Genomic DNA, 115,343 nt, shown 5'->3' with positions numbered 1-115,343 from the left:
TGAACTTAAATAGAAGTCAACGTAGCCAATTTCTATCTCTCATCAAAAGCTTGCTCCGGCCAGTACCTTTTGGCTGCCAAGCGCCCGTTACTCTTCCCAGTGGTGACCGACTGGTACTGTATTTTCGTCAGGCTGGGCATATCTTAGGGTCGGCTTTTGTAGAAGTCGTGATGCCGGATGAGCAAGTGGTGGTTTTCTCCGGGGATCTTGGCCCTTCGAATACGCCATTGTTGGTTGATCCAGTTTCCCCCGAGCGTGCTGACATCTTGGTATTGGAAAGCACATATGGCAATCGAGTTCACGATAGGCAGATAGAGCGTAGTGATAAATTAAAGCAGATCATTGAGCAGTCGTTGCAAAATGGCGGGGCAATATTGATTCCTGCTTTCAGTGTTGGACGTACCCAAGAGCTGCTGTTCGATATTGAGAGCTTGATAGCAAGCTCTGTGAGGCCTTTTTTACAAGTCAATCGACAGCGCTTGAAGTGGCAAGAGTTGCCAATCGTGCTTGATTCACCTTTAGCAGGGAAGGTGACGGAGCAGTACAATTTCTTCCAGCGTCTGTGGGATAAGGAGGCTGTAAGCCGTATTAATAGTGGGCGTCATCCTCTAGCGTTTGAACAGTGTATAAACGTTGAGTCACACCAGCAGCACCAATCAATCGTAAACCGCCTGCAATCGACCAATGAGCCAGCCATTATCGTCGCAGCAAGCGGCATGTGCAGTGGCGGGCGGATAGTGAATTATCTAGAAGCTTTATTGCCAGACCCACGTACTGATGTCGTTATGGTTGGTTATCAAGCCAAAGGAACCTTGGGATATCAACTTACCCAAGGGAAGAAACGGGTAAAGATAAACGATCAGTTTATCGAGGTGAGAGCCAAGGTTCATAACCTCTCTGGTTATTCGGCTCATGCAGATAAGCTTGATTTGATTGAGTTTGTCTCGCATATCGAGCAAGGTCCACAACAAATACGCATAGTGCATGGTGATTACAATGCGCAATCAGAGCTTGCTGGTGCGTTGCGAGAAATACGGCCGACCAGTGAAATCATGATCTCTGCCGAGGGGGCTCAGAGTGATTAAGATTGAGCAAAAAATAATCATTACTTGATCTTAGATATTATCAACCATGGTTACTGCTATGCTCTGTGTATTAACTAGAGTACTATCCATGCTAGTGAAATCTTTGATGAGTCATAATATTGCGAATAAATATTGAGAAGATCTCAATGCTTTTTGATTCGCTCTAGAAATTGAGGTTGAGTAATGAAAATTACCGTAGCGGGCACTGGATATGTAGGCCTGTCAAATGCCGTACTGCTGGCGCAGCACAATGAAGTCGTAGCACTGGATATTATTCAAGACAAAGTTGACTTGATTAATAAGGCGATTTCACCGATTGAAGACAAAGAAATCTCTCAGTACCTAGCTGAGAAAACACTGAACCTGAAAGCAACGACGGATAAAGAATCGGCATATCAGGATGCGGGATTTGTCATTATCGCGACCCCGACAGATTACGACCCGCAGACAAACTACTTCAATACCTCTTCTGTAGAAGCGGTGATCAAAGATGTGATGGCGATTAACCCAAACGCGGTGATGGTTATCAAGTCAACGGTTCCTGTTGGTTACACGCAACGTGTTAAACAAGAGCTAGGTTGTGACAACCTGATTTTCTCGCCAGAGTTTTTGCGTGAAGGCCGTGCTCTGTTCGACAACCTTCATCCGTCTCGTATTATTGTTGGTGAAAAATCTGAGCGCGCTGAAGTATTTGTCAATCTGCTGATGCAGGGGGCGGTGAAAGAAGACATTCAGGTGCTTTACACTGACTCTACTGAAGCCGAAGCGGTGAAACTGTTCTCCAACACATACCTGGCTATGCGTGTCGCTTACTTCAATGAACTGGACTCTTATGCCGAAGCCCATGGTTTGGACAGCCGTCAGATCATCGAAGGTGTTGGCTTGGACCCTCGTATTGGTAACCACTATAACAACCCATCTTTTGGTTACGGTGGCTACTGCTTACCGAAAGACACTAAACAGTTGTTAGCCAACTACCAGGCGGTACCGAACAATATTATTGGTGCAATTGTTGATGCTAACCGCACCCGTAAAGATTTCATTGCCGATTCTATCATTGCGAAAAAGCCTGAAGTGGTAGGTGTTTACCGCCTTATCATGAAAGCGGGCTCAGATAACTTCCGTGCTTCCTCTATCCAGGGCATCATGAAGCGTATCAAGGCTAAAGGTATCCCTGTCGTTGTTTACGAGCCAGTGCTAGAAGAAGATGAGTTCTTCCAGTCGAAAGTGATTAAAGATCTTGAAGAATTCAAGAAAGTCTCCGATGTCATCGTTTCCAACCGCATGGCAGAAGAACTCGCTGACGTTGAAGAGAAGGTTTATACCCGCGATCTGTTTGGGGCAGATTGATATCAGAGCGGTGCTATGGGGTCGAGAGCGGCCCTATGGCCCTATGGGAGATGCTAAACATTGATTTTTAGACTTTTAGATCGATAGCTTGACAGTATTATGTCCCCTTGAAACATCTTCTCCAGAACCCCAGAACCCCAGAACCCCAGAACCCCAGAACCCCAGAACCCCAGAACCCCAGAACCCCAGAACCCCAGAACCCCAGAACCGTTTCTTCTCATTCTCAAGACTTATCTCAACCAGCCCTCCGCCTTTTCTATCCCTAACTATACTTATCGATATATCAATAACCATACGTTGCGCTTTGGGGATAGTAATGATGAAGTTTTCATTGGCGGCATTTTTAATATCGGGCTTTATTAGCTTCTCTTCTTTTGCGGCAGATTCTGCATCTACCTCTTCTCAGGTTAGGCAAGCGCCGACCTCAACGCCTACAGCCTCTCAGCCGAGTGCAAGTCAGCAACAAGTGCAAACTTCTGCGGAAACTGCGGCTCAGGAAACCGGTAAAGCGGCAGGTATTGATACGGCATTTGCGGCTTCGGCGGGAGGTATTACCGCAACAGTATTGGCGGTCGGTGCCGCAGCGGTTGTAATCGGGGTGGCATTGTCTGATTCTGGCGGTGGCGATGATCCCGCTCCACCTGTAACACAGGCGCAATAGATAAGAAACGGTTCTATGGTGCTAAGGTACTGTGGTTCTATGGGGCAAAGCGGCTCTGTGGTGCTTCGGTTCTAAGATCTTATGGAGTAAATAGCTAGCCTGGAAGTTGCTGGTTCTCGGATTAGCGGAAGCAAAAGCTTGACGTCTCATTGCTATCGGTAAATGCTGCCTGCAGTACCACAGTACCACAGTACCACAGTACCACAGTACCACAGTACCACAGTACCACAGTACCACAGTACCACAGTACCACAGTACCACAGTACCACAGTACCACAGTACCACAGTACCACAGTACCACAGTACCACAGTACCACAGTACCACAGTACCACAGTACCACAGTACCACAGTACCACAGTACCACAGTACCGCCCTTAAACCTTCTTCCCTTTTACCAGCTTTCTCACCCACATCCGACCCGGATGCAGTGCTTCCAGTACGCTATTAGGCAATGGCAGTGGGTCGCCACAGATCTGCGATGCAAGCAACTCACCCAGCAGTGGGGCAGAGCTTAAACCACGAGAGCCCAAACCAATCATCGCATACAGATTGTGGTAAACCGGTACGTCTTGAGCGTTTTCTTGCTGGTTTTTCAGATCAGCATACTGCTCAAGCAATGTCGCGTATTGGCATACATCACCCACGAAAGGCAAGTGATCGCGGCTAGCACAGCGGACGCCTACACGTGCCTGCTCACCCGACATATCAATATCTTGCGGCCAGCTAGCTTCAGGCAGGCAGTCAACTAGGCGCTGTTTGTTGTCGGCATGCTCCTCTGGGCTGAAGGTTAAATCGGTACTGCTGCGGCGGTAGCTGGCACCGATGCAATGGCTCTTACCTGCTGCATTAACGGGTGTCAGGTATCCATCGTAGCAAAGTACGGTTTTGAGCGGATTCAGCGTTGGATTGGTAGGGACATGACTTACCTGTCCGCGTACGGAGTAGGCCGGAATATCCTGAGTTTGCGGGAACTCGGCAAAACGGTGTCCGTTAGCCACAATCACGGTGTGGTGCTGGTAAGTCTTGCCATTTTGGTCGATCAGCAACCAGCACTGATCTTCCTGTTGGCTAAGCTGATTGATATCAACCTGGGCTTTTAGCACAAGCAAGCCCTTTTCTTGTGCTTGTTCAATCAAGGCGCGGGTTAGCTCTTGCGGGCATAACCATCCGCCAAGCGGGTAGTTGACACTGCTGTGACCTGAAGCCACGCCAGTTACCTGCTCGGTTTGTTCAACGTCTAATTGGCGGATTAGCAGCTCAGGGAAGCCGCCGGTCATCATTTTGCCAAGCTTGCTGGTGGAATTGTCATCCCAGGCGAGCTGGGTGACACCGCACCAGTCATGGGCGAATGCTTTTTGCTTGGCAGCCTGTTCGACAAACTGGCGGGCATAGAGAAATGCCGGGGCAAAAAAACGCGATAGGGCATCGTTAGAGCCGTTGAGCAGTGGGTAGACAGCACCTTGTCGGTTGCCTGAAGCCCCTTCTGCTGGCAGCTCATCGGCACAGTACAGCGTGGTTTTGATTCCACGACGTGCCAGCGCCAAAGCAGTTGTTGCCGAGCCGACTCCGCCACCGATAATCGCAATGCCGTTGTCTCCTTGGCCAATACTCTCTTCTTGAACAGGGCTGCCTTCTTGCACTGTAGTGAGCTCGGCCGGCTTGCGGCAGTACCAGGGTTTAACGTTACTGCCATATTTGCGTTCGGTAACACTACCTGCCAGCATTTCACGCTTGGTACCAAAGCCTTTGACTTTTTTCATGTCAAAACCAGCTTCAATCAAGCCGCGGCGGACAAAACCTGCCGCAGTGAAGGTCGCGGTGCTACAGCCGACGCGGGCAAGCTTGGCCATGCCGTTGAACAGATCTTGGTTCCACATTTCTGGGTTCTTGCTTGGGGCAAAACCATCAAGGAACCATGCATCAACTATACCGTCATTATTCGTCCATACTTGTGGCATACAGTCTTTGATATCACCAAACCACAAATCAAGGGTGATCATGCCATCTTCCAGGACAATACGGTGACAATCAGCGACTGCTGGTGGGTAATGGGCATGTAGCTGGCAGGCTAAGTCGGCCAGTTCAGGCCAGGACTCGTGGGCTTTGATTAAATCATCCTTGGTGACCGGAAACTTTTCAAAGCTGATGAAGTGCAGCTCTTTGGTAGTCGCGTCTGGGTTAGCCTGGCGGAAGGCTTTGAACCATTGCCATACCGCAAGAAAGTTGAGGCCGGTGCCAAAACCGGTTTCCGCAACCACAAAGCGGCGGCGGTCGAAGGTTTCCCAGCGTGTCGGTAAGCCATTTTGGTGCAGAAACACATAACGGGTTTCTTCCAGGCCATTGGCGTTGGAGAAGTAGACATCGTCAAAGTCATTGGAAACAGGAGTACCTGATTCGTTCCAGTCCAATACGGCATTTTCGATTTTTGCCGATGGCGTTTTGCTTACGGACGGTTGGGCTTTATAAGACAAAGGGAGAAGCCTCATAGTTGGTATTACGGGTTGAATTGCAGAGGATTGTACCTGATCAACAGGAAAGCTGACCACTTTTGGCGGACAAACCCGTTATTATCGTCAACGTTATACCCAAGTCACCTCAGGTTGTTGTTTGTTTTGACTGAGGTTATTTGGGTATAAATGACAGTAGGAATTCATCATGAAACGAGCCGTAATTACAGGCATGGGTATTGTGTCCAGCATTGGTAACAACGTTAAAGAAGTGCTGGAGTCTTTGAAAACGGGTAAGTCCGGTATCAACTTCTCTGAACAATTTGCAGAAATGAAGCTGCGCAGTAATGTTTGGGGCGATTTGAAAATGACCCCTTCAGAGCATATCGACCGTAAGAAAATGCGTTTCATGGGCGATGCCGCCGCTTTTGCTTACCTGTCTATGGAGCAAGCAATTGAAGATGCTGGCCTGACTGAAGATCAGGTATCAAACGACCGTACTGGCCTTGTTGCTGGCTCTGGTGGCGCGTCTTCTTACAACCAGGTTGCTGCGGTAGATATTCTGCGTGAAAAAGGCGTGAAGCGTGTTGGCCCATACATGGTACCGCGTACTATGTCTTCAACGGTATCTGCTTGTCTGGCGACACCATTTAAGATCCGCGGTGTGAACTACACCATGAGCTCGGCGTGTGCAACGTCTGCTCACTGTATCGGCCACGCTCTTGAACTGATTCAACTTGGTAAGCAAGACGTTGTCTTTGCCGGTGGTGGTGAAGAGCTAGATTGGTCTCTGACAATGATGTTCGACGCCATGGGTGCACTATCAACCAAATACAATGACGACCCATCTAAAGCATCTCGTACTTATGATGCAGACCGTGACGGCTTCGTGATCTCTGGTGGTGGCGGCATGCTGGTTGTCGAAGAGCTTGAGCATGCATTGGCGCGTGGCGCGAAAATCTACGGTGAAATCGTAGGCTACGGTGCGACCTCTGATGGCTATGACATGGTAGCACCATCGGGTGAAGGCGCAGTGCGTTGTATGAAGATGGCAATGCAAGATATCGACAGCATTGATTACATCAACACCCATGGTACCTCAACACCTGTTGGTGATGTGAAAGAGCTAGGTGCAATCCAAGAGCTATTTGGTGATAACAGCCCAGCGATCTCTGCCACCAAGGCAATGACTGGCCACGCACTGGGTGCGGCTGGCGTACACGAAGCGATCTACTCGACGCTGATGCTAGACAATGGCTTCATTGCCCCAAGCATCAATATCGATAACCTAGACGAAGCGGCGGAAGGCCTAGATATCGTGACTGAAAAACGCGATCAAGAGCTGAAGACAGTGATGTCAAACAGCTTCGGCTTCGGCGGCACTAACGCCACACTGGTTATCAAGAAATATGAAGGTTAATCATAGATCCTAGAAAGAGCAGATCCTAGTTCCTAGAAAAGCGTGTCGTTTTGAATGCGCAATATGAATACATCTAGGAACCAGGAACTAGCACCTAGGATCTGATGTGAACCGACTTTTGTCATTTTCCAGGGGGTGGCACTGACTAAGAGATTCAGCTAGAAAGCCTTTTTGCGGAGACTGCGCTAGCTGTTTTGCCCTTGAGTCAGTGCCTAAAAAACAGACGCGACATTGGCTGTGAGAATAGTATTTTCTTTTGCGGGAGCTGTCTATGATCCCAGCCGGTGTTTTTATTCCTGGACGTTCGCCCAGCAGAGTTTCTGCTGGGCTTTTTTATATGTAAAAGCAGGTGCGAGAACCTAGAACCTAGCAAGAGCGAAGAGCAAAGCAAGAGCTCGCCAGTAAGTGAGTGCATAATGAACCCAGGCTCTTAGACCCCTAGTAACTCAGGACCTACCGCCTCTAGGTACTAGGCTCCAGGATCTAGGATCTAAGTTCGTACACCTTGACTCTTCCTAAACTTTCAATAGCATCTCCCATATACAAATAACCTTCGAAGGACGCTTTATGAAAATCCTCATTGACGAGAACATGCCTTATGCCGAGGCGCTTTTTAGCCAGTTGGGCGCGGTGATCAGCAAGCCGGGCAGAACGGTGACCGCTGAGGATTTGCAGGATGTCGATGCATTGATGATCCGCTCGGTGACCAAGGTCAATGAAGCGCTACTGACCAAGGCCAACAAGTTGAAGTTTGTCGGTACTGCAACCGCTGGTCAGGATCATGTCGACGAAAGCTTGCTGGCCGAAAAAGGGATCACTTTCACTGCTGCACCAGGCTGCAACAAGGTCGGGGTGGCAGAATATGTATTGAGCAGCCTGATGGTGCTCGGCCAGCAGAAGGGCTTCTCTATCTTCGATAAAAAGGTCGGGATCATCGGAGCAGGCAATGTTGGTAGCTATCTTGCCCAATGCCTCGATGCGCTGGGTATCCCGTACCTGCTCAATGACCCGCTTAAAGAGCTGCAGGGCGATAGTCGAGCATTCCACTCGCTGGAAGAAATCCGCTCGCAGTGTGATGTGATCACCATGCACACGCCAATTACCCGCGATGGCGAGCACCCAACCCATCACCTGGTCGATGAAGCATTTATTGCTGATCTTAAGCCGGGCGCTATTCTGATCAACGCAGCCCGTGGCCCGGTGGTGGACAACCAGGCGCTTAAGCGCGCTCTGCAGCAGAGTCTATCTGGTGAAAGCAAGACATTGACAGCAGTTTTGGATGTATTCGAGCATGAGCCTCAAGTTGACTTGGAGCTATTACCATTGCTGGCTTTTGCCACGCCGCATGTTGCCGGGTATGGCTTGGAAGGTAAAGCCCGCGGCACGACCATGGTGTACAATAGTTTCTGCCAGTTCCTTGGTTTAGATCAGGAAGTCAGTGCCTCAAGCTTGCTGCCGGTTGCTCCGGTGCCACAGGTAACGCTCAGCGGTAAGTGGGACGAGCCAACCTTATTTTCCCTGACCCAGCTGATTTACGATGTGCGCCGTGATGATGGTTTATTCCGCCGTGAAATGAGCCAAACTGAAGATGGTAGCCCGGAAATGGCCTCGGCATTTGACCGCATGCGTAAAAATTACTGGGATCGCCGCGAATATAGCGCGATTACAGTAGCGGGCGAGGCCCATTTTGGGGTAGAGTCGCTGGCTAAATTAGGTTTTACAGTAGAGGAAAGGCCATGAGCCAGGAATTTGATATTGCAGTACTCGGTGCGACCGGCGCTGTCGGCGAAACCATTGTAGAAGTTCTTGAGGAACGCAATTTTCCTGTTCGCAATCTCTATTTACTTGCTTCTGAGCGCAGTGCGGGCAAAACCCTGCGCTTTAAGGGTAAGACTGTACGTGTAACCAATGTTGAAGATTTCGACTGGGGTCAGGTTCAGCTTGCTATTTTCTCTGCCGGTGCAGAAGCGTCTGAGCGTTGGGCACCCACTGCAGCCGATTACGGCGTAGTGGTGATCGACAACACATCACGCTTCCGTTACGACTACGATGTACCTTTGGTGATCCCAGAGGTGAACCCGCACGCGCTGGCGGAGTACCGTAACCGTAACATTATTGCCAACCCGAACTGCTCGACTATTCAGATGCTGGTGGCACTGAAGCCGATCCATGAAGCATACGGTATTGAACGCATTAACGTAGCCACTTACCAGTCGGTATCGGGCACGGGTAAGAAAGGTGTTGATGAGCTTGCCGGTCAAACAGCCAAGCTATTGAACGGCCTGCCTGCGGAAACAGATGTGTACGACAAGCAAATTGCCTTTAACTGCTTGCCGCATATCGATCAGTTCATGGATAACGGCTACACCAAAGAAGAAATGAAGATGGTGTGGGAAACCCAGAAAATTTTGGGTGACGACAATATCCGTGTGAACCCGACCTGTGTGCGTGTACCTGTGTTCTACGGTCATGCCGAAGCGGTACACGTTGAAACCTGCCAGCCGGTGCATGTCGAAGAAGCGATTAGCCTATTGGAAAATGCCGAAGGCATCGAAGTCTTCCATGGCAATGACTACCCGACTCAGGTAAGTGATGCGACAGGTAAAGATCATGTGATGGTTGCCCGTATCCGCGAAGATATCAGTCACCCTTGTGGCCTGAATATGTGGGTTGTTGCTGATAACGTGCGTAAAGGCGCAGCGACCAACAGCGTACAGATCGCTGAGAAGCTGATTGAAGAGTATCTGTAAATAAGAGCGGTTCTATGTTGCTCTGGTTCTAAGGCCCTATGGGGTAAAGAGAGGAGCCTGTAGAGCTTAGGTGATTATTAATTATAATCTTTCTATCTAGTTTTATTAGGGCTTTAATTATCTGTAACTGTTGACTTGATTCTTGGTTCGTTGAGCCTTCTTTCAGGGCCACAGGGCCACAGGGCCACAGGGCCACAGGGCCACAGGGCCACAGGGCCACAGGGCCACAGGGCCACAGGGCCACAGGGCCACAGGATCCCAAAGCGCCATGCTTGTTCAAGTAGGGCGCTTTTTTATTTTCCTGTAACTGATGTTCATTTCGGACCTGTTGTATTTTCAATGCACTGAATCTACTATCGTTCTGAGTAGGACAACAATAGTGCGACTTTGCTCCCGAAGTATTAATTGACTGGCTCGGTCACGCTCAAGATTATTGTGAATAGGCCGAAGATAAATATTCTTGTATGATACAACGTCTGTATGTGTGCACATGATGTGCCCTATTCATTCGTAGCTATTTTTCCTGCCAAAGAGGATGACAGGCAGTGTCTGACCTTTCGACGATGATAAAACGCATTTTTCTGCCGGTAATTTTTTCCACCGCTGTAATTTCTTCCTCGGCCCATGCCAATACCATACGTATTACAGGGCCAACTCAAGGTGTACAGCCTGCCACTACCTCATTACCGGATAGCACCGCGGCGTCGGGACAGCCGTCTGCCAATGTTTTCCGTTATGGCCCGACGACAAACGCCGAGACCTTGTGGTCTATTGCAACGCGTTATCGTCCAAGTAACCAAGTGTCCATCTATCAGGTTATTGGCGCGATTTTCCGTCAGAACCCGCAGGCCTTTGAGAATAGTAATATTCATGGCTTGATCCCAGGCAGCATGCTGGCTATTCCAACAGAGGCGCAAATGCGTCGGGAAAGTATTGATGTTGTTAAGCAGCGCTTGGAAGCTGATCAAAGTTCACCAGCGCGTAGTTCAACACGAACCGCTTCTGCGCCATCAGCACCAAAGCCTCAACCTGCAGTTCAGGCACCAGAGCCAACACCTAAAGTCGCTGAAGCACCTAAAGCCCAAGCTCCTAAACAACAGCCACCTAAACAACAGGCTCCGACACAACAGCCTCCGACAGTAGTCGCGACGCCACAGGAAAAACCAGAACCTGTGGTTGAAACAGTGGTTAAGTCAGCAGAGCAAACATCGAGCACGGCAGCTTCACAGACAACCGCTCCAGATGCACCTGAAGCATTGATTCCACCGAAGCCAACAGTGCTTCAGGCTCAATTGGATGCTTCTGATGAGCAGATGACCAAGCTGCTTGAGAGTAATCATCTGTTGCGTGTTCGTCTTGCTGAGATGCAGCATGAAGTGTCAGCTTTGAAACAGCAGATTAGCGATGATGAAGTGCTGCGTGAACAAATCAAAGGTTTTATCGATCAGCAGCGAGCACTACAGACACAAGTTGTTGAACCCGAACCAACCCTGTTTGACCGCATGATTGCCAATCCGCTGATGTTGGCTGCGCTGGCTTTGATCCCGGGAGCATTGATTGCTGGTGCGCTGGCTTACTTCCTGCTTGGTCGTAAGCGTGAAGCGGAAGATGACGTGAAGTCACTGGATGCACCGCAAAACCAAGACGAAGCGGCAATGATGCCACCGCCACCGCCGGTTCCTACTGATGACGAAGATGTTCCTAGTTTGACATTGGGTGACGATGATGAACTTGACGATCTCTTCGGTGATGACGATTCATTGTTTGATGATCCGGAAAGCAGCTTGTTTGGCCAGGATTCCCCATTGGAATCAAAGCAAGGTGACGATAGCAACGGCTTTGACCTCGGCGGTAATCTGGGTGCAAGCAGTATCTCGGTAAATAGTGATGATGACGCTATTGGTCTTGAGGATATGGAGCGGGCACTGGATGAAATGGACAAGAAGCCAGAGCCAAACTCAGATGAAGAGCTAGCGGCAATGTGGGAGCAATCCCTGCAAGCTGATGAAGATGATGAAGATAGCTTCGATCTGTCCTATGACGGTGATGAGCTCGATCTTGATGCATCCTTGGACCCAGCAGCGAAGGATGATCAAATTGTTGATCAGGCTATGCTCGATGACTTGTTCTCTTCAGCGGCAGATGACGCTTTGGAAGATCAGCCACTGGATACACAAGATTCACAGCCTGAGCAGATGGTCGACCAAGATGAACTGGATGCACTGTTTGATAGTGTTGGTTCCGATGATAACGCGGCTCGGCCAGAAACAAAGCAAGAGGCTGCTGAGCAAGCAGCGGTAGATCAAGCATTAGCTGATATTGATATGATGGCTTCGCCTGAGAGTGATGGTGACTTTGCAGCCATATTTGATGAAGCGGTGGGTAGTTTTGATGAAGAGGTCGAAAGAGCTGCAGCTCAGACGCCAGAGAATTCAACGGCCCTACTTGATGAACTGCTTGATGATGAAGACAGCTTAACGTCTGATATTGAGGTGGAAGAAGACAGTACGGCGTTGCTTGATGAACTGTTGGACGAGCCAGAAACTGACGGGCTGTTGGCCAACAACGATATTGAGATCGATGAGAACAGTACTGAGTTGCTGGATGAATTGCTGGCTGACACTGATGATGATCTTGAAAGCGTTGAACCAGAAGCGGCAGTATCTGTTGATGATATCACCATTGCAGAGAACAGCACGGAGTTGCTTGATGACATCTTAGAGCAGCATTCTCCTGTTGACTCTCCAGCTGACTCCTCGTTCGAAGTGACGGCTGAAGAGTCGATTGAGAACTTAGCTTCTGAAGCTACGACAGCTTTAGATGAATCCAGCGCGTTTGCTGATAATGAAGCCGAACACAATGCGCTGGAAGAAAACAGAACAGATACTGTACGCCAAGAAGACCAGTTAGCTGAACAAAGCGAGTTGTCATCAAAGCCCGATGCAGCTGATGACGGCCTGAAGTTTGATAGCCAAGTTGAGACTGCTGTATTAGAACAGCCGGCAGTCGCCCCTGAAGAGCCCCAACCTGAGATTGATGAAATCGAACAGCTTCTTGCTTCGGCAGATGCCGATGCGCTTGATGCCGAGGGGTTGAACGACAGTGCTGAAATTGAAGCTATCGGCCAGACAGTAGAGCAGCTATTAGAAAGCCTGGGCGATGAAGATCTGGGAACGGATCAGAATGGCCTCGAAGAAAAGGCGGGCATCTCAGAAGCAGTCGATACTCAAGAAACAATCTTAGACGAGCCAGCTTTCGACTTTGCTCGTGATGCTGAGAGCATACAGCCTTCAGAGAACGCGCAACTAGATTCTGAGCAGTTTGCACCGGATAGTGAAGTACTTGAACAATCAAGTGTGGAAGTGCCGGAGCAACACTTTGAGGCTGCCGACGAGTTTCCGGTCTTTGATGAGGAAACACTGCTTGCAGAGCTTGAAATGGAACCTGAGCTTGAGACAGAGCCTGTTCAGACTCAAGATGATAGCGCTCCTCTTACATTGGATGATTTGCCTGAGTTCGACGAGGAAGCGGCATTCAACGATCCAGATATTGAGCCACAGGTAGAGCAAGAACAGGCGCTAAATGATGACGATGAGCAGGCCATGCTCGATAACATCGTTCGTCAACTGCAGCAAGCAGCAGAGGCTGCCGAAAAGCCTCAAGCCCAACCGGAAACCGTTGCTGAATCATTGCCAGAGAACCAAGAACAAGAGGCTCAGTCAGCGAATCCGTATTCGTTGCATGGCCGCCCTGATATTGAGTTTGAAACGCTGGATCCGGCAAGCCTACCTGAGTTCAGTGAAGATGATGCCTTGCAGGCTTCGTTCGATGAGCAGCATGAGCTTGAACAATATGAAATGGAGCAGGGCAGTAAGCCACAATTTGCTGCTTCAGAGCAAGCTGCCGTTTCAGAACAACTTGAAACACAGTCACAGCAGCATATAAGCCCTGAACCAACCCCTGCACAGCAACCGGTGCCGGCGCAAGATAGCAGCCCTAGTCCTGAAGTGTCTAAGCCTGAAATGCCTATGACTGACGAGTTTGTGGATTCGGCGGGGCTGGATATGGATGCTCTGTTGAGTGATCCTGAGCTTCAGGCTGACTGGGAACGAGAGCAGTTGGTTGGCCATTCTGAAGAGATCACGACTGATTCATCTGCAGAAGAAGTGCTGTCAGAGGAAGAGCAAGAGATCTGGTCGACGAATAACCCAGAACCTGAACTTGAAGGGGAAGATTGGGGCCAGCAGCCTGAGATGAATATCGAGGATGTGCCAGCCTATGATGAAGACGATCTATTGGATGAAGAGAGCGCTGTTTCTGAACTGCTGCCAGAGACAACAGCGAATGTTGAAAGCAATGATCTTCAGCCAGCGATGGACGAAGCAGCTAGCGAATTGCTGCAAGAGACTGAAGCTGAAGCGCCTGATAATAGGCCGTCATCGGAAGCGTCGTACATCAGCATTGATGAGCTCATGAAAGATTTTGATGGTGAGTCACTGGATAGTGAACTGGATGAAACGCCACTCAACCTGGATGTCGGTTTGGATGAGTTCCCTGATGTACTGGCTGATATCGGTAGTTTGGATATTGACAGCCAGGGCGAGTTTGCCAGCAAGTTGGATTTGGCCAAAGCCTATCTGGAAATGAACGACAGCGAAGGCGCCCGTGGCCTGCTGGAGCAGGTTGCCCAAGGCGGCGATGCCCAACTGCAGCAAGAAGCGAAAAGTTTGCTGGAGAAGTTGAGAAGATAAGAAGAGAAGAACGGATCCTCGAACCTAGATCCTCGAAATAACAAAGGCTTATAGCTTTAGTTGATATAGTTACCTAGGTTCTAGAGTCTAGGAACTGGCTTCTGATTATCTAGGAACTCGCATCCAGGATCTAGGTTCTACAGAGCCCCAAAAAAGCGGAAGCACATGCTTCCGCTTTTTTTGATATACTCCCTCCCTTATTTTGAAAATCGGCCTTTGGCCGCCAGCAAGACGAAGAAAATTATGCGAATAGCTTTAGGTATTGAGTACGACGGTGCGAAATACTACGGTTGGCAACGCCAGCGTGACGTAGACAGTGTCCAGGAACGTTTGGAAAAGGCGTTGAGCAAGATTGCCAATAAGCCCATTGAAGTGCAGTGTGCGGGAAGAACCGACGCTGGGGTTCATGGTACTGGGCAGGTCGTACACTTTGATGTTGACGTTGACCGTAAGATGGTTGCGTGGAGCATGGGTGTAAATGCCCACTTACCTAAAGATATCGCTGTTCGCTGGGCTAAGAGAGTGGATGATGAGTTCCATGCTCGTTTTACGGCAACGGCACGCCGTTATCGCTATATCATCTACAATCATGCATACCGTCCTGCCATTTTGGCCAAAGGGGTGAGCCACTATCATGGTGAGCTTGATGAAAAAGCGATGCATGAAGCGGGACAGTACCTACTGGGTGAGAATGACTTCACATCCTTCCGCGCTGTGTATTGTCAATCCCGCAGCCCTTGGCGTAACCTAATGCACTTGAACGTGTCGCGTCAGGGTAATTTTGTGATCATTGATATCAAGGCCAATGCCTTTGTCCATCACATGGTTCGCAATATTACAGGAAGCCTGATCAAAGTCGGCCGAGGTGAAGAAAAGCCGGAATGGATCCATTGGTTGCTGGAACAAAAAGATAGAACTCTGGCTGGGGCAACGGCAAAAGCCGAAGGTTTGTACTTGGTTGAAGTGGATTACCCAGAAGAACACGAGCTACCGAAAGTGCCGGTTGGTCCGCTGTTCTTGCCGGATTAATCTGTTAGCTAACGGTCAGATTTGTCTCGGGCTAACTCGTAGTACCAGTTTTTTATCTACAGTTAGACGAGTTTGTGCTTTAATTCCACCTCGGTAAATTAACGAATTTGTAATTCTCTGCTGCAAAGACTTGTGTTAAGACCCTAAGGGCAGGGAAATAAAAAGATAAAAGGTCATTCATGAGCTGGCTGGAAAAGATCCTTACAAAAAGCAACATTGTTTCTTCTCGCAAAGCGTCTATCCCTGAAGGGGTGTGGACCAAATGTACTTCTTGCGAACAAGTGCTTTATCACGCCGATCTAGAACGTAACTTGGAAGTTTGCCCTAAATGTGATCATCACATGCGCATGAAGGCACGCCGTCGCTTGGAAACCTTCCTGGACGAAGAAGGACAGGTTGAAATTGCTGCAGAGCTTGAGCCGAAAGATAAGCTGAAGTTCCGTGACTCCAAGAAATACAAAGATCGTCTATCGTCAGCACAGAAAACAAGTGGCGAGAAAGATGCATTGGTTGTGAAGAAAGGAACCTTGCTGGGCCAGCCATTGGTTGCCTGTGCATTTGAGTTCTCTTTCATGGGCGGCTCGATGGGCTCTGTTGTCGGCGCCAAGTTCGTACAGGCTGTTGACGAAGCTATTGCTAACAACTGTGGCTTGGTGTGTTTTTCAGCCAGTGGTGGTGCCCGTATGCAGGAAGCGCTAATGTCGCTGATGCAGATGGCAAAAACCAGTGCCGCGCTTGAGCGTCTGTCTGACAAAGGCCTGCCATTTATCTCGGTACTAACAGATCCGACTATGGGTGGTGTATCGGCAAGCCTGGCGATGCTGGGCGATATCAACATCGGTGAGCCAAAAGCCCTTATCGGCTTTGCAGGTCAGCGTGTTATCGAACAAACCGTACGCGAGAAGCTTCCAGAAGGCTTCCAGCGTAGTGAATTCCTGCTTGAGCACGGTGCAATTGATATGATTGTCGACCGTCGTGAAATGCGCCAGCGCATCGGTGGCTTGGTTGCCAAGCTAACCCAAATTGACTCTCCAATGGTTGTGCCTGTTGAAAAGCCGGCGAAAGCAGCTGAAGAGAAAACTGAAGAGCAGAGCGAGCAGACTGAAGATTAAGCTCGTAATGCTTTAAAAGTTAACAGGAAACGGGGCTTAGGCCCCGTTTTGTTTTTTGCAAAAGCCCCCTCGATATCAATAATCAAGACATTGCTGTTTGGTCTTGCTGCGTTCAGTGGTAAATTAAGGCTCATATTGTTGTAACGAAATGAAATATGATGTCCGGATTGACAGCACCTCAAGCAAACTCTCCTTTGGCCTCTTGGCTGACTTATCTTGAACACCTCCACACCAGTGCCATTGACCTAGGTCTTGATCGGGTACAGGCGGTAGCCCAGAAGGCAGAATTAACCAAGCCAGCCCCATGCGTGATCACTGTTGCGGGTACCAACGGCAAAGGCTCAACCTGTGCCATGATGGAAGCGATTTTGCTTAAGGCTGGCTACCGTGTTGGGGTATATAGCTCTCCTCACCTGGTTCGTTATAACGAGCGTGTTCGCATTAACGGAGTCGAATTGGCAGACGCGGCACACAGCGAAGCCTTTGCGGTTATTGAACAGCAGCGCGGTGATACCAGCCTAAGCCTGTTTGAGTTCGGGACGCTGGCGGCGCTCCAGTTATTCAAGTCTCGCCAGGTTGATGTCGTTTTATTGGAAGTAGGGCTGGGTGGCCGGCTCGATGCTACCAATATCGTTGACCATGACGTGTCGGTGATCACTAGCCTTGCGGTAGACCATGTTGACTGGCTGGGTGATGACATCAATGTCATTGGCTACGAAAAAGCCGGAATCTTCCGTAGCGGCAAGCCAGCCGTGTGTGGCCAGCCGAACCCGCCAGCGACGGTACCTGCCCATGCTGATGATATCGGTGCCAAGATGTATCAGGTTGGTTACCAGTTCGAGTATAGTGTCGAAGCCGATCACTGGCGCTGGCAGAGCGGTGCTTTCACCTTGGAACAATTGCCGCTTCCATCATTGCCGTTGCCAAATGCCGCAACAGCATTAATGGCATTGGCCGTTGCCGAGCTTAATATCACTGATGAAAATGTGATTGAAGGCTTGGCAGATGCCAGCCTTCCAGGGCGAATGCAAAAAGTCTCTGAGCAACCGCTGGTTATCATGGATGTGGCTCATAACCCACACTCAGCACAGTATTTTGCCCAGCAGCTAGCGGGCATGAAACATAAACTCGGCAAGAAAAAGCTCCATGCCGTGGTGGCAATGCTTCACGACAAGGACATTGCTGCTACCATTGCTGAGATGACGGAAGTGGTTGATTACTGGTACCCAGCCTCGCTAACAGGCCCACGAGCGGCGAGCGCCGAGGAGATTTTGGCCCATCTTCCTTCTGGAGCAGAGACCTACCAGACCCCAGAAGCGGCTTATGACAAAGCGCTGACACAGGCGGAAGCTGACGATATGGTAATTGTATTTGGCTCCTTTTACACTGTGGGTCAGGTAACCAGTCACATTGAAGCAAAGAATCAGGAGTAACTGTGGCAAGTAAATTTCAGAGCCGGTTGGTCGGTACGATCATTTTGGTGGCGATTGGGGTGATTTTTCTTCCCGATTTGTTCGATGGCAAAAAGCAGCATTATCAGGAGCAATTTGCCAGTATTCCGCTGCAGCCTGAAACCACCGATGAAATCGAATATGAAACGATCCCTGCTCCGGAGTTTGCAGAGGTGGATTTACCCCCAGAGCCGGTAACGGTTGTTATTGATGAGCCGCAGCAAGATGCGCAGGTTGAAGTTACGGCAGAGGCTATCGAGGCGGCCAATCAGCCGCTCAAGGTTGAGCCTCAGCCTGTGACCGAGCCGAAAGTGGGTAACCAAGACAGTGCGTGGGTGGTTCAACTGGGGGTTTTCCGCAATTTTGATAACGCCAACCAGCTGGTTGAGCGTCTTCGTAAAGCGGGTTATCAAGCGCATGTTTTTCCAAAGCAGCCACAGCAAGGCGATTTGGCCAGGGTTGTTGTCGGCCCTGATGTGTCGAAGCAAAAGCTGTCGGGCGACATCAAAAAATTGGAAGAATTGACCGGATTGAAGGGCCGATTGGTCAGATTTAATCCACTTAACCCTTAGGTAAACGTTTGCGTTCTCATTTTTTCTGTTAGAATACGCACCAACAATACGAATACAACAAATGATGATCTGGATTGATTACGTAATTTTAGGCGTAATTGGCTTCTCGGCTCTAGTGAGTTTGATCCGAGGTTTTGTCAAGGAAGCGCTCTCTTTAGTGATATGGTTTGCAGCTTTTTTCGTCGCAAGTAATTTTTATAATCAGCTGGCGGCTTACTTCACTAATATTCAGGATGAGATGCTTCGAAATGGTAGTGCGATCGCTGCCTTGTTCATTGCCACGCTGATAGTCGGCGCGGTAGTAAACTATGTTATAGGACAACTGGTACAGAAAACCGGCCTGTCGGGTACAGACCGGGTACTAGGCATTGTGTTCGGAGGGGTACGCGGCGTGTTGATTGTCGCGGCAGTACTGTTCTTCATGGACGCCTTTACAGGCTTTGCGGATTCGGACTGGTGGCAAGAGTCCCAGTTGATCCCTCAGTTTGGCGTGGTGATTGAATGGTTCTTCACATACCTCAAAGACACATCAAGCTTTTTGCCGGGCGCGCTATAGCGAACGGTGTTGGATGAGACCCAAGGTAACTTGGGGTATCAGGTTCAGTAGTAATTTACTGATACCTAATGGAAAAGCTATCAGCGGGTATTTGGTAAAGCCAGATACCCGCTGAATTTCAAATTAAGCGTGACGAGGATTTAGGACATGTGTGGTATTGTCGGAATCGTGGGTTCAACCCCGGTTAACCAGTCTATTTATGATGCTTTGACCGTGCTGCAGCACCGCGGCCAAGATGCGGCTGGTATTGTTACCTTAGAAAGCAATCGTTTTCGTCTGCGTAAAGCGAACGGTTTGGTTCGCGATGTGTTCGAAGCCAAACACATGCAACGTTTGCAGGGTAACGTAGGGATTGGCCATGTGCGCTATCCGACTGCTGGTAGCTCAAGCGCGTCTGAAGCTCAGCCTTTCTATGTGAACTCTCCATACGGTATTTCACTGGCTCACAACGGTAACCTGACTAACGCGGGTGAAATTAAAGAGCAGCTGTTCGAAAAAGCACGTCGTCACGTAAATACTACCTCTGATTCAGAAATCCTTCTGAACGTATTGGCTAACCAGCTGGAAAATGCCAAGACTTATCCAATCACACCAGAAGAAATCTTTGATGCTGTGCGCGAAGTGCACCGCATGGTTAAAGGTGCTTACGCTGTGGTTTCTATGGTTATCGGCCACGGTATGATTGCTTTTCGCGACCCGCACGGAATTCGCCCTCTGTGCCTAGGTAAGCGTGAAGTTGAAGGTCAGGTTGAGTACATGGTGGCCTCTGAGTCGGTAGCTCTGGATGCTGTTGGTTTTGATTTCATGCGTGATGTGGCACCGGGTGAAGCGGTATATGTGACCTTTGATGGCCAACTATTCACCCAGCAGTGTGCTGACAACCCAACTCTGAACCCTTGTGTGTTTGAGTTTGTTTACTTTGCCCGTCCTGACTCGTTTATCGATAAAGTGTCGGTGTACGGTGCGCGTGTAAGCATGGGCCAGAAGCTGGGTGAGAAGATCAAGCGAGACTGGGCTGATCTGGATATCGATGTGGTTATCCCTATCCCTGAGACATCTTGTGACAGTGCACTGGAAATTGCCCGTACTCTGGATAAGCCATACCGTCAGGGCTTTGTGAAAAACCGCTACGTTGGACGTACTTTCATCATGCCGGGTCAGCAAATGCGCCGTAAATCAGTACGTCGTAAGTTGAACGCTATCCGCTCTGAGTTTAAAGACAAGAGTGTATTGCTGGTGGACGATTCTATCGTTCGTGGCACCACTTCAGAGCAGATCATCGAAATGGCCCGTGAAGCCGGTGCTCGCAAAGTTTACCTGGCATCTGCTGCGCCAGAGGTTCGTTTCCCGAACGTATACGGTATTGATATGCCAACGGCTAACGAGCTGATTGCCCACGGCCGCGAAGTTGATGAAATCTGTAAGATGATCGGTGCTGATGGTCTGATCTTCCAGGATCTACAAGATCTGGTTGATGCTGTTGCTGAAGGCAACCCGGATATCCAGCAGTTCGAAACGTCAGTATTCAGCGGTTCATACGTGACTGGTGATATTGATCAGCGCTACTTGGACTACTTGGAATCGCTACGCAGTGAAGATGCGAAAGTGAAACGTGAAATCCAGCAGGATCTGGCTAACCTCGAGTTGCATAACGAAGGGGTGTAGGGAAAAAGGGCGTGAGCTTCTAGATCCTAGTTCCTGGGAAGAGCGTTAGAAGCGAGAACCAGACCTTCGAATAATAAAAAAAAGCGAGAGTTGAATAACTCTCGCTTTTTTATTCTATCTAGGTTCTAGGTTCTATCAACCTGCTCCTTAATGGCTAAACTGCGGCCCAATCCCCAGATTCCACAAAATCACTGATCCCGCAATGATAGATACCAGCAACACAAGCCCACAGGTAACGATAGAGCTGGCGTAGATAAACCCTCGCTCTTCGGGAATGTGCATCAAAATTGGCACGCCTGTATAAAGCAGGTATACCGAATAGGCGATACCGATCAGCCCGGCAATCATTAAGAACCAGACTTGAGGATAGATAGCTGCAATACTGACCATAAATAGTGGTGTGGCCGTGTAAGCTGCCAGCTCAAGGGCCTGAGTATATGTCGGTGTTGAACCAAAGGTATGGCTCATCCAATAAGTTAGGTAGGCGAGGGCGAATACCCCAGCAATTAAGGCAAAGTACATCGCCACCGACATCGCCAGCGCACTGCCTTGGGTAAGGTAGATAGGTGCGCCGACGCCGATTCGCCAGCCGATAAATACGCTCGAGATAAAGGCAAAGATAGGTGGAAGCAAAGCAACCAGTAGAATGTGGCTCAAACTGCTTTGTATCCCTTCATGTTCCTTGTCAATCGCCCGCCACTCTTGCTTGGGGTGAGTATATAAACCGAATAAGTGTCCCAGAATCATAATGCTTCCTCATTGAGTCGTGCTTATTTTCATCCGTTATCGAAGAACACTTACTAAGCGAAAGTGGAACTTGTGGTGCTCTTCTTGCTAAATGCTTTTTTTGCAAATATTGCTCTTCTTGCAAAAAAGGACTGCTTGTGGCTGCCTACCAATAAACACAAAGTAAGGAAGGCTTTTCGTGCCAGTACTATTAACGTTTAGTCGGGGTTGAAAAAGTTCGCAAGGAGCTAAAAGCGGTTTTTAACAGCGGTCCTTAGGTCCTATGGTCCTATGGGGTGAAAAGCGGAGCTATGGAAAAGGTACGCCCTATGGGCCAAAGAGCGGTTTTACGGCTCAGTAAGGGATGCTGGAAGTGCTATTTAATTTTTGAATTTTGGTTGACCATAAAATTTTATTAAGGGGCTTCCTGTAGAACCACAGAACCACAGAACCACAGAACCACAGAACCACAGAACCACAGCTTAATTAGAAAAAAAGCGCTACCTGAGGCAGCGCTCTGTTGTGAGAGTGAGCGACTGTTAAAGTTTAAAATACTCGCTGGCAAATTCGATGAACAAGCGCAGTTTTTCTGGCTGGTAGTCGCGATGGTTATACATCAGGTAAACATCACGCTGGTTAGAAGACCAGTTTTCGAGGATTTGCACCAGCTCACCGGAAGAAATGTATTTCTCCAGCATAACATCAGGCATTAGCGTAATGCCCAAACCGGCCATACAGGCTTTGCGAACCACATTGAGTTCGTTGGCTTCATAGCGGCCGCGATCCGACACTGTGACTGTCTCACCGTCACTGTTTGTCAGGCGCCAGCGAAGAAGAGGCTTACCTTTCAGTAGCGGGTGCTGATGTAAGTCCTGGGCATGTTTTGGTTCGCTGTTGCTTTTAAGATAATCTGGACTCGCAACCAAAATATCTTTTACGGCATTGATCTTTCGAGCAATTAAAGTGGAATCACGCTGAGGACCAACACGGAAAATCACGTCCCAGTCGGTCGGGTCGAGAATTTCCGGGTCATTGCTCATCATCAGTTGGATGTTGATTGCCGGGTGCTCTTTCATGAAGGCATTGAGTAGCGGCTGCAACATCACCTTGGTCAGGTTCGATGGTGCGGCAATTTTCAACTTACCGGCAGCCCCTTTACACTCTTCGCTAACATGCTCGGCGGTGTCTACCAGGCTTTGTAGCAGAGGGCTGCATTCATCGTAAAATTTTTGTCCGGCTTCTGTCAGTGATAGCTTCCTTGCATGACGGTTTAGTAGTCGGATATTCAAACACTCTTCTAGCGCCTGAATACGACGGGTCAGGGTGGCCACGGGCACCTGGGTCTTACGAGACGTTGCTGTGTAACTACCGTTTTCCACAACCATGCGGAATAAATTCAAATCGTCAAGCTTCATAACTGTACAACACTGAAAACTTATAATGGGGAATTGTATAACAAAATATGTAAAAAGATGACGCTTTCAAGACAACTTTTGCTGTAAATCAAGATATGGCGTGTTTTTCTTTTTGTAGTAAATCTTAGTAATTGAAAAATTTAAATTTTGATGCTGTTAACAATTTTCAATATTTTCGTCATCGAAACAATGAATCCCCTGACGATCAGCGGATTTCGACCTATGCTTTTGATAGGTTAGTCGAGCCTGTGGTTTGAGGTGTTATGAGTACGCATTCACAGCCAGGTGGCACAGGGGGTGCCAAGCACCATTATCATTCTTCAGTCAGGGAGCAGGCTTTGCTTGAAGATAAAGACGTCCTTATCGTCGAAGATGATCCAGTATTTAGAACGATGCTAACTGGCTTTCTTACTAGCCAGGGTTGTCGAGTGCGTGAAGCTGAAAATGGGCTAGAGGGGTTGAAGGCATTACGTGAGGGCATGCCTGATATCTTATTGTGTGATTTGGCCATGCCGGTACTTACCGGTATGGAGTTCGTGGAAGAGGTGTCTTTACAGTACCCAATGGTGCCGATCATTGTCATTTCGGGTACGGGTAACATGTCTGATGTGGCAGCAGCACTGCGCCATGGCGTGAAGGATTTTCTGATCAAACCGCTCGATAATATTATGGTTCTCAAATCTGCCATTATGTCAGTGCTCAAATCAGAAGATTCCGTCACAGAGAATCATGGTTTTTCTAGCCAATGGGTCAACATTGATGAAGAGACAGTAGTTGATGAAGAGCTGGAATGGCATATTGAAGAGCTCAAGGCTAACCCACGTGCCGCTCGTGAATTGTTGTTAGGGCTCATGCCTGAAACCCAGTCTTCACTGGGTGATTGGCAGCTTAATTATTGTGTCCTGCAAGCTACTGATGTCCAGCCGGTATTACTCGATTATACCTGGCTGATTGATGGTAGGTTGGCCTTTTATTTGGTCGATTCGGCTACTGGTGGCGACAACGGCACAGCAACCACTTTGCTTATCCGTGCATTTTTCAATGATTATCTCCGCACCCGGATGGGAGATCAAAACACCATATCTGGCCTGATCAAGTTAATTGAGAAAGGTATGCGCCATTCTGGCTATGCTTCTCCGATCAAGGCGATATTCGGAATCTTCGATGTGACCGACAGAACCTTGAATATCGCTTCTGCAGGGCTTTCTGCCAGGCTGCAAACCAGTGATGGCGAGCAGGTAGTCAAAGCCCAACCTTGGCTCGGTAACCAAGCCAGTAACAATGAGAGCATTAGCCTCAAGTTTGCCGAATCAGGGGGACGTTTATCATTGAGCGAAATGGGATCGGCCAGCTTCAGTTTGACCTTCAAAAGAAAAAACTAGTTGTAAGATAACAAAACGGAGAGCCGAAGCTCTCCGTTGTCATTTTTGCATATAACCTATTATGTTCAGCTTATGCTTGTACTGGTTGTGGCTCAGCGTCTTCTTCTACCACTTTACCTTCAGCGCCGTGCATCCAGCGGATCAGTTGGTTAGAGCATAGAAGCAACAGTACACCAGAAACAGTTGCTGCAATTGCGATACCGCTGAAGATAGCCATTGGGCCAGCTTCACCTACGTGGGCACCAATGATACCTGCAACGTAGTTTGCGATAGCGTTGAAGCCAAACCAGGCTCCCATCATCAATGAAGCAAGACGAAGCGGTGCTAGCTTGGTGACCATTGATAGGCCGATTGGCGATAGGCAAAGTTCACCAAGTGTATGGAAGAAGTACGCACCAACTAGCCAGAACATTGAGGTCTTCACTGTTAGATCGCCACCTTGCTGCATAACGGCACCCATCATGCACACAAAGCCAGCTGCTAGGAAGAAAAGACCCATCGCAAATTTGACTGGAGAGCTTGGCTCTTTAGAACCCATTTTCACCCAGATAGACGCAATAAGTGGCGCTAGGGTGATAACGAAGAATGGGTTTAGAGACTGGAACCAAGCTGCAGGTACTTCGAAGCTACCGATCATACGGTCTGTGTATTGCTGCGAGAAGATGTTCATCAGGCCACCGGCTTGCTCGAAGCCAGCCCAGAAGATAACCACGAACAGACCCATGATCATGATAACTTTCAGGCGATCTTTCTCTTGCTTGGTCAGTGGCTCTTGTTTACCGGATTTGTTCATGGCCGCAGCACGTTTTGCTGCTGGCTCTTTACCGATATCACCTAGTAGGCGCTCGGCAAAAATCAGTTGGGTCACTAGGCTGATCAACATACCGATACCGGCAGTCAGGAAACCGGCTTTCCAGCCGTAGGCTGCAGACGCGGTACCTGCAATAATACCTGCAAGTAGTGAACCAAGATTGATACCCATATAGAAGATAGTGAAAGCACCGTCGCGGCGGTTATCACCTTCTTGGTACAGATCGCCCACCATGGTTGAAATGTTCGGCTTGAACATACCATTACCAATGATCAGCAAGCCTAGGCCGAGGTAAAAGGCTGTCACAGAATGTGGGTCGACCATGCTGTTTGGTAGGGCAAGGGTGAATTGGCCAAGGGCCATCAAGATACCACCAATAATGATAGAGCGGCGCTGGCCTAGGAAGTTATCGGCAATCCATCCACCGATAAGTGGGGTGATATACACCAGACCGGTATAGATACCGTAAAGGTTAAGGGCATCTTGGGTTGACCAACCAAGACCACCGTTAATAGTTTTGTCGGTGAGGTAAAGCACCAGAATGGCACGCATCGCATAGTAAGAAAAACGTTCCCACAGTTCGGTTCCAAACAGTAAGAACAAACCTTTAGGATGGCCTAACAACGTGCCACTATTCAGATTGCTCATAATTATTCTCTAAATTTAATTGGTTTTGTGTTTGCTAATGTCGTCCCTGTTATAAATGACAAATTATTAAACTGCAAATCGTTACAAATAAAAAACAAAACAAAAACAATGCAACATGTTGATTGCTAAGCATTTGTTTGCTATTTGCTCAAAATTGAAATTTCAGATTTCCGAGAAGTGGGTTAAATTAAATATTATAAAACTTAGCTAAAATGGCTTTTTGTTTTGAATTTAAAGTTAATTTCAAAATTATGTATCGCTAAAGGTTTTCGTTAATGATTGTTACATTTTTGGCTTGTTATGCAGTTAATGCAGAAATGCATAACGAAATTGAGCGTAAGGGAGCAAAACATTGTCGCAGGGTGAAGCTTAGGTATAATTACTTAAAGCTAGAGGATTAACTGACTGAGATTGCTATGAAAGATTGGTACCTACTATATTGTAAGCGCAGTGAGCAGGAGCGCGCGGTGATCAATCTTGATCGTCAAGGGGTTGAGTGTTACTACCCTCAGGTGACGGTGGAGAAAATAGTGCGAGGAAAACGAGTGACCGCATTCGAGCCGCTATTTCCGAGCTATATGTTTGTCTACTTTGATCCCGAAGCAATTAGCTATACCACGGTCCGCTCTACTCGTGGGGTGGCAGATTTTATCCGCCAAGGTGCGAGGCCACAGATTGTCAATCCGGATCTCATCTATAGCCTGATGATCAACGAAGATTCCGAAGAGCAGCAGGCCAAATTATCCGATCTCCCTCAGCCGGGTGAAACCCTAAAACTCACCCAAGGCCAGTTCAAAGGTATAGAGGCCATCTACCAAGAGCCTGATGGCGAAAAACGTTCATTTATGCTGATTAATTTGCTTGGTAAACCGGTTAAGGTCAGTGTCCAAAATGAAGATCTGGTGAAAAAATAACCCACTCTTATATCATTGTTGGATTCGTCCGCAATGACTTTGTTATAGTGGTTTGAATAATTTTAAATGGAAATAACTATGTCTACATCTTCCCCTGTACGTAAGGCGGTGATCCCTGTCGCTGGCTTGGGTACACGTATGCTTCCTGCAACTAAAGCTATCCCAAAAGAAATGCTACCTATTGTCGACAAACCACTGATTCAATATGTGGTTAATGAATGTGTTGCAGCCGGCATTAAAGAAATTGTGTTGGTAACACATTCTTCAAAGAACTCGATTGAAAACCATTTCGATACCTCTTTTGAGCTGGAGGCAACGCTGGAAAAGCGTGTAAAACGCCAGCTTTTGGAAGAGGTGCAAAAGATTTGCCCACCAGATGTCACTATCATGCACGTACGACAGGGTCAGGCGAAAGGACTAGGCCATGCCGTATTGTGTGCTCATCCTCTAGTTGGTGATGAGCCTTTTGCTGTGGTTCTGCCGGATGTCATTCTGGACGATGCTGCCAGTGATTTGCGCCGTGAAAACATGGCGGCAATGGTAAACGCATTCAATGATACCCAGATCAGCCAAGTAATGGTTGAGCCAGTCCCAATGTCTGAGGTATCCAGTTACGGCGTAGCGGATATCAATGGGGCAGAGCTTAAACCAGGAGAGACGGCTGCTATGACCAAAGTGGTAGAGAAGCCTGCTCTTGAAGATGCGCCTTCGAATTTGGCGATTGTTGGTCGTTATGTTCTACCTGCTGAAATTTGGTCTCTGCTAGCGCGCACGCCAGTGGGTGCCGGTGATGAGATTCAGCTGACAGATGCGATCGATATGCTGATGGAAGATCAGCAAGTTAATGCCTTCCACATGTCAGGTAAGAGTCACGATTGCGGTAGCAAGCTAGGTTACATGCAGGCATTCGTTGAATACGGCATGCGCCATGAGTCTTTGGGTGAAGATTTCAAAGCGTTCTTGAAGGAACGACTTGGGGCTAAAGGCTAGGGGCCACAGGCTTAAGGAAAGATCAAAAGCAGGAGCATATTGCTCCTGCTTTTTCGTAAAGGTAATAAAACTGTTGAAGTGAATCTTTACCTTGGTAAATTTTCAATCGCCAATCGCCAATCGCCAATCGCCAATCGCCAATCGCCAATCGCCAATCGCCAATCGCCAATCGCCAATTAATCACTTCTCATGATACTGCTCACAGGCGTGCAGCGTGTTCTCAATCAAGGTCGCTACTGTCATAGGGCCAACACCACCCGGTACCGGGGTAATATGGCGGGCACGCTCGCGGGCAATATCATATTCCACGTCACCGGCTAGCTTCCCGCTATCCAATCGGTTGATACCGACATCAATGACCGTTGCCCCTTCTTTGATCCAGTTGCCTGGAATGAAGTTAGGTTTACCGACTGCAACTACTAAAATATCAGCTTGGCGGACATGGCTTTCGAGATCTTTTGTAAAACGGTGGCACGTAGTGGTGGTGGCACCAGCCAATAGCAGCTCAAGCGTCATAGGGCGGCCGACAATGTTCGATGCACCAACAATCACAGCGTGTTTGCCACGCACAGCGATGTTGTAGCGCTCAAGTAAGGTGATAATACCTTTCGGTGTGCAGGAACGAAGTTTAGGAATACGCTGGCATAAGCGTCCTACGTTGTAGGGGTGGAAACCATCAACGTCTTTTTCTGGGTCGATATGCTCTAGCACCTTGGTACTATCGATGCCTGCAGGAAGAGGGAGCTGGACCAAAATCCCATCGACTTCTTTATCACCATTTAGCTCGTCGATAAGGGCGAGCAATTCAGTTTCGGTTGTCGTCGCCGGCAAGTCGAATGACTTAGATAAGAAGCCGACTTCATCACAAGCTTTACGTTTGCTGCCCACGTAAATTTGCGAGGCAGGATCCTGACCTACCAAGACGACAGCAAGTCCCGGAGCACGAAGGCCAGCGTCGAGGCGAGCTTTAACTCGGGCTGCAACTTCTTGACGAACAGTTTGCGAAATGAGTTTTCCATCAATGATTTGAGCGGCCATGTTTATCCTTTGAACTGAAAATGACTGAGCATGGAGCGAAGTAGCTTTGGTTATTGAATGCACTCTTTAATGAGCCATTACTGGTGCTACTCGATTGTTGTATTGTCGCAGAGAATGTTACGAAGATCTATAGCGCAAACGTTTGCGTTTGGGTTTTGGTTTGGATATTGTTTATGTTTTGGTAATAGTTGTTGTTTTCATGTGGTTATTAGTAACTTCAACAGCTTCTAGCCCATAGCCTATGCAATTTGTTCTATGTTTGGCCAATTGAGCGCAAATGCTGATAAAATAGGGGGAAAGGCATTGACGTTCATGGTTGGAGACGTATAATTCCGTCCCGTAACCCAGTGTTACACCAATGATGCGCCCTTAGCTCAGCTGGATAGAGCACGTCCCTTCTAAGGATGTGGTCGTAGGTTCGAATCCTACAGGGCGTGCCATTTCCCCCTCTCTTTTAAATGCTATTTCTAGCGAATCAATCTACCTGTATCACACCCCGTTTTTCCTGTACCACCCTGATGCTGTTTTGTGCATCCCGCCATTTCGTTCATCAGAAACTGTTTCAGCGCTTGTTGCTCGCGTTCATTAGTCGGTTGCCATGAGGCGATCACTGTTGCCTTGTTCCTTTTCATTGTCTTGTCCTTAATATTTGCAGCTAAAACACTGCTGCATGCTCTTGGGGAATATTCAACGAGTATCTTAACGATCGGGGTGGTTAAAATTTGTGCTATCCGTCGGTTTATCAAATTAACCATTTTGTTATTAGGGTAATTGTCAGGAAGGGTTCAGGGAATAGTATGGCTAGAGGCTAGAGGCTAGAGGCGAGTGTAAAAGAAAAGAGCAAGACCTTGCCAGGGTTAGGCTCTTGCAAACAATTTGGTTCACCCATCGCCCATCGCCCTCGCTTTACCAAGCTATTTCACTCCCATCCCAATGAAAGAACTTACCGCTGTCTTCAGCCGCTAGGGAGTTTAGGACGCTATAAATTCGTTCGGCGGAAAGTTGTGGTGTGTAGAGTTTGTCGCTGCTGATGTTGCTTTGGAAGGGCACAGACAAAGACGTGTCAGCGGTACCGGGATGAATAGCCGCAATACAGGCTTGCGGGAAGCGTCTTTGCCATTCGATGCTGAGAGTTTTGACAAACATGTTTAGCGCCGCTTTGCTCATCCGATAACTGTACCATCCACCAGAGCGGTTATCGCTGATAGAGCCGACCATTGCCGAGAGGCATAAGAATCGAAATGGGTCGTCGCGCTTGTAAAGCGTGTCGAGATATTGGGCAATTGTAATGCTGGTATAGGCATTGGCCTCAATATTGTCAGCCAGAAATGAGCTAGTGATCTGTGAAAGGCGTTTTTCTGGCATTTTTCCGAGCTCGTGATTCGTATTTTGCTTGTGAAGGAGTCCAGAGGCATTGATGGTCCAGTCCGGACAGCCATATTGCATGAAAATACTAGAAGCTGCCGAAAAGGCCTTTGGGCCTTGTTGGCTGATATCGCATACCACATCAGCTATCTGGCCTGGATAATCTTGCTGTAATTGTTGCAGTTTGCTGGATGGGCGGCGAGACATGGCGGTAACTTGATGGCCCAGGCTCAGCATATGCTGAGTGAGTGCGAATCCTAAGCCACCGTTGGCACCAATAATCCAAACCTTCTTATTCTGCCCGGTCATAACCAGTCCTCAATGAAATGCTATCAATGACTACGCACCATAGTGCAGTTCAGACCACTCTTTACATTCGTTATAGGGGAGAGGGAAGCTAGCGCGGTAATAAATCGGCATTTAGATGGGAAAAGAGGCAGTTAAAACCGAGTACGGTCAAAAAAACGTAAAAGGAAACGATTTTTTTGGGGTTTTCCCTTGTAAATGGATTTTTTGCCCCTATCTTGTGTGAAAGGTTTGATTGCGGTGCGACCACTCTGTCTCGACGGCAGGGTTGAGGATCGCTATAATACCGCGTTTTTAGTCCCTGCAGGGTGGGCATAAGCCCTAGAAAGTAGGAACTATCAGAATTAAGGCGTTATGGTTTTGGCGTGGTTGCCGGCCATAACACGAAAAGGATGCCACCGTCAGTATGACTGATCGGCAACATCACTCAGATAACACTGAGTAAGTTTTGAGGTTAAATAAAATGCAAGTTACCGTTGAAACCACTGAAGGTCTAGAACGCCATCTAACTATCACAGTTCCAGCTGCAAACATCGAAGACGCTGTAACAGCTGAACTGAAGAAAATTGCTAAGAATCGTCGTTTCGATGGTTTCCGTCCAGGTAAAGCACCTATCAAAATGGTTGCTCGTATGTTCGGCGCTTCTGTTCGCCAGGACATCCTAGGTGAAGTGATGCAGCGTCACTACATCGAAGCGATCGTTAAAGAAAAAATTAACCCAGCAGGCGCACCGACTTTCACTCCAGTTGAAATGGTTGAAGGTAAAGACCTAGTATTCAAGGCGTCTTTCGAAATCTTCCCAGAAATCGAACTAGCTGGTCTAGAAAACATCGCTGTTGAGAAACCAGCAGTAGAAGTTAAAGACGAAGACGTTGACACTATGCTTGAGACGCTTCGCAAGCAGCAGGCGACTTGGAACGAAGTTGAAGAAGCTGCAGCTGCAGACAGCCGCGTAACTATCGACTTCACTGGCTCTATCGACGGTGAAGAGTTCGAAGGCGGTAAAGCTGAAGGTTTCGCACTTGCAATGGGCCAGGGCCGCATGATCCCAGGTTTCGAAGACGGCATCGTTGGTAAGAAAGCGGGCGAAGAGTTCTCTCTAGAAGTGACTTTCCCAGAAGACTACCACGCTGAGAACCTAAAAGGTAAAGCAGCAACTTTCGCTATCAAACTTCACAAAGTTGAAGCTCAGGAACTACCAGAGCTAACTGAAGAGTTCGTTGCTAAGTTCGGCGTTGAGGACGGTTCTGTAGAAGGTCTTAAAGCTGAAGTTCGCAAGAACATGGAGCGCGAGCTGAAGCAAGCTGTTAAGAACCGCATTAAAGATCAGGTTCTTAACGGTCTAGTTGAGCAGAACGACATCACTGTTCCTGCTGCTCTTATCGACCAGGAAATCAACGTTCTACGCCAGCAGGCAACTCAGCGCTTCGGCGGTGATGCTGCTAACGCTCCTGAGCTTCCACGTGAGCTTTTCGAAGAGCAAGCTAAGCGTCGCGTAGTTGTTGGTCTACTTCTAGGTGAAGTGATCAAGTCTGAAGAGCTAAAAGCTGATGAAGAGCGCGTTAAAGCTATCATCGCTGAAATGGCTTCTGCATACGAAGATCCAACAGAAGTAGTTGCTTACTACGAGAAGAACGAGCAGATGATGAACAACATGCGCAACGTTGCTCTAGAAGAGCAAGCTATCGATGCGCTACTGGCTAAAGCTCAGGTTTCAGAAAAAGAAGTTAGCTTCAACGATCTGATGAACCAGCAGCCAGCTGCATAATTTGCTGAAATTACTGTAGGGATTTGACTTTACTTCAAATCTTCTGCTAACAATGGTCCGTGTGAGAGTAATTTCATTCGGGCCATTTATTTTAGGGAAATAACGTTATGAGCTACCAAGAAAAAAACGCCATGTCGCCGATTTTGGATGCGCTGGTTCCTATGGTGGTCGAGCAGACTTCTCGTGGTGAACGTTCCTACGACATCTATTCCCGACTACTAAAAGAGCGTGTGATCTTTCTGACCGGACAGGTTGAAGACCACATGGCCAACCTAGTTGTTGCACAGCTTCTGTTCCTTGAGTCTGAAAACCCTGACAAAGATATCTTCCTATACATCAACTCACCAGGCGGTTCGGTGACTGCAGGCATGTCTATCTACGACACCATGCAGTTCATTAAGCCAAACGTCAGCACGGTATGTATGGGTCAGGCATGCTCAATGGGCGCCTTCCTGCTAGCAGGTGGTGCTAAAGGTAAGCGTTACTGCCTACCGAACTCCCGTGTAATGATTCACCAGCCGCTAGGTGGCTTCCAGGGCCAGGCATCTGATATTCAGATCCACGCTCAGGAAATCCTGACGATTAAACAGCGTTTGAACGGTTTGCTTGCAGAGCACACTGGCCAGCCACTTGAAGTGGTTGAGCGCGATACTGATCGTGATAACTTTATGTCGGCAGAACAAGCTGTAGAGTACGGTTTGGTCGACGCTGTTTTGAGTCAGCGTGACTAAGTTTTTTAGCCTCCGTGCAGCGACTTAGCCGCTTGCACGGAGCAAAAAGACTTGAGTTGTTATACACTCAAAACAAAGGCAATGATGGGGTAAGACCCGAAAAGAGGTTAGCGAATGACAGATAAGCGAAAAGAGAGTGGTAGTGGAAAACTGCTGTACTGCTCTTTCTGCGGCAAAAGTCAGCATGAAGTTCGCAAGCTGATTGCAGGCCCTTCTGTGTATATTTGCGATGAATGTGTTGACCTGTGCAACGACATCATTCGTGAAGAAATCAAAGAAGTAATGCCTAAGCGTGATGGCAATGAACTTCCGACACCACAGGAAATTCGTGCAAACCTGGATGAATACGTTATTGGTCAGTCTCATGCGAAGAAAGTACTCGCGGTAGCGGTTTACAACCACTACAAGCGTCTTCGTAATGGCGATACCAATAGTGACGGTGTTGAGTTGGGCAAGAGTAACATTTTGTTGATCGGCCCAACGGGTAGCGGTAAGACGCTACTGGCAGAAACATTAGCACGCATGCTGGATGTACCGTTCACCATGGCGGATGCAACCACCCTGACCGAAGCCGGTTACGTGGGTGAGGATGTTGAGAACATCATCCAGAAGCTGCTGCAGAAATGTGATTACGATGTAGCCAAGGCCGAGCGCGGCATTGTTTACATCGATGAGATCGATAAGATCTCGCGTAAGTCAGACAACCCATCAATTACTCGCGATGTGTCGGGTGAAGGTGTTCAGCAGGCATTGCTGAAACTGATTGAAGGTACAGTCGCATCGGTTCCGCCACAAGGTGGCCGCAAGCACCCACAGCAGGAATTCCTGCAAGTGGATACGTCAAAAATCCTGTTCATCTGTGGCGGTGCGTTCGCCGGCTTGGACAAGGTGGTTGATCAGCGTGTCGCAACCGGTACCGGCATTGGCTTTGGCGCTGATGTACGCTCTAAAGATGAATCTCGTACCCTGAGCGATCTGTTCGAGCAGGTGGAGCCTGAAGATTTGGTTAAATACGGCCTTATCCCAGAATTCATCGGTCGTCTTCCAGTAACAGCTATCTTGAACGAGCTGGATGAAGACGCACTGGTACAGATCCTGCGTGAGCCGAAGAATGCGCTTACCAAACAGTACGCGGCACTTCTTGAGCTGGAAAACGTTGAGCTTGAGTTCCGTGACGATGCGCTTGTAGCGATTGCACGCAAGGCGATGGAACGTAAGACTGGTGCACGTGGTCTGCGCTCGATTGTTGAAGCGGTACTGCTTGATACTATGTACGAGCTACCTTCAGCAGAAGGTGTTAGCAAGGTTGTGATTGATGAATCAGTAATTAAAGGTGAGTCTGAGCCTCTACTGATTTACGAAAACACTGAAAACCAAGCAGCTGGTGCTGAGTAATTTCTGCGCAGAGCGGTCAAAAAAAGGAGGCAATCGCCTCCTTTTTTATTTTCTGATACATATCCCGTTGAATCTTTTGTCCAAGCCCCCATATACTCATTAATAAGAGTGAACGGAAGAGAGAATAATATGAACCTGGAGCGTTCGGAACGCCTTGAGATCCCCGTTCTGCCACTTCGTGATGTGGTGGTCTACCCGCATATGGTTATTCCATTGTTTGTAGGCCGGGATAAGTCTATTCGCTGCCTTGAAGCGGCGATGGATGACGACAAACAAATTCTGTTGGTGGCCCAAAAAGAAGCGGCGACTGACGAGCCTGCTATTACCGACCTTTACGATGTCGGTACGGTAGCAACTATCCTACAGCTGCTTAAGCTGCCTGACGGTACGGTGAAGGTACTGGTAGAAGGCCAGCAGCGCGCCAAGGTTGAAAACCTGCGTGATGATGAGTTCTTCAGTGCCGAGGCTGATTTCCTTGTCACCGAGGAAATGGACGAGCGCGAGCAGGAAGTCCTGGTTCGCACGGCCATCAATCAGTTCGAAGGCTTTATCAAGCTCAACAAGAAGATCCCGCCTGAAGTGCTGACTTCGCTAAATGGTATCGATGAGGCCGCGCGTCTGGCCGATACTATTGCTGCCCATATGCCGCTTAAGCTGGCAGACAAGCAGAAAGTGCTGGAAATCGTCGACGTGGTGGAACGCCTAGAGTTCCTGATGGCGATGATGGAGTCTGAAATTGACCTGCTGCAGGTGGAAAAACGCATCCGTGGCCGCGTCAAGAAGCAGATGGAAAAGAGCCAGCGTGAGTACTACCTCAACGAGCAGATGAAAGCTATCCAGAAAGAACTGGGCGAGCTGGATGATGCGCCGGATGAATTCGAGTCTTTGAAGAAGAAAATCGAAGAGTCGAAGATGCCAAAAGAGGCACGAGAGAAGACAGAGCAAGAGCTGCAGAAGCTTAAGATGATGTCGCCGATGTCTGCCGAGGCAACCGTGGTACGTGGCTACATCGATTGGATGCTGAGTGTGCCATGGTACAAGCGTTCAAAGGTGAAGAAGAACCTTGCCAAGGCAGAAGAAGTGCTGAATGCCGACCATTACGGCCTTGAGCGCGTCAAGGAGCGCATCCTTGAGTACTTGGCAGTACAGAGCCGCATCAACAAGCTAAAAGGCCCTATCCTGTGTCTGGTTGGTCCTCCGGGTGTCGGTAAAACTTCTCTGGGCCAATCTATTGCCGCGGCTACTGGCCGTAAATACACCCGTATGGCATTGGGTGGTGTGCGTGACGAAGCGGAAATCCGTGGTCACCGCCGTACCTATATCGGTTCGATGCCGGGTAAGCTGATCCAGAAAATGTCTAAGGTTGAGGTGAAAAACCCGCTGTTCTTGCTAGATGAAATCGACAAGATGTCATCTGACATGCGTGGTGACCCGTCTTCAGCTTTGCTTGAGGTTCTCGATCCTGAGCAAAATAATGCGTTTAACGATCACTACCTGGAAGTGGATTACGACCTGTCTGACGTCATGTTCGTGGCAACATCGAACTCGATGAACATCCCAGGCCCGCTACTTGACCGTATGGAAGTGATCCGTCTGTCGGGTTACACCGAAGACGAGAAGCTGAACATTGCCAAGCGCCACCTGCTTGAGAAGCAAATCAAGCGCAATGGCTTGAAGCCAAATGAAATCGAAGTCGATGACTCGGCTCTGATTGGCATTATTCGTTACTACACGCGTGAAGCGGGTGTACGTAGCCTTGAGCGCGAAGTGTCCAAGCTGTGCCGTAAGGCGGTGAAAGAGATCCTGCTTAACCCTGAAACCAAGAAGGTTGTGATCACTCAAGACAACTTGAAAGAGTACTTGGGCGTTCAACGCTTTGACTACGGCAAAGCCGAAGAGAACAACCGTATTGGTCAGGTGACTGGCTTGGCATGGACCGAAGTGGGTGGCGATCTACTGACTATCGAAACCGAGTCGATGCCAGGTAAAGGCAAGCTGACCTACACCGGTTCGCTGGGTGATGTGATGCAGGAGTCGATCCAGGCGGCAATGACCGTTGTCCGTACTCGCGCTGAGCGTTTGGGTGTCGCCCCTGACTTCTACGAGAAACGTGATATCCACGTTCACGTACCTGAAGGTGCCACGCCGAAAGATGGCCCAAGTGCCGGTATAGCGATGTGTACCGCCCTGGTTTCTAGCCTGACCGGTAACCCGGTACGTGGTGATGTGGCCATGACGGGTGAAATTACCCTTCGCGGCGAAGTTCTGCCAATTGGTGGTCTTAAAGAGAAATTGCTTGCTGCTCACCGCGGTGGTATCAAAACGGTACTGATTCCGAAGGAGAATGAGCGTGATCTGGAAGAGATTCCTGATAACGTGATAGCTGATTTGGAAGTGCGGCCAGTACGTTGGATTGATGAAGTGCTAACCGTTGCACTGCAGAATAATCCAACCGGCATTGAGTTGGTTAACGCCCAAAACAGTGACGTGCAGCAAAGTTAAGATATGAAAAAACGCTTTCGGGGATAAAATCCTTGTCAGCGTTTTTTTGTGTGGCTATAAGTGAGTTCTAATTTGCCGTTAGCTCAATAAAATCAATGTCTACACGTGAACTTGGGTTCACTGTTGATATAATGAAACTGATTCTTTTTGTCCGTGATGTAAATTTTGCCATGAAGGCTCAAGCGGATACCGTTCATAGAGGGGATAGATCGTGAACAAAACTCAACTAGTTGATAAAATCGCTGAAAATGCAGATATTTCTAAAGCTTCTGCGGGTCGTGCACTGGATGCATTCATCGACGCAGTATCTGATAGCCTAAAAGACGGTGATCAGGTTGCGCTTGTTGGCTTCGGTACATTCTCTGTACGTGAGCGTGCTGCGCGCACTGGCCGCAACCCACAGACTGGCGAAGAAATTCAAATCGCTGCAGCGAAAGTACCTGGCTTTAAAGCAGGTAAAGCGCTGAAAGATTCTGTAAACTAAGCGAAGGGCATAGCCCGCCGGTTTGTTTGAACAAACGAACGTTCAGGTTGTCTTAACTGGCAATCTGGCATGATAAAGGGCGCATCCTGTCGGTGCGCTTTTTTTACTTTGGAAAAGTGTGAATTTTTCAGGTCTTCGCCTGTTAGCATTCTTCACTAATATCAATACAGGTAAGCTGTGGTCTAGAAGAGTCTGTATTAGGCTTATCACAGGATTAGGCTTATCACAGGTTGGTATTACCATGCCAAATCGAATAGGTAGGAGATACGGCAAATTATGATGGAGCGTATGCGCGAAGGCGCAAGCAGCATTTGGGTCAAGATTATCCTTGGTCTGATTATTCTTTCTTTTGTTTTTGCAGGGGTAGGTAGTTACCTTGCTGGTGGAAGCGAGCAGGTGGCCGCCAAGGTTGATGATCGTGAAATCAGCCAGCGCGAATTCGAAATGGCTTACCAGAACGAACGTAACCGCATGCAAGCACAGTTGGGTGATTACTTCTCGACCCTGATGGGTGACCCAGCCTATGTGCAGCAGTTCCGTCGCAGCGTATTGGATCGTATGGTTAATGATCTGCTGATTGAGCAGCGTGCCAATGAGCTGGGCTTGCGTATCAGCGATCAGCAAGTTCGTCAGACAATCCTGTCAATGCCTGAATTCCAGCGTGATGGTGCATTTGATAATGACCAGTACAACGCGCTATTGCGCCGCTCAGGGCTAACGCCTGATATGTTCGCAGAATCTATGCGTACAGATCTGCTGCGTCAGCAACTGTTGCTAGCTATCCAGGGTAGTGACTTTGCGTTGGGCAATGAAGTAACTTCACTTATCAAGCTTGAGCGCCAAGAGCGTGAAATCCGCACGCTAACCCTTGATGTGGCTGAGTTCACTAACAAGGCGGAAGTGACTGATGAGGAAGCGCAGGCATACTACGAGCAGAACCCACTGCAGTTTACCCGTCCAGACCAAGTTAAAGCCGCTTACATTGAATTATCAGGCACTAACCTGAAAGAGACTCTAAATGTTTCTGAAGATGATGCTCAAGCGTACTACGACGAAAATCAGAACAAGTACGGGACTGCCGAGCAACGCCAAGCGAGCCATATCCTAGTTCAGGGTAAAGGTAGTGAAGCGAAAACCAAGGCCGAAAACCTACTGTCTGAGCTGAACAATGGCGCGGACTTTGCCGAGCTAGCGAAAACTTCTTCTGATGACACGTTCAGTGGCAAAGATGGCGGTAAGCTTGATTGGTTCGAGCGTGGCGTAATGGATCCTGCTTTTGAAGAAGCCGCATTTGGCTTGAATAAAGGTGAGATCTCTGGCGTGGTGGAATCTGACTTTGGTTACCACATCATCAAGCTGGATGATATCAAAGAGCCGCAAGTGAAGCCGTTCGCTGACGTGCGTGATGAAATCCTTGCCGAACTTCGTGAGCAGCGTGCAGCGGAAGCTTTTTACGATCTTCAGACTCAGCTAGCTGAGAAAGCATTCGAAATGCCTGACTCGCTAGAGGATGCGGCGGAAGCGGTAGATGCAACGGTTCAAACTACTGATTTTATCTCTCAGTCAGATGCGCCGGGTGTGCTGGCCAACCCTGCTGTACAACAGGCGCTGTTTAGCCCAGAAGTACGTGAAGATGGCCTGAACTCAGATGTTATCGAGATCGGTCCTGAGCATGTGGTTGTTGTACGTGTAGATGATTCTCGTGACGAAATGGTACTGCCGTTCGACGAAGTATCTGCAAAAGTGAAGCAGCAGCTTTCTGTAGTGAAAGGCGAAGAGGCTGCTAATGCGAAAGCCGATGAGCTCGTCGCTGCATTGCGTGATGGCAATACAGATGTGTTGGCAGACGAAGGCCTGAGCTTCTCAGAGTCAGAAACCATTAATCGCATGGGCGCAGATCGTCTTGTTGCCCAGGTTGCATTTGGTCTTGCAAAGCCTGCAGCTGACAAGCCAGTATACGGTGTGACTCGTGATATGGCTGGCAACATGCTAATTATCGCGTTGGACAACGTGATTGAAGCGGATGTTGATGCAGATGCTGTAGACCAGCAGATGACTCAGCAACTTGAGCAGATGCATGCCCAGCAAGATGTGATGGCGACGCTTGATGTATTGCGAAATGCCGCTAAGGTGTCTTACCCTGTGTTGGATACAACCACCAATTAACTGTAACTAATAAGTTGCTTGACGGGCCGCCATTGTGCGGCCCGTCGTTTTTTTACTCTCTGGTAAAGTTCCACAATATACAGAGCTAGATTGCTTCGTCACCCTTACTCCTGTTTTACAAAAGGAGAAAACAAATGAAGAAAACAATTATTTCTATTTCAATGGTGGCAGTTTTGGCATTTGGGGGAGTGGCGCCAGTGTTGGCGAATGGTGATAGTCATGAAGGAATTGAAATCACTATCAACATCAATGATGCGAATGCTGAAGAGTTAGATAAGTTATTGATTGGAATTGGCCCGGACAAAGCTGCCAATATCATTGAATATCGTGATGCGAATGGACCTTTTGCGACTCCGGAAGAGCTTATCAAAGTGAAGGGTATCGGTGCGTCTACGGTTGAAAAGAATCGTGAGCGGATCAAGCTCCAATAATGGTTGCTGTACCTAACCTGCCGTAAGTTACCTAAAGGAGAGAGGTTAGTCGTTCTCCTTTATTTGTGAGCTATTAGCACGCACTAAAGGTAAAGCGTGGTCTGGCTGGAGTAAAATGGATCTGATAGCCATCATCTTCATAGGCTTTGGCTATTTGCTTAGCGGCTTCAAGTGGGAATTTGTATTTTCCTCTTGAACCCACTCTCACAATACCTGTCGGCAGAGAGACATTGATGCGATATAAAATTTCAGATTCCAAAGCCATTTTGATTCTCACTCATAAATACACTTAGCCAAACAAGACCGATACCATTAAGGTGCATTTTAAGTGCAACTAATTCTCAATTGCAATCTTCTTTTTAATTAGCTCCGCCGCGGCAAAGAGCAAGCCGCCTAAAACACCTGCTAGGTGAGCTTCTACAGCCACCCTGGCGCCAATCAGCTCGGCAGAGCTTGCTGAGCCTCCTGAAACTTGTTCCCACAGGACTTTGGCGATAACAGCGATTAGCAGTACCCAACCAAGTTTATCTTTCGCTTTGATATCCTGTATGGCGCCCCAAGCAAATAGCCCGTGTAAGACACCAGAAAGGCCGGCGTACCACACCATAGGACTCAGCAATAGAGTACTGCCAATGAAGCCAGCAATGGACAGGATAAGCAAGCTAAGGCGCTGGCTGGTGAGATAGCGGCGAAAGATGAAGGTAATGATTGCCAAGCCGAGACTGTTCATTATCATGTGTGGCCAATTGGTATGGGTCAGGTTGCCGCTGACAAGCCGCCAGAGCTCTCCATCGGCAATCAATGGGCGCTGCCATACCAGCAATGGCTGGATGGCTGGCAGTTGGGCGAGAGCCATCATACCGATAATAATGAAAACGAAGATACGAATAGACAAGGCTACCTCGATGAGTCGATATTGTGAACGGTGCGGAAAAGCAACCAAGGCATGTATTTGCCAGTGGATCCAACAACTTGATGCTAAAACTGAATTGTGGATTTTACAACACCCATCGGAAGTAAAGCGTGCAATTGGCACTGCAAGGATCCTCACCTTATCGCTGCCCAATGCCAAGCTCTGGGTCGGGGAGGACTTTTCACAGCATGAGGAAATCAACCAGTTGCTGGCCGAGCCAGGTCGCCAGGCTTGGGTTGTCTATCCAGGAGAGCAGGCGCAGCCTATTTCAAGCCTTGCTGGCGAAGGGGCTGAACAAGCAACTGAGCTAAAGCGTACCCTGATCCTGCTTGATGGCACTTGGAAGAAAGCTTACAAAATGTGGCAGTTGTCATCGAATCTTCAGCAGTTACCTACGGTAGCCCTCGATAACGTCGAACAGGGTAATTACCGCATTCGAAAATCACCTAAATCCCAGGGTGTTTCGACGGTTGAAGCTGGCTACCTCGCCTTAACTGCCTTGGAAGGGGGTGATGATAAATTCACCCCGCTCATTGATGCATTCAACCAGATGATCGAGTTTCAGATCCAGCAAATGCCTGAAGGGGTGTTTGAGAATAACTACAGAACCTAGATACGAGTTCCTAGATCCTAGGCTATTTATCCAGGTTCTAGGGCCTAAGGCCTAGGATCTGTTTTTTTCAGTCCCCCCCATGAAACCCAATGCCGCTAGCAGCTGTCGGGTGGAACAGGGTGCTGTAGAGCCGTTGGGCAAAGCCATCGGTCATACCGGATATATAATCGGCGATGATCCTGTGGGCATTCTCCCCCTTTTCGTTGCACTGGCGCCAACGCTCGCGGGTGTTCTCCGGTAGCAGTCGCTCGGGATCGGAGGCAAAGGCTTCGAACAACTCCATCACCAACTGTTGACCTTTGTACTCCAGTAGTTGGATATCCGGCTTGTGGACCACATATTGGCTGACGAACTGCTTGAGAACTTCTAGTACCTGCTCCATCGGCTCCGAAAGGTAAGCATTCCACTGCAGCAGCGGCTCTTCGAAGCTATCGATACCATTCTGGATGGTTGGGGCTATCTGGATAGAAGTCAGCAGGGCATTGACCATGGCACCGATGGCATCTTTACGCTGGTGGTGAGTGCCAAACAGCTGATCGCTCAATACGCCAATCCTCTCTTCAATCCAAGGCTCACCGCAATCAGCCAGTTTGCTGGCAACCGCTTCCTGCCATTGCTCGCGGGTAACAATCCCCATCACAATCGCATCTTCCAGATCATGGACACCGTAGGCAATATCATCAGCCAGCTCCATGATAGAGCAATCCAAAGATTTGAACCGGGTTTTAAGGTGCTCACTTGGCGCCTGGCGTTCGCAGCGCATTTGGCTAAACAGCTGGCGGTCATGCTCGGACAGAGGTGCTAGCACCCAGTCGAAGGTCTGGCTGTCATCATTGTAAATACCTTTTGCCGGATACCAGTCTTTGGCCTTGAGGTGGCGGAAATGATGAACATCAGCGGGGAGCTCTGTCGCGCGGGTATGGCTGATAAACGCAGGGTATTTCAGTAGCCCGAGCAATGTACGGCGCGACAGGTTCATGCCGAATGCCTCGGTGTAGGGCTCAAGCAGGGTGACAATCCTAAAAGTCTGGGCATTGCCTTCGAATCCGCCGTGCTCACGCATCATATAGTTCAGAGCGACTTCACCGCCGTGGCCAAAAGGCGGGTGGCCGATATCATGTGCCAGGCACAGGCTTTCCATCAGGCTGTTTGACGGAAGCAGGTCGCGAAACTCCGGTTGCTTGATTTTCAGCTGGGCCACGATACCGGTGCCGATCTGTGAGGCTTCTAGCGAGTGGGTCAGGCGGGTGCGGTAGAAGTCATGGTGTCCGGCACCGTGAACCTGGGTTTTGGCCTGAAGCCTGCGAAAAGCGGCTGAGTGCAATACTCTGGCCCGGTCGCGCTGGTAGGCCGAGCGATGGTCGTTACGCCGCATTTTCTGTTCATTGCTTTTGCGCGCTTCCCACTGTTGGTTGAACTCAGGGGAGAGGGAGATAACTGTCATTAGCTGATCTCATCAAGGGTTAAATTGAAGCTATCGACGAAGGTGTCGAGAAAGTACTGCATTTCCGGGGTAGATCGGTCATGCAGGGTCTGCTCCAGATTGTTTTTAGCTGACGTGAACTCGTGGTTACCGACATTGAGCTCTTCCAGGCACTTGAGGTATGCACACAGGCTGTCAGCCTGTTTGACGATGGCATAGTCATCTTTGTCTACCTGGTGGCTATCGATAAGCGGGGCGTAATCGTCACGGAACTCTTCCGGCAGCATCGACAGCAGCTTTTGCTCGGCGGCAAGCTCGATTTTCTTGTACTCCTCGGCGATGGCCGGGTTGTAGTACTTGATTGGGGTTGGCATATCGCCAGTCAGTACTTCGCTACAGTCGTGAAACATCGCGAGCAGCGCAATACGCTCTGGGTTGGTACTGCCACCGAAGTTGCGGTTTTTGATCAGGGCAAGGGCGTGGGCGACAAACGCGACCTGGAGGCTATGCTCTGAAATGTTCTCGGTTTCGACACAGCGCATCAACGGCCAGCGCTGGATCAGTTTCATTCGGGCAAGGTGAGCAAAAAAATGGCTTTGTTTCATAGCGGTACTTCTTGACGGACAGAACAGGTAACAAAATCAATCACCTTTTAAAGGTAACAGAATTTACCGCTAAGCAAACGATAATTCGCGTTTGGATCTTTAGGGGACAAGCTAGAGAAATGAAATAATGAAGGGACATATATGCAGGATGTGATTTCAAAAACGCATTAAGACATCCATGTCGCTCCGACCCGCCATCCATGGCGGGTAGGTTTTGAAATCTCACCCTGATATAGGTCTAATAATACGTAAAATATTAATTTTTACTGGCGATAGTTATGAAGGAATCGCTCCAAACGACCTATTGCCATTTCTAAGTCATCAACCCGTGGCAGGGTGACAATGCGGAAGTGATCCGGTTGCTTCCAGTTAAAGCCGGTGCCATGGACGACCAATACTTTTTCCTGCTGCAGGAAGTCCAGAGCGAAGCGTTGGTCATCAATGATGTTGAACTTCTTCTGATCCAGTTTCGGGAACAGGTAAAGTGCGCCTTTGGGCTTCACACACGAAACGCCAGGAATCGAGGTCAGCAAGTCATAGGCTTTGTCACGCTGCTCCAGTAAACGACCACCCGGAAGGATCAGTTCATTGATACTCTGGTAGCCTCCGAGCGCAGTCTGGATCGCGTGCTGCATCGGTACGTTGGCACACAATCGCATGGAAGAGAGCATTTCTAGCCCTTCGATATAGCTTTTCGCCAGATGCTTAGGGCCTGATAGCACCATCCAGCCAGCACGGAAGCCACATACACGGTAAGATTTCGACAGGCCGTTGAAAGTGACACAGAAAACATCTTCGGCAAGCGGTGCAATCGAAGTATGCTGCGCACCTTCGTATAAGATCTTGTCGTAGATCTCATCAGCAAAAATGATCAGCTTATGCTGGCGGGCAATTTCTACTACTTCCAAAAGGAAGTCTCGGCTATAGACTGCACCAGTTGGGTTGTTCGGGTTGATCAGCACGATACCGCGGGTATTCGGGGTGATCTTGCTGCGGATATCATCCAGATCCGGATACCAGTCGGCTTGCTCGTCACAGGTATAGTGCACGGCTTTGCCGCCGGAGAGTGACACAGCGGCTGTCCATAGCGGGTAATCCGGTGATGGCACCAATATTTCGTCATTATTGTTGAGCAGTGCCTGCATTGCCATCACGATAAGCTCGGACACACCATTACCGATGTAGACATCCTCGACATCCAAATCAAGCATTCCGCGCTTTTGGTAGTGCTGGACCACGGCTTTACGCGCAGAATAAATACCTTTGGAGTCACAGTAACCCTGTGAGGTCGGCAGGTTACGGATCACGTCCACCAGAATTTCATCAGGGGCATCAAAACCGAACGGCGCAGGGTTGCCGATATTGAGTTTGAGAATCTTGTGCCCTTCCTCTTCCATGCGCTTGGCATGCTTCAGAACGGGACCTCGAATGTCGTAGCAGACATTGTTGAGTTTTGATGACATCCCGATGTTTTGCATTATTGGTGGTATCCTGTTTCAAGCCGTTAATGACAACAAATTACACTATAAAACCTTAAAAAATAAACACCCTGCAGGAATAAGTAGCGTAAAATAGTGGTTTGTATAATTAAATTCTACATTGTCAGGTAGGATCCACTGGCTGGCTAGAAAAACAGGGGCTATTTGCCTCTTTGTTTAGAATAAAATATTACAATGCAGGGAAATGCTGGAGATTTCAGCAAAAAATGGTGCGATTTAAACCGTATTTGTCGATTTCGCTGGCAAAATAATATCTGGTTAAGCGGGGATTGCTTCCGCGTTGGGGAAATTGGCCAGAAGCAGAAATTTGTGATGAGATATGAAGATTCATGTTGAGTCATTACTTTATTAGTCAGAATGCGAGATCTGGGGTAGAATGCCAGCATTCGGTATGTGGTCTATTGCTTACAGCTGTATGACTTGCTGGGGGATCACATATAGGGCGAAAGATGCTAATTGATTAGCCATTTACCATCAGCCAGGGATGAGCCAATTCTGTGCTTGAGAGCTGAGTGAGGTTACCTTGACCGCGTTACAAAAAGCCGTTGAGTTACTACTTGAAAAAATTCGACAATCCACGCCAACAACTCAACGAATTACGGTAAAGCTGGATCTTCCGGCCAATACCGATCTGATTGATTGGATGGAATCCCAACCTCTGTTTCCAAAATTCTACTGGCAGTCGCGCGACTGTCGTGAGGAAGTAGTGGCGCTTGGGCAAATAAAAACATTCACCGATCCAAAAGCTGCCGAGACCATTTTGTCTGATGGCCAGCGAATTTGGGGTGGTCGCTCGTTTGATGGCCGCACCCAGCGCAACAGACGTTGCATGCCCTCTTTTTTCTTCTTGCCAGTACTGGAAATCTTCCGTTTGGACGGCGGCTGGAATATTGCTGTGAACCTGACTGAAGATAGCCAGGACAAAGTGACGGATGCATTGAGCCAGCTGACACTGGATACTGCTGAGGTTCCTCAGATCACCAGCAAGATTTTGGGGCGAACTTATAGCCCAGACTTTTCTGGCTGGTCGCAGATGATTGGCAATGCTCTTGAGGCTATCTCGCAAAAAGTGTTCGAGAAGGTCGTGCTTGCACGTAAAACGACGCTGACCCTCGATACACCGGTCTCTCCGGCCCAGTTGCTCAAGGCTAGCCGCGACAGCAATCACAACAGCTTTCATTTTATGATGGCTCTTGATGCCAAGCACTGCTTTGTTGGCTCAACGCCAGAGCGTCTGTTCCTGCGCCAGGAGCAAGATCTGCAAACCGAAGCGCTGGCCGGTACTATTGGCCGTGGTGCTGATCTCGCCGAAGATGACCGCTTGGCGCAATGGTTGCTTGATGACAGTAAGAACCGTTACGAAAACCGCTTGGTGGTAGACGATATTGTTGATCGCTTAGTGCCGCGCTGTATCAGCATGAATGTCGCCCAAACACCAGAGCTGATCCGCTTGCGTAAGGTACAGCACCTCAAGCGGGGTATTGACGCCCAGCTCAATGATGGGGTTGAAAACTCAGATCTGCTTGATAGCCTTCAGCCAACGGCGGCTATTGCCGGTTTGCCAAGGGACAAAGCCTTGGACTTTATTAGCGAGAATGAGCCGTTTGCCCGTGGTTGGTACAGTGGTGCGGTCGGCTTCTTAGGCGCCCGTCGTAGTGAGTTCTGTGTTGCGATACGCAGTGCATTGATCATGGGTGATGAGCTTCACCTGTTCGCTGGTGCTGGCATTGTTCCGGGGTCGACCGCTGATAGCGAGTGGAAAGAGCTGGATCGTAAAACATCAACCCTTTGCAGCCTTTTGGCGAGCGATGAGCCTGACTGGGAGCGCCGGACTGCATGAGCAATGGGGTTTCGACACGAGCAGCCTTGAACCAGTTGTGGGCAGGGCTGATGCTCGAAGAATTGGTGCGCCATGGAGTCAAGCATATCTGTATTGCCCCTGGTTCACGCTCTACGCCGTTGACATTAGCAGCGGCTAAAAATGGCAAATTATCTATTCATACCCACTTTGACGAGCGCGGTCTGGGTTTTCTTGCGCTTGGTCTTGCCAAGGCGACCAATGAGCCAGTCGCGGTTGTGGTGACATCTGGTACTGCTGTAGCCAACTTATTGCCCTCGGTTGCCGAGAGCGGTCTGACAGGGGAAAAGTTGGTAATGCTTACCTCTGACCGTCCCGTAGAGCTGATCGACTGTGGTGCCAACCAGGCTATCCGTCAGCACGGTATCTTCTCCTCTCATGTGACGGCATTTGAAGATATCCCGTCACCTACGCAAGCAATAAGCCCTGCATGGCTACTTGCAACCGTTGATAAGGTGATGCACCAGCAATCCCAGCGCGGGGGGACGGTACATTTCAATTGTCATTACCCAGAGCCGCTTTACGGTGATGAGTGCGATTTCTCGGATTACCTTCAGCCTGTCCAGCATTGGCTATCAGGCCAGTCACGCTTTACCCAGTACATGGATGCCGAAAGAAACGGAATGGCTTTTGATGCCGGGCAATGGCAATCCTTGCAAGGCAAAAAAGGGATAGTAATTGCCGGCCGTATTGCCCCGGACGAATTCGATGCGGTCAGCAAGATCGCCTCGGTATTGGGCTGGCCTTTGCTGGCTGATCCGCAAGCGGGTGGCAGCAGTGATTGGGCAGGGTTTGATGTTTGGCTACAAAACGATGCCTGCCGAGAGTACCTTATCCAAGCGGACAGTATTATTCAGTTTGGCGGCCGCTTGGTATCCAAGCGCCTAGGGCAGTTGCTTGGCGCGAAACAATGGCAGGATTATTGGCTGGTGGATCCATTAGCCGTCCCGCTGGACCCTAGTTTTGCTGTCACAACCCGCATTCAGGCCAATGTCGCTGGATTTGCCAGCCTGCTTGCTGAACACACGCAAGCTTCTACTGCTGTTCATCATGGCTGGGCTGATAGGCTTAAGGCCGCTTCAAGTCAGTGCTTGACGACGGCTCAAGGTAAATACACCGCGCTGAATGAAGTCAGCCTAGCGGCCAATGTGATGGATTGGATTAGCCCGGATACGACATTGTTTTTGGGTAACAGCTTGATTGTTCGCTTACTGGATATGTTCGGTCGTATGCCGCAAACGGCCACGTTTGCCAACCGCGGTGCATCTGGGATTGATGGTTTGGTAGCGACGGCAGCCGGTGTACAGCGTGCCTCTAGCCAGCCGATGCTCTGTGTGTTGGGTGATACCTCGTTGCTGTATGATCTTAATTCGTTGGCATTACTAAAAGAGGTCACTCAACCTCTTGTCGTGCTGGTGACCAACAACGATGGCGGGGCGATTTTTGATCTGCTTCCCGTACCGGATGCCCAGAAAGATAGCTTGTATCGAATGCCTCACGGCCTGAGTTTTGACCAAGCTGCAGGTATGTTTGGCTTGGGCTACGCTTGGCCTAGGACGTTGGATGAAGCCCAGCAAGCTATTGAGCATGGCTTGTCCTCGGTTGGAGCTACGCTTGTTGAAGTTCAGACCCCCTCTGGAGAAAGTGGCGAGTTGCTTCGGGCGATTTTTAGCGAGATCAAGCATGCGACCTTACTCTGAGAGCCCGTCTTCATCCGCAATGCACAATGAGCACCTGTACTCTGAAACATACGGTACCCCTGCCCAGCCAACACTGGTGTTCCTGCATGGTTTGCTCGGCTCAGGCCGCGACTGGCAACAGGTCATCAATCAGTTAAGTAGTAAATACCGCTGTTTAACCATTGATCTGCCGGGCCATGGCCATAGTCGGTTTTTACAGGCTGGTCTTGAGCTGGGCTTTGAGCAAGTCAGCCTGTGGCTTTCTAGTACCCTAGCTGCACGTGGGGTTGAGCGATATATTCTGGTTGGCTACTCGCTTGGTGCAAGGATGTCGATGTATCATGCCTGTCGTCACGCGGCTGATTTGTCTGAACCCTCTCTTTCAGCAGCGCCGCAGCTGTGCGGAATGATTTTGGAAGGTGGCCATTTCGGTTTGCCTCAAGATGCTCGGGCAGCACGCTGGGAGAACGATCAGCGCTGGGCTCGGCGCTTTGCCAATGAACCGATTACCCAAGTATTGGCCGATTGGTATCAGCAACCGGTATTTTCATCACTGAACCATGACCAAAGACAAGGTTTGATTGCCAAGCGCAGTGATAATCTTGGCTCTTCTATAGCACATATGCTACTGGCTACATCATTAGCCAAGCAACCTCTCCTGCAACCTCAGTTAACCGGGTTATCTATCCCTGTGCATTATCTTTGCGGAGAGAAAGACAAAAAGTTTACGCTTCTGGCCGCTGGCTCTGATCTGTCTTATCAGGTGATTGAAGATGCCGGCCACAATGTTCATGTTGAACAGCCATACTTATTCGCCAGAGCTGTAGACGACTTTATTTCAAGAACTTTTTAGCACATTCTTATTCAAGAATAAGGCAGATGGAATTTTATGATGCGTAGCGCGAAACTTTACCAATACCAGCTTCCTATGGACTCCGGCGTGATCCTCCGTACCCAACGTTTGGTTAACCGGGATGGTTGGATTGTCGAACTGCAGGACGGCGATCAGAAGGCTTATGGTGAAATTGCGCCATTGCCTGAGTTCAGCCAAGAGACTGCAGAGCAAGCTGGTGAACAAGCCAAAGCGTTATTGGAGCAATGGGTTGCGGGTGAGGCGTTTGACCTTGCTGATGCACTTCCATCTGTTGCGTTCGGCCTGAGCATGGCACAGCTAGAACTGCAAGGCGGCTTGCCGCAAGTCGGTAACTTCACGGTAGCACCACTTTGTGCTGGCGACCCAGATGATTTGGTGATTGCCCTAAACAATATGCCGGGTGAAAAGGTCGCCAAAATCAAAGTGGGTATGTACGAAGCGGTTCGCGACGGTATGGTTGCCAATATGTTTGTCGATTCCATTCCGGGTATTCGCCTGCGTCTGGATGCCAATCGCCAGTGGACTCCGCTCAAGGCCCAGCAGTTTGCCAAATACGTGAAACCGGAAAATCGTGGCGGTATTGCATTCTTGGAAGAGCCTTGCCAGACACCGGCTGACAGCTTGGCGTTCGCTAAGGAAACCGGCATTAACATCGCATGGGATGAAACCGTGCGTGATGAAGGTTTCGAAGTCAAAGCCGAGCCGGGTGTGGTGGCAATTGTGATCAAGCCGACCCTAGTGGGTAGTGTCCAGCGCTGTATGGAGCTGGTTAAGCAAGCCCATGAGCACGGCCTTACTGCTGTGATCAGCTCGAGCATGGAAACCAGTTTAGGTTTGAATCAGCTGGCCCGTTTTGCTGAATGGCAGACACCGGGAGTGATCCCAGGCCTTGATACCATGCAGTTGTTCTTGAGCCAGCTGGAAACGCCATGGCCTGAGTGCGAGCTGCCGCTGAAAACCTTGGCGGAACTGGACGTGGTATGGTCCAAGTAGCCCTTGATGCCATGCTGAACGAAAGAACCTTGAACTTGCCGGTGGAGGAGATTATGGATATAACCTTTTCTACCTGGCCATGGCAGCACTGGGCAAAAGAGCGACCGTCAGCGGTCGCTCTCTCGTTTGGAGACCGCTCTTGTGGTGAACAGCAATTTAGCTGGGCGGAATTGGCCGAGCGGGTTGAAGAGTACGCCCAAGGCTTGGTTGAGCAAGGGCTCAAACGTGATCAGCTAGTGGCTGTGGTTGCACCAAACTCAGTCTCGGTGATCTGGTTGCTGCTGGCGGTGTTGCGTACCGGTGCCCGCTTTGTTGGCTTGAACCCTAGATTGAGCCAACAGGAACTCTCTAGCCAACTGGCTCAGCTTGAGTGTGATTTTATCTGGCATCCTGCCAAGAGTAACCTTGAGCAAGCGAGTACCCTAAAACTGTCGCCCCGTTTGCAACTGTTACCGCCGCAAACACCGCGAATGGTACCGGTGACTTGGCAAGCCACAAGGGCGGCGACCTTGACCATGACTTCGGGCTCTACTGGTCAGCCTAAAGCGGTGGTGCACAGCGCGCAAAGTCATTTGGCGAGTGCGGCTGGCCTGCTTAACTGGATGAGGTTTGATGTCGATGACAGTTGGTTATTGTCATTGCCGTTATTTCATATCTCCGGCATGGCGATTGTTTGGCGCTGGTTATACCGTGGTGCTCAACTGGCTGTCGAGCCATCGCAAGATTTGCAGCAAGCTCTCAGCAAGGTCACCCATGCTTCATTAGTGCCAACTCAACTCCAGCGCCTGCTGGAGGGTAGCGATGTGTCTACCTTGTTGTTAAAGCGGGTATTGCTTGGTGGTGCCGTGATCCCCGTGAGCCTGACTGAACGAGCCAAGTCTGCGGGCATTGAGTGCTGGTGCGGATATGGCATGACCGAAATGGCTTCGACAGTCACGGTTAAGCTTGCCGATAGCAGTGCCGGTGTCGGTGCCGTGCTGCCAAACCGAGAGTTGATGCTTAAAGATGGCGAAGTCTGGGTCAAAGGCAAGACATTGGGCTTGGGCTACTACCGTAACCGGACAATCTTTCCATTCTCGGAGCAAGAGTGGTTCGCGACTAAAGATCTGGCCAGCTGGCGTGACGAGGAGCTGTTTATTCTCGGCCGCAAGGACAACATGTTTATCTCTGGCGGTGAGAATATCCAGCCAGAGGAAATAGAAAAAGTGCTGTTGGCTCATCCCAAGGTGAACCAGGCATTTGTCCTGCCAGTTGAGGACAAGGAATATGGTCAACGCCCAGTTGCCATCGTGGCGACTTCAAGAGAGCTAGATACTTCTTTATCAGATGAACTGGCTGGTTATATGCAGCAGCAAATGATGGGTCTGTGTCGTCCGGTGAAGTACTTGGCTTTGCCTGCTCACTTGAGCACGGGAGGGATCAAAATACCCCGTAAGCAGCTGGCAGAATGGTTGTCCCGGCAGCAGTAATTCACAGAAGAGGCCAGAGGCATATGTCCACTGGCCTGACTGCGACCGTAATGCTGAGAAGTGACAGCCACCTTGCTAATCAAAGCGTTGATCGCTGACTGGAACGGCTTTTTTATGAAAACCGAGGAGATACTCGGTTTATCAGCTTGTCCTTAGGATGAGGAAATGCGATAGGGTACAATGTATTATTTCTCTATCAAGCTGTTTATCTCTATGAACATTCCCTCTATTTTTTTTGGTGCCTCATTGATGTAATGTAAAATATTTGCTTCTTCTTCTGAAGTGAACTCTCTAAATTCAGTTGAAGCTATGTCTGATGCGGTTACAATTCTAGAGCTCTCTATTCCCACATCTGATAAAATACCTTCAATCTTATGAGAGTTAGATTTTAATGCTAAAAATGGTGTTACAGTTTTTAACGAGAAACAAAGAGAGTGATACCTAGCAATGATCATGAATTTTGAACTTGCTATCTTATTAACATAACTGTCGTAATCATTGATGTAATAGAATTTTCTGATTTTTTTATATTTAAATTTAATCAGATTTAGCTTGTAAAATGGATATCTAACAGCTTTAAATAAGTTAGATTTAGCATACTTAAACAAAGCATAAAAAGTATGTTTTCTAATTTTACTGTTCGTTTTAGCAGGCAAAAATTCATAGCCTTCTTTTAAACTTAAATCAAACAGCGTCTCACTCAAGTCGAAATAGACACTATCTGTAATACCGACTCCTCCAGTAACTTCCTTATTCGACAAGTTATACTTAGAATAAAACGACATATCTGGTACTACAGTTGACACTATATCATACTGGGCTAATTCTTTTTGACTTAAGCTTTCTCGTACAAAAATCAAATCATAGCATTTCATACTCTCAATAATGTCATTGTTATTATCCTGACATGTTGAATTAATAAGGACTACGGGTATATTCAAGTTTTCCTTAACATACTGTCCTACGGATATGAGGTCTTTAGCTCTAGGTTGGGAGTGGTGTAGCGTACCTTCACCATTAACAATAACAATATCAGCTTGAGACATGTTTGCGATAAAGCTTTTATTCTCTACCCATGGCTTTCCGACAGGGTGAGTATCTATAGTTTGGATTCCATTTTGGAGTAAAAGTGCCTTTATGTTCTTTACAACTGTTTCGCAACCATGATGTGATTCAAATGAAGTATCATTTAAAATAACTGCTTTTTTCATCTGTATACCCGTCTAAGTCTAAGCTTATATTTTTTATTTTAGTGGCACTAGATCTCGATACCTAGATTTTCCCAAGAATAGTTGAAGTAAGTTACCAAACTTCTCTTGGGCTTAATCACTTGGAATCGTATAACGCTTCTCAAGCCAGCACTCCCAAGCTTAGGAGTGCTGTTAGTTTGAGGATTTTGCCAATAGAAATGTTGAATTTTAGTTCTAATAGGAACTAACGGTTTGGGAAATTATCTATTCTCCCCACGCAGTGTCAGCACTTCCTCCCTTAGCTGGCTACTATTGGTCTTTTCAGGCAGAATCGGCTCCCCGGCAACAATCGTAACCTTTGACCAGAAGCGTTTAGGGATTTTCAGAAGCGCTCGACCACCTTCTCGGCTGAAGAAGCTGCCCCATAGTCCCTGGATTGCCACTGGCACCACAGGTACTGGAGAACGCTTGATGATCAAATCAATTCCGCGCATGAAAGGGCCCATCTCGCCGTCGTATGTTAACTGGCCTTCAGGGAAGACACACACAACATCACCACGCTCGAGGTACTTGCTCACGCCCACAAAAGCTTTCATGACCGATTTTCTATCTGTTGCATCAATCGGGATCACTTTACAGGCTCGGCAGAAGGTTCGGACCATAGGAAGGTTATAGATATCCCTGTCCATTAAAAAACGAATTGGGCGCGGGCAGGCACCAGCAAGCAGCAGGGCATCCATGTAGCTGACATGGTTGGAAACAATGAGTACACCGCCACTTTCCGGGATATTTTTCAGATCTTTGTGGGTCACACGGTACATGGTGTGGCTGACGAGCCAAACCATAAAGCGCCAGAAGAAGTCAGGGGCCTGTACGTAGATGTAGACGACCACTACCAGATTGAGCACCGATAAGATCAGGAAGAACTGCGGGATGGTGAATTCCAGCACCGACAGTACCACAATGCCGCTAATCGCACTGACCACCATGAAAATGGCATTCCAGATATTATTGGCTGCAATCACCTGGGCCCGCTCTTCTTCCTTGGCGCGGTGTTGCATCATGGCATACAGCGGGACGATGAAAATACCGCCAGATACGCCAAGCATGGTTAGGCACACAAATACGCCTAATAGCTGAGGGTCAGTAATAAACTGCAGGATCGGCTGGGTTTCAGGCAACACACTCGGTGTACTGAACATCAGGCCGGCACCAAATAAGGTGATACCCATGCTACCCAGCGGCACGATGCCCGGCTCGATGCGGTGGCCTGATAACCGGTCACATAGCAGCGAGCCAACGGCGATACCAATCGAAAATAGAGTAAGCAGGAAGGAAACCGATGCGGCATTGCCGCCAAGGTGTAATTTGGCAAAGTTCGGAAATTGCGTCAGGTAACAAGCACCGAGGAACCAAAACCAGCTTATCCCCATGATGCATTGGAATACGGTTTTGTCTTTGCGGGCAATCGCCAGCGTTTTGCGGGTTTGTTTGACTGGTTGCCATTTGAATACCAAGTCTGGATTACTTGGTTTAGCCGAAGGGATCCCTTGCGAGCAGAGATATCCAATGATGGCGAAACTGACCACGCTGATTGCAGCGATATAGGTTGCCTGCTCTTGGTTGGCTATCACACCTGCCAGCAAGGTACCGATAAGAATGGCGAGGAAGGTACCGGTTTCGACTAAGGCATTACCGGAAACCAGCTCTTCTTTTTTCAGTTGCTGGGGAAGTAGAGCGTATTTGGCTGGACCAAAAAATGCTGATTGGGTGCCCATCAGGAACAATAAGATCAGCAACATCGTGTAGTTTTCACTGATAAAGGCAATCGCAGCCAAAGACATGATGATGATCTCAGCCATCTTCACCACGCGCATAATGTTGGCTTTATCGTATTTATCGGTGATCACCCCGGCGGTTGCGGAAAAAAGGAAGAAAGGCAGAATGAATAAGCCCGCAGCCAGGTTGATAACCAAATCGCTGTCTACCGGCAAGGTTCCAGGGGCAGCGAAAGCGATAAGGATAAGCAGAACATTCTTGTAGATGTTGTCGTTGAACGCCCCGAAGGCCTGCGTAAGGAAGTAGGGCAGGAAGCGCCGCTGGGTTAGGAGTCGAGACTGATCTGACATGAATACTTTAGCCTGAGTTCGGATGGATCATCAAAAGTAGTCACCGCAGGTAGTGCGGGTTGAAAAAGACGTTATCACTTGTTGACATGAGAGTATAGGTATCTGGCCTAAGCTTAGACCAGATACGGTTGTATAACGGTTAAATCAATTACCCTTTCCAAGTGTTGAGGTAAGTGTTTAACAGGTTATCAATCAATGCCTTGCCATCGACTGGCACAGCAGTAAACAGTTTGTCGTCAACAGACAGCAGGGTGATACCATGAACACCAGACCAGATCACGCGGCTGGCTTCCAAGGTTTCATCACTACTTAGGTTTGGGTTGATTTGGTGGATCAGGGTTTCCAGCATACCTGTCATGTTGTTGATACGCTCAGACTGCCATTCAGGCAATTCTTCACCGTTCATCGTATGTTGGAAAATAAGCTGCCAGCGGTATGGGTTCCGCGAGGCAAAGTCAAGATAACAGTAAGCAAGGCGCTTGAGTGCATCTTCCGCTGATGAAGCTTCTTTCATTTCCGCTTCTGCCTCGGCGAATAGCTCATCCAGAGTCTGGGCTACCGCATGCAGCAGAAGTAGATTGTAGTTCCCGAACACATTGACCAAGGTGCTAGGCACATAGCCTATCATGCCTGCGACTTTGCGTAGACTGAGTTCGTGGTGTGGGTGTTCAGCGAGAAAGTTTTTGACTTGCTCCAGTGTCATACTTACCAACTCTTCGCGAGTATGGTCGTTTCGTCTTGCCATCGAAATTACTCTTAATCGACTAAGTCTTATTTTGCTTAATTGTAATATGCCCAACCTGAGTGGGTATGATGCGAAATAAGTTTTTTTGCTAAAAGGCAAAAAATAATTAGAACATTGTTCGATATTTTAGTGTTTTCAACAAGAATAGGTCAAGCAACATATGTTGCGTAATAACCTTTTCTAACATTTACTTGGTGAGATGTGAGCCCAGTCATGGCAGATACCAGCATTTTTTTGAATGCTGGCACTGTGATTGATTACTTTTACAGCGCTGATCTTCAGCCAGGGTTATGCGCGGCGCCGCTCTTGGTTTTGAATCGAGACTTGGTCGTTGAGGGTCCAGAAGTCGACAAGGATACCGATCAGGAAGAAACCGAAGGTACACAGATATAAAATACCGGTAAGCCATTTTCCCATGTACATCCGGTGCAGACCAAAGACGCCAAGGAAAGTTAGCAGTAGCCATGCGACGGTATAGTCAATCTCACCGCCCTGGAATCGTAAGTCTGCCTCGCGGTCCATCGATGGGATCAGAAAGAGGTCAATCAACCAGCCAATACCTAACAGCCCCAAGGTGAAGAACCAGATGGTCCCTGTGACCGGTTTACCGTAGTAAAAGCGGTGGGCGCCGGTAAAGCCGAAAATCCATAATAGATATCCGATCAGTTTGCTGTGCGTATCTTGCATAAGTCATTCCGCCTACAAAATTGTTATTAACACTTTGAAGTTATTATGGTTAAAGACTAATCCAATCGAGCATGACTTGAAACTATTTCATCGATAATTAATATTAGTAACAATTTGCTTGTGTGGTTTGGTTGACATTCAGTTGCAGCGGTTTACGATGCAATCTCCAATATGAGGCAAAGGTAATTCATTCAAATGAAACGCATCTTCACAGTTTTTGCCCTGATCCTGACGGTTGCATTCGTTGCGCCTGAGGTTGAGGCAAAGAAATTTGGTGGCGGTAAATCATTTGGCAAAAGCTTTAAAACTGCGCCAGTGAAAAAGCAGCAACCACAACAAACGGACACCCTGAGACAGCAGCAACAGCCAGGTGCTAATCAGGCAGCAAAATCAAGCAAGAAGGGACTAATGGGCGGCCTGTTAGGCGGACTATTGGCTGGTGGATTGCTTGCAGCCTTCTTTGGCGGTGCGTTTGAAGGTATCCAGTTCATGGATATTTTGATCTTGGGCTTGATTGCCTTTGTTATCTTCAAGTTGTTCAAAACCCTGCGTGGTGCCAAATCGACCCCGATGGGCCACCGCGAGGCTTATGCCGGTAACTCCCCGCGCCAGCCACAGCAACCTAACCAGTTCCGCCAGCAGGCGAACCAAGGCGGTATGGCACAGGAAGAGTACGTGTCAACTGACAGCGACGTACCGTTCAACTTGCCTCCGGGCTTCAACATGAATGCATTCCTCAACGGTTCGCGTGAGCATTACCGTACTATCCAGGGGGCATGGAACCACAATGAACTGGCGAAGATCAAAGAGTATGTCAGCCCTGCGCTGCTTGACGATTTGATTGCCGAGCGTGCCAAGCTAGACGGCGAGCAGCACACTGAAGTGATGTATGTCGATGCCGAGCTAGTACGTGCCGACTACGATGCCAACATCGCCCAGCTGAGTATTAAGTTCTCTGGCCGCTACAAAGACCGTCATGAAGGTGTGGAAGAAGATATTACAGATATCTGGCACCTTGAGCGTGACCTGCGTACGCCAAACGCACCTTGGTTGATTGTCGGTATCCAGGCGTAATACGACCAAGTTATATTTTAAAAACCGTCCTTCAGGGGCGGTTTTTTTATAGCAAAAATATGATCTTGCTCGCTTTCTGGATGCACGTGAATTGATCTTGCTACCTACTTTTCTGGCTATAAGCCGCTAGTATTACTGTTAGGTTAATTCAGTAAGAGAGAAATGCATGCCGTACAATGCCGATTTGGTTCACGAGATGAACCTGCTAGTGAAATTCCCGATGCACAGCGATTTGGAGGGGATTAAAGTGCACAGCGGTGCCGCACCGGAAATGAAAGCTGCCGCACAGCGTTTGTATGCCAAGGGGTTGGTGACTCAGGAAGATGGCGGCTACTTGACCTATTCGGGTCATCAGGCAGTAGAGCACGCCAAATCTGTTTTACGTATCCTAACCGGCAAGATGGCGGTTTAGGTCATAGTTTCTAATTCGGTAATGTTTTCCAATGCCTGCTTGTTGCTCGTCCCGCACAGTGACGGGCAGGCTTTAAATTGATGACACACGGTAGGACGTTCTGGCTTGCCGAAAATCTTACACAAATTATCATCATTGAGCTGGATGCAGCGAACTCCGGCCGGTTTACCTTTTGGCATGCCGGGGATCGGAGAAGAAATACTCGGTGCAATACAGCATGCGCCACAGCCTAGTCGACACTCCATCACTTACCACTCATCTACACTAATTAAAACGGTTGCGAACGTTACCACTCTCGCCGCTATGGATCAAAAAAAAGTGACTTTGGCCACCTTGGATAAGAGTGATTCTTATTACATGGTGATATTGAGAGTAAAGAGCCGGAAGTGCTTGCACTTTGCAGGTGCGAAAGCTATAAAACCGCCTCAATGATAGCCTTGGCAACTGAAGACAAGGTAGAAAGCAACAGAAGGCAACGTGATGACACACTATTGGCAAGAGAAAGATTTGAGGGACATGACCGATCAGGAGTGGGAAGCGCTATGTGACGGCTGTGGTAAATGCTGCCTGCACAAACTGATCGATGATGATACCGATGAAATCTACTACACCAATGTTGCCTGTAGCTTGTTGGACAACAAGACCTGCTCTTGTAAAGACTACCCGAATCGCTTCGAATCAGGCGAAGAGTGCCTAAAGCTAACCCGTGATCGTATCGACGAGTTCGTTTGGTTACCGGACACCTGTGCCTACCGCCTGCTTGCAGAAGGTAAGGATCTACCAGAGTGGCACCCGCTGCTGACCGGATCGAAAGACGCCATGCATGCTGCCGGCGAATCGGTGCGTGATAGCGTGGTTTACGAGATTGATGTGATCGACTGGGAAGACCACATTTTGAACCACCCGAACCGCTAGTCCTGACTCGATTTTCAGCTTCCTTCTTTAGTTACGATGTGTAATGAAGAGGGAAGCTAAGTTACCTTTCCTTAAGCAGCCTCACATCTTTCCCTACGCCTCTTAGGTTATTGGTCTTATACGTTTTTTCTTCTAGATCTTGAAAAAAATGCCTGCATATGGATACTTACTCAAAATGATTATATTGGGTAGGTTGAATGAGTGCTCTAAGGCGGGCGTATAAGCCAAGAATTCCAATGCCAAGCCACCAGTGCTCAATGGTCAATCGCGAGACATTGCCACGGGAATGTGGCGTGTATGCCATTTCTCAGGGCTTTGAATGTCTGCTAGTCGGTAGTGCGCCGGATGTCGGTCAAGCGTTGCAATCCCTCCACAAGGTTGGAGAGGTGCAAATTACCCATGGCTGCACGGTACAGTTTTGGCGTTGCCGGGAAGAAAACCGACAGGCGATGGAGTTGTCGTTCATCTACTCGATGGATCCCAAGTTCAATATCCATCTGCCGGACAACTTCGTGAAAATCATGACTGATTACCTCAAGCCTGAGTCAAGCTTGGCAGTGGAGGATATCGAACGATTCTTCCAGCATTTCCAGGCCAATCGGGCTTACAAGGTTCACGAGCATGAAGAGCGCCGGCGCAAAAATGAAATGACCCGGCTGGCTTATCTCGCTGCATTTAGCGAGCTAACCGATGAAGAGCTGGATACAGTGCAGGATGCATTGGATCAGATCCGGCGCGAGCGCAGGGCGTAATACTTGTATACGCTGTTGGGAATAATGCCTTGAAATAGAAAAGCCAGCACATGAACATGTTGCTGGCTTTTTTGTGTTTGAATAGTCGTTATTAGAAGCTTTGCTTTATGCCGCTAAGTTTGCATAGCTACGCTGTAGGATCTCGACGATAGGTGCCGCTTTGTTGTGCTTGCGGATATCGGCAAACAGCTCCTTGGCTTGCGGGTATTCATGGCGTAGGTAGGCAAACCACTGTTTGATGCGGTTCGGGTAATACAGGCCCTTGTCGCCTTTGATTTCATAGGTCGAGTACTTCAACAGAAGTTGTAGTACATCTTCCCAGCGCATGTGAGTTTCATTGTGCTTAACCACATTGCCGAGGTTTGGCAGGTTGATGGCGCCGCGGCATACCATCAGCGCGTCGCTGCCGGTGACTTCCATGCAGCGCTGGCCATCTTGGTAATTCCAGATCTCGCCGTTGGCGATAATCGGTGTTTTGACCTTTGCTTTTAGCTTGCGGATATAGTCCCACTTGATGGTGTCGGCCTTGTAGCCATCGACCTTGGTACGAGCATGCACCACGACTTCATCGGCACCGGCTTGGGCAACTGCATCGGCTATTTCGTAGCAATGGCTTGGTTCATCCCAGCCGAGGCGAACTTTGGCTGTGACCGGCAAACGGGGATCGGTCGCGCCGCGCACGGCTTTGACGATGTCATACATCAAGCCCGGGTCTTGCAGCAGTACAGCACCGCCACGACTTTTGTTTACTGATTTGGCCGGGCAGCCGAAGTTGATATCAATACCTGGAGAGCCCAGCGAAACAGCTCGGTGGGCATTTTCTGCCAACCAGTCAGGATCTTGACCAAGCAATTGGACACGAACAGGCGTGCCGGAGGCCGTTTTACCACCTTGACGCAGTTCTGGGCACAGACGGTAGAACACACTGTTTGGCAAGAGCTGGTCAACCACACGGACAAACTCCGTGACACACAGATCATAATCATTGATATCTGTCAGCATTTCCCGCATCAGGTGGTCAAGGACACCTTCCATCGGGCCTAGAATTACTCGCATGTGATTTCTCTTAGTGCCAATGTGCAAAAGTATAGGCGAGGGCTGATCCCGCAGATCAGCGCCATGCCGCTTGGGTGCGAGATTTTAGTGGGTAATGGCGGGCTTGTCTAATAGCATCCGGCCAGAGAGGGTAAATACCTTCGGCAATTCGTGCCGCTGGGCCTCTTGAGCGAGTGCCAGCATTTTCTTTGCCACTTGCTCTGCCGGAATAGGGTCAAGGTTGGCGAGGGGGCCAATGACCAGCGGATGGAAGACATCGAAGATCCCTTGGACCATCAGCTCGTCTTTTCTTGGTTTGCTGCGCTCGCCTTTGAGTGGGCCGGGACGAACAAAGATGCAGTGCTCAAAGCCCATTTTCACCAATGCTTGCTCCATTTTCCCTTTACAGCGCAGGTAATGGGAGGGAGACCAAGGACTGGCAAACAAACTGGAGATAACAACAATATGCCGGACACCCAGCATCTTCATGGTTTTGGCGACGTCTTTGACCAATTGGTAGTCCACTGCTTCTAGGGCTTTCTTGCTGCCGGCTTGTTTCTTGGTGGTACCTAGGCAAATAAAGCCGGTGGTCGGGGTAGGAGAAGAGTCCTCCCATTCGGTGACACGGAGTTCAGGATGGATGATCTGGTGCAGCCTGCTGCCATGCAGGGGGAGCTCACGCCGAGAAAGAGCATAGACAGCCTCCAGTTCGGGCTGGTTGAGAAGAAGATGTAAAAGCTCATCACCGACCAATCCACTACCGCCAGCGATTATTGCACTGCTACCTGTCATTAATTTCCACCATCCTGATGATAACTCCATCTTTTTTGCCACCATTTGCCACAAAGTTCAATAGGTTTGTCTTTTTGTCACCATTTTCCTGTTCTGGCGCAAAAACCGTTATAATCAGCCGACGAAACAGATTTATGAGAACCGACCATGACACAACTAATGACGTTACCCGAGGCTTGGGATGGCATGCCTGCCACTTTTATAGAAGGTGCACTATTGGCAGCCAATGCAAACCCAAAACCATTGGCCCCAGAGAACTGGCTACCTGTGCTGATCACTGGCGGTGTCGATGAAGGTGAGACGGTAGCGCTACAGCAAGATGACAAAATGGCGGTTTTGAACCACTTTGAGCTGCAGTACCGCCATATTAAGGCCGGTGAATTCGAACTGCCTTCAGAACTGAGTTTTGAGCAGGCAGGTGAGCTAACAGAAGCGATGCAGCAATTTGCCGAGGGTTTCCTGGCGGTATGGCCACACATTGAGCCAAGCTGGGCCGAGCAGCCATTAAATGATGGCACCATGCGTATGCTATCGGCATTGATTACTACTTTAATGCTGATGTTAGACGAGGAAAATACCTTGGCGCAGATGCAAGAAGCTGGGGTTACTGGTATGCCTGCACCAGAAGAACTCTACGCTCAGTTACCACTGATGCTGACCGAAGTGGTAATGGCTGCCGACGATCTACAGCAAGGCAATGCGGCGCAGGCTGTTAACCCATTCAAGGAAACAGGCCGAAATGATCAATGCCCTTGCGGAAGCGGCAAGAAGTTCAAGCAGTGCTGCGGGAAGTAATACGGTGACTGCTAAGCAAGACAAAGCCAAGCCAGATAAACCTAAATCAGAAATTTTGGTTGTTGCAGGCGTGATTGAAAAGCAGGGAAGGTACCTGCTGACCCAGCGTTTCGAGCATGCCAGCCAGGGGGGCTTGTGGGAGTTTCCCGGCGGCAAGGTAGAAGCCGGTGAGACCGATGAACAGGCCTTGGAGCGTGAACTTCAGGAAGAGTTGGCTATTGAAACCACCACCGGACAGTTTCTGGCTGACAGTGTGTTCGATTATGGCGACAAGGTTATCCATCTCAAAGGCTATCTGACACATTGGGTCTCGGGTGAGCTTGTTCTGCACAGCCACCAAGATGCTAAGTGGGTTGGGCGTGATGAGATCAATGGCTACACCTTGTGTCCGGCTGACTATCCGATTGTTGATGCGTTGAAGCGCCTTTCCAACAATTAATAACCGCTTTCGTTTTTCTGTTTTGTGCAGAGGAAACGCACTAACTTTGATTCGCTATCAAACCCTGGCTTGCGCTGGGGTTTTCTTTTTTATCTCTCTGGGCAACCACTGTAACTTGATGAATGATGTTTAATGGCGTTTATTGCAGTTTTACTTAGATATTATCGCCAACATTGAATAATTTTCTATCATTTGTGAAATTTCAGCCTGACATTGCTAGTTAAAGTTGTACTTAAATGATGAACCGATAAGTGTTATATGGGTGTTATTTTTTAATGCCATTAAAAACCTTATAAAACATTAGTTTAATTTCTGCATGTAAGCGCTGTAGGCTTCTGTGTGATGCTTTTGGCAATACTGTTTTTGAGGGCTATTTCTATCTCATCTTATCTATAACGCTTAAAACTCATATCTAATTCGTGAAATTGGCAAATTATTAGCTTAGAAAAATGGTGGTTTTGAACGTTAGCGGAATGAATTTTAGACTTTGTAGCACGGGACTGATGCCAAAGTAGCGGATAATGCCAAATACTGAACTGAAAGTAGTTGTAAACTTACGAACAAATCAGATCTTTGGTGAGTAATTCTACTTATTCTCTGTTTTAATACGCGCATTGACTGGTTTGGTGGCTGCATGCCAGCTCATCTAACTATCTAGTTTTAATTTGTTGGTCTTATTCACTGTATTTTGAGGTTTGGTTATGTCTGTTAAAGGGCCATTTAACGTAAGAAGTGCTGCTGCTGATACTTTTGCAATGGTAATTTTTAGTTTTATTACAGGCATGATGATAGAAGTGTTTATATCGGGTATGACATTTGAACAGTCACTCGCATCAAGAACACTGTCTATTCCGGTTAATATTGCGATTGCTTGGCCATATGGTGTTTTCCGCGACATGATGATCCGCCAAGGTATGAAGTTGTCAGCGACCGGCTGGATGAAAGGCGTATCTGATATGCTGGCTTATGTATTGTTTCAGTCACCGGTGTATGCGTGTATCTTGCTAGTTGTCGGTGCTGATTTTGATCAGATCATTACTGCGGTAACAAGTAACGCTTTTGTCTCTGGTGCCTTGGGTGTGGTTTATGGCCAGTTCCTAGAAATGTGTCGTCGTATGTTCCGTGTGCCAGGGTACTACCAGCAAGCGTAAAAAGACCCGTTGCCTAGCAGCCAACTAAAGATCTAATTCTATAACCCTGAAGGTTTTTGCCTTTGGGGTTTTTTCTATTTATACCTAGTCTCTCTTCATTTTTACCCGATAGCGGCCTTTTCTAATATCTAGCTAAGTACCAAACATCAAATCTTCTGTGTTTATTTGCGCTTATATGCTTTTAAATTGCACGAAAGTGCTTGGATAAGCTTTGAACAAGCTGTTTCTGTTTGTAAAAACATATATCTGATTGTGATGGTTGTGAAAGGTTGCAAAATTGATTTATATCAAGGAAAAGATCATCGCTTGGTTGGATTGTTAAATTGTTGTTTGATCGCTTTGTGGTTGTCTTGTTTTTTATTTCTATAAATCAGTAGGTTAAATTTGTAGTATTATATTATGTTAGTGTAATGTTTTGTTTTCAGGGGTGAGATCTTTGATTTCAAAAATGGTTTTTAACAGTTGAAAATGGCCAGTTCAGGTTAAATTCAGTTACAGGCATAGGGATATTGTTCATGATTTTATTGGCATAGTTACCTCAGTCAGTTCTGCAAGCAAAAACATAATTAATGGGGAAGTAATATGATTGAGGTACATTGGTCGCTAGCAGCAATGTTAGGCGTTAGTCAGTTTGTCCTGTGGGTGAAAATTGGTCTTTTCGGTCGCTTCTTCTCTTGGGTAGACCGCTGTTGCCAAGGTGTCGCCAAAAACATGTTCCGCGTTCTTTACGTAAGAATGCGCCCAACCAGCAAAGCTACAATGCAGCCAACTGAGCTGCCATACATCCTCCGAGGCAAGCCAGCCTCGATGCATTTGGGAAGCTATATCCAAATGCAGAATGAGCGAGCAGCCAGAAAGAATTAAAAAAAGCCCCGAAAGGGGCTTTTTTCTTAGGTATCTGCTTCGACTTAAATCTTCGCTGGCCGGCGGCGCTTCATCTGGATTTCCAACTGCGGGTTGGCAATCTGGATGCCGTGGTGATTGAATTTCTGCTTGATACGGTTGTGCAGGTCGTGGGTTAAGCTCAGGCGGTGGGCAGTCTCTGCCGCATAGGCCCTGACTTCGAAGTTCTGGCTGTCGGCTGTCAGCGTCAGGAAGAAGACTTCAGGTGCTGGATTATCCAATACCAGCTCACACTCTTCAGCAGCTTCGAACAATAGTTTAGTGACCAAGTCGGTATTGGCCGAGTAATTCACACTGATTGACAAGGTGACACGTGTAATTGGGTCGGATAGTGACCAGTTGATGAACTGCTCGGTCACGAAGGCCTTGTTCGGTACAATCACCTCTTTGCGGTCGAAGTCGACGATGGTTGTCGCACGGGTATTGATTTTGGCAATTATTCCTGTCAAGTTGCGGATGGTCACCGTATCCCCGATCCTTATCGGTCTCTCGAACAATATGATCAAGCCAGAGATAAAGTTGGCAAAGATCTCCTGGAGGCCGAAGCCCAGACCGACACCCAGTGCCGCAACCAGCCATTGCATTTTCGACCAGTCAAACCCGACTAGGCTCGAGCCAATCAATATCCCCATGGTAATGGCCACATACCGGGTCAGCGAGGTGATGGCATAGCCAGTACCCGGTGACAGGTCGAGGTGTTGGAGGATCAACAGTTCCATCGCACCGGGCAAATCGCGGGCAAATATTCCCGTTAGCCAGAAAGCCAAGAATCCAAGTAATACACTGCTAACCGATATCGAGCTGAGTTCGTCGATACCATCGATAGTATTGGTAACATCCCACAACTTGAGATCGCCGAGGTAGGAGATAGCCTGATAGAAATCGGCCCATACCGTCGAGAGGAAAGCCAGGTAAATCAGCAACAGCAAGGTGCGCAGTAAGCGCAGCGACTGGGCGCTGATTTTATCCAGATCGACTTCCGGCTCTTCAATCTCGATTTGCATCTCATTGCTGCCATGGTGCTCATCTTTATCTTCTTCCACCTCGGCAATACGCTGGGCAATGATTTCCTGACGCTTGGCCTTGGCCCGTTCGAATGCCAGGCGACGTTTCTGGATTAGCATCAAGCGCTTGACCAGATAGTAGATCAAGATAGTCACTATCCCGAGAACGGCAGAATACTCTAGCTTGTGCATCACATCTTGCGATGAGGAGAGGTAGCCATTGAGAGCGGTGTAGTTGAGCCCTTGCGGGATTAATATCAGTGTCCACCAGAATAGATGGTGGCCAATATGCGCTTTGCCCTCAGGAAGATCGCCATAGGTCATCGGTAGTTTTTCTTGGCACATCCGCCACAAGAAATAACTAATGGAGATATTGCTGATGATAAATGCTAGACGGCCCAGGGTCGCATTGACATCAATATCGCTGTAGAGGTGAGCAAATTGCTGGATCACCATCATTGGAAGGTATACCCACAGCAAGCGTTTGTAGTGGGTAAAGCAGCGACTGATGAGATCTTCTTCCCAGTCAAAATGGCTGATCAGCAGGCCGTTGGGGCGGACTATCTCGCGCATGAAGCAGAACATGACAAGGGCCATGGGCACTGTCAATGCTTGTCCAAAATGATGGACAAATGGGTATTGCCAGCCACTGGAGAAGATCAGCCCTACCAGCCCGACAATAATTGGGATTGGCCATGCCAGCAAAAACGAGAAGAAGACATTGCTGTAGCTATAGCGGAATTTATCCTGGGTTACCTTACCGATTTTTTTGCTGGTATCGGCAAGGAAGCGCTTCCAGTATTTCCGGCACCAGTTCAGGCCAAGAATGATAACGGCGATTATGGTGAGGGCGAAAGCCAATTTTACTTTGTCAGCTACCGCTGGAAATTTGATAAAACCTACCCACTGGTAGGGGGAGAAGAACCATTTAAGTTTCTCCCATGAGGCAATCACGAATCTGACACTGACAGGGTTGGTATCCGGTGCCCAGAACAGTTGCTTGTTGGCCGAGGTTTGTAGCTCGTTAAGGTTGCTGTTGAGCTGCTCGTAGGACACCTTGAGTGTCGCTTGCTGGTAAATCAATGTGTCGGTTTGGTCGATGAGCTTTTCAAGCAGGATTTGGTTGGCTTCAATGAGCGCTGTTTCCTGCAGTAACTGCTCTTCGGTCAGACCGTCTGTACCGGGGGCAGCCGCTTTATCCCGCAGTGAATCTGCCAGCTGTTGGTACTCATACTTTTTGATTTGGTTTTGGGCAATGTCCTTGTCGAGTTGCTCGATGGGTGGATTAGCAGGTAAACGGCTGATGCGGGTGCGAAGATTTTCACTAAATGCTGGGCTGAGTTTGAGCCACTCTGCCATGGTTTCCAAATCATCTGCCGTGTTTTCGACATCGCGGATTTGCTTGCGGGTTGCGGTCAGGCTCTGTTGTATCTGCTCGCTCTGCGAAGTGATGGCCTTTAATGCTGCGATATAGCGTTTGTTGTTGATGGTCAGTTGGCGAAGGCTGTCAGGCTGTCCGTCGAGGTCCAGATCGAATTGGTCGCTTTGTTCGGAGGATAAGTCGGTATCAAGACGCTGCTGACGAGATAGCTCCCGCTGCAAGTTATTGCGGTATGCTTGCCTTGCATCTATCTGCAGGTTTTGCAATTGGATACGCTGTTTGACCAGCGTTCGGCGGTTACCGGCACTGAGCTGCTCTGCCTCGAGCATATATAGCTCGCTGACGTAGTATTGGTGCGAAATCTGGTGAACCAGCTGTTGATTCTTGGCATCAGGCTGATTCTCGATTTGCCGCAATGCTTGCTCTTCTTGTTTGATTAAGTCACGCAGCTGGGTTGAACGAACAGAGAACTCATCAATCCCTTTTTCAATTGAGTTCAGCTCGTCCTTGCTGTTGTTGCGGCTTTGTTCCAGCTGCTTGATCTGAGCATCTTGTACTTTGATGGTATCGCTCAGCTCTTGCTGCGACATATTGCTGAAGTCGGGGAACTTGGTGGTCGCAAAGCTATCGACTTGCTGGCGGAGCTTGTCGGTGAGTTCGGGGAACTCTTCAATCAGTTGGCGGTAGCTCTGGGTCTTGTCATCAAAACCGATCGCTTTTTCGATCATCCCCTTGGCGCTCTGAAGGGTATCTAGCTCTTTGACAATTTCAGGTGTGTTTTCTTGTGCCCTGAGTTGTTGGATCTGTTCATCCAGGGTTTGGTTCCAGACATCATAATGCCCTTCGAGCGCATGGCTGGGGGAGGATACAAGGCTCAGCACTAGAAAGGTCAAAGCGGAAAATAGCCGGAAGATCATAACACTCCAAAATACAAGGCACCCAAGAGCCAGTGGTCTCGTTGGGGAAAATTGGCCAGAGAGATAATAGATTGATAATACGTGTTAAATTGTAGTGTATAACATACCTGATAGATATCTGGATGAGTGTTTTGCTGGACATTGGAACAATTTGATCCATTCCTCACCAGTCAGTAAAAGAATTCGGTAAAACACTTGACCCTGATACGCTAAGTGATTACATTAGCCGCCGTTGAGACGCAAGGCGTCAAAACAACAAAGTGGTGAGGTGTCCGAGTGGCTGAAGGAGCACGCCTGGAAAGTGTGTATACGGCAACGTATCGAGGGTTCGAATCCCTCCCTCACCGCCATCATCCTTTGCGATGATACAATTCGGAGAGATGGCTGAGTGGTTGAAAGCACCGGTCTTGAAAACCGGCATACGTTAATAGCGTATCTAGGGTTCAAATCCCTATCTCTCCGCCACATTTAGAAAAAGCCGCTGAGAAATCAGCGGCTTTTTCGTATGCGTTGGATTCTGTGAAAGGGATTTGAATCAAATCCGCCTTACCCAAAGCGCTCCGCCACATTCGAGGGGCTCGCAGAAATGCGAGCCCTTTTTGCATTTGGAGCTAGGAAGAGCAGATCCTAGAACCTAGTTACTAGAAGGTTCTAGGACTAGGAACTCGCATCCAGGAGCTAGGATCTCTACACCTGCTTAACCTGTATCTCATCCAACATCAGTTGCAGCTCTGATACGCAGCTTCCGCAGCCTGTACCGGCTTGGGTCATATCGCTGATGTCTTTCACTGAGTTGCAAGACTGAGTACAAAGCGCTTTTTCTATGGTCTTCACGCCGACCTGCTTGCACGCACAGACGAGTCTGCCATTTTGATGTTCTGGCGGGGTCTTACCTGTGAATAAGGCCTGCACCAGTTGGTCCGATAGTGGTCTGCCGATTAGGGTATACAAATAGTCATAATCTGTATCATTGATGCTGTCTGTGTCGATGCTGCCTTGCAAGTTGTCGCTGACGATAAAGGCACTGTTAATCAGGCCGCCTTCAAACATCGCAAAACGGCTTTCAATCTCTATTTCAACATTAATGCGTTGTTGGCCCTTGGTTTTATCTTCTACAAGGCAGTTTGTTTTATCTTCGGCAAGGCAATTAGCCAGCCATTCATGCAGTTTTTTTCGAGATTGTTGGGATGTTATCCGCAATAGGTAACCCTTGTGGGTACGCTGGCATGTCCAATGTTCTTGTTCACTGAGTAAGCTAGCAATGTCTTTTCTTGTGCAAATCAACAAGGCTTCGCTGGCATATGGGGCTGGCTCGATATTTACCGGAGTTGCCTTGAACTCGGGTTGACCAGATAGGGGATCACGGTGACCTGCAATCAATGTATCAACTTTACCCATGTTGGTGATGCAATCATTCCAGTGAAACGGAGCAAACACTTGGCCTTGGCGGCAATCTTTACTGATATGCGCCCGTAGCAGGACAGTGCCGAACTCACTGGAAACTGATAGCAAGCCTTTATCTTTGACGGCGAATTGATCGGCATCTTGCGCTGACAGGGAGAGGTATGGCTCACTGATATGCTCACTGAGCCGAGCCGATAAACCTGTGCGAGTCATGGTGTGCCAATGATCGCGTATCCGCCCGGTATTGAGCAGCAATGGATACTGGGGAGATAGTGTTGAGGCCGCTGGTCGATAGTCAGTTGCAATAAACTGTGCCTTCCCCGAAGGCGTGGCAAATTCACCGTTGGCAAACAGGCGAGCTGTGGGTTGATTGTGCTCAATCACAGGCCATTGCTGAGGCTCCATGTGGTGATATTGTTTGGTATTGAGGTTGGCAAGCCCTGATAGGTTAAGTGGCCGAACTGATGCGGCCATATCACTGAGAGATATTTTACCTTCCTGGCAAAGAGTGGTCATTTGGGCATATTCGCGGAAAATATCAGCCTCGTTCTGGTAATCAAAGGCATCACTGAAGCCCATTTCCTTGGCGACCTTGCTGATGATCCACCAGTCGGGTTTAGCCTCTCCCGGAGAGGGGAGCAGGCGTCTCTGGCGGGAAATCCGCCGCTCGGAGTTGGTGACTGTGCCGGATTTTTCGGACCAGCCCTGAGCCGGCAGCACCACATCAGCGTGGCGCAGCGTATCGGTATCTGCCATACAATCGGATACCACCACATAGGGGCAGTTGGCTAAAATAGTGTTGATCCGGATACTCTCGGGTAAGCTGACTGCGGGATTGGTCGCCATGATCCAGATGGCCTTGATCTTTCCACTCTCGATAGCATTGAACATATCGATGGCTTTTAGGCCCGGGGTGGTAGCAAGATTATCCGTCTGCCAGAATTTGCTGATTTGCCGGGTGTGTTCAGGGTTATCGAAGTCCATATGGGCGGCCAGCATATTGGCTAACCCTCCGACTTCTCGTCCTCCCATGGCATTGGGTTGCCCGGTGACCGAGAACGGCGTACTACCGGGCTTACCGACTCTGCCTGTTGCCAAATGGCAGTTGAGGATGCTGTTAACTTTATTGGTGCCGGATGTTGACTGGTTGACGCCTTGTGAGTACACGGTGACGGTTTTTTCAGTAGAGGCAAAGAGTTGGTAAAAGGCGAGAATTTGCGCTCTCTCGAGTCTTGTTACCGCTTGCACTGATTCTATATCACCAAAACGGAATGCCGATGCCAAGGCGAGTTCCAATCCTTCGGTCGCCGATTTGATATAGTCGTGATCAACGGCGTTGTTTTCACTCAAAAAGGCGAGTAAGCCATTGAACAGGGCGATGTCACTGCCCGGTTGTAGTGGAAGGTGCAAGTCGGCAATGTCACAGGTGGCTGTGCGACGTGGGTCGATGACGATGATCTTGCAATTGTTTTTTACCTTGGCCTCTCTAATGCGCTGAAATAGCACGGGATGGCACCATGCTAAATTCGAGCCGGTCAAGATGATCAACTCGGCAAGTTCGAGATCGTCATAGCATCCCGGTACGATGTCGGCGCCGAATGCCCGTTTGTGCCCTGCAACACTCGATGACATACACAGCCGCGAGTTGGTATCGATATTGGCGCTACCGATAAAGCCTTTCATAAGCTTATTGGCGACATAGTAATCCTCGGTCAGTAACTGCCCTGATACGTAGAAGGCCACAGCGTCTTTACCGTGTTGTTCGATTACGTTATTGAAGTTGCTTGCAACATCGGCTATTGCGTCTTCCCAGCAAACAGTTTCAAGTTTGGATTGGCTTTTACGCTGCTGTTTGATTTTCGGTGTTAGCAATCGCCCTTCGATGCCTACCGTTTCCCCTAGTGCCAGTCCCTTTGAACATAGCCTGCCAAAATTGGCAGGGTGCGCTTTATCCCCACGGACTTCCAATGTTCCGAGGCTATTTACCCTGGCTTCAATGCCACAACCCACTCCGCAGTAGGCACAGGTTGACTTTATCCAAGTACTGTCTTTTTGGCTCACCTGTTGTTCTCCTTGGCGTTGAAATCTCTTATCTGGTGATTGAGCAATAACTAGGCCAGCTTTCTAAGTGCTTTTTTTATACCTCGTTTTGAATTAAAAGGCTGAAATATCGAGCCTTGCTGGTGTTTTGTTCTTTATCTAACCCTAAAGTGGTAGTGGTGGTTATATGAAATGCTGTTTGGCTGACTATTTTGGTGCAGGTTTGGGCTTTTTCTGCACGGCAGCTGGGCATCCGATGGAAACATGTAGGGATCTGCTTCATCTGCTTATTTCCTGAAGGCTGTTTTTTGTGGATATATAACAGTGGCTTATGTGTTTTTCAGGTGGCGGAAAGCACAGGCTGGCATCGTCTTTGCTCTAACCTGATGAGAGATTTCAAGGATATGAACGAGTAGGAGACGTATGCCAACGATAAGAGAACGGACAGGCGACAACCCGCCAAGGCGCTATCTTAGCAGTGCCAATAGGCCATCTGGGTGCAAGGTGGGAAAGGTCGAGTTGGTCGGCGCGGGCCCTGGCGATCCGATGTTGCTGACCCTAAAAGCGATGGAAAGCATAGAGCAGGCAGATGTGATTGTTTATGACCGACTGGTTAGTACTGAGATACGAGCTCGTTTTCCAGCAAAAACGACTGCCTTGTATGTCGGGAAGGCCAAGGGGGAACACAGTGCCAGCCAACATACGATTAACGAGCTGCTGGTGGAACTGGCTTGGCAGGGAAAAACAGTATGCCGATTAAAAGGGGGCGATGCGTTTATTTTCGGCCGGGGCAGCGAAGAGATGTTGGCACTTAAAGCGGCTGGCGTGCCCGTCGAGGTGGTACCAGGCATTACCGCGGCCGCTGGGTGTACCAGTTATGCCGGGATCCCCCTAACGCACAGGGGCTACTCGCAAGGCTGCACCTTTGTGACTGGACATGCTGAGCAGTCACTTGATCTCAATTGGCAAGCGCTGGCACAGCTTGAACACACCTTAGTGTTTTATATGGGTGTCACTAAGTCGGGCATGATCCGCGACAAGCTGCTGTCCGGCGGAGCGGCTCCTACAACACCGGTAGCTTTGGTTGAGAAAGGGTGTTGCCCGGAGCAGCGCACAGTCACAGGGCAATTGCAGCATTTGCCTGAACTGGTGGAGAGGCACAGGGTGGTCTCGCCGGCATTGATTGTGGTTGGTGAGGTCGTTGCCCTGTCGGAGCAACTGCAATGGGTCAGTCAGGTTGCCGAACTACAGCAACAGAAACCGCTCCAGCTTTCAGCATAAGAGCAATTGACTTGTGAGTAAGAGAAACCAGTAGTGAAGTCATCCGCTCAGGGGAGAGCAAAAATGGATAAGAAAAGAATTATAGTGGTCGGCAACGGCATGGTCGGGCACAAGTTTATTGAAGATATGCAGGTTCAGGATAAACAAGCACAGTTTAGTATCCTGACTTTTTCCGAAGAGCCGAGATTGGCCTATGACCGAGTACAGCTAAGTAGCTATTTTAGTGGCAAAAGCGCACAAGATTTGGCCTTGGCCGATGAGTCTGAGTATCAGAGTAATGGAGTAGAGTACCTGCTTAATGAACAGGTCAGTGAGATAGATCTCGATGAAAAGTTGATAGTGACCCAAAGCGGTCGTACTGAGCAATATGACAAACTGGTGCTGGCAACCGGATCATACCCGTTTGTTCCGCCGATCCCGGGCAATGACCAACCACACTGCCATGTTTATCGGACTATCGAAGACCTAGATGCGATTGCCGAGTCGGGCACACAGAGCCAGGTAGGCGTTGTGGTCGGAGGCGGTTTGCTTGGCCTAGAAGCAGCCAATGCCCTCAAGCAGTTAGGAGTCGATACCCATGTGGTGGAGTTTGCCCCTCGTCTGATGGCGGTTCAGCTTGACCAAGGTGGAGGCGATTTGCTGGCACGCCAAATCTCGTCTTTGGGTGTGTCGGTCCACACCGAGAAGGCCACGACCGAGATAGTTGCTGGGGAGTCCTGTCGCTATCGAATGAACTTTGCTGATGGCTCGTATCTGGAAACCGATATGATCGTGTTCTCTGCAGGGATCCGGCCGCAAGATACCCTAGCCCGCCAATGTGGGCTTGAGGTGGGAGAGCGTGGTGGCATTGTCATTGATGATCATTGCCAGACCAGTGCCGAGGATGTTTATGCTATTGGCGAGTGCGCCTTATGGCAGCAGCGGATCTTCGGCCTGGTCGCCCCCGGCTATCAGATGGCAAAAGTGCTGGCAGGGCATCTCTGTCAGCCTGAATCCGGCTTGTCTTTTGTCGGTGCAGACATGAGCACCAAGCTCAAACTGCTGGGCGTGGATGTCGCCAGCATAGGTGATGTGAGTGGGTCGACTCCGGGGGCTTTGTCTTACACCTATAGCGACGATTTGGAGCAGGTCTACAAGCGGCTTATCCTATCCCCGGAAGGTGACAAGATATTGGGTGCGGTGTTGGTAGGCGATGTCAGTAACTATCAGTCACTGCTTCAAACCAAACTCAATGATATGCCGCTGCCTGAGAACCCGGCAGTATTGATCTTGCCCCAGCTAGAAGGGGAAGGTGGACCTTCTGGCTTGGGGGTAGAAGCCTTGCCCGATACTGCATCCATCTGTTCTTGCTATGACGTGACAAAAGGTCAAATCAAGCAGGCAGTCGCTGATGGCTGTAGCTCGATGGCAGATCTCAAGGCAGCGACTAAGGCATCGACCGGCTGTGGAGGCTGTTCAGCATTGGCCAAGCAGGTGATGGATGCAGAATTGGCCGCGATGGGAGTAGAGGTCAGCAACCATATTTGTGAGCACTTTGCCTATTCCCGTCAGGAGTTGGCTGATCTAGTGCGGGTGAAGAAGATCACTACGTTTGATGCCCTGCTCAAAGAATATGGCAGCGGTCTTGGCTGTGATATCTGTAAACCTGCCGTGGGCTCGATGCTGGCATCTTACTGGAATGACTATGTACTGGCAGAGCCGCACCTCGAGCTTCAAGATACCAATGATATTTTCCTCGGCAACATGCAAAAAGACGGTACTTACTCAGTCGTACCACGTATCCCGGGCGGGGAGATCACCCCGGACAAACTGATCGTGCTGGGCGAAGTCGCTAAGCAGTTTGATCTCTACACCAAGATCACTGGTGGCCAGCGGGTCGATTTGTTCGGTGCCCAACTGCATGAACTACCTGAGATTTGGCGGATCCTAGTTGATGCCGGGTTTGAGACCGGCCATGCATACGGCAAGTCAGTGCGGACGGTGAAGTCTTGTGTTGGGAGTACCTGGTGCCGGTATGGGGTGGATGACAGTGTTGGCTTTGCCATAGACCTCGAACACCGTTACAAAGGCTTGCGGGCACCGCATAAACTTAAGTTTGCTGTTTCGGGCTGTACCCGAGAGTGTGCCGAGGCTCAGTCCAAAGATATCGGGGTGATCGCGACAGAAAATGGTTGGAATCTCTATGTGTGTGGTAACGGTGGCATGCGCCCACGCCATGCAGATTTGCTGGCCAGCGATCTGGATGCAGATACATTAGTCCGCTATGTCGACCGTTTTCTGATGTTCTATATTCGCACGGCTGACAGGTTGCAGCGCACATCGGTGTGGATGGAGAATCTTGAAGGTGGTTTGGAGTATCTGAAGAAAGTGGTGATTGATGATCACTTAGGCCTTGGTGAAGAGTTAGAGCAGGAGATGGCACGCACCTTGGGTCAATATCAATGTGAGTGGAAAACAACCCTTGAGTCACCTGAGAAACTTCAGCGCTTTAGGCATTTTATCAACAGCGAGCAGCAAGATAGCCAACTGGCCTATGTCACCGAGCGCGGGCAGCGCCGGCCGATGACTAAGGAAGAAAAGGCCCTGGCACAAACAAAGGCCACCTTGGCAGCTGGAATGTCATCCCGTGGATTCGTTGGTGAATCAATCAATGTTATTGATATTACTAAATAAAGAGTGAGGCTAGCATGGAGCAAAAACAAGCAGAATGGTATACCGTGTGCCACCGAGATGCACTAATTAAAAACTCAGGCGTTTGTGTCCTTTGGGGCCATGAGCAAGTGGCTATTTTTTACTGCCACCGCTCAGATTCTCTTTATGCTGTTGAGAACTATGACCCGATTGGGGAGGCCAATGTAATGTCACGGGGGATCATAGGCTCGATAGGTGATGAAGTCGTTGTTGCCTCTCCCTTGTACAAACAACACTTTAACTTGCAAACAGGCCAATGCATCGAACTGCCAGACGTAAAATTGAAAACGTTCGCGGTACGATGTCAAGGTGAGGATGTGCAACTTAATTTATAGGGTAATTAATATTTTAATGAAAAAATCACAGCATGTGCTGTGATTTTTTATTTGTATTATATAAACATTTATTTTTTATGGATAATAATTGAAAATAAATCAAGGCAAAAGTGTCTTTAAAGTTGTCAATTGACTCAATATGGTGCTTAAGTTGGAGGGTTTGATTTGTTTTGGTGCTTTTATTTGGTTTTTAGTGATTTTTATGTTGTAACTTGTTGATAATTAATGGTTATAAGGTTGGCATAAACAATGCATTATTAATGGTAAGTCAGTATAAAAAAGGAAACACCAAGATGTCAGAAACAGGCAAGTTCAATATCTTTTCATTTACGGGGAAAATGAAAATTCTCCACCTCAGCTGGTTTGCGTTTTTCATTACCTTTTTTGTGTGGTTCAACTTTGCCCCACTCCTCCAATCGGTCAAAGCTTCGTTGGGATTAACGACTGCCGAGATAAAGACCTTATTGATCCTCAATGTCGCTTTTACCATACCTGCCCGGGTACTCATCGGTATGCTCACCGATAAATATGGGCCTAGACTGGTTTATTCCGCCTTGTTAGCTGTTTGCTCCATCCCTTGTTTTGTCTTTGCTTTTGCCGACAGCTTCGTTCAGGCCGCCATCGCCCGTTTTGCTCTTGGCTTTATTGGTGCAGGCTTCGTAGTCGGGATCCGTCTAGTCTCCGAGTGGTTCCCGCACAATGAGCTGGGGACGGCAGAAGGGATTTATGGTGGCTGGGGTAACTTTGGCTCTGCGGCGGCCGCTTTTACCCTGCCAACCGTTGCTATCATGTTTGGTGGTGAAGACGGCTGGCGTTATGCCATGGCCATCACCGGGGTGATGAGCCTGCTGTTTTCGTTCGTTTTTTATAAAAACGTAACCGATACACCGAAAGGCGCGACTTACTTCAAGCCCAAGCAGCTAGGGGCAATGGAAGTGACATCAAAAGGGGACTTCTTCCTGCTGCTATTTATGAAGCTGCCGATGTATGGCGCTTTGGCCCTGTTGGCCTGGAAGCTTTCGCCAACCGGGATCGGTATGCTCAGTGACAGTGCGGTGATGGCTATCTATGTCGTGCTGGCGGTGATCTATTGCTATGAAGTTCTACAGGTATGGCGTGTCAACAAAACCGTCTTTGAGAAGCCGGTTCCTGAAGTACATCAATACAAGTTCAAGCAGGTCGCGATTTTGAATGTCTTGTACTTCGCCACCTTTGGTTCGGAGTTGGCTGTGGTCTCGATGTTGCCGTTATTCTTCTCGGAAACCTTTGAGCTAACCCCGGTGATGGCCGGTATGGTGGCGTCGGCTTACGCCTTCATGAACCTGATGTCCCGCCCCGGGGGCGGTTGGATTTCCGATAAGTTCGGCCGCAAACCTACCCTGTTGATTTTGACTGCAGGATTGGCCGCCGGTTACTTCTTGATGGGACAAGTGGATAGCAGCTGGCCGGTGTGGCTCGCCGTGGTTGCTGCAATGGCCTGTTCGTTCTTCGTCCAGTCGGGTGAGGGGGCGGTATTTGCCACTGTACCTCTGATCAAGCGCCGGATGACAGGCCAAATCGCTGGGATGACTGGGGCCTACGGTAATGTCGGTGCAGTGTGTTACCTCACTATCTTGTCTGTGGTGGATTACAGCACCTTCTTCTACGTCATTGCGGCAACAGCGGTGATTGGCTTTATCACCTTGTTGATGATGGAAGAGCCAAGTGGACAAATTGCGGAGGTCAATGAGGATGGCAGCATCATGATGATTGATGTGGCTAACCGCTAGGTGGTTTTCGGCCTGTGAGGCAAAGCGAACGGCTAGCCAAGCAGGCCGATACATTGAACATAATCGTGAGTCATTGTTGTCATGGATAATAGGGTGAAGCGTGGATGAGCGAAACAATGCAACCTGGAACAGCCCATAGCCAAATGTCTGTTAATCGAAAGCGTTTTCGGCAAGCGGATACACTCGAACTTGATATCGGGGGTTATTCGGTTGCGGGGTGTAAACCAAGTAACCAAGATGCTTTTGCGGTTTACCAGCCTTCACGGCGTGAAGAAATGCTGCATAAAGGTGTGGTTGCTTGCTTGGCCGACGGAGTGAGTTGCAGTGCCCAAGCCGAGCAAGCGAGCCAAATTAGTGTCACCCAATTTATTGAAGAATATTACGCAACACCGAAAACTTGGGGCGTGAAGCAGTCGGCTGGAAAAGTGCTGCATGCACTTAACCAATGGCTTTTTCACCAAGGCTGCCAGAGTGAACTTCAGCACAATGGGATGGTGACGACTTTCTGCGCGGTGATCATCAAATCCAATACTGCGTACATCATGCATGTGGGGGATACACGTGCTTATCTCTATCGCGATCAGGCAATAACTCAGCTCACCCAAGATCACCGTCGTCATCAGTATGGCCAGCAATACTTTCTTACCCGCTCGTTGGGGATGGACAGTCATATCGAGGTAGATTTTCAACAAATACGGCTGGAGAAAGGAGACCGCTTATTACTAGCGACAGATGGTATTCACGAATGGTTAGATGATTCAAAGCTACAGCAGGTGCTATCTTTAACTAACACCCCAGTTGAGCCACTGTCCGAACAGTTGGTTGAGGCATCGCTAGCCGCGGGAAGCCAAGATAACGTGTCTAGCTTATTGATTGATGTGAAAGCCTTGCCGACTTTGACCATGGATGAGTACATAGAAGAACTGACAAAGCGAGTGATCCCGCCTGTGATGGAAGAAGGGAACCGAATCGACCAGTACCGAATATTACGAGTTTTGCATAGCGGTCCGCGCAGCCATATTTATCTAGCGGTGAGTGAATTTGATAATCAACGTTATGTGTTAAAGATGCCCTCACTCAACTTTGCGGAGGATTACCAGTACTTGCAGGCTTTTGTGCGTGAAGGCTGGGTCGGGGAGCAGATATCCCACCAGAGAATAATGAAGATCCACCCTTTTTCACGTCATTCTCCTTTCCTGTACCATGTTTGCCAATGGGTTGAAGGTAAGTCACTGCGCCAATGGATGGACGATAACCCTAAACCAGATATTGAAAAAGTGAGGGTAATGGCAGAGGAGATAATTAAGTCAATTCGTGTGATGCAACGCCATCGCCTTATTCATCGTGATATTAAGCCAGAAAATTTAATCGTCAATCAATTTGATCAAATCGTCATTATTGATTTTGGTTCCGTTTATTCAGAACACTTTGATGAAATACAAACACCTATTGATGAAACGGTCCCTGTTGGTGATATTAAATATTTGTCACCAGAGTGTTTGCTGGGCGGTAAAGTAACAATGAGGTCTGACATGTATTCAATATCCATCATTATTTATGAGATGTTGACGGGGCACTTTCCTTATCCATTTCCAAATACTTTTAAACCTGTGCAGTCAAACAGCCAATGGCCGGATTATATACCTTTGGAGAATTATCGGGATGATCTACCTGCATGGCTTGATGTGGTCATTCGCAGAGGGTGCTTCCCTAAGGCAAATCAGCGCTATGAAGCCATGTCTGAGCTTATCAGCGATTTATTTCACCCGTCATCACAGGTACTTAAGCAGGCAAGTAAGCGACCTTTAAAAAGTAAGAGCCCGGTACAGTTTTGGAAAATCACATCACTTTGTTTGTTTTTTATTGTTATTGTTCAAGTTATCATCTTGCTTAGCTGATATTACCCATTTAAATTTCACTGCTAATATTATTGGTGAGGTAAATGGTTTTATATGTATTAAATATTTCATTTCAGTCAATGATTTTTATTTATCTTAATAAATAAAAATTAAATGAGATCATCCTTCCATTGCTAATGGCTGCTTTTTGCTGATATTAAAAAAAACACTATAAATATACCCGAGCTCCTTCAATCTAAACCTTGAAGTGGCTTATTTTTATATCGTCAGCTAAAGGCTAATTATCCGAAAGGGTAGGGCGCAAAACTTCCGGCCTAAGGAGCAATCTTTTTAATGCATTGGCTCTAGGGTAGCGGAGTTACCTGATAGGAATAAGCAAGATCAAAGCAGTGGCTTCTTCCCATTAGCTGGCTTCCCAAAAAAATCATAATGGAAGCTAAATATGAAAAAGGTGATTAACTTTTCTTTGGGCGCTATGTCAGTCATGGCCGCCCTTTCTCCATTACACGCAAGTGCCCATGGTTGGGCCGACTTCCCTGCTGCTCGCCAGGTGATCTGTGAGTCAGACGGTGGTCACTGGGGGCCATCAGATGGTTCCCAGATCCCGAATGAAGCTTGTCGTGCCGCATTCTTGGAGTCGGGTACCTATCCATTGGTGCAGAAGAACGAGTTTGCCGCATTGGTTAAGGATTATCACAACATGGATGCGGTTAAGGCAGCAGTGCCGGACGGTACTATCTGTTCCGGTGGTGATCCGCGTAAGAGCGGTATGAGTGTGGCTTCAGAGCATTGGCAGCGTACCGACATGAAAGCCGGTGAAACTTTCACTCTGCGTTACCGCGCAACGGCACCGCATAACCCGAGCTTCTGGCAGTTCTACCTGACCAAGCCTGGCTACAATGCTGCCCATAGCCGTTTGGGCTGGGATGATCTGGAGCTGATAGATACTGCCGGCGATGTAGAAGTGACTCAGGAAGGCAACGGTCAGTACTACTTGATTGATGTGACTCTGCCAAGCGGCCGTTCGGGAGAGGCTACACTGGTATCACGTTGGCAGCGTGATGATCCTGCTGGCGAAGGTTTCTACAACTGTAGTGATATCCGTTTTGACGGTGAAGTGTTACCGCCTGAGTGGACGACTAAGGGCCAGTACGTCAAGCCGGGTGTCGAGGCGCAAGATGGCGATAGCGTCTGGTTCCGTATTTTCAACAAACAAGGCTCTGAAATTGTATTCGAGAAGCTGCCAATTACAGCGGCTAACGAGAACATCAATACTTGGTCTTATGATCTTGCTCAACTGATCAACGAGAAATACCCAACCATTACTCAGGTGGGTGTGGAAGAAGCATCGGGTGATATCGTTTATCAGCCATCGGATCTGTATATCAACCAAGTCTTTGTCACCAACTCGGATTACAACTACGCACTGGATGTGCGTGATGGGGATGTCATTGAACCCGCTCCGGTAACCGTCCAAGGCCTGGAAAGCGAATACACCCAGGGCAGCGATGGTAAAACCTATATCGATGCAACGGTCAGCTCAGAAGGTCGATACCTGATCAACATGAAGTTGTTGGATAGCACAGGACACCAGTTGGCCTTGGCGAGTGATATTGTCGATAACGGTAACATTGACCTATCGCTATTCACTACCGAAATAGGCTCCTTCAGTGTTGTGGTAACCGCAGCCGAGCAGGACAGCAGCGAGCATAATGTTGTTGAAACTAAGTCGATTACCATTAAAGACAGCTCTGGTGGCGGTGATTACGACTATGCCTACCCTGATGGTATCGGTAGTTATGTACCGGGTGAGACAGTAGTACTTGGCCGCGATGGCAATACCTACCAGTGCCGTCCATTCCCAGAAGGTGGTTGGTGTAACATTGATTCAGCGCACCATTACGAGCCTGGGTTTGGTTCAGCGTGGCAGGATGCTTGGATCAAGCAATAAAGAACGAAACTAATAAGCATCAAATGCTTGAATGAGAAAAACGCTGGCATAAGTCAGCGTTTTTTTATGGGTGACAGATCACAAATTACTGTGGAGCGTAGTGATAAAACGAAAAGCAGCGTTTCCATAGGGAAACAATTTTTATATGTAACTTGTTGATTTGGTGATCTGGCTCAAACTACATTACATGAATAATTTTTGGGGATTTATAACTTGTCCCAGATCAATTTGTTGCACACTTTTCTGGTGGTAGTTTTTATTTGCAGAGAGCAAGACTGATTACGGATAGTCCGTTTAAGCATATGCAGCGACCTGGATTGAAAGCGGTTTATGGTAATTAGTTTTTGATAATTATGGAGAATTTATCATGAGTAGTGCATTTTTCATCCCAACAGTAAACTTGATGGGCGCTGGTTGTTTGACGGAAGCTGCAGATGCAGTGAAAGCTCACGGCTTTAAAAAAGCTCTGATTGTGACTGATAAAGTGCTAAGCCAAATCGGTATGGTCAAGCAGGTAGCAGATCTGTTGGCACAGCGCGATATTGATTCTGTTGTTTTCGATGGTACACAACCAAACCCAACTATTGGTAATGTAGAAGCCGGTCTTGCGCTACTGAAAGACGGTGAGTGTGACTTCGTTATTTCACTGGGTGGCGGTTCGCCGCATGACTGTGCCAAAGGTATTGCTCTTGTTGCCTCTAACGGTGGTAAAATTGCTGACTACGAAGGTGTTGATCAGTCTGCGAAACCTCAGCTGCCATTGGTGGCGATTAATACCACTGCAGGTACTGCAAGTGAAATGACCCGCTTCTGTATCATTACTGATGAAGCACGCCACATCAAAATGGCGATTGTTGACAAGAACACCACGCCGCTGATGTCGGTGAACGATCCTGAGTTGATGCTGGCTAAGCCTGCCTCGCTGACTGCTGCGACAGGAATGGATGCACTGACTCACGCGATTGAAGCTTATGTTTCTACCGCTGCAACACCTATTACTGATGCGGTTGCTATCAAGGCGATCGAGCTTATTCAAGCACACCTGCGTACGGCAGTGAAAGACGGCCAGAACATCGAAGCTCGCGAGCAAATGGCTTATGCACAGTTCATGGCTGGTATGGCATTCAACAATGCTTCACTGGGTTATGTTCACGCGATGGCGCACCAGCTAGGTGGTTTCTACGATCTGCCACACGGTGTATGTAATGCGGTATTGCTGCCGCACGTGCAGCGCTACAACGCACAGGTTTGCCCAGAGCGTCTGAAAGATGTTGCAAAAGCGATGGGCGTGAATGTTGAAGGTATGACGGCAGAGCAGGGCGCTGAAGCAGCACTGGAAGCCATTCAGGCACTGTCTCAAGATGTGGGTATTCCAGCAGGTCTTCAGGAGCTTGGCGCGAAAGAAGAAGATATTGCCGTATTGGCTGACAACGCACTGAAAGATGCGTGTGGTTTCACAAACCCGAAACAAGCCAGCCACGAAGAAATCTCGGCTATCTTTGCTGCGGCAATGTAAGTAAGCCAACACCACTGCACGATTGATTTTTGCGCCCACCATTTTGTGGGCGCTTTTTTGTTTTCAGATGGTTAACTATTGAATTAAAACATTCAAAGGCTGTTGGTGAAGCGTTCCGCAGTTGATGCCGCTCCTTTTGCTGTAGCCTCATTCGGTATTGATGGCCTTTTGTAATGCATAACGCCGCTTTTTCCCTGCTGCTTGACTTCATACATCGCAAAATCGGCTTGTTGTAACACTTCACTGACGTTGGATGCGTTGAGTGGATACTCGCTGCTACCGATACTGGCCGAGATAGGGTAGTTTTTACCATTTAGAATGACTGGTTGCTGAAAACTGTTTAGCAGTTTCTGGCTGATATTAATTTCGTGCTGTACTGCTAGAGACTCGATCACGGCAAACTCATCCCCGCCCATACGGGCAACATGATAATGCTCGCCACTTAGTGCGGCCAAACGGGCAGCTACCGTTTGAAGCAACTTATCCCCAGCATGATGCCCAAGTGTATCGTTGATTGTTTTGAAATTATCTAAATCAACAAGGTAGAACCGAAATGGCTGTTGGTTCTTGACCTGCTCTTTGAGATGCTGATTGAGCCACAAGCGACTGTGGATGCCGGTTAAGGTATCGCTCATTGCCAGCTTGCGCATCGCTGATGACTCACGCCATAACGCCCACAATAAAATCCCACCGAGTAGAACAATGGCACAGAGTAGGAAGTACACCAGTTGTTTCATTGTTTGGGTGGCTTCAACGCGTTTTAGGAGGTCGCCACTAGAGAGACGAAACTTGTGGCTGAGGAAAATCACCAGATTTTCATACTGATCTTTAACGTCTGTGATCAGCTCAGCGTTAGGGTCGCCCCACTCAAAAGAGATCAGCTGCGGCTCTATGGATTGGATATAGGCAAACTGTTTGCTGATTTGATGGTAGGCACCATCAAAGTGGTAGAGGTGGCTAATATGGGTGTTGTTGAGAATCGTCTTGAACCGGCTCCATAGGATCTCATATTGCAGCATCATATCGTTATGATCACTGGTTCCTACTGCATAGCGATGAAGTTGGAGGTGGAATTCAGCATACTCTTTATGGAGCTGGAGTACATACCAAGCCGCTTCGTTTTGGCTGTTGGCAATAATGTCTGAATTGCGTTTCAGGGCGGTCACCGCTACCAAAATAATGATAATCAGCAACGGGGTGATGTAGATGAGTAAGGAGGTAATACGACGGCAATTTCCCATGTAGTTACCTGCTTACTGGGTTTCTATAGCGGTGAGCTGCCAGACCATATTGGCAAGGTGCTTGGTTTTGGCCGCTTCGGGGTGTTCATTGAGGGAAATGATGACCCAATATGGACCGTAATCTCGTACCTTCAAATAACGGCCGTCTTGCTTGATAGCGACCAAAGGGTTGTATTGCTTGATGTAATCATGGCTGACTTCGACGGAATAATCGTTGAGGGCGAGCAGTTTTAGTTTAGAAACAGAGAGATCAAAGTGCTCGAGTAGTGTTAATAGGCGTACTCCCTCGAAGGTGGCACTTTGTTCCAGCCAAGGGAGATTAGTTGAGAATGACGTTTGTGGGAGTTGCTCAAGTTGGCTTCGCTCGAGTACGAGAGAGAGTTCCTCTCCCGATGGCTTTTTGCCCGACAAAACCAGTGGGATACTCTGGCTCCATGCAGAAAATGCAGTGAAAAGGCCAAAACAATATAAAAGGAACAGTATTGTTAACTTCGGGCTTGCAAGCTGCATTGGAACTTCCCCCAATTTTCATCCTGAACTTAATACCACGACTCCAAAGCGCTTCTTGCGGTAGAGTACACTTAAGCGGCTTGGATATAATTGTAGCTGCTTCTCTTACAAGTGAGGCAAAGAAATCAAAACAAAATTGAATGAGTTCGTTGTAATTTTTTATTTCAGGCCTTATTAATAATCATGTGGTTAACGTATTTATGGTTGTTTTTTAAACGTAATAAAGTGGTGAGATCAAAATAAATCCTGAAAAAACTTGAGCTAGTCAGGCTTACTCTCTAGAATCCCCCTTCCTTTTTCGCTTGTATGACTTGTGGTCTGACAAGCGATGCTGATGGTGTAAACCATGTCTATCAGGGCGGAGCCCCTGTTTTGACAACCTTGTGGTTGTATCAATGTTTCCGGCGCCTAAGCGGAAACACTCATAAAACAATCTGTGTTCAACTCGTAAATCCAGGAGTGCAAATTGGAAATTTTCAATTTCGTTCTGGACAACTGGGATGTGATTGTCTCTCGTACTGTAGAGCATCTGTCGTTGGTGAGCCTGGCCGTTGGCCTAGCCATGATGACAGGGGTACCTATTGGTATCGCAATTACCCAGAATCAGCGTGTCGCCAATGTGGTGCTATACGTTGCGTCCATTATCATTACGATCCCTTCTATTGCCTTGTTCGGGATCATGATCCCTGTGTTGTCGATTATCGGCCAGGGTATTGGTTATCTGCCTGCAGTGATTGCGGTTTTGCTGTATTCGCAGTTGCCAATTATTCGTAATACCTACACCGCAATTAACAACGTTGACCCGGCCCTGCGCGAAGCGGCAAGGGGTATCGGCCTGACCAACATGCAGCGCCTTCGCCTGGTGGAAATTCCACTGGCTATCCCGGTGATCATGGCTGGTGTGCGTACCGCCGTGGTGATGAACATCGGCGTGATGGCGATCGCCACCTACATCGGTGCTGGTGGTTTGGGGACGTTTATTGCACGAGGGATCAGCCAGTCTGATCCGCGCCAGCTGATTGTTGGTGCTGTAGCTGTGAGCCTGTTGGCCATTTTTGCCGACACGGTATTGGCGAAGATCCAAAAGAAATTCACACCGAAAGGTGTCGTCGTTCACGGCTAAGTTTTACGAATTTAAGAGGGCGTTTTCATGATTCAACTTGAGAACCTGACAAAAGTTTTTGAAACACCACAGGGTGTGGTGACAGCAGCCGATCATATCAACATGGAAGTACCGACCGGCGAAATCTGTGTCCTGCTGGGCCCATCTGGCTGTGGTAAAACCACCACGTTAAAAATGATCAACCGCCTGGTAACACCAACCTCTGGTCGTGTGCTGATCAACGGTGAAGATACTACAGGTATCGATACAGTCACCTTGCGCCGTAACATCGGTTACGTCATCCAGCAGATTGGTCTGTTCCCGAACATGACCATCGAAGAGAATATCAGCCTGATCCCGAAACTGATGGGCTGGGATGCCAAGCGTTGTACCCAGCGTGCCAAAGACCTGCTGGATATGGTGGCACTGGATCCGAACACTTTCATGAAGCGCTTCCCGAATGAGCTTTCAGGTGGCCAGCAGCAGCGTGTCGGCGTTATCCGCGCGTTGGCGGCCGATGCACCGGTACTTTTGATGGATGAACCTTTTGGTGCAATCGACCCGATCAACCGTGAAGTGATTCAGGAAGAATTCCTGAAGATGAACAAAGAGCTGAAGAAAACCATCATGTTCGTCTCACACGATATTGATGAAGCGGTGAAAATGGCTGATAAAGTGGCGATCTTCCGTGATGGCCAGCTTGAGCAATACTCTAGCCCAGACCAGCTTCTAGCTCACCCAGCGACTGACTTTGTGGCAGATTTCGTCGGTACAGACCGTACCTTGAAGCGCCTGCAGCTATCAACTGCTGGCGAAGTGATGGAACGTCAGGTTCCGACAGTATCACCGAATGACACGCTGGAGATTGCCCTGCAGCGCATGAATGATTACGGCCACGGCATGATTGTGATGGTGAACAACCAGAACCAGCCAATCGGCATGATCACCAAGTCGGTTGCCATGAGCCAACGCGGCCTGTGTAGTGACCACTACGATGGATTGCCTATCCTGATGAACCAGGAGCAGGACTTGCGTGCCGTAGTTTCCAAGATGTTTGCCCATGACATCAGCTGGTTAGCGGTAGTCGACCAGCAAGGCCAATTGTGTGGTGAAATTTCACAGCGTGGTATTACACACCACCTGGGAGCCAGTTTCCGTAAAAAGGGGTAAGGGATGAAGTCGATTAACTTAAGCCCTTACTTCAATGCGCTATTGCTGGTAACCGTATTCCTCATCGGGATCTGGGCCCAGTCATCAGGTTTTGTCGAGCAGTTCATCTATTACTGGGATGAAATCATCTACCTGTCAGGCCACCATATCAAGTTGACCCTGATTTCGGGCTCGATTGCGATTTTAATTGGTGTGCCGGTGGGAATTATCCTAAGCCGTCCTGCTTGCCGTAAGGCTGCTGACTTGGTGATGCAGATCTTCAACATCGGTACCACGGTCCCGACGCTGGCAGTACTGGCGTTGTCGATGAGCTTCTTGGGCATCGGTGACAAACCGGCAATCTTCGCCCTGGCCTTTGCCTCGGTATTGCCAATTCTGCGCAATACCTATACCGGCCTGCTCTCGGTGCCTGCACACCTTAAAGAAGCGGCAACCGGTATTGGCCTGACGCCAACACAGCAGCTGGTAAAGGTTGAATTGCCAAACGCGATGTACGTCATCATGGCGGGTATCCGCACCGCTTTTGCCATTAACATCGGTACCGTACCGCTGGCATTCCAGATTGGTGGTACCGGTCTGGGTGAGCTGATCTTCGCTGGTATCGACCTTTATGATACGCCGATGATGCTGGCAGGGGCGATCCCGACAGCGGTACTGGCGCTTATCATGGATATGGTACTAGGTGTGGTGACTTTCCTGATAGTGAGCAAGGGTGTAAACCCTAACCGTAAGTAATGGCTCGGAGTAATACAAAGATGAAACGCGTAATTTCTTTATTGACTGCCGTAGCCACTGTGTTCTCGGTAATGACTTTCTCGGTGTCGGCGCAGGCCGCGGGCAAGCTGGTCGTTGGCGGTAAAGGTTATACCGAGCAGCTGATCATGTCTTCGATGACTGCACAGTACCTTGCCGGTCTTGGCTATGATGTCGACCAGCGTGACGGTATGGGTTCAACGGTTCTACGTACTGCTCAGCTAAACGGTCAGATCGACCTGTACTGGGAGTACACAGGCACCGGTTTGGTCACTTTCAACAAGGTCGTTGAAAAGCTAAATCCGGAGCAGACTTACCAGCGTGTCAAAGCACTGGACGAAAAAGTTGGCCTGATCTGGCTTAACCCATCGCAGGCGAACAATACCTATGCGCTGGCGATGCGCAAAGACTTTGCCAAAGAGAAGGGCATCGAGTCCATCACTGATATGATGAACTGGTTGCAGTCAGAAGACGGCAAAGATGCCCAGATGGCAAGTAACGTTGAGTTCTCGGCCCGTCCGGATGGCTTGAAGTCACTGCTAGAAGCCTATGAGTTTGAGATGCCACGCCGAAACCTGCGTAAGATGAACTCGGGTTTGGTATACCAGGCTTTGGCTCAGGAAGTAGTTGACGTCACCATGGTGTTTGCCACCGATGGCCGTGTGAAGGCGTTTGACTTCTACGTATTGAAAGATGACCGTCAGCACTTCCCGAACTATGCCCTGACGCCGGTTGTACGTAACGACGCATTGGATGCCAACCCGGAGCTGGCTAATCAGCTGAACAAGCTGTCTGCGCTAATGAACGACGAAACCATGTCTACCCTGAATGCCTTGGTAGACGTAGATGGTTTGTCTATTGAGCGTGTATCGCGCCAATTCTTGGAGCAAAACGGCCTGCTGTAATCACACGATGCTGTGTTTTCGCGCCGAAATTAATTCAAAGGCCAGCGTAAGCTGGCCTTTTAAGGTTTTATCATGACAAAACAAGTATTACACGTCGGTATTGCCCAGATCGCCCCTGTGCTGGGGGATGTTGAGGCTAACCTGCAAAAGCACCTTCAGTATATCGAGCAAGCCCGTGAGCAGGGCGTTGAGGTGCTGCTGTTTCCAGAGCTTTCGCTAACGGGCTACAGCCTGCGTGAAAAGACGCTGGATGTTGCTATGTCGGTAAACCACCCCCTATTGGGTGAACTGGCTGCGGCAGCAGGCGACATGGTAGTGAGTGCTGGCTTTATTGAAGAAGACCACGCTGGTGAGTTCTACAACGCCCAGGCGATGGTGACGAACGGCCAGCTTGTCCATGTTCACCGTAAGCTGAACCTGCCTAACTACGGCGGCTTGGAAGAAGCGAAATGGTACAGCAAAGGCCAAGACCTAACGCCATGCGAGCCTATTACTGGCTGGCCGATGCACACCCTGATCTGTGCCGATCTATGGAACCCGGCCTTGCCGCACCTGGCAATGCTGGACAAGCCAGCCTTGATGTTGGCCCCGGTTAACTCGGCGGCAGATATTGTCTCTGACGAGTTCTCTAACCCTCAAGGCTGGAAAACCAATACTGACTTTATCTCGATGACCTACGGTGTACCTTTGCTGATGGCAAATAGCTGTGCCCTTGAAGGCAATAGCCGTTTCTGGGGTGGTTCCCGTATTCTGGATGCGTTTGGTAATTGTCTGGCAGAAGCGGGTAGTGATGAAGCCCTGGTCAGTGCCGAAGTGTCTTTGCAAGATACCCGCGAGGCGCGGTTCCAGCTACCAACTATCCGTGATGCGGACAGCCGATTGGTGTTGGATTTGCTGGCTAAGCGAGTTGGAAAGTAATAATAAAGCCGTGAGCTATTACTGAATATTCTGCAAATTAGCAGGGTGTAATTTTAAAAACGCATAAAGGCATCCATGCCGCTCCGACCCTGGAGCGCTAGCCCGGGCCGTCCATGCCCGGGTAGGTTTTAAAATCACACCCAACTAACTTGCTGTTATGCAAGCTGAATATGAAAATTACAACAACGGGCTAAACATATAGAAGAACTGTTCAATCAGCTTGTTGCTGATATGCCTTTGCTCCCACTTGTTCCTGTCAACCAAGCTGGAATCATTCATATACTCTTTCTGTAGCCAGTTTAGCTGCTGGGTGAACTCGGCATTGTCCACTGCCAATGTCACCTCGAAGTTGAGCCACAGGCTGCGCATATCCACGTTAACCGTACCAATCAAGCAGTGGGTCTTGTCTATCACCACGGATTTGGTATGTAGCAAACCGCCGTGGAAACGGTGGATGCGAACACCTGCAGCCAGTAGTTCCGAGAAGAATGAGCGGCTAGCCCATTCCACCATAATAGAGTCATTCTTATCCGGGATAATGATATCTACAGTGACTCCACGGTGAGCCGCTCCCTTCATCGCGTGCAGCAAATTCTCACTCGGTACAAAGTAAGGGGTGGTGATCACCACACTTTCTTTGGCTTGGTAGATGCTAAGCAGCAGTGCCTGATGGATGATTTCATCTGGCATCCCCGGGCCCGATGGGATCACCTGGATCATATCGGTTGCCTCAACTGAACTTGGCAAGGTGCATTCTGGCAGTTGCGGCAGATAGCGATCGCCGGTTTCTACCTCCCAGTCCCACGCCTGAATACCGTTAAGCACGGCCACAGAAGGTCCGGTCACCCTCACCATGACGTCGATCCACTGGCCAACACCCGCATCGGTTTTGAAAAAGGCGGGATCAACCAAGTTCATTGAACCGGTATAACCAATCTTTTCGTCGATAACGACAATTTTACGATGCTGACGCAAGTCCATCCGGCGCAGGAACATCCTGAATGGGGTAACAGCTAGCGCTTCTACAATCTCAATGCCGGAATGGCGCATGAGCTTGGGCCAATGGGAGCGGAAAAAGCGCATGCTGCCTGCTGCATCCAGCAGTACTTTCACCTTTACTCCACGCTTGGCGGCCATGATTAATGCCGTAGCTACCTCATCGGCCAAGCCTCCCGGGTGCCAAATATAGAATTCCATATCCACCGAGGTTTCTGCTTGGTGAATGTCTTCGATCAGAGAGCGCAGGATAGTTTGCGGAGAGTCTTGTAGCGAGAGGGTATTGCCGCTTAAAGCAGGGATGCCAAGGCGGTTTTCACACAGGTCACTGATAGGGCGAGCATGCTCGCTCATGAGTTCAGGCTGGTGGCCGGGACAGTCATTGAGGCGCTGGAACCAGTCGGCAAAGGGTTCGAACATCACCTTGGCGCGTTGGGCGCGTTTTTTGCCTAGGTTGAGTTCGCCGAACAACAGGTAAGCAATCACCCCGCCGATAGGGATGATGAAGATGATCATGAGCCAGGCAAGCGAAACACCAACCACCCTGCGCTTGAAAACGATGCGCATAGTGACGGCAGCAATCATCAGCCAATAAAAGAAGACGCTGGCCCAGACAAGAACTTGATAAAACTGTTCCATTCGAAATTGTTATGAGTTGGATGTATTACTCTATTTTGCATTGAAACTAGAGGAATACCAGCGAAATTTACTGGGATTTATGTGCTATGTTTGATAAGAGGAAATCACTGATTTGTAGGAGGAATGTGAAATTTGCACGCAGGGTTAGTGCAAAATATAAGCAAAATGCAAAGAATTGATGTAAAAAAGCAGTAAATGATCAAAATTTACAAGCGCGGGCTTCACATTCTAATCGCAACCTGTTTTACTTGCCATATATAGAGCGTCAATAACAATCCTATAAGTGTACAAATAACTTTGCACACAAGTTTACACAACATATTTTCGACGCCTATTACTAGCAAACTCTAGCAAACACAACAAAACCTTGGAGAGAACGTGGCTACTAGTAATACAACCACACAACCCCGCGATAGCTGGGGTTCAAAATTAGGCTTCGTAATGGCCGCGGCAGGATCCGCAGTAGGTCTTGGTAACATCTGGAAGTTCCCATACACAGCTGGTGAGAGTGGTGGTGGTGCTTTCGTAGCTATTTACCTATTGTTCGTTATCGTAATCGGTTTCAGCGTCATGCTGACTGAATTTGCCGTGGGTCGTAAGACTGGCCTTTCCGCTGTAGGTGCTTTCAAATCAACTGATCGCCGTTGGTCGTTCGTCGGTGTTATCGGTGTGGTCAGTGGCCTACTTATCATGGGCTTCTATCCGGTCGTTGGTGGCTGGGCAATCGCATACATCTACAAAATTGCAACAGGTCTACTAAGCACGCCAGAGGCAATTGGTGATAGTTTCGGTGGCTTTATCTCTAATCCAATCCAGCCATTGTTCTGGATGGGCCTATACCTGGTGTTCAACATCCTGGTAGTTATCAAGGGTATTTCTGGTGGTATCGAGAAAGCCGGTAAGATCCTTATGCCTCTACTGTTCGCCATCCTTATTCTGGTAGCAGTTAAAGGTCTGAGCCTTCCAGGTGCAACAGCAGGCCTTGAGTTCCTATTCAAACCTGACTTCTCTAAAGTCGACAGCACAGTAGTACTGGCTGCACTTGGCCAGGCATTCTTCTCACTAAGCTTGGGTATGGGCTGTATGATCACATACGGTAGTTACCTGAAGAAGAAAGAGAACCTTGTTCAAACTACAGCAATGGTAACGGCGATGGATACCGCGGTTGCAATCCTTGCTGGTGTGGCTATGTTCCCTGCAATGTTCGCATTCAGCATGGAGCCAGCAGCGGGTCCAGGCCTGATCTTCGTTGTTGTTCCTCAGCTGTTTGCTGAAATGGGTGGCATCGTAGGCCTACTGCTTGCGCTATTGTTCTTCATCGGCCTAAGTGTTGCAGCACTGACGTCTTCTGTATCGCTACTTGAAGTGGTTGTGTCATACCTGATTGACGAAAAAGGCTTGAAGCGTTCAACCGCAGTGTTCTCGGCAAGTGCTCTGATGGCGTTCCTATGTGTGTTCGCATCACTATCGCTTGGCGGCCTTGGTCCAACACTGTTCGAAACCGGTGCATTTGATATCTTCGACCTGCTAACAGATAAGATCTTCCTAGCGGTTGGCGGTATGCTGGTATGTATCTTTGCAGGCTGGCGCTTGAATCGCAGTGAGCTTGAAAAAGAAATCACCAATGACGGTGAAATCAAATTCCCACTGTTCGGCCTATGGTACAACCTAGTTAAATACGTAATCCCATTTGCCATCGCTATCGTTGCTATCGCAGGTGTGAAAGCGGGCTTTGACAGCGGTAAAGGTGAAATCATGGTGATGGGTCTTGCCATCATTGGCCTCGGCGCCCTGGTTTCTAAGAAACTGTAATTAACAAGCATTGTCAACTTAGTTGATGTATCAAAGCGGGAGCCATCGGCTCCCGCTTTTTGATCGTGTTGATTATGACTCGATGCCAGTAAAGGTCATGTGGAAATACTCCCCATAAGCGGTATACTTCGCTCTCTTTATTAGCCAGAGCCTTCAGCCAAGAGCCAATCAATATGTTCGATATTCTCCACACCCATCCAGATTTCCTCGTCATCAGCAAACACCCAGGGGTGTCTGTTCACAAAGATGATGGTGATGTGATGCTGCTGCAGGAAGTGGCGAAGCAGAGTGGGGACGAGCAGCTTTACCTTATTCATCGCTTGGACAAAATGACTTCCGGGCTGCTGTTGCTAGGCCGAAACCGTGAGGCGGCGTCGGCGCTGTCTAAGGCTTTTGCCGAGCGTGAGGTCGAGAAATTCTATTTGGCGATTGGCACCAAGAAACCTAAGAAAAAGCAAGGTGTGGTGATTGGCGATATGACTCGTTCGCGCCGTAGTAGCTGGAAACTGGAGACAACCAGGGAGAATCCTGCTGTTACCCAGTTTTTCTCAACAGCGGCCGGGCAGGGACGACGCTTGTTTTTGTGCAAACCCCATACAGGCAAGACCCACCAGATCAGGGTAGCACTCAGAAGTGTTGGCTCGGGGATCACTGGTGATGATATCTATGGTAATGAAAAGGCAGACCGTGGTTATCTTCATGCCTATGCGTTGCGTTTTCCGTATTTAGATCAGCAATGGCAGTTTATGTGTGTCCCTGAACAAGGGGATCTTTGGGCTATTGATGAGACACATCAGGCTATTGCCAAAGAGTGGTCTGCGCCTTGGGAGTTAGCATGGCCAGTACTCGCGAGAAAGTAATTTGATGAGCGAAAAGTAGCTTGGTAGCCTGTTGGTTGTAGAATGACCAGTTATTCTCAAAGTTATGTAGAAAAATAGGGCTTAATGATAATAAATTGTGTAAGTCAGTTATTTTTCATTGTTAATTCGCGACCAACTGCTGCTAATTTAACCTGTGGCAAATTACATTACAGTAAAGTTTCACTTATAATATCGGTCTAGGATTTACCTAGATCGAGATTCAATATGCGCCTTACCCGCTCCGTATCGCTTCGTATGCGATTGAAGAAAAAGAAGAACCAATCACGTTTTTGGGGGCTGGCGTCATTTCGTCGACAACGTAAACTTGTCAAAAACCGCACCCGCCGCCAACGCCAAGTCCGCCTTCAGGTCGAATATGTCCACCTTGCCAGCTGCCGCCAACCAGAACAAGAAAGCCTCAAGCTCGTGGCTTAATAATATCTTTGCACCTGTAGTGTTTGCACCTGTAGTGTCTGCTCTAAACGGGTTTGCTATAATACCGCCCCTGAATTTCCCAACGCAGTAGAACTATGGAACCGAGTGCATTAATAAACCTTGAGCAACATCTGATGGCCGAATTGGCGACACCGCCTAATGAAGTGCGCCGGTTATTCCATGGCCGCGGCCGCTGTTGGCCGGGGCTTGAGCAGTTGACTGTGGACTGGCTAAGTGGCCAGGTGCTGGTTTCATTGTTTAAAGAACCTTCCGAAGAGTTTTTGGCCCAGCTGCACCATTTGCTTGATAACTTGCTCGATAGCCCTGTTTGGCAACAATCCGGCGCGACATCTTTGCTTTTACAGCACCGTGGCCGTCAAGGTTCACCGATGGAACTGCTGTGGGGCGAAAGCCGCGAGTACCAGGATGTGGTAGAAAATGGCCTTACGTTCAAGCTCGATCTTGGCCGTAAGCAAAATAACGGCTTGTTCTTGGATATGCGTTACGGTCGTGACTGGGTCATGCGCCATGCCGAAGGCAAACGTGTATTGAATCTATTTGCTTACACCTGTGGTTTCTCTGTTGCTGCGATTGCTGGTGGGGCTGAGCATGTGGTCAACCTTGATATGGCTAAGGCGGCATTGAGTCGCGGCCGTGACAACCACCATTTGAATAAGCATGATTTGTCCAAGGTTAGTTTCCTTGGCCATGAGTTGTTCAAGTCGTGGGGCAAAGTGCGCAAGCTAGGCCCTTATGATTTGATCATCATCGATCCGCCATCTTTCCAGAAAGGCAGCTTTGCTCTGACCAAGGACTACCAGAAAATTCTACGCCGTTTGCCAGAGTTGCTAACCGATAATGGTCAGGTACTGGCCTGCGTAAATGACCCGGGTGTGTCATCGTCTTTCTTGATTGAAGGAATGGCTGCCGAAGCGCCGGAGCTTGCTTACCAGCACCGCTTGGAAAACCCACCGGAGTTCAAAGATATCGATCCGGAAGGCGGATTGAAAGTTCTGCTGTTTGAGCGTGGCTAATTTCCCAGTACCAAAAGAAAAACGCCAGCAAAGCTGGCGTTTTTTTCGAGGGCTTTAAATCATCCGGATGAAAATTGCAAAAACGCACGAGTACGTCCATGTAGCTCTGAGCCTTCATCCCTGAAGGCTAAGTTTTGAAATTTTATCCAGCTGTATAAAGCTTGAGTGGATTTGGACGTTTACGGGCGGAAAAATAGCCCATAGCCCGCCATTAATTCGCTAACTGACTACAAACCTCTGCAGTGATCGGCTGGGTCACCATAGGGCGGCCACGCATATCCATAATCACGATATTGTAATTCACCCCCTCGCTGACCATTGGGCTTAGCTCTGCGCTGTTGCAATAGTTAAGCGCTGCACTTACGGCGGCCTTAGTCGGAGGCGTTTTACCACCACCACCATATAAAATGGTGATCTCGACGATGTTTTCCCGTGCTTGGGCTTTCATGATCTGGTATTGGTCGATCTTCTCGTACGGTGCCTTGTTGTTAATCGCCATCGCGCGAGCTTTTGCCATATCCAGTATAGCCTGCTGCTCAGCGTTTGATGCACAGCCTGCCAACAGGGTAGCGCCTAACAAAACGAGGGTGCGTTTTAGCATAACGTTGTTATCTCAAAATCGGTTATGGAAGGACTTTCTTGAACGGCTTAACGATAACTTTTTCGTAGACACCGGCTTCAATGTAAGGGTCGGCATCGGCCCAGGCTTGGGCATCGTCAAGAGAGTTGAACTCAGCAATTACTGTTGAACCGGTAAAGCCCGCTTCAGCTGGGTTTTCACTATCGATAGCAGGCATAGGGCCTGCGACAAGCAAGCGGCCTTGCTCTTGGAGATCTTTTAGTCGAGCCAAGTGCTTTTCACGCACGCTTAGGCGGCGTTCAAGGCTGTTTTCGACATCTTGGGAAAAAATAACGTACCACATGTAGCTCTCTCCTTGTAACTGCTACGCTCGATAGATATTGGTGAAATTTGTAATGAGGCAGCAATGTGTGACAAATTTTTCCTATCATAAATGAAAAAAAAAGCCCTAGCATTAGGTTAGGGCTTTTTTGCGGATCTTTGCCAAATTTTGACAATGTCGGTAACTAGCTCTTTTGTACCGGGCGCGGTCTGCCGTCAGCATCAATAGCAACATAGTTGAAGGTGGCGTCGCATACCATAAAGCGGTCTTCGATGTTTTCATCGCGTACCGGCTTGATCCAAACCTCAAGGTTGATGCTCATTGAAGTCCGGCCGATCTTGGTACATTCGCCATAGACACACACCACGTCACCCACACTGACGGGTTTTTTGAAGGTAATGCTTGATACCGATACGGTAACGATACGGCCACCGGAGATCTCCTTGGCGAGAATACCACCGGCAAGGTCAAGTTGGGACATGATCCAACCACCGAAAATATCACCATTGGCGTTGGTGTCGGCTGGCATGGCGAGAGTGCGGAGCAGCAGTTGCCCGCGTGGGATGTTGTTTTCTGATGTCATGTTGCGACTCTGTACTACTCTGAATCAGGTTCTTTTGGCATATGGTGGTAAATATAGCCGCCGGTGGCAATGGTGAAGATCAAAGTCAGGATCAATAGCCCGAATACTTTGAAATTAACCCACACATCTAGCGGTAAACGGAAGGCAATATAGACATTCACGACGGCACATACAACGAAAAACAGTGCCCAAGCGCCGTTGATCCGGTTCCAGACCGTGTCCGGCAGTTCCAACTCATTGCCTAACATGCCTTTTATTAGCGGCTTACCCAAGTACTGGCTGATGGCTAACCCGGCAGCAAAAATCCCGTAGACAATGGTGACTTTCCATTTGATGAAGTTGTCGTCGTGCAGGAAAATCGTCAGCCCACCGAATACAGCCACCATCACGAAGGTGATCAGCTGCATCTTTTCTACTTTTTTATACAGCACCCAAGTTACAGCAACTTGAATGGCGGTAGCGATTATCAAGGCCCCGGTCGCGACATAGATGTCGTGGGTTTTATAGAGAATAAAGAAGACGACCAGGGGAATAAAATCAATCAGTTGCTTCATGTTAAGAGCCATAAAATACATAGAGTTTCTGGCTACATAGTACACCAGTAAGCAAAAGGCTGCAGGTTTAACCCTGCAGCCTTTGGTGTTTTGGGTTATTGAGCCGTTTTAGACGCGATGGCTGGACTCTGGTTCAGGTGTTTCCTGTGGCGCATCGTTGATCATGTTATCGACAATCACGGCACAAGCGGCGTCACCAGTGATGTTAAGCGCAGTACGGATCATGTCGAAGATACGGTCAAGGGCAAACAACAGCGGTAGGCCTTCGATTGGAATACCTGCTGCCAGTAAAACCGCGACAACCAAGAAAGACGGACCTGGTACACCGGCCTGGCCAACCGCACCCAGCGTCGATGTCACGATAATCGCAATGTATGCACCCATACCCAGCTCGATATTGAACATCTGGGCAAAGAAGATAGCAACCAAGCCGTAGTAGATTGCATTACCACTCATGTTGATGGTCGCACCCAGTGGGAGTACGAAGGAGGCTGTGGAGTTCTTGACACCCAGCTCTTCTTCACACACTTCCATGGTTACCGGCAGGGTCGCCATCGAAGAGGCTGTCGACAGGGCAACGGCCTGTGGCTTTTTCATGGCTGACAGGAACTTCAGCGGAGAGGTCTTGCTGAAGGCTTTGATCATGGCTGGATAGAAGATGAAGCCGTAGATCAAGATAGCAACCACGTAGACCACGAAAAGCTTGAACACTACCATCAGGGCGCCAAAGCCGAAGGTGCCCACTGCATCTGCCATAAGGCCGAATACGCCAAGAGGGGCAACCTTCATCACAACGTTGATCATCCATACCATGGCATCAACAATAGCATTCACACCGTTGATTAATGGGTCACGGCGTTCTTTTTCCAGCTTCGAAACAGCAATACCGAAGAAAAGGCAGAAAACCAAAATTTGAAGGATATTTGCTTCATTCAGCGACTGGAAAACGTTGGTCGGGATCATGCCGAGCACAGTAGCCCAGAACGTCGGCATTTCACCTTTATCGGCATAGACATTAGAGAACATGCCTTCGACGCCTGTCATGTCGACGCCGACACCCGGCTGGAATACCACACCCATGAATAGGGCCAAGGCAACCGCAACCGCCGATGTTAGACCGAAAAAGCCCAGTGTCGATAGGCCGACCTTGCCGGCAGACTGGCTACTGCCAAGCCCTGCAGCACCGGAGATAATGGCGACGGCGACCAAAGGAATCACCAACATTTTGATCAAGTGGATGAAGATGCTGCCTAGCGGGGCAAACATACTTGCAGACTGGCCCATCATTGCACCGACGAGCGTTCCCACACACATGGCAATGACGACTTGAACGCCGATATTGCCAAACAGTCCTTTTTCTTTTAACACGGTTAGATACCTCAGTTGTGTTCGATATTGTTCGCAAAGCTATTGGTAAAAAGCATTGGTAATATGTTTTGTAATTGTACTAAATGTTAACCCAATATTTTGCGCGTGTGTTTTTACACGGAAATATCATCTTTATCAATCTTTCTTTTACTTGAATGGTGTTATTGCCTTTCAAACTTGCAATTTGTTTGTACCAGGCGTTAACAAGTTGGTTACTGTATGGGGGAAGAAGGAAGAGATCTTTGATCTTGCACCAGAAAATATCAGGGAGATGCAAAAAGCCGCCCACAGAGTGACCTGGGGCGGCTTTTGTGTTTATCAGTTAGCACCTGAAAGGTTAGCTTTTGCGGGTTGCAGCCTTCATGTTGCTGATAAAGCTATGCATATTGCTGAGCATGGCATCATGATCATCAAGGTTATTCTCGATCACTTTCACCACAGCAGAGCCTGAAATGGCACCCGCAGCGCCAGCTTCAATCGCTTCGGCAACCTGCTGAGGTTCTGAAATACCAAAGCCAAGCAATGCTGGTGGGGCATTGTGCGTCTTCAGGCTCTCTAGCAGGTGGTCGATTGGTGCTCCTGCTTTGGTTTCGGTACCGGTTACACCGGCACGCGATAGCAGGTAGGTATAACCGCCACCAAACTCAGACACGGTTTTCAGCGTTTCTTCATCGGCATTTGGCGGGGCGATGAAGATTGGGTGGATGCCGTATTTAGCCGCTGCTACGCGGAACTCTTCAGATTCTTTCAGCGGTACATCGGCAACCAGTACCGAATCAACACCGGCTTCGGCGCACTGCTGGTAGAAGTTTTCAATACCATTAGTGAACACCAAGTTGGCGTACATCAGCAGGCCAATTGGCATATCTGGGTATTTGGCGCGGATCTGGCTCAGCAGATCAAAGCAGACTGCTGGGGTGGTGCCAGATTCCATCGCACGGATTGTTGCGCCTTGGATAGTTGGGCCATCAGCTAGCGGATCGGAAAACGGGATCCCCAGCTCAAGGGCGTCAGCACCGGCTTCCACCAAGGTTTCAATGATCTTCAGTGATTGTTCCGGGTTCGGATCACCGATAGTAACAAAAGGAACAAATGCGCCTTCGTTTTTCGCCGCCAGGCGGTCAAATTGGGCTTGGTAACGATCCATTACAGCACTCCTTTTGCATCTAGAATATCGTGTACAGTGAAAATATCTTTGTCGCCACGGCCTGATAGGTTAACGACCAGTAGCTGTTCTTTTTCTGGGTTGGCTTTGATCATCTTCAAGGCGTGGGCCAATGCGTGGGCTGACTCCAGTGCCGGAATGATACCTTCGCTGCGAGCAAGTTCCTGGAAGGCTTCCAGAGCCTCGTCATCGGTAACCGCTTCGTATTCAGCACGGCCAATGGCATTAAGGTGAGCGTGCTGAGGGCCGACAGACGGGAAGTCCAAACCAGCAGAGACCGAGTAAGACTCTTCAACCTGGCCGTGCTCGTCCTGCATTAGCGGGGCTTTCATACCAAAGAAGATACCCAGCTTACCGTGTTTCAGCGGCGCGCCGTGCATGTCGGTATCCAGGCCTTTACCAGCAGGTTCAACACCAATCAGACCAACACTCTCTTCTTCGATGAAGTCAGAGAACATACCGATGGCATTTGAGCCACCGCCGACACAGGCGATAACGGCATCTGGCAGGCGGCCTTCTTTTTCAAGGATTTGCGCTTTGGTTTCTTCGCCGATGATGTGCTGGAATTCACGCACGATAGTCGGGAATGGGTGAGGACCCGCAGCCGTACCCAGTAGGTAGTGTGCTTTGTCGTAAGTCGCTGTCCAGTCACGCATGGCTTCGTTACAGGCATCTTTCAGTGTTGCGGAGCCAGAATGGACCGGGATCACTTCAGCACCCATCAGCTTCATACGGAACACGTTCGGGCTCTGGCGCTCAACATCTTTAGCCCCCATGTAAACACGGCACTTCAGGCCAAGTAGTGCACAAGCCAATGCTGTTGCTACACCGTGCTGGCCTGCACCGGTTTCAGCGATGATTTCATCTTTGCCCATGCGCTTAGCAAGCAGTGCTTGGCCAAGTACCTGGTTGGTTTTGTGGGCACCGCCGTGCAATAGGTCTTCACGCTTAAGGTAAAGCTTGGTCTTGGTGCCCTTGGTCAAGTTCTGGCACAAAGTCAGCGCAGTTGGACGACCGGCGTACTCTTTTAGCAGGTCAATGAATTCTTTCTGGAAGCTAGGATCCTGCTGGGCTTCAACAAAAGCCGCTTCAAGCTGATCTAGGGCTGGAACGAGGATCTGTGGGACGTACTGACCACCGAACTCGCCGAAATAGGCACTAATCTTACTCATGGTTTATTTTCCTTAATACTTTCTGATAGCCGCGAAAGCCGCTTTCAATTTTGTTGGGTCTTTTTTGCCTGGCTCGCTCTCTACACCGGAATTCAAATCCAGTCCGCGGCAGCCAAGATGCGCTGCTTCACAGACATTGTCCGGGTTAAGGCCACCGGCCAGCATGGTGATTTGCTTTTGCTCGTTAGGGATTAGGCTCCAGTCAAAGGCAACACCTGTGCCTCCTGATTGGTTGCCGACCTTGCTGTCGAGCAGGTGGCGGTCGACCTGCCATTCGCCAAGTGCAGGCGTTGTTTCAGTCACGCCGTGGGCTTTCCAAATTTCACACTCTGCAGGCAGCTGGCCTTTCAGGGTGGCAATATAGTCATGGTCTTCATCGCCATGAAGCTGCACCGCTGACAGTGAAAGCGCTTCGGCAGCTTTGGCTACGGCTTGTGGGTCAGCATTGCGGAACACACCGACATATTTCAGCGGCGCGCCGCTCATCACCATGCGGGCTTGTTCGATGTCAACATGGCGTGGTGAGCCAGACACAAAGATCAGGCCACCGTACACCGCGCCACTCTGGTAGGCGGCCGCAGCATCATCGGCATGGGTCAGGCCACAGACTTTGTTGTCGCCTAGCAATACACGGCGAACTGCCAGCTCAAGGTTGTCTTCAGCCATCAATGAGCTACCGATCAAAAAGCCGTTGGCATAAGCTGACAGGTCGCGTACCTGCTGGTTGTTATAGATCCCTGATTCGGAAATCACAATCGTACCTTCCGGTAGGCGAGGTGCCAGCTCTTTAGTACGGTTCAGATCAATGCTGAGATCGCGCAGGTTGCGGTTGTTGATCCCAACGACCTTGGCCTTAAGGGCAATGGCTCGCTCAAGCTCTTCCTCGTTGCTGACTTCGGTCAGGATACCAAGGTTAAGCTGCTCGGCAACCTCGGCCAGTTCACGGTATTCATCATCGTTCAACACTGACAGCATCAACAGGATGGCATCGGCATTGTAGTGGCGAGCAAGATAGACCTGATAGGTATCAATCATGAAGTCTTTGCACAGTACCGGCTGGCGGACTTGGTTACGAACCACCGGCAGGAAGTAAAAGTTACCCTGGAAGTACTTTTCATCGGTCAATACCGAGATAGCACTGGCATGGCCGTTGTACACCTGGGCAATCATGTTGAGATCGAAGTCTTCTCGGATCAGCCCCTTTGATGGCGAGGCTTTTTTACATTCCAGAATAAACGCCGCCTGATCGCCTGACAGGGCTTCATAGAAGCTACGGTCGCTTGGCACTAGGCTGTCTTTGAACGATGCCAGTGGCTGCTCGGCTTTGCGCGCTTCAACCCAGATACGTTTATCGGCGACAATTTTGGCTAGAACTGTTTCCATGATTAACCTCGTGCTGCAAGTTGGCCGACAAGCTCAAAGGCTTTGCCTGATTTCATGACATTGATGGCCTTCTCGGCATTGGCTTTGAGATCTTCCTGGCCGAACAGGCGAAGAAGCAGAGCCACGTTGACGGCGACGGCACCCATTTGGGCATCGGTACCTTTGCCCGTTAGGATATTGGTAATAATGGCACGGTTTTCTTCCGGCTCTCCACCCTTGATTGCATCAAGCGGGTGGCTTTCAAGACCAAAGTCAGCAGGGGTTAAGGTGTACTCGGTGATTTCACCATCGATGATTTCAGCCACCGTGGTTTCGCCGTGAATTGCCACTTCGTCGAGGCCACTGCCGTGGACTACCGCCGCACGTTTCATGCCCATCGCTGCCATGGTCTCGGCAATTGGGCGAACCAGTGAAGCGTCGTAGACACCCATTAGCTCGATATTAGGGCGAGCCGGGTTAATCAAAGGACCCAGTACATTGAAGATGGTGCGAGTTTTCAGGGTTTGACGAACCGGCATCGCATGGCGCACGCCGCCGTGGTATTCCGGAGCAAACAGGAAGCAGACGCCTAGATCGTCAAGGGCTTCACGGGCTGTTTCCGGCTTCATTGCCAGGTTGATACCGAATTTGTCCAGCAAGTCTGAAGAGCCCGACTTGCTTGAGACACCACGGTTACCATGCTTGGCCACCTTAACGCCACAGGCGGCAGCCACGAAAGCTGCAGTGGTCGAGATATTGATGGTATTGGCACCGTCGCCACCGGTGCCGACGATGTCGGCAAAGTCGTACTCAGGGCTTGGGAACGGGTTGGCATTGGCCAGCAGGGCTTTGGCGGCACCGGCGATTTCTGCTGGGGTTTCGCCTTTGATTTTCAATGCTGTCAGTACCGCAGACAGCAATACTGGCTCGACTTCGCCCTTAATGATGGCGTCGAACAGGGTCTGGCTCTCTTCTTGGCTCAGTGCCTGCTGGTCGTAAAGCTTGTTGGCAATGGTGTAGATGGTCGCATCCATAATAAAAATCCTTGTTGTCTATACCGGCTGATTCTTGGTTCGGCTCATTATTGGTCGGTCGTTGGCGACGTGACCCACGCCAGCGTATTGGTCAGCAGCTGGGCACCTTGGGTCGTGAGGATAGATTCCGGGTGGAACTGGTAACCGCACACGCGATCCTCATCATTGGTCACTGCCATAACCAGGCCGTCAACATCGGCAATGATATTCAGGCTATCCGGTACCGTTTCGGCAACCAGCGAGTGGTAACGGGCAATCGATAATGGGCTTGGCAATTCACCAAACAAGTCATGGCCGTTATGGGTCATCATGGCTGATTTGCCATGGACGATTTCACCTGCGCCAGAGACCTTGCCGCCATAGGCTTCAACAATAGCCTGGTGGCCTAGGCAGATCCCGATCATCGGAACCTTGCCGCGCACCTGCTTGATGAGCTCAGGCATACAGCCCGCATCGGCAGGGGCACCCGGGCCCGGTGACAGCACCAGTACCGGATTGTTTTTCTCAGCCAGAGCTTGTTCCATTTGCTCAACGGTCAGGCTGTTGCGGTAAATGGTCACTTCGCAACCTAGTGAGCGGAATTGGTCAACCAAGTTGTAGGTAAAGGAGTCAAAGTTATCAAGCAATACAATATGGGGTAGGGACATCAGTGGCTCCTTAGTGCGATTGACGGTCAGGGGCACTGTGTGCCTTGCGGATAGCAGTGATCACCGCTTGCGCCTTACCACGGGTTTCATCGGCTTCTGCCTGCGGGACAGAGTCGTAAACCACACCGGCACCGGCTTGTACGCTGGCAACATCATCTTCGACATAGGCCGAGCGGATCACGATACAGGTATCCATATCACCGTGGCCAGTCAGGTAGCCGACTGCACCGCCATAACTGCCTCGACGACGTTGTTCGACCTCACGGATAAGCTGCATGGCACGGATTTTCGGCGCGCCGGTCAGGGTACCCATGTTCATACAGGCCTGGTAAGCGTGCAGGGCATCCAGATCGCCACGTAGCTGGCCGACAACTCGGGATACCAGGTGCATCACATGGCTGTAGCGGTCGACGGCAAGTAAATCTGCGACATAGCGGCTGCCCGGTTCGCTGATTCGGGCAACATCGTTACGGGCCAAGTCAACCAGCATCATGTGCTCGGCGTTTTCCTTCATGTCACAGCGCAGTTCAAGCTCGATTCGGCCATCAAGGTCTAGGTTGATTGAACCGTCTGGGTTCTTACCACGACGACGGGTACCGGCAATCGGGTAGATCTCAACCTGATTGCTCTCGGTGCAGTATTTAAGCGCACTTTCCGGCGACGCGCCGAACAGGGTGAAGTCGGCATCCTGCAGGTAGAACATGTACGGGCTCGGGTTGCCGATTTTAAGCTCTTTGTAAGCATTGAGCGGAGACGGGCACGGCAGGGTAAATTGGCGCGACGGCACCACCTGGAACACATCACCATTGATGACGTGCTGCTTGAGATCGACCACCTGCTGGCAGAAATCTTCATCACTCACGCTTGCTACCGGCTCGCACTCATCAAGCAGCTGGGCGGCTGGCAGCGGCATAGGTTCCAAGCAGGCTTCCTTGATGTGCTGCAGGCGGCGGCTGAGCTCGAAGTAGCTCGAGGTGTACTCGTCACCGCCGAACAGGGTCGCCTGCAATTTGCCTTTGCGGCGCTGGTGGTCAATCACCAGCAACGTTTCGGCAATGTAGAACAGGTAGTCCGGGCAGCGGTTGTCTTGTTTGACGCCTGGCAGCGGCTCAAAACCGTCAACCACGTCGTAGGCGAACAAGCCGCCAATAAATAGCGCTTCACGCGGGTGACCAGCAATATTGAAGGCGTGCTGGATCATGCGTAATGCATCAAACGAGGAGGTCTGGCGCAGACGGCTGTCTTCATCCAGAGCGCGCTCTGCCGATGGGAATGTCAGCTCCAGCTGACGCCCTTCCCTTACTGCAGAAATATCGGCAGGCATCTTGCCTTCCAGGGTCTGCAGTACATTGAGGCCGTTATCGGTGAGAGCCTCGAGGGTGACCACTTTGCCACGGCAGACAATACGGACTGCCGCGTCGATGAGCATCAGGCTCTTGAGATCTTGCTTGGAGTCGATCTCGGCCGACTCCAGCAGTAGGTTGTGTGGGCGGTCGCCACAGACGGAGTAATACAACTCCGTCGGATCCGCAACATAGGGTACATCGAGGCTGAGCAGTTCCAGCTCACCGACGCCTAGTGGGGTAGTATTCACAGCGTTCTCCCTGCCGCTTCTACAAACGGTTTCAACTCTTGCATCAACTGTTCAAACATTGGACCGGTCAGTGCCTGGTGGCCGTCCGACAAGGCTTCACACGGGTTAAGGTGTGATTCGACGATAATACCGTCGGCACCAACCGCTGCAGCGGCACGTGATAGTGGGATTACCAGTTCACGGACGCCGGTACCATGGCTTGGGTCAACAACCACTGGTAGGTGGGTACGTTGCTTAAGGTAAGCCACAGCGTTCAAATCCAATGTGTTACGTGTTGCTGTCTCGTAGGTACGGATACCTCGCTCACACAGGATGATATTTGGGTTGCCTGCGTCGTAGATATATTCCGCCGCGAGTAACAGCTCCTCGATAGTGGCTGAAAGTCCGCGTTTGAGCAAGACCGGTTTTTTGCTTTCACCCACCGCTTTTAGCAGGGCGTAGTTCTGCATATTGCGGGCGCCAATCTGAAGACAGTCGATGTATTCACACATTGAATCCATCTGGCTGACCTCCATAACCTCAGAGACCGTCGGGATACCCAGTTGCTCGTTGGCTTTTTTCAGTAGCTTCAAACCTTCAACACCCATACCCTGGAAGTCATACGGGCTGGTACGTGGCTTGTAAGCGCCGCCGCGTAGGGCTACGGCACCGTGTTTTTTCACCACTTCGGCCACGCTCAGTAGTTGCTCTTCAGATTCAACTGAACAAGGACCGGCAATTACTGCGAACTTGTCACCGCCAACAGAGGCATTGCCGAAACGAACCACGGTATCGTGGGCCTGAACTTCACGGCTAACCATCTTGTACTTAGTCAGGATAGGCTTGACGTTCTCAACACACGGGTAGGCATCAAGGTGAAGCTGCTGAAGAACACGCTCATCGCCCAGCGCACCCAGGACAATACGCTCAACACCCGGCATGTAGAGCGGTTTTAGGCCGGCTTCTTCGATGCGGGCAAGGATTTCTTTAGCTTGTTGTTCGGTTGCATTTGGCTTGAGTACGATGATCATATTCTTTTCCTCTTCAGGGCGCTGTCTCTGGTTGGCGCACTGGTTAAATCTTTGTCTGGCTGAATTTGGTTATAAAAAAACCCGCGTCGAGGCGGGTTTGTGTAATCTGTTTAAGGCACAGCTAATCACACCACCCGCGTTGGGAAGTGCCACCACCAAGATGAGAAAGCGCAGAGCTGACGATGAATTTGCTGTACCATGTATCTATCCTTTCAGTGTTATACAGGCTTTCAGTGAATACACTGAATCACCAATGTAGTACTGGGTAACTGCGTACTAGTAAACTAGTTCGCGAGAGTAAAGTCAAGAAGATAATTTATGTTGTTTGATTTACACAGCCATACCACCGCATCAGACGGGCGGCTGTCACCGGAAGAACTTGTGCTGCGCGCTGTTGAGCGTCGAGTCGATGTGCTGGCGATTACTGATCACGATACGGTGGCTGGTTTGGCGGCTGCCGAGCAATTGATTGAAGCAGAAAATCTGCCTTTAACTCTCATCAAAGGCATTGAAATATCGACACTTTGGCGAAATTTTGATATTCACATTGTCGGTTTGAATATTGACCCTGAGCACCCAGCGATTGTCCGTATGATTGAAGCGCAGGCACAGCGCCGTGCCGAGCGGGCTGCCTTGATTGGGGAGCGGCTGGATAAGAACCGGATGCCGGGGGCGCTGGAAGGGGCCAAGGCCATTGCCAATGGGGCGACGCTTACCCGTGCCCACTTTGCCCAATGGATTGTTGAGCAGGGCTATGCCAAGAACATGCAGGCCGTTTTCAAGAAATTCCTGACCCGCAATAATCCTGGCTATGTGCCACCCAACTGGTGCTCGATGGCGGAAGCGGTAGAAGCCATACACCAAGCCGGCGGCCAAGCAGTGCTTGCCCACCCTGGCCGTTACAATATGACCGCAAAATGGCAAAAACGGTTACTGACTGCTTTTGTCGAAGCCAACGGGGACGCGATGGAAGTGGCACAACCGCAGCAGTCACCTCAAGAAAGGCGATTGCTGGGCGACTATTCAATCAATTACAAATTACTCGCTTCGCAGGGCTCTGATTTCCATTATGCCTCGCCATGGACCGAACTTGGCCGCAACTTGTGGTTGCCCAAGGACGTGACAGAAGTCTGGCAGGACTGGAGCGTTGAGAAGAAACGCATTGAAGAGGAAGTGCGCGACTAGGTTGCACTTCCTATGGAGGAAGAATGAGTCAGTTTTTTTATGTTCACCCTGAAACACCACAGGTTCGCTTGATTAATCAGGCGGTAGCCATTATTCGCAATGGTGGGGTGATCGTCTACCCAACCGATTCGGGCTATGCGCTTGGTTGCCAGTTGGAAAATAAATCGGCTCTGGAGCGTATCTGCCAGATCCGCCGTTTGAACGACAAGCACAATTTCACCTTGCTGTGCCGCGATCTGTCTGAACTTTCACTGTATGCCCGTGTTGATAATGCGGCATACCGCCTGCTGCGTAACAATACGCCGGGTGCCTACACCTTTATCTTCAAAGGGACCAAGGAAGTGCCGCGACGCCTGATGAACCCGAAGCGTAAGACTATTGGTATCCGCGTACCGGACAATGCCATTGCATTGGCCCTGCTCGAAGCGCTGGGTGAGCCGATGATGTCGACCTCTTTGATCCTGCCGGGCAACGAAAACACGGAATCCGACCCGGAAGAGATCCGCGACCAGCTTGAGCATGCGGTGGATTTGATCATCAACGGCGGCTACCTCGGTGAGCAGCCGACCACAGTAATCGACTTCAGTAATGACGATATACAAATTGCCCGCGTTGGCGCCGGTGATCCGTCCCCGTTTGAATGATATGCCTTAAGTTGAGTAGTGAGCCTGCGAGTGAGCTGATTTAGCTCGTTAGAGTAAGAAATCACAGGAAATACCGGGCTAGCAAGGTGTTTTCTGTGGTATCTCAGCTAAGCTTTTGGCATAATCCGCCATCGCTTTAAGATGGCTTAAAGCATGATGATATTTCGACGCCTGTGAAGGCGACAAAGGTTTGTCTAATGAGTGAAAAATTACAGAAGGTACTGGCGCGTTCTGGCCAGGGTTCTCGCCGAGAAATCGAATTAATGATCCAGAACGGTCGAGTTAGTATCGACGGTAAGGTAGCCAAGCTTGGTGACCGCCTGGATGATCTGTCAGTCAATGTCCGCATTGATGGCCACAAAATCCAGTTGGTGTCGTCTTCAGAAGAAGTTTGCCGAGTATTGGCGTACAACAAACCTGAAGGTGAGCTATGTACCCGTCACGATCCGGAAGGTCGTCGTACGGTATTTGATCGTCTGCCTCGCCTGAACGGTGGTCGTTGGGTATCGGTTGGTCGCCTTGACGCCAACACCGCTGGTCTGCTGCTGTTCACTACTGATGGTGAGCTGGCTAACCGCCTGATGCACCCAAGCCGCTGTGTTGAGCGTGAATACATGGTACGTGTATTCGGTGAAGTGACCGAAGACATGGTTCGCAACCTGGTTAAGGGTGTTGAGCTGGAAGACGGCATGGCACGTTTCGAGGACGTGGTTTACGCTGGTGGTGAAGGTATGAACCATACCTTCTACGTGGTGATCACCGAAGGTCGTAACCGTGAGGTTCGTCGTTTGTGGGATTCACAGGGCGTGACAGTAAGCCGTCTGAAGCGTGTTCGCTACGGTGACATCTTCCTGACTAAAGACTTGCCTCGTGGTGGTTGGATGGAGCTTGAACTTAACGAGGTGAACTACCTGCGTGAGAAAGTTGAGCTGCCTGCTGAAACCGAAACTATGCTGACGGTTGAAGGCCAGAAGCGTAAGCGCGGTGTTCGTCAGATCCGCCGAGCAGTGCGTCGTCACGAAGAGCGCCTGAACGAAGATACCGGCCGTGGTCGCCGTGGTCGTCAGGATCAGCGCCGTTCATCGAGCCGCAACCAAGGCGAAGACAGCAACCAAGCGCCGCGTCGTAAGCCTGCAGGTAACACCTCGAACCGCCGTAACCAAGGTGAAGAGGGTAACAACGCTTCTCGTCGCAAGCCGTCAGGCAATGCTGCGAACCGTCGCAACCCGCTGAAGAACAAGCCGGCCAAGCCTCGTACCCGTAAATAGCGCGTACTCGCAAAAAGCGTGTATACGAAATGAAGCCCGCTTGGGATCAAGAATGAAAAAAGCAGCCCTTGGCTGCTTTTTTGTTATCTGAGGCGGGAAAGCCGGTTAGCTGGCCGCACCAGGCTTACGCTTTGGCTGGGCGTCAATGCACTGACCGTTGACGTCTTTACTCTCCGGGCCCATCAGGTAAAGATACAATGGCATGATCTCTTCTGGGGTCTTAAGTAGTGACGGGTCTTCTGCCGGGAAGGCCTTGGCGCGCATACCGGTACGGGTGCCGCCCGGATTGATGGCGTTGACACGGACATTGGAGTTAGCCATTTCATCGGCCAGGATCTGCATCATGCCTTCGGTAGCAAATTTCGAGATCGAATAAGCACCCCAGAACGAACGGCCTTGGTGGCCAACTGTCGATGAGGTAAACACAATACGGCCGTCTTCGGCTTTCTTGACCAATGGCATAATTGCTTGGGTCAGCAGAAATTGGGCTTTGACATTGACCTGCATAACATCGTCATAGGTATCTTCACCCAATTGGTCAAACGGGCTGAGTACGCCCAGTAGCGAAGCGTTGTGCAGTACCCCGTCCAAGCGGCCGAACTGGCCTTCAATGGTTTCTACCATATCCAGGTAGTTTTGCTTGGTTGCGCCCATCATATCCATTGGGATAATCGCTGGCTGCGGGTAGCCAAGGGACTCAATCTCGTCATAAACGGCTTCTAGCTTGGCAACCGTGCGGCCGAGCAATATAACGGTCGCGCCGTGGGCGGCATAGCTGATGGCAGCCTGGCGGCCAATTCCATCACCCGCTCCGGTTACCAGAATAACTCTATCTTTCAGTGAGTTTTCAGCGATTTGATAATCCACTGTGTACTTCCTTATTGGTTTTTTCGTCAGGCCATTGTATACCCAAAATATGCTCATATTGTAGTGGTTTGGCTATATTGCGATAGCGGTATGGGTGACAACTTGGTTACAATGACTGAATGTCAAAAAATGAGGACTCGACATTGGATTTTTTGTTTGATTATGGATTGTTCCTAGCCAAGATTGCCACGGTGGTTGTTGCCTTCATCGCGATTCTGGTGGTGGCTAAAACAGTGAAAGGCCATCATGGTAGCCAGAAAGGTGAGCTGGAAGTCACTGACCTGACTGAGCAGTACAAGCACACCGTGCATCAATTGGAGTCTCACTTGTTTGATAAGCCATTGCTCAAAGCGCGTGACAAGGCTGAAAAGAAAGCAGACAAGGAAAAACACAAGGCACGACAGAACGAAGTAAAAAAAGCGGCCAAAGAAGGTGACTTGTCTCATTCACGCGAGCCTCGCCTGTTTGTGTTGGACTTTCATGGCAGTATCGATGCCCGTGAAGTGACTTCACTGCGCGAAGAGGTGACGGCGATTCTAGCGGTGGCAATGGAAGGCGATGAAGTACTGCTGCGTCTTGAAACCGGCGGCGGTATGGTACATGGCTATGGCTTGGCGTCATCACAGCTTGATCGTTTGAAAGCCGCCGGTATCAAGCTAACCATTTCTGTTGACAAAGTCGCGGCCAGCGGCGGCTACATGATGGCCTGCGTTGGTGACAAGATCATCTCGGCACCGTTTGCGGTTGTCGGTTCTATCGGCGTGATTGCCCAGTTGCCAAACTTCAATAAGGTATTGAAGAAAAACGATATTGAGTTTGAGCAAATCACCGCAGGTGAGTTCAAGCGTACCTTGACGATGTTCGGTGAAAACACTGACAAGGCTCGCGAGAAATTCCAGAGTGAAATTGAAGAAACCCACGGTTTGTTCAAGGCTTTCGTGTCTGAGCACCGTCCTGAGTTGGACTTGGCTAAAGTGGCGACTGGTGAGCACTGGTTCGGTAAGCAGGCGCTGGAACTGGGCTTGGTTGACGAAATTGGTACCAGCGATGATTACATCAGCACATCGTGCAAGGATCGCGAAGTGCTTCAGGTGCGTTATGTCCAGCGCAAAAAACTGGCTGAAAAACTGGCGGGTGCGACGGGTGATGCGGCTGATAATTTGCTGCTGAAGTGGATCAGCCGCGGCCAGCGGCCGATTGTCTAAACATCCATTAGTATAGAGAGGTTACGATGGATCAAAAATGGGCCTTGTTCTCATTTCAAGGGCGGATGCGCCGCCGGGATTACTGGCTATACAGTATTCCTGTGCTGTTGGTATCGCTACCTGTATTCCTATATAGCACACCGGAGAATGCAGGCAATTCGATGCTCAATATCCTGTCGATCATTGTTCTGGTGTTTGTCTTTTGGGCTTCAGTAGCGCTGAACGTAAAACGTCTTCATGATCGCAACAAAAGTGCGTGGTGGATTATCCTGACCTTCTTGCCTTTAATTGGTCCAATCTTCGTGATTGTCGAATTGGGGATCTTGGACGGTACTCCGGGGCCGAACCAGTTCGGTGCTGATCCCAAAGGACGCGGTGCGCCGCCTTCTGCGCCGGGACCTCGGCAAGACAGTGAGTCCAAAGACAATGGCAAAGATACAATGACTATCGATATGTAACTATATCGACATGGCCTTAGGGCATTAGCCTAATAAGATCATAGCCTTGTAAAATGTCGCCTTTTAATAAAACAGCCCCGCAAAAAGCGGGGCTGTTTTTGTTCTGTATGACCCTATAAAGGAAGCTTATTTGCCAAGGGTAAACTTCGGCGATAACTGGTGGGCCAAATATTTGAACATGTTGAACACTGCCGTGGTTTTTTCGGTTGGCAGGCCCTTGTCATCAAGGAAGAACTCGCCTTTGAAAATCAGTACCCCGCCACGCTCTTCTACGGAGGTGGCACGCATCCCGTCGATGTAGCCTTCATGATCTTGAATTTGCTGGTTGGCAATCATTAGCAGGTCATCAGTTGAAATGGTTTCTTTGGTGCTCATGGTATCTCTCTCATCTCACAGCAGGTTGCCGGGAAGCTCTCCGGCAGAGGCCGACTAGTGTATTTGAGTTGGTGGGCGATGACAAATTTTGCACCAAACCGGATTGAGTCATTTTCTTGGCGTTGTTGATTTTTATTGGGAACTGGATATATCTTGAAAAAAGGCGCGTTTTGGCAAGTCGGTATTTTGTCAACCTAAGGTCAAAGCATCAGGGTATAAAGAATAGGCATTAACCCTTTGAATTGTCGAAAATCTGTGAGCGATGGCAAAAAATAGTGGTTTTTTATAGTCAAAGCGTTGCTGAGGTGGTAATGATTAGCGCCCATTGTGGGAGTTGTTTTCAGTTTTACGAAATAAATGAGAGGAAAATCGCGTTGCCACTTGCTTTGTCGGCATACATTTTTCCTGTGTATTGGTTAGCGTAACCAGCTGTTAACAAGTGGGGAAGGGACAACCAAACGGTCTCGATTTGTTAAAAAGCAGTTGACCTTCTCCGATTGTAGCCCAATATGTAAATACCAATCACATTACGTAACTAGTTATCCGGAGCTGTCCTCAACCGGTTGGATTTCGCGATGTAAATAGTTACTTAATCAGTTTGGCGTACCAGCGTTGCCGTGCTAGTTCTCATTTTTTTAGCGTGCAACTAGTTGTTTTAATTTTAAGTTTTGTGAGCACGAGGACGTAATAGAATTATTATGGGTAAATCACTCGTTATTGTGGAGTCCCCAGCCAAGGCGAAGACGATCAATAAGTACTTGGGTAAGGACTTCGTTGTTAAGTCAAGCGTCGGTCACGTTCGTGATTTGCCGACGGGTGCACGTAGCACCGGAAAGAAGGCGACGCCTACTTCAACCAAGGGCTTGAGCGCTGAAGAAAAAGCGCGCATCAAAAAAGAAAAAGATCGCAAAGCGCTGATCAACAAAATGGGTGTCGACCCATATAATGACTGGGCTGCCCAATACGAAGTGCTTCCCGGTAAGGAAAAAGTGGTCAACGAACTACAGAAGCTAGCCGAAGATGCTGACTTCGTTTATCTCGCAACCGATTTGGACCGCGAAGGAGAAGCTATTGCGTGGCACCTTCGTGAGATCATCGGTGGCGATGATGCACGTTACAAGCGAGTGGTTTTCAACGAGATCACCAAAAACGCTATCCAGCAAGCTTTTGAGCAGCCGGGTGAGCTGAACATGGATGGCGTGAATGCACAGCAGGCTCGCCGCTTCCTCGACCGCGTGGTTGGCTTTATGGTTTCCCCTCTATTGTGGAAGAAAGTCGCACGTGGCCTTTCTGCGGGCCGTGTACAGTCGGTTGCAGTTAAGCTGATTGTTGAGCGTGAACGCGAAATCAAAGCATTCGACCCAGAAGAGTACTGGGACATGCATGCCAACACCCAAACTGCAGGCAGCGATGCCCTGCGTTTGATGGTTGCACAGCAAGCTGGTAAGACATTCCGTCCGGAAAACGAAGCTGACACCATGGCGGCGAAAGCGCTGTTGGAAAAGGCAGCTTTCCAGGTCAAAGACCGTGAAGACCGTCCGACCAGTAGTAAGCCATCGGCTCCGTACATTACTTCGACGCTACAGCAGGCAGCAAGTACTCGCCTAGGCTATGGTGTTAAGCGCACCATGGGTTTGGCTCAGCGCTTGTATGAGGCGGGTTACATTACCTATATGCGTACCGACTCGACCAACCTGTCGAAGGAAGCAGTTGAAGCGGCGCGTGAGTTCATTGCCGGTGAGTATGGCGATAACTATCTACCGTCCTCGCCGAATGTCTACGGTAGCAAGGGCAATGCCCAGGAAGCGCACGAAGCGATTCGTCCTTCCAGTGTTGACGTCAAAGCGGAAAACCTAGAAGGCATGGAGCAAGATGCCATCAAGCTCTATGACTTGATCTGGCGTCAGTTTGTTTCTTGTCAGATGGTACCGGCTAAGTACGATTCAACCACGATTACTGTTGAAGCAGGTGATTTCACCCTGAAAGCGAAAGGCCGTACCTTGCGCTTTGCCGGTTGGACCAAAGTCCAGCGTCCATCGGGCAAGAACGAAGATACTACGCTGCCAATGGTTCACGTGGGCGATACGCTCAAATTGGAATCGTTGGAGCCGAAACAGCACTTTACTAAGCCACCTGCACGCTTTACCGAAGCGGCATTGGTTAAAGAGTTGGAAAAACGTGGCATTGGCCGCCCATCAACATACGCATCGATCATCTCGACTATTCAGGATCGTGGTTATGTGCGTGTAGACCAGCGTCGTTTCTACGCTGAGAAGATGGGTGAGATTGTCTCGGATCGTCTTGATGAAAGCTTTGCTGATCTGATGGACTATGATTTCACCGCCCGTATGGAAGGCAACCTTGATAAAATCGCCGATGGCGATGCGAGCTGGAAATCGGTGCTGGACAAGTTCTTCAGCGACTTCACCTCTGAGCTGGAAAAAGCCGAGCTGGATGAAACTGAAGGCGGCATGAAGCCTAACAACATCGTGCTGACCGATATCAAGTGTCCGACTTGTGAGCGTCCGATGGGTATCCGTACCGCTTCGACCGGTGTATT

The 115,343-nt window shown here is 49.1% G+C and carries 100 protein-coding genes, 3 tRNA genes, 1 riboswitch and 1 other annotated feature (2 of these 105 cut by a window edge); of the genes, 62 read left to right on the top strand and 41 right to left on the bottom strand.

Annotation, left to right across the window (positions count from 1 at the left end):
* Nucleotides 1–1,085 carry the 3' portion of an MBL fold metallo-hydrolase RNA specificity domain-containing protein gene (locus ACXAD4_RS13900; RefSeq protein WP_475242205.1) on the top strand. 301 nt of this gene lie to the left of the window's left edge, so the window shows 1,085 of its 1,386 coding nt (coding positions 302–1,386); the start codon falls outside the window, past its left edge; it ends in the stop codon at nt 1,083–1,085.
* A gap of 183 nt (nt 1,086–1,268) precedes the next feature.
* Nucleotides 1,269–2,435: a nucleotide sugar dehydrogenase gene (locus ACXAD4_RS13895; protein ID WP_475242203.1), complete on the top strand. Its 1,167-nt coding sequence runs from the start codon at nt 1,269–1,271 to the stop codon at nt 2,433–2,435.
* 75 nt (nt 2,436–2,510) lie between these two features.
* Here the strand turns inward: ACXAD4_RS13895 and ACXAD4_RS13890 are convergent, their stop codons facing one another.
* Nucleotides 2,511–2,729 (bottom strand): hypothetical protein, encoded by a 219-nt coding sequence (locus tag ACXAD4_RS13890; protein ID WP_475242201.1) that lies wholly within the window; start codon nt 2,727–2,729, stop codon nt 2,511–2,513.
* A gap of 22 nt (nt 2,730–2,751) precedes the next feature.
* Here ACXAD4_RS13890 and ACXAD4_RS13885 point away from each other — a divergent pair, with 22 nt between their 5' ends.
* On the top strand, nt 2,752–3,096 hold the full coding sequence (locus ACXAD4_RS13885) for a hypothetical protein (RefSeq protein WP_475242200.1): 345 nt from the start codon (nt 2,752–2,754) through the stop codon (nt 3,094–3,096).
* A 121-nt stretch (nt 3,097–3,217) separates the two neighbouring features.
* Here the strand turns inward: ACXAD4_RS13885 and ACXAD4_RS13880 are convergent, their stop codons facing one another.
* Nucleotides 3,218–3,508: a hypothetical protein gene (locus tag ACXAD4_RS13880; RefSeq protein WP_475242199.1), complete on the bottom strand. Its 291-nt coding sequence runs from the start codon at nt 3,506–3,508 to the stop codon at nt 3,218–3,220.
* Nucleotides 3,472–5,583, bottom strand: coding sequence for a bifunctional tRNA (5-methylaminomethyl-2-thiouridine)(34)-methyltransferase MnmC2/FAD-dependent 5-carboxymethylaminomethyl-2-thiouridine(34) oxidoreductase MnmC1 (gene mnmC, locus ACXAD4_RS13875; protein WP_475242197.1), 2,112 nt, complete (start codon nt 5,581–5,583; stop codon nt 3,472–3,474). The genes ACXAD4_RS13880 and mnmC overlap by 37 nt, the downstream gene beginning before the upstream one ends.
* A gap of 169 nt (nt 5,584–5,752) precedes the next feature.
* On the opposite strand from mnmC, the gene fabB reads away from it, so the two are divergent.
* The 10 genes from fabB (at nt 5,753) to purF (ending at nt 20,850) form a co-directional block, all read left to right on the top strand.
* Nucleotides 5,753–6,964, top strand: coding sequence for a beta-ketoacyl-ACP synthase I (gene fabB, locus ACXAD4_RS13870; protein ID WP_475242196.1), 1,212 nt, complete (start codon nt 5,753–5,755; stop codon nt 6,962–6,964).
* Between the two features lie 567 nt (nt 6,965–7,531).
* Nucleotides 7,532–8,704 (top strand): 4-phosphoerythronate dehydrogenase, encoded by a 1,173-nt coding sequence (locus ACXAD4_RS13865; protein ID WP_475242195.1) that lies wholly within the window; start codon nt 7,532–7,534, stop codon nt 8,702–8,704.
* Nucleotides 8,701–9,714: an aspartate-semialdehyde dehydrogenase gene (locus tag ACXAD4_RS13860; protein ID WP_317524895.1), complete on the top strand. Its 1,014-nt coding sequence runs from the start codon at nt 8,701–8,703 to the stop codon at nt 9,712–9,714. The genes ACXAD4_RS13865 and ACXAD4_RS13860 overlap by 4 nt, the downstream gene beginning before the upstream one ends.
* A 545-nt stretch (nt 9,715–10,259) precedes the next feature.
* Nucleotides 10,260–14,465 (top strand): FimV/HubP family polar landmark protein, encoded by a 4,206-nt coding sequence (locus ACXAD4_RS13855; protein ID WP_475242193.1) that lies wholly within the window; start codon nt 10,260–10,262, stop codon nt 14,463–14,465.
* Between the two features lie 243 nt (nt 14,466–14,708).
* Nucleotides 14,709–15,494: a tRNA pseudouridine(38-40) synthase TruA gene (gene truA / locus ACXAD4_RS13850; protein ID WP_475242191.1), complete on the top strand. Its 786-nt coding sequence runs from the start codon at nt 14,709–14,711 to the stop codon at nt 15,492–15,494.
* Between the two features lie 179 nt (nt 15,495–15,673).
* Complete coding sequence (gene accD, locus ACXAD4_RS13845; RefSeq protein WP_475242189.1) at nt 15,674–16,606, top strand: acetyl-CoA carboxylase, carboxyltransferase subunit beta; 933 nt, start codon at nt 15,674–15,676, stop codon at nt 16,604–16,606.
* Nucleotides 16,607–16,764: 158 nt separating this feature from the next.
* On the top strand, nt 16,765–18,039 hold the full coding sequence (gene folC, locus ACXAD4_RS13840) for a bifunctional tetrahydrofolate synthase/dihydrofolate synthase (protein ID WP_475242792.1): 1,275 nt from the start codon (nt 16,765–16,767) through the stop codon (nt 18,037–18,039).
* A gap of 2 nt (nt 18,040–18,041) precedes the next feature.
* A complete protein-coding gene (locus tag ACXAD4_RS13835) occupies nt 18,042–18,629 on the top strand; it encodes an SPOR domain-containing protein (RefSeq protein WP_475242187.1) in 588 nt (195 codons plus the stop codon).
* 64 nt (nt 18,630–18,693) lie between these two features.
* A complete protein-coding gene (gene cvpA, locus ACXAD4_RS13830; protein ID WP_475242790.1) occupies nt 18,694–19,185 on the top strand; it encodes a colicin V production protein in 492 nt (163 codons plus the stop codon).
* Nucleotides 19,186–19,332: 147 nt separating this feature from the next.
* A complete protein-coding gene (purF, locus tag ACXAD4_RS13825; protein WP_475242185.1) occupies nt 19,333–20,850 on the top strand; it encodes an amidophosphoribosyltransferase in 1,518 nt (505 codons plus the stop codon).
* A gap of 147 nt (nt 20,851–20,997) precedes the next feature.
* On the opposite strand, the gene ACXAD4_RS13820 is transcribed toward purF, so the two are convergent.
* A complete protein-coding gene (locus ACXAD4_RS13820; protein WP_475242184.1) occupies nt 20,998–21,597 on the bottom strand; it encodes a Yip1 family protein in 600 nt (199 codons plus the stop codon).
* 518 nt (nt 21,598–22,115) lie between these two features.
* Nucleotides 22,116–22,991, bottom strand: a complete 876-nt coding sequence (locus tag ACXAD4_RS13815) for a LysR family transcriptional regulator (RefSeq protein WP_475242182.1) — start codon at nt 22,989–22,991, stop codon at nt 22,116–22,118.
* Nucleotides 22,992–23,329: 338 nt separating this feature from the next.
* Between ACXAD4_RS13815 and ACXAD4_RS13810 the strand changes: the two genes are divergently transcribed.
* Nucleotides 23,330–24,373: a response regulator gene (locus ACXAD4_RS13810; protein ID WP_475242788.1), complete on the top strand. Its 1,044-nt coding sequence runs from the start codon at nt 23,330–23,332 to the stop codon at nt 24,371–24,373.
* A gap of 70 nt (nt 24,374–24,443) precedes the next feature.
* On the opposite strand, the gene ACXAD4_RS13805 is transcribed toward ACXAD4_RS13810, so the two are convergent.
* Nucleotides 24,444–25,832: a peptide MFS transporter gene (locus ACXAD4_RS13805; protein WP_475242180.1), complete on the bottom strand. Its 1,389-nt coding sequence runs from the start codon at nt 25,830–25,832 to the stop codon at nt 24,444–24,446.
* A gap of 416 nt (nt 25,833–26,248) precedes the next feature.
* On the opposite strand from ACXAD4_RS13805, the gene rfaH reads away from it, so the two are divergent.
* Complete coding sequence (gene rfaH, locus ACXAD4_RS13800) at nt 26,249–26,746, top strand: transcription/translation regulatory transformer protein RfaH (RefSeq protein WP_475242178.1); 498 nt, start codon at nt 26,249–26,251, stop codon at nt 26,744–26,746.
* 78 nt (nt 26,747–26,824) lie between these two features.
* Complete coding sequence (gene galU / locus ACXAD4_RS13795) at nt 26,825–27,736, top strand: UTP--glucose-1-phosphate uridylyltransferase GalU (protein WP_475242177.1); 912 nt, start codon at nt 26,825–26,827, stop codon at nt 27,734–27,736.
* 180 nt (nt 27,737–27,916) lie between these two features.
* Here galU and folD read toward each other — a convergent pair whose 3' ends face one another.
* A complete protein-coding gene (gene folD, locus ACXAD4_RS13790) occupies nt 27,917–28,774 on the bottom strand; it encodes a bifunctional methylenetetrahydrofolate dehydrogenase/methenyltetrahydrofolate cyclohydrolase FolD (RefSeq protein ID WP_475242174.1) in 858 nt (285 codons plus the stop codon).
* Nucleotides 28,775–29,137: 363 nt separating this feature from the next.
* Between folD and ACXAD4_RS13785 the strand changes: the two genes are divergently transcribed.
* Nucleotides 29,138–29,214 (top strand) — tRNA-Arg (locus tag ACXAD4_RS13785).
* 27 nt (nt 29,215–29,241) lie between these two features.
* Here ACXAD4_RS13785 and ACXAD4_RS13780 read toward each other — a convergent pair.
* Together ACXAD4_RS13780 and ACXAD4_RS13775 are read right to left on the bottom strand one after the other, a co-directional pair.
* Entirely contained in the window at nt 29,242–29,406 is a 165-nt protein-coding gene (locus tag ACXAD4_RS13780) for a hypothetical protein (RefSeq protein WP_475242172.1), read from the bottom strand.
* Between the two features lie 274 nt (nt 29,407–29,680).
* Nucleotides 29,681–30,448: an SDR family NAD(P)-dependent oxidoreductase gene (locus tag ACXAD4_RS13775; protein WP_475242169.1), complete on the bottom strand. Its 768-nt coding sequence runs from the start codon at nt 30,446–30,448 to the stop codon at nt 29,681–29,683.
* A 460-nt stretch (nt 30,449–30,908) separates the two neighbouring features.
* On the opposite strand from ACXAD4_RS13775, the gene tig reads away from it, so the two are divergent.
* The 7 genes from tig to ACXAD4_RS13740 all read left to right on the top strand — a co-directional run bounded on the left by tig (nt 30,909) and on the right by ACXAD4_RS13740 (nt 39,922).
* On the top strand, nt 30,909–32,213 hold the full coding sequence (gene tig, locus ACXAD4_RS13770; RefSeq protein WP_475242166.1) for a trigger factor: 1,305 nt from the start codon (nt 30,909–30,911) through the stop codon (nt 32,211–32,213).
* A gap of 107 nt (nt 32,214–32,320) precedes the next feature.
* The gene (gene clpP, locus ACXAD4_RS13765; protein WP_005369103.1) at nt 32,321–32,944 is read left to right on the top strand and encodes an ATP-dependent Clp endopeptidase proteolytic subunit ClpP; all 624 of its coding nucleotides are present in this window, start codon (nt 32,321–32,323) and stop codon (nt 32,942–32,944) included.
* 114 nt (nt 32,945–33,058) lie between these two features.
* Nucleotides 33,059–34,339 carry an ATP-dependent protease ATP-binding subunit ClpX gene (gene clpX / locus ACXAD4_RS13760; RefSeq protein WP_187463632.1) on the top strand — a complete coding sequence of 427 codons (1,281 nt, stop codon included), beginning with the start codon at nt 33,059–33,061 and terminating at the stop codon, nt 34,337–34,339.
* Nucleotides 34,340–34,468: 129 nt separating this feature from the next.
* A complete protein-coding gene (gene lon, locus ACXAD4_RS13755) occupies nt 34,469–36,841 on the top strand; it encodes an endopeptidase La (protein ID WP_317522242.1) in 2,373 nt (790 codons plus the stop codon).
* 211 nt (nt 36,842–37,052) lie between these two features.
* Complete coding sequence (gene hupB, locus ACXAD4_RS13750) at nt 37,053–37,325, top strand: nucleoid-associated protein HU-beta (RefSeq protein ID WP_475242163.1); 273 nt, start codon at nt 37,053–37,055, stop codon at nt 37,323–37,325.
* A 276-nt stretch (nt 37,326–37,601) separates the two neighbouring features.
* Nucleotides 37,602–39,491, top strand: coding sequence for a peptidylprolyl isomerase (gene ppiD, locus ACXAD4_RS13745; protein WP_475242161.1), 1,890 nt, complete (start codon nt 37,602–37,604; stop codon nt 39,489–39,491).
* A 161-nt stretch (nt 39,492–39,652) separates the two neighbouring features.
* Complete coding sequence (locus tag ACXAD4_RS13740; RefSeq protein ID WP_475242787.1) at nt 39,653–39,922, top strand: ComEA family DNA-binding protein; 270 nt, start codon at nt 39,653–39,655, stop codon at nt 39,920–39,922.
* Nucleotides 39,923–39,995: 73 nt separating this feature from the next.
* On the opposite strand, the gene ACXAD4_RS13735 is transcribed toward ACXAD4_RS13740, so the two are convergent.
* Both ACXAD4_RS13735 and rrtA read right to left on the bottom strand, forming a co-directional pair.
* Nucleotides 39,996–40,187 carry a hypothetical protein gene (locus ACXAD4_RS13735; protein ID WP_475242159.1) on the bottom strand — a complete coding sequence of 64 codons (192 nt, stop codon included), beginning with the start codon at nt 40,185–40,187 and terminating at the stop codon, nt 39,996–39,998.
* A 69-nt stretch (nt 40,188–40,256) separates the two neighbouring features.
* Complete coding sequence (rrtA, locus tag ACXAD4_RS13730) at nt 40,257–40,817, bottom strand: rhombosortase (RefSeq protein ID WP_475242157.1); 561 nt, start codon at nt 40,815–40,817, stop codon at nt 40,257–40,259.
* Nucleotides 40,818–40,827: 10 nt separating this feature from the next.
* On the opposite strand from rrtA, the gene ACXAD4_RS13725 reads away from it, so the two are divergent.
* Complete coding sequence (locus tag ACXAD4_RS13725; RefSeq protein WP_475242156.1) at nt 40,828–41,448, top strand: tRNA-uridine aminocarboxypropyltransferase; 621 nt, start codon at nt 40,828–40,830, stop codon at nt 41,446–41,448.
* 67 nt (nt 41,449–41,515) lie between these two features.
* Here the strand turns inward: ACXAD4_RS13725 and ACXAD4_RS13720 are convergent, their stop codons facing one another.
* From ACXAD4_RS13720 to ACXAD4_RS13710, 3 genes are all read right to left on the bottom strand, one after another.
* Entirely contained in the window at nt 41,516–42,892 is a 1,377-nt protein-coding gene (locus tag ACXAD4_RS13720; RefSeq protein WP_475242154.1) for an anti-phage deoxyguanosine triphosphatase, read from the bottom strand.
* Nucleotides 42,892–43,476 carry a 5'-deoxynucleotidase gene (gene yfbR / locus ACXAD4_RS13715; protein ID WP_475242152.1) on the bottom strand — a complete coding sequence of 195 codons (585 nt, stop codon included), beginning with the start codon at nt 43,474–43,476 and terminating at the stop codon, nt 42,892–42,894. The genes ACXAD4_RS13720 and yfbR overlap by 1 nt, the downstream gene beginning before the upstream one ends.
* A 263-nt stretch (nt 43,477–43,739) precedes the next feature.
* The gene (locus ACXAD4_RS13710; protein ID WP_475242150.1) at nt 43,740–44,954 is read right to left on the bottom strand and encodes a pyridoxal phosphate-dependent aminotransferase; all 1,215 of its coding nucleotides are present in this window, start codon (nt 44,952–44,954) and stop codon (nt 43,740–43,742) included.
* Nucleotides 44,955–45,498: 544 nt separating this feature from the next.
* On the opposite strand from ACXAD4_RS13710, the gene ACXAD4_RS13705 reads away from it, so the two are divergent.
* The 5 genes from ACXAD4_RS13705 to menE are packed head-to-tail and all read left to right on the top strand — an operon-like array spanning nt 45,499 to nt 51,848.
* Nucleotides 45,499–46,815 (top strand): isochorismate synthase, encoded by a 1,317-nt coding sequence (locus ACXAD4_RS13705; protein ID WP_475242149.1) that lies wholly within the window; start codon nt 45,499–45,501, stop codon nt 46,813–46,815.
* On the top strand, nt 46,812–48,533 hold the full coding sequence (menD, locus tag ACXAD4_RS13700; protein ID WP_475242148.1) for a 2-succinyl-5-enolpyruvyl-6-hydroxy-3-cyclohexene-1-carboxylic-acid synthase: 1,722 nt from the start codon (nt 46,812–46,814) through the stop codon (nt 48,531–48,533). The genes ACXAD4_RS13705 and menD overlap by 4 nt, the downstream gene beginning before the upstream one ends.
* On the top strand, nt 48,517–49,365 hold the full coding sequence (menH, locus tag ACXAD4_RS13695; RefSeq protein WP_475242147.1) for a 2-succinyl-6-hydroxy-2,4-cyclohexadiene-1-carboxylate synthase: 849 nt from the start codon (nt 48,517–48,519) through the stop codon (nt 49,363–49,365). Before menD ends, menH begins: the two co-directional genes overlap by 17 nt.
* A 39-nt stretch (nt 49,366–49,404) precedes the next feature.
* Nucleotides 49,405–50,379, top strand: a complete 975-nt coding sequence (menC, locus tag ACXAD4_RS13690; protein WP_475242145.1) for an o-succinylbenzoate synthase — start codon at nt 49,405–49,407, stop codon at nt 50,377–50,379.
* A 53-nt stretch (nt 50,380–50,432) separates the two neighbouring features.
* On the top strand, nt 50,433–51,848 hold the full coding sequence (gene menE / locus ACXAD4_RS13685) for an o-succinylbenzoate--CoA ligase (RefSeq protein WP_475242786.1): 1,416 nt from the start codon (nt 50,433–50,435) through the stop codon (nt 51,846–51,848).
* A gap of 185 nt (nt 51,849–52,033) precedes the next feature.
* Here menE and ACXAD4_RS13680 read toward each other — a convergent pair whose 3' ends face one another.
* The 4 genes from ACXAD4_RS13680 to ACXAD4_RS13665 all read right to left on the bottom strand — a co-directional run bounded on the left by ACXAD4_RS13680 (nt 52,034) and on the right by ACXAD4_RS13665 (nt 56,599).
* Nucleotides 52,034–53,059 carry a polysaccharide pyruvyl transferase family protein gene (locus ACXAD4_RS13680; protein ID WP_475242144.1) on the bottom strand — a complete coding sequence of 342 codons (1,026 nt, stop codon included), beginning with the start codon at nt 53,057–53,059 and terminating at the stop codon, nt 52,034–52,036.
* Between the two features lie 239 nt (nt 53,060–53,298).
* On the bottom strand, nt 53,299–55,167 hold the full coding sequence (locus ACXAD4_RS13675; protein ID WP_475242141.1) for an MFS transporter: 1,869 nt from the start codon (nt 55,165–55,167) through the stop codon (nt 53,299–53,301).
* Between the two features lie 148 nt (nt 55,168–55,315).
* On the bottom strand, nt 55,316–55,912 hold the full coding sequence (locus ACXAD4_RS13670) for a TetR/AcrR family transcriptional regulator (protein ID WP_475242139.1): 597 nt from the start codon (nt 55,910–55,912) through the stop codon (nt 55,316–55,318).
* Nucleotides 55,913–56,200: 288 nt separating this feature from the next.
* Nucleotides 56,201–56,599 (bottom strand): NINE protein, encoded by a 399-nt coding sequence (locus ACXAD4_RS13665; protein WP_475242137.1) that lies wholly within the window; start codon nt 56,597–56,599, stop codon nt 56,201–56,203.
* A gap of 195 nt (nt 56,600–56,794) precedes the next feature.
* Between ACXAD4_RS13665 and ACXAD4_RS13660 the strand changes: the two genes are divergently transcribed.
* Nucleotides 56,795–57,673: a Tim44 domain-containing protein gene (locus tag ACXAD4_RS13660; protein ID WP_475242134.1), complete on the top strand. Its 879-nt coding sequence runs from the start codon at nt 56,795–56,797 to the stop codon at nt 57,671–57,673.
* Nucleotides 57,674–57,839: 166 nt separating this feature from the next.
* Complete coding sequence (locus ACXAD4_RS13655) at nt 57,840–58,085, top strand: TIGR02647 family protein (RefSeq protein WP_317522226.1); 246 nt, start codon at nt 57,840–57,842, stop codon at nt 58,083–58,085.
* Here ACXAD4_RS13655 and ACXAD4_RS13650 read toward each other — a convergent pair.
* A complete protein-coding gene (locus tag ACXAD4_RS13650) occupies nt 58,082–58,330 on the bottom strand; it encodes a YkgJ family cysteine cluster protein (protein ID WP_475242132.1) in 249 nt (82 codons plus the stop codon). The genes ACXAD4_RS13655 and ACXAD4_RS13650 overlap by 4 nt on opposite strands.
* Nucleotides 58,331–58,565: 235 nt before the next feature.
* On the opposite strand from ACXAD4_RS13650, the gene ACXAD4_RS13645 reads away from it, so the two are divergent.
* Together ACXAD4_RS13645 and ACXAD4_RS13640 are read left to right on the top strand one after the other, a co-directional pair.
* Entirely contained in the window at nt 58,566–59,000 is a 435-nt protein-coding gene (locus tag ACXAD4_RS13645) for a YcgN family cysteine cluster protein (RefSeq protein ID WP_475242785.1), read from the top strand.
* A gap of 236 nt (nt 59,001–59,236) precedes the next feature.
* Nucleotides 59,237–59,752 (top strand): hypothetical protein, encoded by a 516-nt coding sequence (locus ACXAD4_RS13640; protein ID WP_475242130.1) that lies wholly within the window; start codon nt 59,237–59,239, stop codon nt 59,750–59,752.
* A 105-nt stretch (nt 59,753–59,857) separates the two neighbouring features.
* Here the strand turns inward: ACXAD4_RS13640 and dusC are convergent, their stop codons facing one another.
* Together dusC and ACXAD4_RS13630 are read right to left on the bottom strand one after the other, a co-directional pair.
* Nucleotides 59,858–60,808 (bottom strand): tRNA dihydrouridine(16) synthase DusC, encoded by a 951-nt coding sequence (gene dusC / locus ACXAD4_RS13635; protein ID WP_475242129.1) that lies wholly within the window; start codon nt 60,806–60,808, stop codon nt 59,858–59,860.
* Nucleotides 60,809–60,892: 84 nt separating this feature from the next.
* Complete coding sequence (locus tag ACXAD4_RS13630) at nt 60,893–61,609, bottom strand: Rossmann-fold NAD(P)-binding domain-containing protein (RefSeq protein WP_475242127.1); 717 nt, start codon at nt 61,607–61,609, stop codon at nt 60,893–60,895.
* A 117-nt stretch (nt 61,610–61,726) separates the two neighbouring features.
* Here ACXAD4_RS13630 and ACXAD4_RS13625 point away from each other — a divergent pair, with 117 nt between their 5' ends.
* From ACXAD4_RS13625 to ACXAD4_RS13610, 4 genes are all read left to right on the top strand, one after another.
* Entirely contained in the window at nt 61,727–62,374 is a 648-nt protein-coding gene (locus ACXAD4_RS13625) for a YecA family protein (protein WP_475242125.1), read from the top strand.
* Entirely contained in the window at nt 62,319–62,813 is a 495-nt protein-coding gene (locus tag ACXAD4_RS13620; RefSeq protein WP_475242123.1) for a (deoxy)nucleoside triphosphate pyrophosphohydrolase, read from the top strand. The genes ACXAD4_RS13625 and ACXAD4_RS13620 overlap by 56 nt, the downstream gene beginning before the upstream one ends.
* Nucleotides 62,814–63,514: 701 nt before the next feature.
* A complete protein-coding gene (locus ACXAD4_RS13615) occupies nt 63,515–63,964 on the top strand; it encodes an L-alanine exporter AlaE (RefSeq protein WP_107299151.1) in 450 nt (149 codons plus the stop codon).
* A 582-nt stretch (nt 63,965–64,546) separates the two neighbouring features.
* A complete protein-coding gene (locus ACXAD4_RS13610) occupies nt 64,547–64,828 on the top strand; it encodes a hypothetical protein (RefSeq protein WP_107299152.1) in 282 nt (93 codons plus the stop codon).
* A gap of 44 nt (nt 64,829–64,872) precedes the next feature.
* Here ACXAD4_RS13610 and mscM read toward each other — a convergent pair whose 3' ends face one another.
* The gene (gene mscM / locus ACXAD4_RS13605; protein WP_475242119.1) at nt 64,873–68,169 is read right to left on the bottom strand and encodes a miniconductance mechanosensitive channel MscM; all 3,297 of its coding nucleotides are present in this window, start codon (nt 68,167–68,169) and stop codon (nt 64,873–64,875) included.
* A 262-nt stretch (nt 68,170–68,431) separates the two neighbouring features.
* On the opposite strand from mscM, the gene ACXAD4_RS13600 reads away from it, so the two are divergent.
* Nucleotides 68,432–68,519: transfer RNA gene (locus tag ACXAD4_RS13600), tRNA-Ser, on the top strand.
* Between the two features lie 24 nt (nt 68,520–68,543).
* A tRNA-Ser gene (locus ACXAD4_RS13595) sits at nt 68,544–68,634 on the top strand.
* A gap of 222 nt (nt 68,635–68,856) precedes the next feature.
* On the opposite strand, the gene ACXAD4_RS13590 is transcribed toward ACXAD4_RS13595, so the two are convergent.
* Together ACXAD4_RS13590 and ACXAD4_RS13585 are read right to left on the bottom strand one after the other, a co-directional pair.
* Complete coding sequence (locus tag ACXAD4_RS13590; protein ID WP_475242117.1) at nt 68,857–71,634, bottom strand: molybdopterin-dependent oxidoreductase; 2,778 nt, start codon at nt 71,632–71,634, stop codon at nt 68,857–68,859.
* Nucleotides 71,635–71,710: 76 nt separating this feature from the next.
* Nucleotides 71,711–71,896 (bottom strand): hypothetical protein, encoded by a 186-nt coding sequence (locus ACXAD4_RS13585; RefSeq protein ID WP_475242115.1) that lies wholly within the window; start codon nt 71,894–71,896, stop codon nt 71,711–71,713.
* A gap of 140 nt (nt 71,897–72,036) precedes the next feature.
* Between ACXAD4_RS13585 and cobA the strand changes: the two genes are divergently transcribed.
* From cobA to yiaY, 7 genes are all read left to right on the top strand, one after another.
* Nucleotides 72,037–72,894: a uroporphyrinogen-III C-methyltransferase gene (gene cobA / locus ACXAD4_RS13580; protein WP_475242114.1), complete on the top strand. Its 858-nt coding sequence runs from the start codon at nt 72,037–72,039 to the stop codon at nt 72,892–72,894.
* Nucleotides 72,895–72,957: 63 nt separating this feature from the next.
* Entirely contained in the window at nt 72,958–75,567 is a 2,610-nt protein-coding gene (gene nirB, locus ACXAD4_RS13575) for a nitrite reductase large subunit NirB (RefSeq protein ID WP_475242112.1), read from the top strand.
* A gap of 14 nt (nt 75,568–75,581) precedes the next feature.
* Nucleotides 75,582–75,920: a nitrite reductase small subunit NirD gene (nirD, locus tag ACXAD4_RS13570; RefSeq protein WP_317522214.1), complete on the top strand. Its 339-nt coding sequence runs from the start codon at nt 75,582–75,584 to the stop codon at nt 75,918–75,920.
* Nucleotides 75,921–76,213: 293 nt separating this feature from the next.
* Complete coding sequence (locus tag ACXAD4_RS13565; protein WP_475242109.1) at nt 76,214–77,689, top strand: NarK family nitrate/nitrite MFS transporter; 1,476 nt, start codon at nt 76,214–76,216, stop codon at nt 77,687–77,689.
* Between the two features lie 104 nt (nt 77,690–77,793).
* Complete coding sequence (locus ACXAD4_RS13560; RefSeq protein ID WP_475242107.1) at nt 77,794–79,587, top strand: bifunctional protein-serine/threonine kinase/phosphatase; 1,794 nt, start codon at nt 77,794–77,796, stop codon at nt 79,585–79,587.
* A 226-nt stretch (nt 79,588–79,813) separates the two neighbouring features.
* Nucleotides 79,814–79,914, top strand: a riboswitch (cyclic di-GMP riboswitch).
* Nucleotides 79,915–79,990: 76 nt separating this feature from the next.
* The gene (locus ACXAD4_RS13555; protein ID WP_475242105.1) at nt 79,991–81,499 is read left to right on the top strand and encodes a lytic polysaccharide monooxygenase; all 1,509 of its coding nucleotides are present in this window, start codon (nt 79,991–79,993) and stop codon (nt 81,497–81,499) included.
* A 367-nt stretch (nt 81,500–81,866) separates the two neighbouring features.
* Nucleotides 81,867–83,015 carry an L-threonine dehydrogenase gene (gene yiaY, locus ACXAD4_RS13550; RefSeq protein WP_475242103.1) on the top strand — a complete coding sequence of 383 codons (1,149 nt, stop codon included), beginning with the start codon at nt 81,867–81,869 and terminating at the stop codon, nt 83,013–83,015.
* A 92-nt stretch (nt 83,016–83,107) separates the two neighbouring features.
* On the opposite strand, the gene ACXAD4_RS13545 is transcribed toward yiaY, so the two are convergent.
* Nucleotides 83,108–84,256 (bottom strand): diguanylate cyclase domain-containing protein, encoded by a 1,149-nt coding sequence (locus ACXAD4_RS13545; protein WP_475242101.1) that lies wholly within the window; start codon nt 84,254–84,256, stop codon nt 83,108–83,110.
* A 12-nt stretch (nt 84,257–84,268) separates the two neighbouring features.
* Entirely contained in the window at nt 84,269–84,766 is a 498-nt protein-coding gene (locus ACXAD4_RS13540; protein ID WP_475242099.1) for a putative pterin-binding protein, read from the bottom strand.
* A 466-nt stretch (nt 84,767–85,232) separates the two neighbouring features.
* Here ACXAD4_RS13540 and ACXAD4_RS13535 point away from each other — a divergent pair, with 466 nt between their 5' ends.
* The 5 genes from ACXAD4_RS13535 (at nt 85,233) to ACXAD4_RS13515 (ending at nt 89,614) form a co-directional block, all read left to right on the top strand.
* Complete coding sequence (locus ACXAD4_RS13535) at nt 85,233–85,889, top strand: ABC transporter permease (protein WP_039458410.1); 657 nt, start codon at nt 85,233–85,235, stop codon at nt 85,887–85,889.
* Nucleotides 85,890–85,916: 27 nt separating this feature from the next.
* Nucleotides 85,917–87,038 (top strand): ABC transporter ATP-binding protein, encoded by a 1,122-nt coding sequence (locus ACXAD4_RS13530; protein WP_317522206.1) that lies wholly within the window; start codon nt 85,917–85,919, stop codon nt 87,036–87,038.
* Between the two features lie 3 nt (nt 87,039–87,041).
* Nucleotides 87,042–87,773, top strand: a complete 732-nt coding sequence (locus ACXAD4_RS13525; RefSeq protein WP_475242095.1) for an ABC transporter permease — start codon at nt 87,042–87,044, stop codon at nt 87,771–87,773.
* A gap of 20 nt (nt 87,774–87,793) precedes the next feature.
* A complete protein-coding gene (locus tag ACXAD4_RS13520) occupies nt 87,794–88,696 on the top strand; it encodes a glycine betaine ABC transporter substrate-binding protein (protein WP_475242093.1) in 903 nt (300 codons plus the stop codon).
* 72 nt (nt 88,697–88,768) lie between these two features.
* Nucleotides 88,769–89,614 (top strand): nitrilase-related carbon-nitrogen hydrolase, encoded by an 846-nt coding sequence (locus ACXAD4_RS13515; RefSeq protein WP_475242090.1) that lies wholly within the window; start codon nt 88,769–88,771, stop codon nt 89,612–89,614.
* 177 nt (nt 89,615–89,791) lie between these two features.
* On the opposite strand, the gene cls is transcribed toward ACXAD4_RS13515, so the two are convergent.
* Nucleotides 89,792–91,249 carry a cardiolipin synthase gene (gene cls, locus ACXAD4_RS13510; protein WP_475242088.1) on the bottom strand — a complete coding sequence of 486 codons (1,458 nt, stop codon included), beginning with the start codon at nt 91,247–91,249 and terminating at the stop codon, nt 89,792–89,794.
* 378 nt (nt 91,250–91,627) lie between these two features.
* On the opposite strand from cls, the gene ACXAD4_RS13505 reads away from it, so the two are divergent.
* The 4 genes from ACXAD4_RS13505 (at nt 91,628) to ACXAD4_RS13490 (ending at nt 95,390) form a co-directional block, all read left to right on the top strand.
* Nucleotides 91,628–93,061, top strand: coding sequence for a sodium-dependent transporter (locus tag ACXAD4_RS13505; RefSeq protein WP_475242086.1), 1,434 nt, complete (start codon nt 91,628–91,630; stop codon nt 93,059–93,061).
* 173 nt (nt 93,062–93,234) lie between these two features.
* Nucleotides 93,235–93,921, top strand: a complete 687-nt coding sequence (locus ACXAD4_RS13500) for a TIGR01621 family pseudouridine synthase (protein ID WP_475242085.1) — start codon at nt 93,235–93,237, stop codon at nt 93,919–93,921.
* Between the two features lie 225 nt (nt 93,922–94,146).
* Nucleotides 94,147–94,356, top strand: a complete 210-nt coding sequence (locus tag ACXAD4_RS13495; protein ID WP_475242083.1) for a hypothetical protein — start codon at nt 94,147–94,149, stop codon at nt 94,354–94,356.
* Nucleotides 94,357–94,451: 95 nt separating this feature from the next.
* Nucleotides 94,452–95,390 carry a class I SAM-dependent methyltransferase gene (locus tag ACXAD4_RS13490; RefSeq protein ID WP_475242082.1) on the top strand — a complete coding sequence of 313 codons (939 nt, stop codon included), beginning with the start codon at nt 94,452–94,454 and terminating at the stop codon, nt 95,388–95,390.
* A 211-nt stretch (nt 95,391–95,601) separates the two neighbouring features.
* Here ACXAD4_RS13490 and gspS2 read toward each other — a convergent pair whose 3' ends face one another.
* From gspS2 to ACXAD4_RS13430, 12 genes are all read right to left on the bottom strand, one after another.
* Nucleotides 95,602–95,991: a type II secretion system pilot lipoprotein GspS-beta gene (gene gspS2, locus ACXAD4_RS13485; protein ID WP_475242080.1), complete on the bottom strand. Its 390-nt coding sequence runs from the start codon at nt 95,989–95,991 to the stop codon at nt 95,602–95,604.
* Between the two features lie 22 nt (nt 95,992–96,013).
* Nucleotides 96,014–96,313 (bottom strand): YciI family protein, encoded by a 300-nt coding sequence (locus ACXAD4_RS13480; protein WP_475242077.1) that lies wholly within the window; start codon nt 96,311–96,313, stop codon nt 96,014–96,016.
* A gap of 163 nt (nt 96,314–96,476) precedes the next feature.
* Nucleotides 96,477–96,875, bottom strand: a complete 399-nt coding sequence (gene yciA, locus ACXAD4_RS13475) for an acyl-CoA thioester hydrolase YciA (protein WP_475242075.1) — start codon at nt 96,873–96,875, stop codon at nt 96,477–96,479.
* Between the two features lie 14 nt (nt 96,876–96,889).
* Nucleotides 96,890–97,429, bottom strand: a complete 540-nt coding sequence (locus tag ACXAD4_RS13470) for a septation protein A (RefSeq protein WP_475242072.1) — start codon at nt 97,427–97,429, stop codon at nt 96,890–96,892.
* A gap of 108 nt (nt 97,430–97,537) precedes the next feature.
* Complete coding sequence (locus ACXAD4_RS13465; RefSeq protein WP_475242784.1) at nt 97,538–98,812, bottom strand: dicarboxylate/amino acid:cation symporter; 1,275 nt, start codon at nt 98,810–98,812, stop codon at nt 97,538–97,540.
* A 322-nt stretch (nt 98,813–99,134) separates the two neighbouring features.
* Nucleotides 99,135–99,944, bottom strand: a complete 810-nt coding sequence (gene trpA, locus ACXAD4_RS13460) for a tryptophan synthase subunit alpha (RefSeq protein ID WP_475242069.1) — start codon at nt 99,942–99,944, stop codon at nt 99,135–99,137.
* On the bottom strand, nt 99,944–101,134 hold the full coding sequence (gene trpB, locus ACXAD4_RS13455) for a tryptophan synthase subunit beta (protein ID WP_475242067.1): 1,191 nt from the start codon (nt 101,132–101,134) through the stop codon (nt 99,944–99,946). Before trpB ends, trpA begins: the two co-directional genes overlap by 1 nt.
* 12 nt (nt 101,135–101,146) lie before the next feature.
* Nucleotides 101,147–102,517 carry a bifunctional indole-3-glycerol-phosphate synthase TrpC/phosphoribosylanthranilate isomerase TrpF gene (gene trpCF, locus ACXAD4_RS13450; protein ID WP_475242064.1) on the bottom strand — a complete coding sequence of 457 codons (1,371 nt, stop codon included), beginning with the start codon at nt 102,515–102,517 and terminating at the stop codon, nt 101,147–101,149.
* A gap of 2 nt (nt 102,518–102,519) precedes the next feature.
* Nucleotides 102,520–103,530, bottom strand: coding sequence for an anthranilate phosphoribosyltransferase (trpD, locus tag ACXAD4_RS13445; RefSeq protein WP_475242062.1), 1,011 nt, complete (start codon nt 103,528–103,530; stop codon nt 102,520–102,522).
* Between the two features lie 47 nt (nt 103,531–103,577).
* Nucleotides 103,578–104,177 (bottom strand): aminodeoxychorismate/anthranilate synthase component II, encoded by a 600-nt coding sequence (locus tag ACXAD4_RS13440; protein ID WP_475242060.1) that lies wholly within the window; start codon nt 104,175–104,177, stop codon nt 103,578–103,580.
* Between the two features lie 10 nt (nt 104,178–104,187).
* Nucleotides 104,188–105,771 carry an anthranilate synthase component 1 gene (locus ACXAD4_RS13435; RefSeq protein WP_475242057.1) on the bottom strand — a complete coding sequence of 528 codons (1,584 nt, stop codon included), beginning with the start codon at nt 105,769–105,771 and terminating at the stop codon, nt 104,188–104,190.
* On the bottom strand, nt 105,768–106,781 hold the full coding sequence (locus ACXAD4_RS13430) for a bifunctional 3-deoxy-7-phosphoheptulonate synthase/chorismate mutase (RefSeq protein WP_475242055.1): 1,014 nt from the start codon (nt 106,779–106,781) through the stop codon (nt 105,768–105,770). Before ACXAD4_RS13430 ends, ACXAD4_RS13435 begins: the two co-directional genes overlap by 4 nt.
* A 71-nt stretch (nt 106,782–106,852) precedes the next feature.
* Nucleotides 106,853–106,945 (bottom strand) — a sequence feature (Trp leader region).
* 154 nt (nt 106,946–107,099) lie between these two features.
* Here ACXAD4_RS13430 and rnm point away from each other — a divergent pair.
* The 3 genes from rnm to rluB all read left to right on the top strand — a co-directional run bounded on the left by rnm (nt 107,100) and on the right by rluB (nt 109,878).
* Nucleotides 107,100–107,966, top strand: coding sequence for an RNase RNM (rnm, locus tag ACXAD4_RS13425; RefSeq protein WP_475242052.1), 867 nt, complete (start codon nt 107,100–107,102; stop codon nt 107,964–107,966).
* Between the two features lie 23 nt (nt 107,967–107,989).
* On the top strand, nt 107,990–108,610 hold the full coding sequence (locus ACXAD4_RS13420) for an L-threonylcarbamoyladenylate synthase (RefSeq protein ID WP_475242049.1): 621 nt from the start codon (nt 107,990–107,992) through the stop codon (nt 108,608–108,610).
* A 197-nt stretch (nt 108,611–108,807) separates the two neighbouring features.
* A complete protein-coding gene (gene rluB / locus ACXAD4_RS13415) occupies nt 108,808–109,878 on the top strand; it encodes a 23S rRNA pseudouridine(2605) synthase RluB (RefSeq protein WP_475242047.1) in 1,071 nt (356 codons plus the stop codon).
* Between the two features lie 105 nt (nt 109,879–109,983).
* Here rluB and ACXAD4_RS13410 read toward each other — a convergent pair whose 3' ends face one another.
* Nucleotides 109,984–110,745: a YciK family oxidoreductase gene (locus tag ACXAD4_RS13410; RefSeq protein WP_475242045.1), complete on the bottom strand. Its 762-nt coding sequence runs from the start codon at nt 110,743–110,745 to the stop codon at nt 109,984–109,986.
* Between the two features lie 143 nt (nt 110,746–110,888).
* Here ACXAD4_RS13410 and sohB point away from each other — a divergent pair, with 143 nt between their 5' ends.
* Both sohB and ACXAD4_RS13400 read left to right on the top strand, forming a co-directional pair.
* Entirely contained in the window at nt 110,889–111,950 is a 1,062-nt protein-coding gene (gene sohB / locus ACXAD4_RS13405) for a protease SohB (RefSeq protein WP_475242783.1), read from the top strand.
* A gap of 26 nt (nt 111,951–111,976) precedes the next feature.
* Nucleotides 111,977–112,408: a DUF805 domain-containing protein gene (locus ACXAD4_RS13400; protein ID WP_475242043.1), complete on the top strand. Its 432-nt coding sequence runs from the start codon at nt 111,977–111,979 to the stop codon at nt 112,406–112,408.
* A gap of 126 nt (nt 112,409–112,534) precedes the next feature.
* Here ACXAD4_RS13400 and ACXAD4_RS13395 read toward each other — a convergent pair whose 3' ends face one another.
* The gene (locus ACXAD4_RS13395) at nt 112,535–112,783 is read right to left on the bottom strand and encodes a YciN family protein (protein WP_107299187.1); all 249 of its coding nucleotides are present in this window, start codon (nt 112,781–112,783) and stop codon (nt 112,535–112,537) included.
* 698 nt (nt 112,784–113,481) lie between these two features.
* Between ACXAD4_RS13395 and topA the strand changes: the two genes are divergently transcribed.
* On the top strand, nt 113,482–115,343 hold the 5' portion of the coding sequence (gene topA / locus ACXAD4_RS13390) for a type I DNA topoisomerase (RefSeq protein WP_475242041.1). The gene runs 784 nt beyond the window's last position; 1,862 of the gene's 2,646 nt are visible here — the first part of the coding sequence; it begins with the start codon at nt 113,482–113,484; the stop codon falls past the right edge of the window.

The sequence above is a fragment of the Photobacterium sp. AWH4_225 genome, assembly GCF_056158405.1.
Note: the sequence above shows the minus strand (reverse complement) of the source record. Positions and strands in the feature narration are given on the sequence as shown.

Coding starts and splice junctions, on each gene's coding strand:
- cls (WP_475242088.1), bottom strand. CDS start 91,249: ATGGAACAGTTTTATCAAGTTCTTGTCTGGGCCAGCGTCTTCTTTTAT.
- fabB (WP_475242196.1), top strand. CDS start 5,753: ATGAAACGAGCCGTAATTACAGGCATGGGTATTGTGTCCAGCATTGGT.
- ACXAD4_RS13400 (WP_475242043.1), top strand. CDS start 111,977: ATGGATCAAAAATGGGCCTTGTTCTCATTTCAAGGGCGGATGCGCCGC.
- rluB (WP_475242047.1), top strand. CDS start 108,808: ATGAGTGAAAAATTACAGAAGGTACTGGCGCGTTCTGGCCAGGGTTCT.
- ACXAD4_RS13585 (WP_475242115.1), bottom strand. CDS start 71,896: ATGAAGCAGATCCCTACATGTTTCCATCGGATGCCCAGCTGCCGTGCA.
- ACXAD4_RS13710 (WP_475242150.1), bottom strand. CDS start 44,954: ATGCAAAACATCGGGATGTCATCAAAACTCAACAATGTCTGCTACGAC.
- menD (WP_475242148.1), top strand. CDS start 46,812: ATGAGCAATGGGGTTTCGACACGAGCAGCCTTGAACCAGTTGTGGGCA.
- ACXAD4_RS13740 (WP_475242787.1), top strand. CDS start 39,653: ATGGTGGCAGTTTTGGCATTTGGGGGAGTGGCGCCAGTGTTGGCGAAT.
- ACXAD4_RS13640 (WP_475242130.1), top strand. CDS start 59,237: ATGCCAAGCCACCAGTGCTCAATGGTCAATCGCGAGACATTGCCACGG.
- ACXAD4_RS13885 (WP_475242200.1), top strand. CDS start 2,752: ATGATGAAGTTTTCATTGGCGGCATTTTTAATATCGGGCTTTATTAGC.
- cvpA (WP_475242790.1), top strand. CDS start 18,694: ATGATCTGGATTGATTACGTAATTTTAGGCGTAATTGGCTTCTCGGCT.
- ACXAD4_RS13395 (WP_107299187.1), bottom strand. CDS start 112,783: ATGAGCACCAAAGAAACCATTTCAACTGATGACCTGCTAATGATTGCC.
- ACXAD4_RS13530 (WP_317522206.1), top strand. CDS start 85,917: ATGATTCAACTTGAGAACCTGACAAAAGTTTTTGAAACACCACAGGGT.
- yfbR (WP_475242152.1), bottom strand. CDS start 43,476: ATGAAACAAAGCCATTTTTTTGCTCACCTTGCCCGAATGAAACTGATC.
- ppiD (WP_475242161.1), top strand. CDS start 37,602: ATGATGGAGCGTATGCGCGAAGGCGCAAGCAGCATTTGGGTCAAGATT.
- ACXAD4_RS13625 (WP_475242125.1), top strand. CDS start 61,727: ATGACACAACTAATGACGTTACCCGAGGCTTGGGATGGCATGCCTGCC.
- menH (WP_475242147.1), top strand. CDS start 48,517: ATGCGACCTTACTCTGAGAGCCCGTCTTCATCCGCAATGCACAATGAG.
- ACXAD4_RS13725 (WP_475242156.1), top strand. CDS start 40,828: ATGAGTCGATATTGTGAACGGTGCGGAAAAGCAACCAAGGCATGTATT.
- ACXAD4_RS13895 (WP_475242203.1), top strand. CDS start 1,269: ATGAAAATTACCGTAGCGGGCACTGGATATGTAGGCCTGTCAAATGCC.
- trpCF (WP_475242064.1), bottom strand. CDS start 102,517: ATGGAAACAGTTCTAGCCAAAATTGTCGCCGATAAACGTATCTGGGTT.
- ACXAD4_RS13780 (WP_475242172.1), bottom strand. CDS start 29,406: ATGAAAAGGAACAAGGCAACAGTGATCGCCTCATGGCAACCGACTAAT.
- clpP (WP_005369103.1), top strand. CDS start 32,321: ATGAGCTACCAAGAAAAAAACGCCATGTCGCCGATTTTGGATGCGCTG.
- clpX (WP_187463632.1), top strand. CDS start 33,059: ATGACAGATAAGCGAAAAGAGAGTGGTAGTGGAAAACTGCTGTACTGC.
- mscM (WP_475242119.1), bottom strand. CDS start 68,169: ATGATCTTCCGGCTATTTTCCGCTTTGACCTTTCTAGTGCTGAGCCTT.
- ACXAD4_RS13820 (WP_475242184.1), bottom strand. CDS start 21,597: ATGATTCTGGGACACTTATTCGGTTTATATACTCACCCCAAGCAAGAG.
- ACXAD4_RS13430 (WP_475242055.1), bottom strand. CDS start 106,781: ATGATCATCGTACTCAAGCCAAATGCAACCGAACAACAAGCTAAAGAA.
- ACXAD4_RS13675 (WP_475242141.1), bottom strand. CDS start 55,167: ATGTCAGATCAGTCTCGACTCCTAACCCAGCGGCGCTTCCTGCCCTAC.
- menE (WP_475242786.1), top strand. CDS start 50,433: ATGGATATAACCTTTTCTACCTGGCCATGGCAGCACTGGGCAAAAGAG.
- ACXAD4_RS13555 (WP_475242105.1), top strand. CDS start 79,991: ATGAAAAAGGTGATTAACTTTTCTTTGGGCGCTATGTCAGTCATGGCC.
- ACXAD4_RS13805 (WP_475242180.1), bottom strand. CDS start 25,832: ATGAGCAATCTGAATAGTGGCACGTTGTTAGGCCATCCTAAAGGTTTG.
- dusC (WP_475242129.1), bottom strand. CDS start 60,808: ATGCGAGTAATTCTAGGCCCGATGGAAGGTGTCCTTGACCACCTGATG.
- ACXAD4_RS13610 (WP_107299152.1), top strand. CDS start 64,547: ATGATTGAGGTACATTGGTCGCTAGCAGCAATGTTAGGCGTTAGTCAG.
- folD (WP_475242174.1), bottom strand. CDS start 28,774: ATGGCCGCTCAAATCATTGATGGAAAACTCATTTCGCAAACTGTTCGT.
- ACXAD4_RS13565 (WP_475242109.1), top strand. CDS start 76,214: ATGTCAGAAACAGGCAAGTTCAATATCTTTTCATTTACGGGGAAAATG.
- ACXAD4_RS13515 (WP_475242090.1), top strand. CDS start 88,769: ATGACAAAACAAGTATTACACGTCGGTATTGCCCAGATCGCCCCTGTG.
- ACXAD4_RS13500 (WP_475242085.1), top strand. CDS start 93,235: ATGTTCGATATTCTCCACACCCATCCAGATTTCCTCGTCATCAGCAAA.
- ACXAD4_RS13615 (WP_107299151.1), top strand. CDS start 63,515: ATGTCTGTTAAAGGGCCATTTAACGTAAGAAGTGCTGCTGCTGATACT.
- ACXAD4_RS13545 (WP_475242101.1), bottom strand. CDS start 84,256: ATGGGAAATTGCCGTCGTATTACCTCCTTACTCATCTACATCACCCCG.
- lon (WP_317522242.1), top strand. CDS start 34,469: ATGAACCTGGAGCGTTCGGAACGCCTTGAGATCCCCGTTCTGCCACTT.
- gspS2 (WP_475242080.1), bottom strand. CDS start 95,991: ATGCTAAAACGCACCCTCGTTTTGTTAGGCGCTACCCTGTTGGCAGGC.
- ACXAD4_RS13420 (WP_475242049.1), top strand. CDS start 107,990: ATGAGTCAGTTTTTTTATGTTCACCCTGAAACACCACAGGTTCGCTTG.
- ACXAD4_RS13490 (WP_475242082.1), top strand. CDS start 94,452: ATGGAACCGAGTGCATTAATAAACCTTGAGCAACATCTGATGGCCGAA.
- ACXAD4_RS13720 (WP_475242154.1), bottom strand. CDS start 42,892: ATGACAGTTATCTCCCTCTCCCCTGAGTTCAACCAACAGTGGGAAGCG.
- ACXAD4_RS13665 (WP_475242137.1), bottom strand. CDS start 56,599: ATGCAAGATACGCACAGCAAACTGATCGGATATCTATTATGGATTTTC.
- ACXAD4_RS13890 (WP_475242201.1), bottom strand. CDS start 2,729: ATGGTTATTGATATATCGATAAGTATAGTTAGGGATAGAAAAGGCGGA.
- ACXAD4_RS13645 (WP_475242785.1), top strand. CDS start 58,566: ATGACACACTATTGGCAAGAGAAAGATTTGAGGGACATGACCGATCAG.
- ACXAD4_RS13525 (WP_475242095.1), top strand. CDS start 87,042: ATGAAGTCGATTAACTTAAGCCCTTACTTCAATGCGCTATTGCTGGTA.
- nirB (WP_475242112.1), top strand. CDS start 72,958: ATGGATAAGAAAAGAATTATAGTGGTCGGCAACGGCATGGTCGGGCAC.
- folC (WP_475242792.1), top strand. CDS start 16,765: ATGTCCGGATTGACAGCACCTCAAGCAAACTCTCCTTTGGCCTCTTGG.
- mnmC (WP_475242197.1), bottom strand. CDS start 5,583: ATGAGGCTTCTCCCTTTGTCTTATAAAGCCCAACCGTCCGTAAGCAAA.
- ACXAD4_RS13735 (WP_475242159.1), bottom strand. CDS start 40,187: ATGGCTTTGGAATCTGAAATTTTATATCGCATCAATGTCTCTCTGCCG.
- ACXAD4_RS13650 (WP_475242132.1), bottom strand. CDS start 58,330: ATGGAGTGTCGACTAGGCTGTGGCGCATGCTGTATTGCACCGAGTATT.
- ACXAD4_RS13660 (WP_475242134.1), top strand. CDS start 56,795: ATGAAACGCATCTTCACAGTTTTTGCCCTGATCCTGACGGTTGCATTC.
- menC (WP_475242145.1), top strand. CDS start 49,405: ATGCGTAGCGCGAAACTTTACCAATACCAGCTTCCTATGGACTCCGGC.
- nirD (WP_317522214.1), top strand. CDS start 75,582: ATGGAGCAAAAACAAGCAGAATGGTATACCGTGTGCCACCGAGATGCA.
- ACXAD4_RS13865 (WP_475242195.1), top strand. CDS start 7,532: ATGAAAATCCTCATTGACGAGAACATGCCTTATGCCGAGGCGCTTTTT.
- ACXAD4_RS13670 (WP_475242139.1), bottom strand. CDS start 55,912: ATGGCAAGACGAAACGACCATACTCGCGAAGAGTTGGTAAGTATGACA.
- trpA (WP_475242069.1), bottom strand. CDS start 99,944: ATGGATCGTTACCAAGCCCAATTTGACCGCCTGGCGGCGAAAAACGAA.
- ACXAD4_RS13480 (WP_475242077.1), bottom strand. CDS start 96,313: ATGTGGTACGTTATTTTTTCCCAAGATGTCGAAAACAGCCTTGAACGC.
- trpB (WP_475242067.1), bottom strand. CDS start 101,134: ATGAGTAAGATTAGTGCCTATTTCGGCGAGTTCGGTGGTCAGTACGTC.
- ACXAD4_RS13620 (WP_475242123.1), top strand. CDS start 62,319: ATGATCAATGCCCTTGCGGAAGCGGCAAGAAGTTCAAGCAGTGCTGCG.
- yiaY (WP_475242103.1), top strand. CDS start 81,867: ATGAGTAGTGCATTTTTCATCCCAACAGTAAACTTGATGGGCGCTGGT.
- ACXAD4_RS13520 (WP_475242093.1), top strand. CDS start 87,794: ATGAAACGCGTAATTTCTTTATTGACTGCCGTAGCCACTGTGTTCTCG.
- ACXAD4_RS13655 (WP_317522226.1), top strand. CDS start 57,840: ATGCCGTACAATGCCGATTTGGTTCACGAGATGAACCTGCTAGTGAAA.
- rnm (WP_475242052.1), top strand. CDS start 107,100: ATGTTGTTTGATTTACACAGCCATACCACCGCATCAGACGGGCGGCTG.
- galU (WP_475242177.1), top strand. CDS start 26,825: ATGTCTACATCTTCCCCTGTACGTAAGGCGGTGATCCCTGTCGCTGGC.
- ACXAD4_RS13440 (WP_475242060.1), bottom strand. CDS start 104,177: ATGTCCCTACCCCATATTGTATTGCTTGATAACTTTGACTCCTTTACC.
- ACXAD4_RS13630 (WP_475242127.1), bottom strand. CDS start 61,609: ATGGAGTTATCATCAGGATGGTGGAAATTAATGACAGGTAGCAGTGCA.
- ACXAD4_RS13860 (WP_317524895.1), top strand. CDS start 8,701: ATGAGCCAGGAATTTGATATTGCAGTACTCGGTGCGACCGGCGCTGTC.
- ACXAD4_RS13680 (WP_475242144.1), bottom strand. CDS start 53,059: ATGAAAAAAGCAGTTATTTTAAATGATACTTCATTTGAATCACATCAT.
- purF (WP_475242185.1), top strand. CDS start 19,333: ATGTGTGGTATTGTCGGAATCGTGGGTTCAACCCCGGTTAACCAGTCT.
- cobA (WP_475242114.1), top strand. CDS start 72,037: ATGCCAACGATAAGAGAACGGACAGGCGACAACCCGCCAAGGCGCTAT.
- ACXAD4_RS13775 (WP_475242169.1), bottom strand. CDS start 30,448: ATGACCGGGCAGAATAAGAAGGTTTGGATTATTGGTGCCAACGGTGGC.
- trpD (WP_475242062.1), bottom strand. CDS start 103,530: ATGGATGCGACCATCTACACCATTGCCAACAAGCTTTACGACCAGCAG.
- ACXAD4_RS13815 (WP_475242182.1), bottom strand. CDS start 22,991: ATGAAGCTTGACGATTTGAATTTATTCCGCATGGTTGTGGAAAACGGT.
- rfaH (WP_475242178.1), top strand. CDS start 26,249: ATGAAAGATTGGTACCTACTATATTGTAAGCGCAGTGAGCAGGAGCGC.
- yciA (WP_475242075.1), bottom strand. CDS start 96,875: ATGACATCAGAAAACAACATCCCACGCGGGCAACTGCTGCTCCGCACT.
- ACXAD4_RS13470 (WP_475242072.1), bottom strand. CDS start 97,429: ATGAAGCAACTGATTGATTTTATTCCCCTGGTCGTCTTCTTTATTCTC.
- tig (WP_475242166.1), top strand. CDS start 30,909: ATGCAAGTTACCGTTGAAACCACTGAAGGTCTAGAACGCCATCTAACT.
- accD (WP_475242189.1), top strand. CDS start 15,674: ATGAGCTGGCTGGAAAAGATCCTTACAAAAAGCAACATTGTTTCTTCT.
- truA (WP_475242191.1), top strand. CDS start 14,709: ATGCGAATAGCTTTAGGTATTGAGTACGACGGTGCGAAATACTACGGT.
- ACXAD4_RS13560 (WP_475242107.1), top strand. CDS start 77,794: ATGAGCGAAACAATGCAACCTGGAACAGCCCATAGCCAAATGTCTGTT.
- ACXAD4_RS13495 (WP_475242083.1), top strand. CDS start 94,147: ATGCGCCTTACCCGCTCCGTATCGCTTCGTATGCGATTGAAGAAAAAG.
- ACXAD4_RS13540 (WP_475242099.1), bottom strand. CDS start 84,766: ATGCAGCTTGCAAGCCCGAAGTTAACAATACTGTTCCTTTTATATTGT.